Annotated in this window: 93 protein-coding genes and 4 pseudogenes (2 of these 97 cut by a window edge); 43 read left to right on the top strand and 54 right to left on the bottom strand. The window is 70.7% G+C overall.

Annotated elements, in window-relative coordinates; all coding sequences use genetic code 11:
- The 6 genes from hisD to ABZ906_RS08985 form a co-directional block, all read left to right on the top strand.
- Window positions 1-1,104: the 3' portion of a histidinol dehydrogenase gene (gene hisD / locus ABZ906_RS08960; RefSeq protein ID WP_361379396.1), read on the top strand. The gene continues 207 nt to the left of window position 1, outside the view; 1,104 of the gene's 1,311 nt are visible here — the last part of the coding sequence; its start codon lies beyond the left edge, outside the window; the stop codon is at window positions 1,102-1,104.
- Window positions 1,101-1,874: an SDR family oxidoreductase gene (locus ABZ906_RS08965; protein WP_361379399.1), complete on the top strand. Its 774-nt coding sequence runs from the start codon at window positions 1,101-1,103 to the stop codon at window positions 1,872-1,874. Before hisD ends, ABZ906_RS08965 begins: the two co-directional genes overlap by 4 nt.
- Window positions 1,871-2,683 (top strand): aldolase/citrate lyase family protein, encoded by an 813-nt coding sequence (locus tag ABZ906_RS08970; protein ID WP_361379402.1) that lies wholly within the window; start codon window positions 1,871-1,873, stop codon window positions 2,681-2,683. The genes ABZ906_RS08965 and ABZ906_RS08970 overlap by 4 nt, the downstream gene beginning before the upstream one ends.
- Window positions 2,684-2,894: 211 nt before the next feature.
- Complete coding sequence (locus tag ABZ906_RS08975) at window positions 2,895-4,241, top strand: MFS transporter (protein WP_361190364.1); 1,347 nt, start codon at window positions 2,895-2,897, stop codon at window positions 4,239-4,241.
- A 103-nt stretch (window positions 4,242-4,344) separates the two neighbouring features.
- Window positions 4,345-5,343, top strand: coding sequence for an ester cyclase (locus ABZ906_RS08980; protein WP_361190368.1), 999 nt, complete (start codon window positions 4,345-4,347; stop codon window positions 5,341-5,343).
- A gap of 153 nt (window positions 5,344-5,496) precedes the next feature.
- Window positions 5,497-5,802, top strand: coding sequence for a hypothetical protein (locus ABZ906_RS08985; RefSeq protein ID WP_361379405.1), 306 nt, complete (start codon window positions 5,497-5,499; stop codon window positions 5,800-5,802).
- Window positions 5,803-6,036: 234 nt separating this feature from the next.
- Here the strand turns inward: ABZ906_RS08985 and ABZ906_RS08990 are convergent, their stop codons facing one another.
- Window positions 6,037-7,155, bottom strand: a complete 1,119-nt coding sequence (locus tag ABZ906_RS08990) for an NAD(P)/FAD-dependent oxidoreductase (RefSeq protein WP_361379408.1) — start codon at window positions 7,153-7,155, stop codon at window positions 6,037-6,039.
- A 137-nt stretch (window positions 7,156-7,292) separates the two neighbouring features.
- Here ABZ906_RS08990 and ABZ906_RS08995 point away from each other — a divergent pair, with 137 nt between their 5' ends.
- Complete coding sequence (locus ABZ906_RS08995; protein WP_361190375.1) at window positions 7,293-7,979, top strand: TetR family transcriptional regulator; 687 nt, start codon at window positions 7,293-7,295, stop codon at window positions 7,977-7,979.
- Window positions 7,980-8,033: 54 nt separating this feature from the next.
- On the opposite strand, the gene ABZ906_RS09000 is transcribed toward ABZ906_RS08995, so the two are convergent.
- The 6 genes and pseudogenes from ABZ906_RS09000 to ABZ906_RS09025 form a co-directional block, all read right to left on the bottom strand.
- Window positions 8,034-9,959, bottom strand: coding sequence for a glycosyl hydrolase family 28-related protein (locus ABZ906_RS09000; RefSeq protein ID WP_361379411.1), 1,926 nt, complete (start codon window positions 9,957-9,959; stop codon window positions 8,034-8,036).
- A 14-nt stretch (window positions 9,960-9,973) separates the two neighbouring features.
- A pseudogene (locus tag ABZ906_RS09005) lies at window positions 9,974-11,635 on the bottom strand (glycosyl hydrolase); the annotation flags it as partial.
- 888 nt (window positions 11,636-12,523) lie between these two features.
- The gene (locus tag ABZ906_RS09010; protein WP_361379414.1) at window positions 12,524-14,086 is read right to left on the bottom strand and encodes a glycoside hydrolase family 13 protein; all 1,563 of its coding nucleotides are present in this window, start codon (window positions 14,084-14,086) and stop codon (window positions 12,524-12,526) included.
- 69 nt (window positions 14,087-14,155) lie between these two features.
- Window positions 14,156-15,037 (bottom strand): carbohydrate ABC transporter permease, encoded by an 882-nt coding sequence (locus tag ABZ906_RS09015; protein ID WP_361379417.1) that lies wholly within the window; start codon window positions 15,035-15,037, stop codon window positions 14,156-14,158.
- Window positions 15,038-15,042: 5 nt separating this feature from the next.
- Window positions 15,043-15,888: a sugar ABC transporter permease gene (locus ABZ906_RS09020; protein ID WP_361190553.1), complete on the bottom strand. Its 846-nt coding sequence runs from the start codon at window positions 15,886-15,888 to the stop codon at window positions 15,043-15,045.
- Window positions 15,889-15,992: 104 nt separating this feature from the next.
- Window positions 15,993-17,360: an extracellular solute-binding protein gene (locus ABZ906_RS09025; RefSeq protein WP_361190386.1), complete on the bottom strand. Its 1,368-nt coding sequence runs from the start codon at window positions 17,358-17,360 to the stop codon at window positions 15,993-15,995.
- A 404-nt stretch (window positions 17,361-17,764) separates the two neighbouring features.
- On the opposite strand from ABZ906_RS09025, the gene ABZ906_RS09030 reads away from it, so the two are divergent.
- A complete protein-coding gene (locus ABZ906_RS09030; protein WP_361379420.1) occupies window positions 17,765-22,048 on the top strand; it encodes a discoidin domain-containing protein in 4,284 nt (1,427 codons plus the stop codon).
- A gap of 111 nt (window positions 22,049-22,159) precedes the next feature.
- Window positions 22,160-23,200, top strand: coding sequence for a LacI family DNA-binding transcriptional regulator (locus ABZ906_RS09035; RefSeq protein ID WP_361379423.1), 1,041 nt, complete (start codon window positions 22,160-22,162; stop codon window positions 23,198-23,200).
- 3 nt (window positions 23,201-23,203) lie between these two features.
- Here ABZ906_RS09035 and ABZ906_RS09040 read toward each other — a convergent pair whose 3' ends face one another.
- Window positions 23,204-23,440: a hypothetical protein gene (locus ABZ906_RS09040; protein WP_361379426.1), complete on the bottom strand. Its 237-nt coding sequence runs from the start codon at window positions 23,438-23,440 to the stop codon at window positions 23,204-23,206.
- Between the two features lie 153 nt (window positions 23,441-23,593).
- Here ABZ906_RS09040 and ABZ906_RS09045 point away from each other — a divergent pair, with 153 nt between their 5' ends.
- Window positions 23,594-24,766, top strand: a complete 1,173-nt coding sequence (locus ABZ906_RS09045) for an acyltransferase (protein WP_361379429.1) — start codon at window positions 23,594-23,596, stop codon at window positions 24,764-24,766.
- Between the two features lie 59 nt (window positions 24,767-24,825).
- Here the strand turns inward: ABZ906_RS09045 and ABZ906_RS09050 are convergent, their stop codons facing one another.
- A complete protein-coding gene (locus ABZ906_RS09050) occupies window positions 24,826-25,536 on the bottom strand; it encodes a haloacid dehalogenase type II (RefSeq protein WP_361379432.1) in 711 nt (236 codons plus the stop codon).
- Window positions 25,537-25,626: 90 nt separating this feature from the next.
- On the opposite strand from ABZ906_RS09050, the gene ABZ906_RS09055 reads away from it, so the two are divergent.
- A complete protein-coding gene (locus ABZ906_RS09055; protein WP_361379435.1) occupies window positions 25,627-26,166 on the top strand; it encodes an ABATE domain-containing protein in 540 nt (179 codons plus the stop codon).
- A 73-nt stretch (window positions 26,167-26,239) separates the two neighbouring features.
- Here ABZ906_RS09055 and ABZ906_RS09060 read toward each other — a convergent pair whose 3' ends face one another.
- A complete protein-coding gene (locus ABZ906_RS09060) occupies window positions 26,240-27,820 on the bottom strand; it encodes a hypothetical protein (protein ID WP_361379438.1) in 1,581 nt (526 codons plus the stop codon).
- A gap of 248 nt (window positions 27,821-28,068) precedes the next feature.
- Between ABZ906_RS09060 and ABZ906_RS09065 the strand changes: the two genes are divergently transcribed.
- The 4 genes and pseudogenes from ABZ906_RS09065 to thpR form a co-directional block, all read left to right on the top strand.
- Window positions 28,069-29,004: an RNA polymerase sigma-70 factor gene (locus tag ABZ906_RS09065; protein WP_361379441.1), complete on the top strand. Its 936-nt coding sequence runs from the start codon at window positions 28,069-28,071 to the stop codon at window positions 29,002-29,004.
- Entirely contained in the window at window positions 28,992-29,456 is a 465-nt protein-coding gene (locus ABZ906_RS09070; protein WP_361379444.1) for an SRPBCC family protein, read from the top strand. The genes ABZ906_RS09065 and ABZ906_RS09070 overlap by 13 nt, the downstream gene beginning before the upstream one ends.
- Window positions 29,457-29,494: 38 nt before the next feature.
- Window positions 29,495-30,100 (top strand): hypothetical protein, encoded by a 606-nt coding sequence (locus ABZ906_RS09075; protein ID WP_361379447.1) that lies wholly within the window; start codon window positions 29,495-29,497, stop codon window positions 30,098-30,100.
- A 31-nt stretch (window positions 30,101-30,131) separates the two neighbouring features.
- Window positions 30,132-30,704: pseudogene (gene thpR, locus ABZ906_RS09080) on the top strand (RNA 2',3'-cyclic phosphodiesterase); the annotation flags it as partial.
- A 92-nt stretch (window positions 30,705-30,796) separates the two neighbouring features.
- On the opposite strand, the gene ABZ906_RS09085 reads toward thpR, so the two are convergent.
- Window positions 30,797-31,414 (bottom strand): ABATE domain-containing protein, encoded by a 618-nt coding sequence (locus tag ABZ906_RS09085; RefSeq protein WP_361379450.1) that lies wholly within the window; start codon window positions 31,412-31,414, stop codon window positions 30,797-30,799.
- Window positions 31,415-31,591: 177 nt separating this feature from the next.
- Here ABZ906_RS09085 and ABZ906_RS09090 point away from each other — a divergent pair, with 177 nt between their 5' ends.
- Entirely contained in the window at window positions 31,592-32,335 is a 744-nt protein-coding gene (locus ABZ906_RS09090; RefSeq protein WP_361379453.1) for a metallophosphoesterase, read from the top strand.
- 125 nt (window positions 32,336-32,460) lie between these two features.
- On the opposite strand, the pseudogene ABZ906_RS09095 reads toward ABZ906_RS09090, so the two are convergent.
- Window positions 32,461-33,756, bottom strand: a pseudogene (locus ABZ906_RS09095) (glycoside hydrolase family 30 beta sandwich domain-containing protein); the annotation flags it as partial.
- Window positions 33,757-34,230: 474 nt separating this feature from the next.
- Between ABZ906_RS09095 and ABZ906_RS09100 the strand changes: the two are divergent.
- The gene (locus ABZ906_RS09100; protein ID WP_361381350.1) at window positions 34,231-34,788 is read left to right on the top strand and encodes a TetR/AcrR family transcriptional regulator; all 558 of its coding nucleotides are present in this window, start codon (window positions 34,231-34,233) and stop codon (window positions 34,786-34,788) included.
- Window positions 34,789-34,937: 149 nt separating this feature from the next.
- On the opposite strand, the gene ABZ906_RS09105 is transcribed toward ABZ906_RS09100, so the two are convergent.
- The 8 genes from ABZ906_RS09105 to ABZ906_RS09140 form a co-directional block, all read right to left on the bottom strand.
- On the bottom strand, window positions 34,938-35,126 hold the full coding sequence (locus ABZ906_RS09105) for an antitoxin (protein ID WP_361190420.1): 189 nt from the start codon (window positions 35,124-35,126) through the stop codon (window positions 34,938-34,940).
- Between the two features lie 148 nt (window positions 35,127-35,274).
- The gene (locus tag ABZ906_RS09110; protein ID WP_361379456.1) at window positions 35,275-36,315 is read right to left on the bottom strand and encodes a LacI family DNA-binding transcriptional regulator; all 1,041 of its coding nucleotides are present in this window, start codon (window positions 36,313-36,315) and stop codon (window positions 35,275-35,277) included.
- A gap of 63 nt (window positions 36,316-36,378) precedes the next feature.
- Window positions 36,379-38,817, bottom strand: coding sequence for a glycoside hydrolase family 3 C-terminal domain-containing protein (locus ABZ906_RS09115; protein ID WP_361379459.1), 2,439 nt, complete (start codon window positions 38,815-38,817; stop codon window positions 36,379-36,381).
- A 72-nt stretch (window positions 38,818-38,889) separates the two neighbouring features.
- Entirely contained in the window at window positions 38,890-40,641 is a 1,752-nt protein-coding gene (locus ABZ906_RS09120; RefSeq protein WP_361379462.1) for a discoidin domain-containing protein, read from the bottom strand.
- A gap of 90 nt (window positions 40,642-40,731) precedes the next feature.
- The gene (locus ABZ906_RS09125; RefSeq protein WP_361379465.1) at window positions 40,732-41,820 is read right to left on the bottom strand and encodes a DUF1996 domain-containing protein; all 1,089 of its coding nucleotides are present in this window, start codon (window positions 41,818-41,820) and stop codon (window positions 40,732-40,734) included.
- A 600-nt stretch (window positions 41,821-42,420) separates the two neighbouring features.
- Window positions 42,421-42,774 (bottom strand): hypothetical protein, encoded by a 354-nt coding sequence (locus ABZ906_RS09130; protein WP_361190431.1) that lies wholly within the window; start codon window positions 42,772-42,774, stop codon window positions 42,421-42,423.
- Window positions 42,775-42,969: 195 nt separating this feature from the next.
- Entirely contained in the window at window positions 42,970-43,278 is a 309-nt protein-coding gene (locus ABZ906_RS09135; protein WP_361190434.1) for a hypothetical protein, read from the bottom strand.
- Between the two features lie 95 nt (window positions 43,279-43,373).
- Window positions 43,374-43,604, bottom strand: a complete 231-nt coding sequence (locus ABZ906_RS09140; protein WP_361190437.1) for a hypothetical protein — start codon at window positions 43,602-43,604, stop codon at window positions 43,374-43,376.
- A 125-nt stretch (window positions 43,605-43,729) separates the two neighbouring features.
- On the opposite strand from ABZ906_RS09140, the gene ABZ906_RS09145 reads away from it, so the two are divergent.
- On the top strand, window positions 43,730-44,749 hold the full coding sequence (locus ABZ906_RS09145) for a YdcF family protein (protein ID WP_361379468.1): 1,020 nt from the start codon (window positions 43,730-43,732) through the stop codon (window positions 44,747-44,749).
- Between the two features lie 869 nt (window positions 44,750-45,618).
- Here the strand turns inward: ABZ906_RS09145 and ABZ906_RS09150 are convergent.
- Window positions 45,619-46,410, bottom strand: coding sequence for a LysR family substrate-binding domain-containing protein (locus tag ABZ906_RS09150; protein WP_361379471.1), 792 nt, complete (start codon window positions 46,408-46,410; stop codon window positions 45,619-45,621).
- A gap of 58 nt (window positions 46,411-46,468) precedes the next feature.
- Between ABZ906_RS09150 and ABZ906_RS09155 the strand changes: the two genes are divergently transcribed.
- Complete coding sequence (locus tag ABZ906_RS09155; protein ID WP_361190445.1) at window positions 46,469-46,867, top strand: DUF5997 family protein; 399 nt, start codon at window positions 46,469-46,471, stop codon at window positions 46,865-46,867.
- 155 nt (window positions 46,868-47,022) lie between these two features.
- Window positions 47,023-47,793 (top strand): DUF2071 domain-containing protein, encoded by a 771-nt coding sequence (locus tag ABZ906_RS09160; protein ID WP_361379474.1) that lies wholly within the window; start codon window positions 47,023-47,025, stop codon window positions 47,791-47,793.
- Window positions 47,794-47,830: 37 nt separating this feature from the next.
- On the opposite strand, the gene ABZ906_RS09165 is transcribed toward ABZ906_RS09160, so the two are convergent.
- A complete protein-coding gene (locus ABZ906_RS09165) occupies window positions 47,831-49,201 on the bottom strand; it encodes an SLC13 family permease (RefSeq protein WP_361379477.1) in 1,371 nt (456 codons plus the stop codon).
- A gap of 256 nt (window positions 49,202-49,457) precedes the next feature.
- A complete protein-coding gene (locus ABZ906_RS09170; protein WP_361379480.1) occupies window positions 49,458-50,249 on the bottom strand; it encodes an IclR family transcriptional regulator in 792 nt (263 codons plus the stop codon).
- 96 nt (window positions 50,250-50,345) lie between these two features.
- Here ABZ906_RS09170 and ABZ906_RS09175 point away from each other — a divergent pair, with 96 nt between their 5' ends.
- Both ABZ906_RS09175 and ABZ906_RS09180 read left to right on the top strand, forming a co-directional pair.
- The gene (locus tag ABZ906_RS09175; protein WP_361379483.1) at window positions 50,346-51,512 is read left to right on the top strand and encodes an aminotransferase class V-fold PLP-dependent enzyme; all 1,167 of its coding nucleotides are present in this window, start codon (window positions 50,346-50,348) and stop codon (window positions 51,510-51,512) included.
- A gap of 52 nt (window positions 51,513-51,564) precedes the next feature.
- Window positions 51,565-54,516, top strand: coding sequence for an FAD-linked oxidase C-terminal domain-containing protein (locus tag ABZ906_RS09180; RefSeq protein ID WP_361379486.1), 2,952 nt, complete (start codon window positions 51,565-51,567; stop codon window positions 54,514-54,516).
- A gap of 89 nt (window positions 54,517-54,605) precedes the next feature.
- Here the strand turns inward: ABZ906_RS09180 and ABZ906_RS09185 are convergent, their stop codons facing one another.
- The 4 genes from ABZ906_RS09185 to ABZ906_RS09200 are packed head-to-tail and all read right to left on the bottom strand — an operon-like array spanning window position 54,606 to window position 59,416.
- Window positions 54,606-55,748, bottom strand: coding sequence for an XdhC family protein (locus ABZ906_RS09185; RefSeq protein ID WP_361379489.1), 1,143 nt, complete (start codon window positions 55,746-55,748; stop codon window positions 54,606-54,608).
- A complete protein-coding gene (locus ABZ906_RS09190) occupies window positions 55,741-57,876 on the bottom strand; it encodes a xanthine dehydrogenase family protein molybdopterin-binding subunit (protein WP_361379492.1) in 2,136 nt (711 codons plus the stop codon). Before ABZ906_RS09190 ends, ABZ906_RS09185 begins: the two co-directional genes overlap by 8 nt.
- A complete protein-coding gene (locus tag ABZ906_RS09195; RefSeq protein ID WP_361379495.1) occupies window positions 57,873-58,865 on the bottom strand; it encodes a xanthine dehydrogenase family protein subunit M in 993 nt (330 codons plus the stop codon). Before ABZ906_RS09195 ends, ABZ906_RS09190 begins: the two co-directional genes overlap by 4 nt.
- Window positions 58,862-59,416, bottom strand: a complete 555-nt coding sequence (locus ABZ906_RS09200; RefSeq protein WP_361190470.1) for a 2Fe-2S iron-sulfur cluster-binding protein — start codon at window positions 59,414-59,416, stop codon at window positions 58,862-58,864. Before ABZ906_RS09200 ends, ABZ906_RS09195 begins: the two co-directional genes overlap by 4 nt.
- 296 nt (window positions 59,417-59,712) lie before the next feature.
- Here ABZ906_RS09200 and ABZ906_RS09205 point away from each other — a divergent pair, with 296 nt between their 5' ends.
- Window positions 59,713-60,285 carry a TetR/AcrR family transcriptional regulator gene (locus tag ABZ906_RS09205; RefSeq protein WP_361190473.1) on the top strand — a complete coding sequence of 191 codons (573 nt, stop codon included), beginning with the start codon at window positions 59,713-59,715 and terminating at the stop codon, window positions 60,283-60,285.
- 200 nt (window positions 60,286-60,485) lie between these two features.
- Complete coding sequence (locus ABZ906_RS09210; RefSeq protein ID WP_361381353.1) at window positions 60,486-62,687, top strand: FUSC family protein; 2,202 nt, start codon at window positions 60,486-60,488, stop codon at window positions 62,685-62,687.
- Between the two features lie 34 nt (window positions 62,688-62,721).
- Here the strand turns inward: ABZ906_RS09210 and ABZ906_RS09215 are convergent, their stop codons facing one another.
- From ABZ906_RS09215 to ABZ906_RS09245, 7 genes are all read right to left on the bottom strand, one after another.
- On the bottom strand, window positions 62,722-63,198 hold the full coding sequence (locus ABZ906_RS09215) for a hypothetical protein (RefSeq protein ID WP_361190475.1): 477 nt from the start codon (window positions 63,196-63,198) through the stop codon (window positions 62,722-62,724).
- A 233-nt stretch (window positions 63,199-63,431) separates the two neighbouring features.
- Window positions 63,432-64,157: a tyrosine-protein phosphatase gene (locus ABZ906_RS09220; RefSeq protein ID WP_361379497.1), complete on the bottom strand. Its 726-nt coding sequence runs from the start codon at window positions 64,155-64,157 to the stop codon at window positions 63,432-63,434.
- A 25-nt stretch (window positions 64,158-64,182) separates the two neighbouring features.
- On the bottom strand, window positions 64,183-65,061 hold the full coding sequence (locus ABZ906_RS09225; RefSeq protein ID WP_361379500.1) for a DNA-binding protein: 879 nt from the start codon (window positions 65,059-65,061) through the stop codon (window positions 64,183-64,185).
- A 44-nt stretch (window positions 65,062-65,105) separates the two neighbouring features.
- Window positions 65,106-65,840, bottom strand: coding sequence for a hypothetical protein (locus ABZ906_RS09230; protein ID WP_361379503.1), 735 nt, complete (start codon window positions 65,838-65,840; stop codon window positions 65,106-65,108).
- 95 nt (window positions 65,841-65,935) lie between these two features.
- Entirely contained in the window at window positions 65,936-66,601 is a 666-nt protein-coding gene (locus ABZ906_RS09235) for a DUF3105 domain-containing protein (RefSeq protein ID WP_361379506.1), read from the bottom strand.
- Between the two features lie 88 nt (window positions 66,602-66,689).
- Window positions 66,690-67,142: a hypothetical protein gene (locus ABZ906_RS09240; protein WP_361379509.1), complete on the bottom strand. Its 453-nt coding sequence runs from the start codon at window positions 67,140-67,142 to the stop codon at window positions 66,690-66,692.
- An 80-nt stretch (window positions 67,143-67,222) separates the two neighbouring features.
- Window positions 67,223-68,332, bottom strand: coding sequence for a cation diffusion facilitator family transporter (locus ABZ906_RS09245; protein ID WP_361379512.1), 1,110 nt, complete (start codon window positions 68,330-68,332; stop codon window positions 67,223-67,225).
- Between the two features lie 79 nt (window positions 68,333-68,411).
- Between ABZ906_RS09245 and ABZ906_RS09250 the strand changes: the two genes are divergently transcribed.
- Complete coding sequence (locus tag ABZ906_RS09250; RefSeq protein ID WP_361379515.1) at window positions 68,412-68,759, top strand: metalloregulator ArsR/SmtB family transcription factor; 348 nt, start codon at window positions 68,412-68,414, stop codon at window positions 68,757-68,759.
- Between the two features lie 7 nt (window positions 68,760-68,766).
- Here the strand turns inward: ABZ906_RS09250 and ABZ906_RS09255 are convergent, their stop codons facing one another.
- On the bottom strand, window positions 68,767-70,179 hold the full coding sequence (locus ABZ906_RS09255; RefSeq protein WP_361379518.1) for a PepSY domain-containing protein: 1,413 nt from the start codon (window positions 70,177-70,179) through the stop codon (window positions 68,767-68,769).
- A gap of 310 nt (window positions 70,180-70,489) precedes the next feature.
- On the opposite strand from ABZ906_RS09255, the gene ABZ906_RS09260 reads away from it, so the two are divergent.
- Window positions 70,490-70,900 carry a hypothetical protein gene (locus ABZ906_RS09260; RefSeq protein WP_361190497.1) on the top strand — a complete coding sequence of 137 codons (411 nt, stop codon included), beginning with the start codon at window positions 70,490-70,492 and terminating at the stop codon, window positions 70,898-70,900.
- Window positions 70,901-70,977: 77 nt separating this feature from the next.
- Window positions 70,978-71,253 carry a hypothetical protein gene (locus ABZ906_RS09265; protein WP_361379521.1) on the top strand — a complete coding sequence of 92 codons (276 nt, stop codon included), beginning with the start codon at window positions 70,978-70,980 and terminating at the stop codon, window positions 71,251-71,253.
- Window positions 71,254-71,298: 45 nt separating this feature from the next.
- On the opposite strand, the gene mgtE is transcribed toward ABZ906_RS09265, so the two are convergent.
- The 9 genes from mgtE to ABZ906_RS09310 all read right to left on the bottom strand — a co-directional run bounded on the left by mgtE (window position 71,299) and on the right by ABZ906_RS09310 (window position 83,889).
- Window positions 71,299-72,666, bottom strand: a complete 1,368-nt coding sequence (mgtE, locus tag ABZ906_RS09270) for a magnesium transporter (RefSeq protein WP_361379524.1) — start codon at window positions 72,664-72,666, stop codon at window positions 71,299-71,301.
- A 115-nt stretch (window positions 72,667-72,781) separates the two neighbouring features.
- Window positions 72,782-73,858 (bottom strand): NAD(P)/FAD-dependent oxidoreductase, encoded by a 1,077-nt coding sequence (locus tag ABZ906_RS09275; protein WP_361379527.1) that lies wholly within the window; start codon window positions 73,856-73,858, stop codon window positions 72,782-72,784.
- A 50-nt stretch (window positions 73,859-73,908) separates the two neighbouring features.
- Window positions 73,909-75,033 (bottom strand): SGNH/GDSL hydrolase family protein, encoded by a 1,125-nt coding sequence (locus ABZ906_RS09280; RefSeq protein WP_361381356.1) that lies wholly within the window; start codon window positions 75,031-75,033, stop codon window positions 73,909-73,911.
- 122 nt (window positions 75,034-75,155) lie between these two features.
- Window positions 75,156-77,576: a glycoside hydrolase N-terminal domain-containing protein gene (locus tag ABZ906_RS09285; RefSeq protein WP_361379530.1), complete on the bottom strand. Its 2,421-nt coding sequence runs from the start codon at window positions 77,574-77,576 to the stop codon at window positions 75,156-75,158.
- Between the two features lie 56 nt (window positions 77,577-77,632).
- A complete protein-coding gene (locus ABZ906_RS09290; protein ID WP_361379533.1) occupies window positions 77,633-79,417 on the bottom strand; it encodes a carbohydrate-binding protein in 1,785 nt (594 codons plus the stop codon).
- A gap of 34 nt (window positions 79,418-79,451) precedes the next feature.
- Window positions 79,452-80,378, bottom strand: coding sequence for a carbohydrate ABC transporter permease (locus tag ABZ906_RS09295; protein WP_361182530.1), 927 nt, complete (start codon window positions 80,376-80,378; stop codon window positions 79,452-79,454).
- Window positions 80,375-81,301: a sugar ABC transporter permease gene (locus ABZ906_RS09300; protein WP_361379536.1), complete on the bottom strand. Its 927-nt coding sequence runs from the start codon at window positions 81,299-81,301 to the stop codon at window positions 80,375-80,377. Before ABZ906_RS09300 ends, ABZ906_RS09295 begins: the two co-directional genes overlap by 4 nt.
- A 30-nt stretch (window positions 81,302-81,331) precedes the next feature.
- The gene (locus ABZ906_RS09305) at window positions 81,332-82,699 is read right to left on the bottom strand and encodes an ABC transporter substrate-binding protein (RefSeq protein WP_361379539.1); all 1,368 of its coding nucleotides are present in this window, start codon (window positions 82,697-82,699) and stop codon (window positions 81,332-81,334) included.
- Window positions 82,700-82,710: 11 nt separating this feature from the next.
- A complete protein-coding gene (locus ABZ906_RS09310) occupies window positions 82,711-83,889 on the bottom strand; it encodes an ROK family transcriptional regulator (RefSeq protein WP_361379541.1) in 1,179 nt (392 codons plus the stop codon).
- A 195-nt stretch (window positions 83,890-84,084) separates the two neighbouring features.
- Between ABZ906_RS09310 and ABZ906_RS09315 the strand changes: the two genes are divergently transcribed.
- From ABZ906_RS09315 to fxsT, 5 genes are all read left to right on the top strand, one after another.
- Window positions 84,085-86,208 (top strand): alpha-galactosidase, encoded by a 2,124-nt coding sequence (locus tag ABZ906_RS09315; protein ID WP_361379544.1) that lies wholly within the window; start codon window positions 84,085-84,087, stop codon window positions 86,206-86,208.
- 95 nt (window positions 86,209-86,303) lie between these two features.
- Window positions 86,304-86,651 carry a trypco2 family protein gene (locus ABZ906_RS09320; RefSeq protein WP_361182539.1) on the top strand — a complete coding sequence of 116 codons (348 nt, stop codon included), beginning with the start codon at window positions 86,304-86,306 and terminating at the stop codon, window positions 86,649-86,651.
- 3 nt (window positions 86,652-86,654) lie between these two features.
- Window positions 86,655-88,946: a hypothetical protein gene (locus tag ABZ906_RS09325; protein WP_361379547.1), complete on the top strand. Its 2,292-nt coding sequence runs from the start codon at window positions 86,655-86,657 to the stop codon at window positions 88,944-88,946.
- On the top strand, window positions 88,943-89,953 hold the full coding sequence (locus ABZ906_RS09330; protein ID WP_361379550.1) for a MoxR family ATPase: 1,011 nt from the start codon (window positions 88,943-88,945) through the stop codon (window positions 89,951-89,953). The genes ABZ906_RS09325 and ABZ906_RS09330 overlap by 4 nt, the downstream gene beginning before the upstream one ends.
- Window positions 89,950-93,864: an FxSxx-COOH system tetratricopeptide repeat protein gene (fxsT, locus tag ABZ906_RS09335; protein ID WP_361379553.1), complete on the top strand. Its 3,915-nt coding sequence runs from the start codon at window positions 89,950-89,952 to the stop codon at window positions 93,862-93,864. Before ABZ906_RS09330 ends, fxsT begins: the two co-directional genes overlap by 4 nt.
- Here fxsT and ABZ906_RS09340 read toward each other — a convergent pair.
- The 3 genes from ABZ906_RS09340 to ABZ906_RS09350 form a co-directional block, all read right to left on the bottom strand.
- Window positions 93,853-95,610: an HEXXH motif domain-containing protein gene (locus ABZ906_RS09340; RefSeq protein WP_361379556.1), complete on the bottom strand. Its 1,758-nt coding sequence runs from the start codon at window positions 95,608-95,610 to the stop codon at window positions 93,853-93,855. The genes fxsT and ABZ906_RS09340 overlap by 12 nt on opposite strands.
- Before the next feature lie 29 nt (window positions 95,611-95,639).
- On the bottom strand, window positions 95,640-95,813 hold the full coding sequence (locus tag ABZ906_RS09345; protein WP_361379559.1) for a hypothetical protein: 174 nt from the start codon (window positions 95,811-95,813) through the stop codon (window positions 95,640-95,642).
- 259 nt (window positions 95,814-96,072) lie between these two features.
- Window positions 96,073-96,660 (bottom strand): TetR family transcriptional regulator, encoded by a 588-nt coding sequence (locus ABZ906_RS09350; RefSeq protein WP_361379562.1) that lies wholly within the window; start codon window positions 96,658-96,660, stop codon window positions 96,073-96,075.
- A 97-nt stretch (window positions 96,661-96,757) separates the two neighbouring features.
- Between ABZ906_RS09350 and ABZ906_RS09355 the strand changes: the two genes are divergently transcribed.
- Window positions 96,758-97,795 (top strand): NAD(P)-dependent alcohol dehydrogenase, encoded by a 1,038-nt coding sequence (locus ABZ906_RS09355; RefSeq protein ID WP_361379565.1) that lies wholly within the window; start codon window positions 96,758-96,760, stop codon window positions 97,793-97,795.
- 49 nt (window positions 97,796-97,844) lie between these two features.
- Here the strand turns inward: ABZ906_RS09355 and ABZ906_RS09360 are convergent, their stop codons facing one another.
- Entirely contained in the window at window positions 97,845-98,021 is a 177-nt protein-coding gene (locus ABZ906_RS09360) for a hypothetical protein (RefSeq protein ID WP_361182551.1), read from the bottom strand.
- Window positions 98,022-98,283: 262 nt separating this feature from the next.
- On the opposite strand from ABZ906_RS09360, the gene ABZ906_RS09365 reads away from it, so the two are divergent.
- The 3 genes from ABZ906_RS09365 (at window position 98,284) to ABZ906_RS09375 (ending at window position 101,429) form a co-directional block, all read left to right on the top strand.
- On the top strand, window positions 98,284-99,162 hold the full coding sequence (locus tag ABZ906_RS09365) for a hypothetical protein (protein WP_361182553.1): 879 nt from the start codon (window positions 98,284-98,286) through the stop codon (window positions 99,160-99,162).
- A 147-nt stretch (window positions 99,163-99,309) separates the two neighbouring features.
- Complete coding sequence (locus ABZ906_RS09370) at window positions 99,310-100,320, top strand: lytic polysaccharide monooxygenase (RefSeq protein WP_361379568.1); 1,011 nt, start codon at window positions 99,310-99,312, stop codon at window positions 100,318-100,320.
- Between the two features lie 197 nt (window positions 100,321-100,517).
- Window positions 100,518-101,429: a calcium-binding protein gene (locus ABZ906_RS09375; RefSeq protein ID WP_361379571.1), complete on the top strand. Its 912-nt coding sequence runs from the start codon at window positions 100,518-100,520 to the stop codon at window positions 101,427-101,429.
- Window positions 101,430-101,496: 67 nt separating this feature from the next.
- Here ABZ906_RS09375 and ABZ906_RS09380 read toward each other — a convergent pair whose 3' ends face one another.
- Both ABZ906_RS09380 and ABZ906_RS09385 read right to left on the bottom strand, forming a co-directional pair.
- Entirely contained in the window at window positions 101,497-102,072 is a 576-nt protein-coding gene (locus ABZ906_RS09380; RefSeq protein WP_361381359.1) for a dihydrofolate reductase family protein, read from the bottom strand.
- A gap of 80 nt (window positions 102,073-102,152) precedes the next feature.
- Window positions 102,153-103,010 carry a metalloregulator ArsR/SmtB family transcription factor gene (locus ABZ906_RS09385; RefSeq protein ID WP_361182556.1) on the bottom strand — a complete coding sequence of 286 codons (858 nt, stop codon included), beginning with the start codon at window positions 103,008-103,010 and terminating at the stop codon, window positions 102,153-102,155.
- Window positions 103,011-103,197: 187 nt separating this feature from the next.
- Here ABZ906_RS09385 and ABZ906_RS09390 point away from each other — a divergent pair, with 187 nt between their 5' ends.
- A complete protein-coding gene (locus ABZ906_RS09390) occupies window positions 103,198-103,719 on the top strand; it encodes a hypothetical protein (RefSeq protein WP_361182558.1) in 522 nt (173 codons plus the stop codon).
- A gap of 234 nt (window positions 103,720-103,953) precedes the next feature.
- Here the strand turns inward: ABZ906_RS09390 and ABZ906_RS09395 are convergent, their stop codons facing one another.
- On the bottom strand, window positions 103,954-105,882 hold the full coding sequence (locus ABZ906_RS09395; RefSeq protein ID WP_361379574.1) for a S9 family peptidase: 1,929 nt from the start codon (window positions 105,880-105,882) through the stop codon (window positions 103,954-103,956).
- Window positions 105,883-105,986: 104 nt separating this feature from the next.
- Complete coding sequence (locus ABZ906_RS09400; protein ID WP_361379577.1) at window positions 105,987-106,649, bottom strand: helix-turn-helix domain-containing protein; 663 nt, start codon at window positions 106,647-106,649, stop codon at window positions 105,987-105,989.
- A gap of 206 nt (window positions 106,650-106,855) precedes the next feature.
- Between ABZ906_RS09400 and ABZ906_RS09405 the strand changes: the two are divergent.
- Window positions 106,856-107,011 (top strand): annotated as a pseudogene (locus ABZ906_RS09405) (SAM-dependent methyltransferase); the annotation flags it as partial.
- Here the strand turns inward: ABZ906_RS09405 and ABZ906_RS09410 are convergent.
- On the bottom strand, window positions 106,979-107,839 hold the full coding sequence (locus tag ABZ906_RS09410) for a methyltransferase domain-containing protein (RefSeq protein WP_361379580.1): 861 nt from the start codon (window positions 107,837-107,839) through the stop codon (window positions 106,979-106,981). The pseudogene ABZ906_RS09405 and the gene ABZ906_RS09410 sit on opposite strands and share 33 nt — an antisense overlap.
- Before the next feature lie 380 nt (window positions 107,840-108,219).
- Between ABZ906_RS09410 and ABZ906_RS09415 the strand changes: the two genes are divergently transcribed.
- The 4 genes from ABZ906_RS09415 (at window position 108,220) to ABZ906_RS09430 (ending at window position 113,794) form a co-directional block, all read left to right on the top strand.
- Entirely contained in the window at window positions 108,220-109,392 is a 1,173-nt protein-coding gene (locus ABZ906_RS09415; RefSeq protein ID WP_361381362.1) for an alanine--tRNA ligase-related protein, read from the top strand.
- A gap of 260 nt (window positions 109,393-109,652) precedes the next feature.
- The gene (locus ABZ906_RS09420; RefSeq protein WP_361381364.1) at window positions 109,653-110,780 is read left to right on the top strand and encodes an FAD-binding oxidoreductase; all 1,128 of its coding nucleotides are present in this window, start codon (window positions 109,653-109,655) and stop codon (window positions 110,778-110,780) included.
- A gap of 38 nt (window positions 110,781-110,818) precedes the next feature.
- Window positions 110,819-112,222, top strand: coding sequence for a DUF1338 family protein (locus ABZ906_RS09425; RefSeq protein ID WP_361379582.1), 1,404 nt, complete (start codon window positions 110,819-110,821; stop codon window positions 112,220-112,222).
- Between the two features lie 39 nt (window positions 112,223-112,261).
- Window positions 112,262-113,794 (top strand): aldehyde dehydrogenase family protein, encoded by a 1,533-nt coding sequence (locus tag ABZ906_RS09430; protein WP_361379584.1) that lies wholly within the window; start codon window positions 112,262-112,264, stop codon window positions 113,792-113,794.
- A gap of 19 nt (window positions 113,795-113,813) precedes the next feature.
- On the opposite strand, the gene ABZ906_RS09435 is transcribed toward ABZ906_RS09430, so the two are convergent.
- Window positions 113,814-114,170 carry a hypothetical protein gene (locus tag ABZ906_RS09435; protein WP_361379587.1) on the bottom strand — a complete coding sequence of 119 codons (357 nt, stop codon included), beginning with the start codon at window positions 114,168-114,170 and terminating at the stop codon, window positions 113,814-113,816.
- A 365-nt stretch (window positions 114,171-114,535) separates the two neighbouring features.
- Between ABZ906_RS09435 and ABZ906_RS09440 the strand changes: the two genes are divergently transcribed.
- A protein-coding gene (locus tag ABZ906_RS09440) for a sugar ABC transporter substrate-binding protein (protein WP_361379590.1) crosses the window boundary here: on the top strand, window positions 114,536-115,343 show its 5' portion. It continues 545 nt past the right edge of the window; only the first 808 of its 1,353 coding nucleotides appear in the window; the start codon lies at window positions 114,536-114,538; the stop codon falls past the right edge of the window.

A 115,343-nucleotide genomic window follows, 5' to 3' on the forward strand; every position in this document is an offset into this window, starting at 1 on the left:
CCGGAAACGGTCCTGGAGGACATCCGCTTCGTCCAGCAGCAGGTGCGCACGTTCGCCCGGGCCCAGCGCGATTCGCTGCACGACGTGGAGATCGAGACCCTGCCCGGCGTCCGCCTAGGTCACCGGCACGTTCCCGTCGCCGGCGCCGGCGCCTACATACCCGGCGGGCGCTACCCGCTGACCGCGTCGGCGCACATGACGATCGTGACGGCGAAGGTGGCGGGCGTGGAGCGCGTCGCAGCCTGCACCCCGCCGATCCGGGGCGAGATCCCCGCGGCGACGGTCGCGGCCATGCATCTGGCCGGGGTCGACGAGCTCTACCTCCTGGGCGGCGTCCAGGCCGTGGCCGCCCTGGCCATCGGCACCGAGACGGTCGGTCGCGTGCCGCTGATCGCGGGGCCCGGCAACGCGTACGTCGCCGAGGCCAAGCGCCAGTTGTTCGGCGAGGTCGGCATCGACCTGTTCGCGGGCCCGACGGAGATCCTGGTGATCGCCGACGAGAACGCCGACCCGTTCGTGGTCGCCGTCGACCTCCTCTCGCAGGCCGAGCACGGCCCGGACTCCCCCGCGGTGCTCGTCACCACGTCCGAGGACCTGGGCCGGGAGGTCGAGCGCCACATCGAGCGGCTGCTGCCCGGCATGCCCACCAAGGACTTCGCCGGGCCCGCCTGGCGCGACCACGGCGAGATCGTCGTGGCGGACTCGCTGGACGAGGCCTTCGAGATCGCGGACTCCTACGCCAGCGAGCACGTCGAGGTCCTCACGGAGAACCCGCGTCAGGCGCTGGACAAGATGCGTGACTACGGCGCGCTCTTCCTCGGCGAAGGCACCTGCGTCTCCTACGGGGACAAGGTCATCGGCACCAACCACGTCCTGCCGACCCGCGGGGCCGCGCGCTACACCGGCGGCCTGTGGGTGGGCAAGTACCTCAAGACCGTCACCTACCAGGAGGTCACCGACACCTCCTCGTCGGCGCTGCTCGGCGAGGTGTGCGGGCGCGCGGCACGCGTCGAGTTGTTCGAGGGGCACGCCCGCTCCGGCGATGTCCGCGCGGCCAAGTACGGCGACGCCACGCTGCCCTGGAACGACGAGGCGACCGCATGAGCGGCCCCACGGCAGCACTGGCCGGACGCACCGCGCTGGTCAGCGGGGGCGGCAGCGGACTCGGCGCCGCCATCACCCGCTCCCTGCTCGCGGACGGGGCCCGGGTGGTGATCACCGGTCGCAACGAACAGGCCCTGAAGGAGACCGCGTCGCGTCTTGGCCCCGGCGTCGAACACCGGGTCTGCGACGTGTCGCGGCCCGCGGACGTCGAGGCCCTGGCGGAATCTCTCGCGGACGAGGAGATCTCGATCCTCGTCAACAACGCCGGAATCGCCGGGCCGGTGGCGCCCCTGACCGAGATCTCGGCCCGCGACTGGGACGAGGTGTTCGACGTGAACGTGCGCGGCGTGTTCCTGATGTGCCGCGCCTTCCTGCCCGCCATGACGGCACGGGGCGCGGGCGATGTCATCAACATCGCCTCCGTGTCGGGCAAGCGCCCTCTGCTGCGGCGCACCCCCTACTGCGCGTCCAAGATGGCGGTCATCGGACTGACCACCACCCTGGCGGGCGAGGTCGGCCCCTCGGGGGTCACGGTCAACTCCCTCTCGCCCGGGCCCGTCTCGGGCCCCCGGATGGAGCGGAACTTCCGCCTGGAAGCCGAGCGCACCGGCGGCAGTTACGCGCAGGCCGAGGAGGCGTTCGTGTCGCGCTCGGCGCTCGGCCGGATGGTCACCGAGGACGAGGTCGGCACGGCGGTCAGCGCGATGCTGCGGATGCCGGGGCTCTGCGGCGCCGACATCGACCTCTCGGCGGGGATGGTCGCGCGGTGACGGCGGGAGCAGCGGAACGCCGTCCCCCCGGCCCGCACACGGAACGCCGTTCGCTCAAGGAACGGCTCGCCGCCGGTGAGCGGTTGTACGGCGCGCTATTGCGGCTCCCCTCGGAAACCCTGGTGGAGATGGCGGGGGTCGCGGGCCTGGACTATGTGGTCATCGACTGCGAGCACGGTCCTGCCGACACGGCGCTCCTCCAGCACCATCTGACGGCCGCGGCGGCCCAGGGCATCGACGTCCTGGTGCGCGTGGGGACGTCCGAGCCCGCGCTCGCCCTGCGCTGCCTGGACCTGGGAGCCGCGGGGATCATCCATCCGCATGTCGACGACGCGCAGGACGCGCGGCGGGCGGTGGCCTCGGTCCACTACCCGCCCCTGGGGACGCGGGGCTTCGCGACGTACAGCAGAGCGGGCCGCTTCGGCACGGTCACGGCGGCCGACCATGTCGCCGCGTCCCGCGACGCCCTGGTGGTGGTGATGATCGAGACGGAGCGGGCCTGCGCCGCCGCGCCGGAGATCGCCGCGACGGAGGGGGTGGACGCGGTCCTGGTGGGCCCCGCCGATCTGGCGGCGGACTGCGCCTTTCCGGGCCAGAAGAAGGTCGACGCGCTGGTCGCTGCGGCTCACGGGGCGACCCGTGCGGCGGGCCGGTCGGTGATGGCCATCGCGCCGGGCACGGAGGCGGCAAGGGCCGCCGAGCGGGGCGGGGCACAGCTGGTGCTCTACAACATGGCCCATGTCCTGATGGACACCTTCCGGTCCCTCGCGGCGCCCGTGCCGGGCGGGGGACAAGGCCCTCGCGCGTGATGTCGTACGGCCGCGTCCGGCTCCTGCCATGCCCCGCCAGGAGCCGGGTGGGCCGTGCCCGGACACGCCGCCGGGATGCCTGCCGGAATGCCCTTCGCAATGCCCCACGGAATGCATCACTCCACCTCTTGACGGCCTCCGTCGCGCTCCTTAGTGTTCGGCGGAAGTTCATACGTATGCATAACCTTGAAACCGCGCGAACGGAGAAGCCATGTCCGCTGTAGCGCCGCCCACCACCGCAGCCGGCCCCACGGGGACCGAGGCGGAGAAGCGGAATGCGATACGCCGAGCCATCGGCGCGGGAAGCATCGGAAACTTCGTCGAACAGTTCGACTACGGCCTCTACGGCTACATGGCGCCGGTCCTGGCCCCCGCCTTCTTTCCGCAGAGCAACCAGGCCGTGGCCGTCCTCAGCACATACGCGATCATCGCCATCGCCTGCCTGTTCCGCCCGCTGGGCGGCACCCTCGTCGGCCGCTGGGGCGACCGGGTGGGCCGCAAGAAGACGCTGCTGTGGACCATCGTGCTCATGGGTGTGGCCACCGCCATGATCGGCGCCCTGCCCACGTACCAGCAGATCGGGATCCTGGCACCCCTGCTCCTGCTGTTCCTGCGCGTCATCCAGGGCATGGTCTCGGGCGGGGAGTACGTGGGAGCGGTGGCGTTCATCGTGGAGTGGGCGGAGCCCAACCGCCGCGGCTACTACGCCTCGTACGCCTCCAACAGCTGTTTCGCCGGCATCCTGGCCGGCGCCGGCACCGCCGCGCTCACCAGCTGGGTCTTCCAGGGCCCCGCCCTGGACTCGTGGGGATGGCGCATCCCGTTCCTGCTCGCGCTGCCGCTGAGCGCGGTCGGGATCTGGCTGCGGGGACGCATCGAGGAATCGCCCGAGTTCGTCCGCGCCACGGAGGACGGCGCCGACGTCGTCAAGGCCCCGATCCGGGACGCGCTGCGCACGCAGTGGCGGCCGATCCTCGCCTACTGCGGCGTCTCCATCATGCTCGCGATCCTGTCCTACAGCTGGGTCACGTTCTATCCCGAGTACCTGACCGGCACGCTGGGCCTGCCCCGCTGGATGGCCCTGGCCTCCAACGCGATCTCCGTGGCCGTGCTCATCCCGCTGCTGCCGCTGGCCGGTGCCATCTCGGACCGGATCGGCCGCAAACCGATGCTGATCACCGGCGCCGTCGCATGCATCGTCCTGGTGCCGCTGGCCTTCCGGGTCGGCGAGGGCGGCACCTTCGGGGCGGCCGTGGCCAGTCAACTGATCTACATCGTCCCGGAGTTCTTCCTGACCGGCATCGTCACCGTCTGCACGGCCGAACTCTTCGCGACGCGCAGCCGGTTCAGCGCGAGCGCCATCGCGTACAACAGCTCGTTCTCCATCTTCATGGGCATCACGCCGTTCGTCGCCGCCCTGCTCGTGAACAGCTTCGACACGATCTACGCCGTGTGGGTCTACCTCGCGGCCGCCGCGCTCCTGGCCCTCGTGGTCGTGAGCACGTTCATGACCGAGACGTACCGGACCCACCTGGGTGCGGACAAGTTCACCTCCTGACCGCCCCCCGTCACTCCCCCGCACTTCGCATGCATACGCATACACATGCACTTCGCGCGGACCGACAGATCGACAGATCAACAGATCGAGAAAGGCACCCCTCATGACGCTCGACCCCGCCGCCTACCTCCCCTACAAGGACCCCGACGACTTCATCCGCGAGGTCACCGACCGCATCTGGGTCAACCGGGACATCTCCTACATCGTCGACAACTACGAGCCGGACTCGATCGTCCACACCAGCCTGGGCACCGTGGTGGGCCGCGACGGCGTGATCGAGGGCACGACGATGCGGATGGGCAGCACGCCCGGCCACATCGGCCAGGCCGAGGACGTGGTGTGGGAGGCGCGCGGCAACGACGCGTTCCTCAGCTCGCACCTCGTCTTCTCCGCCGACGAGCACCTGGTCGACGGGCGCAACATCCGCATCCGCAAGCGCACCGTCGCCAACTGTCTCTACCGCCGCGGCCGGATGGTCGAGGAGTGGGTGGTGCGCGACGAGCTCGCCACCTGCCTGCAGAGCGGCATCGACCCCGACGAGGCGGCACGCGCCCTGCGGTTCCAGGGATACAGCGGGTCGATGACCGAGGAGGCGCCGAAGGACGTCCTGCTGGCCGGCGTCAGCGGGCCGCGGCCCGACGAGTACCGGCCCGAGTGCGAGATGGTCCTGGAGTTCATGGACGAGGTCTGGACTCAGCGCCGGTTGCAGAAGGTCAACGACTTCATGACGCGTGACCTCTTCCTGCACACGATCGGCGACCGGACCGTCATCCGTCCCGAGCGCTACCAGAGCGACCTGATGGCCATGGTCGCCGCCTTCCCAGACGCCCGGTTCGAGGTCCGGGACGTGCAGACCAACTTCTCGCCGCGCTACGCCGGCCTGCGGGTGGCCGTCACCTGGACCATGCACGGCACCTACCGGGGCACGCCGGACTTCGGACAGCTGACCAACCAGCCGGTGACGGTGCTCGGCGTCTCCCAGTTCCTGATCCAGGACGGCCGCATCGTGCGGGAGTTCCGCGTCTACGACGAGATCTCGCTGCGGGCCCAGATCAACGGCACGCGGGGCGACGGCCCGGCGGTGGAGGCCAACATCTACTGACCGTCGATCCCGCACGGACCGGACACCGAGACGCGGCGAGGGCCCCGGGACACCCAGGGCCCTCGCCGCGTCAGGCACCGCGTCCCGGGCGGCCCGCCACCCTGACACCGCACCGGCCGCGCCCCGACTTGTGGCTCGCGTCATGATGACGTCGTGGCGGCAGAAGACACGCAGTACACCGAGGACGGCCATTTCGTCATCATCAAGGGCAGACGCTGGCGGGCCACCGACCCCCGTCTGCCCGAGACGGTGGAGAAGCGCCTGACCCATCACCTGATGTCGGCCCGCCGGGCCGTGGCCGCCGCGGGCGACGACGAAACGGCACGCAAGGCGGCCCGGGCGCGCGTGCAACTCGCGAAGACCGGCCTCGGGGAACGCGGCACGGCCTGGTGGGAGCAGACACTGGCCGAGCGGCGCCGGCGCTGGAACGACTGTTTGCGGCAGCTGGACGAGCAGTAACCGGAGTGTGCCGCAGCTCACCCCGCCGTTGCTACCGGCCAGGAACATACGGGTCCGGGTCCTCGTTCTACTGGGTGTGGCTGCGGAGGGGACAGTGTCCCCGGGCCTCACCTATAGCCCATGGGGAAGATCGTTCGGCTGAAGCCCCATGGAGCCTTTCGCCGAGAGGCGACCGCCCTCCGCTTGCCACGCTCTACGGCCCCGGTTGGTCTCCCCCGTCCAGCCGGGGCCCCTTCATGCCCCTTGGGCGAACATGCGCAGCAGACCGTGGGGCGCCTCGTCGCCGTAGAGCAGTTCGAGGAGCTGGTTGCCGTCGGTGGCGGCCGCGGCGCTGCGGGGGAACATGGCCTGCTCGTACGCGGTCAGCGCGGCCTCGATGTCGTCGGGCCGCGCGGCGATGGCCTTGCCGAGTTCGGCGCCGTCGTACATGGCCAGGTTGGCGCCTTCGCCGTTCGGGGCCGCGAGGTGGGCGGCGTCGCCGAGCAGGGTCACGCCCGGCACCCGCTCCCAGCGGTGATCGGCGGGCAGGGCGTTGAGGGTGCGCAGGACCGGTGCGGTCTCGCCGTCGGTGATCAGCGCGGTGAGTTCCGGCGCCCAGCCCTGGAACTCCTGCGCGATCCGCGCGGCCGCCGCGGCGGGATCGGCGACGTCGATGCCGTCGAACCACGCCTGCGGCTCGGTGAGCACCACATAGGTGTGCAGGGTCCCGCCGCTCTCGCGGTGGGCCTGGATTCCCTTGCCCGGCGAGAGGGCGAACAGGGAGCCGCCGCCGACCGCTTTCGCGGCGGCCGGGTGCCGGCTGTCGGCGTCGTACAAGTAGGTCTCGACGAATGATCTCCCGATGTACGAGGGTGTCGCGTCGGAGAGCAGCGGGCGGACCCGCGACCAGGCACCGTCCGCACCGACCAGCAGGTCCGTGACGGTCGTGGTGCCGTCGGCGAAGGTCACCTCGTGGCGGGCGTCGCCGAGGGCGCGGACGCCGCTGACCTTGTGCCCCCAGCGGACGGTGCCGGGCGGCAGCGAGTCGAGCAGGATCCGTCGCAGTTCGCCGCGCAGCACCTCGGGGCGACCGCGCTCGCTGTCGTCGTCGAACAGGAGGGTGCCGTCCGTGTCGAGGACCCGGGTGGCTTCGCGGCCTTCCAGGACGAGGCCGCGGAATGCGTCCGTCAGCCCTGCCGCCTGGAGCGCGGGCTGGCCGTTGTCCTCGTGGATGTCGAGCATTCCGCCCTGTGCGCGGGCCGTCGCGGAGGCCTCCGCCTCGTAGACGGTGGCCGGTATGCCGTGGACGTGCAGGACGCGGGCGAGCGTGAGGCCGCCGAGTCCGGCGCCGATGATCGTGACGTGGGTGTTCATGGCAGTGCTCCTTACGTGCGCCCGCCGGTGGTGGCCCGGCAGGACCTCTCTGGAATGGCGTTCCATCAACAGACTGGAACCCCGTTCCAGAGTTGTCAAGCTGGAACGGGATTCCAGAGATGTGCCAGGATGTGCGCATGGCAACCAGGACGCGTCGTACAGAGCGCCGGGAGGAACCGCTCTCCCGGGAGCGCATCGTCGAGGCGGCGATCGAACTGCTCGACACGGTGGGCGAGCGCGGACTCACGTTCCGTGCGCTGGCCGAGCGCCTGACCACCGGGCCTGGCGCGATCTACTGGCACGTCACGGGCAAGGACGAACTGCTCGGCGCCGCCACCGAAGCCGTCGTCGCGGGCACCGTGCCCCCCGACCCGGCCGGCACGACGCCGCGGGAAGCCATCCGTGCCCTCGCGCTCGGCGTGTTCGACGCGATCGAGACCCATCCGTGGATCGGCACGCAACTCGCCCGCTCCCCCGGCAAATCGCCGATGCTGCGGGTCTTCGAACACCTCGGGCGCCAGGTCCAGGCACTCGGCGCTCCCCCGGCCTTCCAGTTCACCGCCGCGTCCGCGCTGCTGAACTACATCGTCGGGGTGGGCGGCCAGAACGCGGCCGACGCCCGCGCCCACCACGCACGCACTCCGGACACCGGCCGGGCCGAGTTCCTCGACGACGCCGCGGCCGCCTGGGCGGACCTCGACCCCGTCGAGTACGCGTTCACCCGCGGCGTCGCCGACCAGCTGCGCGAGCACGACGACCGGACCGAGTTCCTCGCCGGCATCGACCTGATCCTCACCGGCATCACCCACCGGCAGCCGGACTGACACACGAATCCGCCGGGGCCCGAAGGCCCCGGCGGACAAGGTCGCACCCAGCGGTTACCGCTGCGACCGGGACTTCTTCCGGGCGGCGGAGCAGCCCTCGTCGACCGTGAACTGGGATCCGGGCTCGACCAGGACGTCGCCGTCGGCCGAGTCGGTGATCGTCACGTCGCAGAGCGCCGCGCTGCCGCGGGCCCCGCCGTGGGCGCGGACGCCCGCGCCGTTGTTGGACTTGGAGATCTTCACGTTGCTGATCTTCACGTCCGGTGCGGCGCCGCCTCCCGACTTGAACTGGATGCCGTCGTAGGTGGAGTCATGGATGTCGGTGTCCCGGATGGTGACTCCGGGGATGTCCTGGCCCTGCGCGAAGAGGGTGATGGCACCGAACTCCTGCTGCTCTCCCCAGAACGCGCCGCCGGTGCGGTACAGGCCGTTGTCGGCGATCAGCGTCTGTCCCGAGAAGGGCAGTGGGTCGTGGTCGGTGGCAAGCATGATGCCGGGGTAGTTCATCGTGTCGGAGACCAGGTTGTTCTCGATCTTGTTGCCGTGACCTCCGTAGACCGCGATGCCGTTGGCGCGCCAGGGCAGTTGGACGGTGTTGCCGGTGAAGGTGTTGTCGTGGCCGACGTCCGTCGAGGGGTCCCTGACGTACTTGTTGGCCCATACGGCGAGCGCGTCGTCGCCGGTGTTGCGCAACGAGGAGTTCGACACCGTGGAGTTGCGGGTGCCGTTGGAGAAGTTCACGCCGTCCGCGTAGGTGTTGCGGATGCGCATGTCGCTGAACTCCAGGCCGTCGCCGGGATTCCACAGTTCGGGGATGTTGCTGTAGTCGCGCCCGACCCACGCACCGACGTTGGCGTGCTCGATCCACACATGGTCGATCTTGGTGTTCTTGCCGAAGCGGCCGTTGAGGCCCACCCCGCCCTCCTGGCCGCCGTCCCCGCCGCGGATCGTGCCCGAGCCGAAAATGGCGAGGTCGGAGATCTTGGTGTTGTCGTCGATGTCGAAGCCGAAGTTGCCCTCGTGCGGATGGTTGATGCCGCCCGCCTCGTGCGGCGGGGTCAGCGTGTAGAGCTGGGAGTGCCACATGCCCGCGCCCCGGATCGTGACATCGCGGATGCCCACCTGGTTGTGCGGGTTGCCGGGGTACTTGGGGTCGACGGCCAGGATCTTCTGCTCCTGGCGCCACTGCCCGGCCGGAATCCACACGCAGTCGATCTCGCCCTTCTGATCGGCGTCCACCGCCGCCTGGATCGCCTTGGTGTCGTCCTCGCCGTCGTCCGGCTTCGCGCCGTACTCCGTGATGGAGGTGCACTCGGCCGGCTTCTCGGCGGGCGGCGCGACCTGCTCCAGATCGACCAGGTCGACGACGTAGTACGCGGCGTCGTCATCGGCGTCGCGCTGCAGCCGGAACGTTGTGCCCGCCGGGTAGGAGTCCTTCAGGAGCGCGTGCGATTCGTCGAAGAGCCGCCGCGCGTCGCCGCCCGGCCGGTTGGTCAGGCCCTCGGGGTCATCGGTGCTGCCGTAGAGCCAGCTGTGCTTGGACGACAGCTTCACCTTCTGCACGAACTTGCCGTCCGCGTAGAGGCTGAGGGTCTTCTCCTGACCTCCGCTGTCCGGCGCGTCGGGGATGGAGTTGCGTACGACGATGGAGTTGGCCGCGCCGGTGGAGGTGAACTCCACGTGCTGGCCAGTGGAGTCGAGCCGGACCGACTTGCGGCCCGAGGACTCGGTGGCGAAGTTGGTGTGCCCGAAGGGGCGGGTGGGATCGGCTTCCAGGAGCGTTCCCTCGTACGTCCCGTCCTCCGCCTCGTACTCGACGTAGGGCACGTCCGCCCCGCGCTCGGCCGCCGCGGCCTTCTTCTGCCCGGCGGCCGGGGCATCGGGGACCGCGCCGGCCGTGGCGGGCAGGAGTCCCACGGTGGCCAGGCCCAGGCCGAGCGCCCCGGCGATCAGGCGACTGCTGCGTGGTGTGCGTGTCATGGCAGTCCTCCGCATCAGTCGGTGTTGATCTTGAAGGTGGATGTGGTGTTCCGGATGTCCTCGGCGTTGTCCTTGAGCGTGAGCCCCTTGAACGTGGCCTCGCCGACCGCCGGCCCCTGCCCCGCCTCGGGCATTTCGTTGGCCCAGATGCCGAAGCCGGACTTCGCGTCGTACTCGTCGCCGGACTTCTTCGCGCCGGAGATCGTGACGTTCGAGAGGACCGTGTCCTGCACCGCGTTCTGCGCCTGGCCGCCCACGTAGTTCGTCTGGAACATCACGCCGTGGTAAGTCGGATCGGTGATGCTGACGTCGTCGACCCGGATGGCACGGAACGGCTTGGAGGCGGAGAACATCCAGATGCCCGGGAAGGTCTGCCCGTTCCAGAAGTGGCCGCCGGCCCGGTCGACGCTGATGTCCGAGAAGTTCGTCGGGTCGGGCCCGAAGCCGTTCATCGGGTAGCCGAAGTCCAGCGAGGAGACGGTGATGCCGGAGTAGACCAGGGTGTCGGCGATGTGGATGTTGCGGAAGGTGTTGAGGTGACCGCCGTACACCGCGAGTCCGGCCGCCCGCCAGGTGAGCTTGCTGGTGAGGTTCTCGTAGACGTTGCCGGTCTGGTCGCCGCCGCCGGAGTCGGTCGCCGAGAACAGCGCGAACGAGTCGTCGCCGGTGGCGCGCGTCTCGGTGTTGGTCACCAGGTTGTCGGTGGAGCCGTTGGTCATGTTGAGGCCGTCGGCGAAGGTGTTGCGGATGCGGTTGTCGCGCAGCGTCATCTTGTCCGTGTTCGCACCCCAGTACAGGCACACCATGTGCTCGGTCCAGATGTTCTCGACGGTGATGCCCGAGACGTTCTGGAAGTCGAAGACCTTGCCCGGACCGTCGATGCGCGAGGTGTAGTTGCCGAAGTAGGCGAAGCCCGAGAAGACCGAGCCGTTCGCGCCCTGGTCGGCCCGGAAGCCGATGTCGGTGTTCTCCTGGCCCTCGGGCGCGTGGAAGCGCGTGAACCACGGACCGGCGCCGACCACCTTGACCGGCTTGCCGTAGACCTGGAACTTGCTGCTGGTCTCATAGTCACCGGGCGGCAGGTAGACGCCCTGGATCTTGCCGGTGGTGTCCATCCGCGCCTTGTCCAGGGCGTCCTGCACGGCCTGGTGGCCGGTACCGGAGGGCTCCACGTACGCCGCCGGGTCCGGGTTGGCCGCGGCCGTGGCCTTCTCGAAGTCGACGAAGTCGATCGCGTACTTCGAGGAGTTGTCGCCGTCCTTCTGCAGCCGTATCTTCGCGCCCGCCGGGACGGTGGTGCCCAGGTCGAGCTGCGCCTCGTCGTAGATGTGCCGGGGCGGGCCCGCGCCCGGGTCGTTGCCCGGCGACCCTTCCGGCCCGTACAGCCAGGCGTACTTGGAGGTCAGGTCGAACGCCTTGGTCTTCTCGCCGTTGACGTAGACGTTGAGCGTGGTGTTCGTGCCGTCCGGGACCGAGAAGCGGGTGACCAGGGTGTTGGTCTCCACCGGGGCGGTGAACTCCACGTACTGGCCGGTCTCGTTCAGCGTCACGGCCTTGCGCCCCGACGCTTCCCCTGACAGGTCGCCGATCTTCCGGTTGGCCCCGGTCACCTGCGCGCCGCCGCCCGCGGTGGCGGACTCGGCCTCGACGGTGGTGTAGGGCAGATCGGCGCCGCGCTCGGCGGCGGACACCCGCTTGGCGTGCTTGCGCGCGAGGGCCGCGCCGCTCTTCGGCGGGGTAAACGCCGCCTTGCCGCGCGCCTTCGGTCCGGCGGCGAGGGTACGAGTGGCGGCGCGGCTGTCCGGGGACTGGTTGCCGGCGGTGTCCCGGGCCCGCACCGAGTAGGTGATCTTCTCGGCGTCGGGGCCGGGGGTGGCGGTGTCCTTCCAGTGCAGTGTCTTGGCCGCTGTCTTGGTCTTCGCCCCTGTCTTGGTCTTCGCCGCCGCCTTCGTCTTCGCCGGGAGCGCGGCCCGCAGCACGCCGTTCGCGTAGACGTCGTACGCGGTGGCGTCCTCGCTCGCGTGCCAGCTGAGAGTGGTGCCGTCGAGGCGCGTGCCGGTGGGGGTCTTCGGCGGTGCGGTGTCGCCCGAGCGCGCCGGATACACCGCAAGGTCGCTCACCTTCTCGGCGCCGGTGACGCGCAGATGGCGCACGGCGGCGCCGTTCAGGGCGAAGGTGACCTTGCCCTTGCGGGCCTTGGCGTCGGACAGCTCGATGAAGTCCTTTCCGTTGGCGGAGCCCTCCAGGCGTACGGTGCGCGCCTTGCCCGGCAGGCTTACCTCGGCGCGGTCAAGGCGCCGGGTGGCGCCGAGATCTGCGGTGACCCAGCCGTCGCTGCTGCCCTCGCGGACCTCCAGGGGCCCGTCCTTCGGGGTCTCCTGCGCTTGCGCCACCTGCCAGCCGGAGATCAGCAGGCAGGTTCCGAGGGTGCCGGCCAGGGCCGAGCGCAAAGCCCGGCGCCGGCCGTCCCTTCGTCTTGTAGTGCCCATGACAGTGCCCATGGTGTTCCTTTCGGTGGGGGGACACATGTGGGGGAAGAGATGCGGCCTGGCCGCGGGTGCTCCTTAGACCCGCAGCCAGACCGCTGTGTCCTGAGGCAACTGCCCCCGCGGGGACAAGGGGCCGCTGGCCAGCAGGAGTTCGGTGTCGGCGGGCAGATCCACGTCGTCCGGGCCGAAGTTGGCCAGACAGAGCCACGTGGAGCCGTCCCGCTCGGAGGTGCGCGCGAAGGCGAGCACCTGCGGCTCGTCGGCGCGCAGCCGGCGCAGCGGTCCCGCGTCGCCCAGGGAGCGCCGCAGCCGCAGTGCCGTGCGGTACAGGGAGAGCATCGAGTCCGGGTCGTGCGCCTGGCGTTCGGCGGCGTACTCCGCCCAGTCCGGCGGCACCGGCAGCCAGCTGCGCTCGGGGGCGCCGTCCCAGGGCAGCGGCACACGGCAGCCGTCGCGGCCCGGGTCCACTTCGCCGGAGCGTGCGTACATCGGGTCCTGGATGCGCTCGCGGGGGATGTCGGCCTCGGGCAGCCCCAGTTCCTCGCCCTGGTAGAGATAGACGGAGCCGGGCAGCGCCAGGGTGAGCAGGGCGGCGGCCCGGGCCCTGCGGGTGCCGAGCTCCAGGTCGGTGGGGACGCCGAAGCGCTTGCGTTCGAAGGCGAAGCCGGTGTCCTCGCTCCGCCCGTAGCGGGTGACGGTGCGCGTCACGTCGTGGTTGGCGAGGACCCAGGTGGCGGGGGCGCCGACCGGGGCGTGGGTGGACAGGGTGAGGTCGATGGACTCCCACAGCTGGGCGGGGTCCCAGGGCCGGGAGAGGAAGTCGAAGTTGAAGGCGGTGTGCAGCTCGTCGGGGCGCAGGTAGCGGGCGAACCGCTCCGCGTCCGGCAGCCAGATCTCACCGATCAGCGCGGCCCCGTACTCGTCGGCGATCCGCCGCCAGGAGCGGTAGATGTCGTGCAGTTCGGGCTGGTCGTGGAAGGGGTGCGGCCGTGCGGGGTCCATCGAGGGCAGCCCCTCGGCCTTGGCAAGGAGCGCCGCGGAGTCGATGCGCACCCCGGAGGCCCCGCGCTCGAACCAGAAGCGCAGCACGTCCTCGTGCTCCTGACGGACCCTGGGGTGGCTCCAGTTGAGGTCGGGCTGCTCGGGCGCGAAGAGGTGGAGGTACCACTCGCCGTCCTCCGTGCGGGACCAGGGCACCCCGCCGAACTCGCCGACCCAGTCGTTGGGCGGTTCCGGCGAGCGGGGCCGGAAGTGGAAGAGTTCCCGCTCCGGAGAGCCTGGCCCGGCCGCCAGCGCCGACTTGAACCATTCGTGCTGGTCGGAAACGTGGTTGGGCACGATGTCGACGATGCAGCGCAGGCCGAGTTCCCGTGCCTCGGAGATCAGCTGCTCGGCCTCGCGGAGGCTGCCGAACGCCGGGTCGATGGTGCGGTAGTCGGCCACGTCGTAGCCGCCGTCGGCCAGCGGCGAGAGGTACCAGGGGGTGAACCACAGCGCGTCCACGCCCAGTTCGGCCAGATAGGGCAGCCGGGCCCGGACACCGGCCAGGTCGCCGGTGCCGTCGCCGTTCCCGTCCGCGAAGGAACGGACGTACACCTGATAGATGGCAGCGCTGCGCCACCACTCCGTGCTGGGCAAGAGGGAGTCCTTTCGTACGGATCGATCGCGTACGGACCTGAGGGCCGGGGAAGTCGGGGTGAGCGGGGCTCAGCCCTTGAGACTGCCGGCGCCGAGACCGGCGACGATGTGGCGCTGGAAGACCAGGAACAGGGCGATCAGCGGCAGGGATGCCATCACCAGTCCGGCCACCAGGCTGTTGAGCGGGGTGTCCTGGGCCACGCGCTGGAGGAACACGCTCAGCGGCTGCTGTGCCGGGTCTGGCAGGACGAGCAGCGGCCAGAGGAAGTCCTTCCAGGCCGTGACGATGGAGAGGATGGAGACCACGGCGAGGATCGGCCGGGCCAGCGGCAGCACGATGCGCCACATGGTCGTCACGGGTCCCGCGCCGTCCACCTTGGCCGCGTCGAGGAGTTCGTCGGGGATCCGGTCGAAGAAGTTCTTGAGGATGTAGATGTTGAAGGCGTTGGCAGCGGCGGGCAGCCAGACCGCGCTGGGGCTGTTGATCAGATTGCGGTTGAACAGGGGGACGTCCACCACGGTGAGGTAGACCGGCACGAGCAGTGCGGTGGCGGGCATCATCAGCGTCACGAGCATCAGACCGAGGACCACGTTGCCGAACCGCGGGCGCAGCTTGGACAGCGCGTAGGCGGCCGGCACCTGCACCGCCAACTGCACGAGCCAGGCGCCGCCGGCCAGGACGACGGTGTTGAGGAAGTAGTCGGCCAGGTCCATCTCCCGCCACGCCTTGGCGTAGTTCTCGGGGTGCCAGGACTCCGGGATGTAGGTGGGCGGGTTCTGCGCCAGCTCCGTGGAGGACTTCATGGCTCCGGTCGCGGCCCAGTACAGCGGCACGACGAAGGCCAGCGTGAACAGTACGAGCGCGACGGCGAGCGTCGACCAGTAGATGAGTCGTCCCTTGCGCGTCTTGAGGACGGCGGGGCGGACGAGGGTGCGCATCGAGGCGGACATCCCTCTCACTCCTTCGAGGCGCGGGTGATGCGCAGATAGAGGGCGGAGAAGGCGCCCAGGACGATCAGGAGCAGCAGGCTCAGCGCGCTTGCGGTGCCGAAGTCGTTGTAGACGAAGGCATAGCGGTAGACCAGGAACATGACGGTGACCGTGGAGTCCTCGGGCCCTCCGCCGGTCATCACGTACGGCTCGGTGAACACCTGCATGGTCGCCACGATCTGGAGCAGCAGCAGGACCAGGAGCACGAACCGGGTCTGCGGGATGGTGACGTGGCGCAGGCGCTGCCAGATGTTGGCGCCGTCCAGCTCCGCGGCCTCGTACAGCTCGCCGGGGATGGTCTGCAGGGCGGCGAGGTAGATCAGGGTCGTGGTGCCCATGTTCGCCCAGGTCGAGACGATGACCAGGGAGATCAGCGAGGTGGACGAGGAGTCGAGCCAGGCCGATGTCGGCAGATGCAGCGTGCGCAGGATCTCGTTGAGCAGCCCGGGACCCGGGTCGTAGAACCACTTCCACATCAGCGCCACCACCACGGGCGGCAGCATCACCGGCAGGTAGACCAGGACCCGGAAATAGGCCCGCGCGTGACGGAACTCGTTCAGGAGCACCGCGGTCAGGAAGGGCACCGCGAAGCCGAGCACCAGCGCGTACAGGGTGAACAGGCCGGTGTTCTTCCAGGCGGTGAGGAAGAGCGGGTCGTTGAACAGCTTCTCGAAGTTGTCGGCGCCGACCCAGGTGTTCCCGGTGGCGAAGTTGACTTCCTGGAAGCCGAGGAGCACGTTGCGGATGATCGGCCACCACGAGAAAAGGGCGAAGATCACCACGGCGGCGCAGAGGAACCCGTACGCCGTCATGTGCTCGCGCAGTGCGCGGCGCCGGGCCGCCCGCCGCCGCCCGGGAGCGGGCGGCAGCGGGGGCGCGGCCACGGGCCGGGGGGACGTCTTCAGGGACATGCTCATCAGGAGGCGCTGTAGATCGCGTTGACCTTCTTCTCGGCGTCGTCGAGAAGCGCGTCGATGTCGGCGTCCTTCTTGGTGAGGACGGACTGCATCGCCGAGTCGAGGATCGCGTAGACCTCCTGGGCCTTGGGCGGCTCGATCACGCCGGGCACGTTCGGGGCGGAGTCCATGAACGCCTGGTAGTTGCCGGTGGGCATGTTGGCGTTGTCCTTCTTGACCTTCTCGACCTGGTCGCGGACCGAGCCCTCGAAGACGTCGGGGACCATGGGCATCGGGATGCCGACCGGGAGCTTGGCCTTGGCGTAGTCGGCGACGTTCTTCTCGATGAGCTCGGGGTTGAGGTAGCGCCACTGGAGCCACTTGACGCCGGCCTTGATCTTCTCCGGGGACGCCTTGGGGTTGATCATGTAGCCCTCGCCGCCGAGCAGCGTGGACTTCGCGTCGGGCACCGGGGCCAGGGCGTAGTCCTCGTACTTGCCGCCGAACTGCTTGGCGATGACGGTGATGTTGTCGGCCGCCGAGACGTACATGCCGAGCTTGCCCGAGCCCATCATCCGCTGGACGTCCTCGACCTGGAGCAGCTGCTTGCTGCCCATCGAGTTGTCCTTCCAGCGCATGTCGTAGAGGTCCTGGAAGGTGGCCTTGCCCTCGGGGGTGTTGAACGCGGCCTTCCACTTGCCGCCGCTCTCCGTGGCGATCCTGCCGCCGCGGGAGTACAGCTCCGCCGTGTAGTGCCAGCCGCCCTGGTTGTTCTTGGAGAAGTCGGCGTAGCCCACCGTGTTGTCGCCGAGGTCGGCGATCTTCTTGGCGGCCTTGCGGACGTCGGCCCAGGTCTTGGGCGCCTTGTCGGGGTCGAGGCCGGCCTTCTCGAACAGGGCGCGGTTGTAGACCAGACCCATCGAGTAGTTCGACGTGGGCAGGCCGTACTGGCGGCCCTCGCCGTCCTGGAAGATCTTCATCAGCGGGTCCTGGATGTCGCCGCTGTGCGGCATGTCCTTGACGGCGTCCGTGATGTCCGCGGCCTGCTTCTTCTCGATCAGGGAGCGGGTGTCGGTGAAGTAGACGTAGAAGACGTCCTCCAGCTTGCCGCCGGCCAGCTTCGCGTTGAAGGTCTTCGGGTCCATGAAGCCCTCGTGCGGCACGATGTCGATGTCCGGGTTGGCCTTCTCGAACTGCTTCACGTGCTTGTCGAAGAGCGTGCGCTCGAAGGCCTGGGTCTTGGGCGGCTGCCCGTTGACGTCGAGCTTCACCTTGCCGCCGGAATCCGATTCGGTTCCGTCGCTGCTGGTGCCGCAAGCGGTCAGCGAAACCAGCGAAAGAACGGCCGCTGTGGCGAGCACGAGCGTGCGCCTGCGTGTGAATGACATCAGGGGACCCCCTCCGGGTCGTGCTTTACGGCGCGGCTCCGCCCTGCTCGGGCAAGGCGGCAGCGCACCCCTCACTGGCACGGCCGGCTCGCCGCGGTGCTGTGGGTGCCGGGTGCGGCGCATACTCAACCACCGCCGAAACCTCTGCGCAATATCTTGAGCACAGATTGCAAAAAATGAATCGATGCCGGATCGGGGCTCTACGGCAGGGCGCCGCCTATCGGACCGACCGGCAGCGATGCCTGCTACGGGGGCGACTGGCGCACAACGAGGGCCCGGAACGGCGGCAAAGGAGCGGGCACAAGTTCCGCTTTGGCTGTAGTCAACTCGACACTTGTCTGCAATTCTCCAACTTCTCAACGCGAAAACGTGCGCGTTGCGAGAGTGAGGGAGTCGCACGAGCCATGAGACGCATCGCAGACGCCCGGGCCTCGGCCCGAAGATCCCGCTGGTGGTGGCGGCCGTTCGCTGCCGCGCTCACCGCCACCCTGCTGCTGCTCGGTCTGCCCGCCCTGTCCGCATCCGCCGCGGGCGGCCCCGACCAGGCCGCGGGCAAGCCGGCCAAGGCAAGCAGCGCCAAGGAGGCGCACGGCGCCGGTCAGATCACCGACGGCAACGCGGGCTCGTACTGGGAGAGCGCGTCGTCCGACCTGCCGCAGTGGGTCCAGGTCGACCTCGGACGCGCCACCCGCGTCGACGAAGTCGTCCTCAAGCTGCCCCCGGCCTGGGAGACCCGCAAGCAGACCCTGTCCGTGCAGGGCAGCTCGGACGGCTCCGGCTTCAGCACCCTTGCCGCGTCGGCCGCGCACTCCTTCGAGCCCGGCTCGGGCAACACGGTGACCATCCGCTTCGCGTCCGCACAGACCCGCTACGTGCGGGTGCACGTCACCGCCAACACCGGCTGGCCCGCAGCGCAACTGGCCGAACTGCAGGTGCACGCGGCCGCCGACGCCTCGGTGAACCTGGCCCTGGGCAAGACGCTCAAGGCGAGCAGCCACACCCAGACCTACACCGCCGCGAACGCGGCCGACGGCAACCGGTCCAGCTACTGGGAGAGCGAGAACGGCAAGCTGCCGCAGTGGGTCCAGGCCGACCTCGGCACCACGACACGGATCGACGAAGTGGTCCTGCGGGTGCCCGAAAGCTGGGGCGACCGCACCCAGACCCTCAAGATCCAGGGCAGTACGAACGGCTCGGACTTCACCGACCTGACCGCGTCCAAGGAGCACGCCTTCACCGCGGCATCGGACCACTCCGCGACGCTCTCCTTCGACTCCGCCACCACGCGCTACGTCCGCGTCCTGATCACCGCCAACACCGGGCAGCCCGCCGGCCAACTGTCCGAGCTGGAGATCTACGGCCCTGCGGGCGGCGACTCGCAGGCACCCACCGCGCCCAAGAACCTCGCCCTGACCGAACCGGAGCCGGGGAAGATCAAGCTCACCTGGGACGCCTCCGACGACGACAAGGGCGTGACGGCCTACGACGTCTACGCGAACGGGGAACTGCTCACCAGCGTCGCCGGGGACGTACGCACGTATACTGACACCCGGTCGGCAAGCGCTGACGTCACCTACTACGTGCGGGCCCGCGACGCCGCGGGCAACGCCTCGGCCAACAGCAACTCCGTTACCCGCAAGGGAGATTCGGGCGACACCCAGGCCCCCACCGCACCCTCGAACCTCGCCTTCACGCAACCCTCCGGCGGTGAGATCAAGCTGACCTGGGGCGCCTCGGACGACAACGTGAAGGTCACGGCGTACGACGTGTACGCCGACGGCAAGCTGTTGAAGTCCGTGGCCGGTGACGTGACGACCTACACCGACTCCCGACCGGCGGGCGTCACCGTCTCCTACACGGTGCGGGCCCGCGACGCGGCGGGCAACGTCTCGGCGCACAGCAACACCGTCACCCGGCCCGGCGGCGGCAACACCGACCTGGCCGCGGGCAAGCCGATCACGGCCTCCTCGGTGATCCACACGTTCGTCGCCGAGAACGCCAACGACGGTCAGCTGTCCACCTACTGGGAAGGCGCTGCGGGCAGCTACCCGAACACCCTGACCGTCAAGCTCGGCGCCAACGCCGATGTCGACGCGGTCGTCCTCAAGCTGAACCCGGATGCCGGCTGGAGCCCGCGCACCCAGAAGGTGCAGGTCCTCGGCCGGGAGCAGAAGGCCACCGACTTCACCTCACTGGTGGCGGAGAAGGAGTACTCCTTCAGCCCCTCCGGCAACCAGAACACCGTCACCATCCCGGTCTCCGGCAAGGTCGCCGACGTGCGCCTGCGCTTCACCGCCAACAGCGGCGCCACGGCCGGACAGGTGGCCGAGTTCCAGGTCATGGGCGCCCCGGCGGCCAACCCCGACCTGGAGATCACCAAGCTGTCCCACGCGCCGGGGACGCCGACCGAGACCGACGAGCTGACCCTGACCGCGACCGTGCGCAACCGCGGTACGGAGGCATCTACGGCCACCGACGCCACCTTCCGCCTCGGCGGCAACAAGGCGGGCACGGCGCCCGTGGGCGCGCTCGGCGCGGGCGAGTCGACGACGGTCGACGTCAAGGCCGGTGCGCTCGCGGCGGGTTCGTACCCCTTCAGTGCGGAGGTCGACGAGAAGAACGAGGTGATCGAGCAGGACGAGGGCAACAACACCTACACGAGCCCGAGCCCGCTGGTGGTCAAGCAGGTCGACTCCTCCGACCTGGTGGCCTCGCCCGTGAGCTGGACGCCGTCCGCGCCCACCGCGGGCAAGGACGTCACCTTCAGCGTCGCGATCAAGAACCAGGGCAGCAAGGCGTCCGCGTCCGGCGCGCACGGCATCACGCTCGTCGTGCAGGACGACAAGGGCGCCACGGTCAAGACCCTGACCGGCGAGCACAACGGCACGATCGGCGCGGGTGACACCACGGCGCCGGTCAAACTCGGCACCTGGTCGGCCGCCAAGGGCCGCTTCACGGTCAAGACGGTCATCGCCGACGACGCCAACGAGTTGCCGGTCAAGCGCGAGAACAACACCAGTACCCGTTCGCTGTTCGTCGGCCGAGGCGCCGACATGCCCTACGACACCTACGAGGCCGAGGACGGTGTCCTCGGCGGCGGCGCCAAGACCGTCGGGCCCAACCGCACCGTCGGCGACCTGGCGGGCGAGGCCTCGGGCCGCAAGGCCGTCACCCTGAACTCGACCGGCGAATCAGTGGAGTTCACCGCCAAGCAGGACACCAACACCCTGGTCACCCGCTTCTCCATCCCGGACGCACCGGGCGGCGGCGGCACCGAGGCGACCCTGAACGTCTACGTCGACGGCACTTTCCGCAAGGCGATCGACCTCACCTCCAAGTACGCCTGGCTGTACGGGGACGAGGCCGCACCCGGCAACTCGCCCAGCGCCGGACCTGCCCGGCACATCTACGACGAGGCCAACATCATGCTCGGCGGGACGGTCAAGGCGGGCAGCAAGATCAAGCTCCAGAAGGACGGTGCCAACACCTCCCGCTACGCGATCGACTTCGTCGACATGGAGCAGGTGGCACCGAAGGCCAACCCCGACCCCGGCTCCTATGTGGTGCCCGCCGGATTCGGGCACCAGGACGTGCAGAACGCCTTGGACAAGGTCCGCATGGACACCACCGGAAAGCTGACGGGCGTCTACCTGCCGGCGGGTGACTACGAGACCAGCAACAAGTTCCAGGTCTACGGAAAGACCGTCAAGGTGGTCGGCGCCGGTCCCTGGTACACCCGGTTCCACGCGCCCAAGTCCCAGGACAACACAGACATCGGGTTCCGCGCCGAAGCGAGCGCGAAGGGCTCGTCCTTCACGGGCTTCGCCTACTTCGGCAACTACACCTCACGCATCGACGGCCCCGGCAAGGTCTTCGACTTCCAGAATGTCTCCGACATCACCATCGACGACATCTGGAACGAGCACATGGTGTGCCTCTACTGGGGCGCCAACACGGACCGCATGACCATCAAGAACTCGCGGATCCGCAACATGTTCGCCGACGGCATCAACATGACCAACGGCAGTACGGACAACCTGGTCGCCAACAACGAGGCACGGGCCACCGGGGACGACAGCTTCGCCCTCTTCTCGGCGATCGACGCCGGGGGCGCGGACATGAAGAACAACGTCTACGAGAACCTGACCACGATCCTGACCTGGCGCGCGGCGGGCGTGGCCGTCTACGGCGGCTACAACAACACCTTCCGCAACATCCGCATCGCCGACACCCTGGTCTACTCCGGGATCACGATCTCCTCGCTGGACTTCGGCTACCCGATGAACGGCTTCGGGACCGATCCGACCACGTTCGAGAACATCACGATCGAACGGGCCGGCGGCACCTTCTGGAAGGGACAGGACTTCCCCGCCATCTGGGCGTTCTCCGCGTCCAAGGTCTTCCAGGGGATCCGGGTGAACAACGTCGACATCATCGACCCGACGTACCACGGGGTCATGTTCCAGACGAAGTACACCGGCAGCACTCCCGAGTTCCCGGTGAAGGACACCGTCTTCACGGACGTGTCCATATCGGGCGCGCCGATCGGTGTCTACGTCAACGAGATGCCGGAGGCCGGCCAGGGCCCCGCCGTGGGTGAAGCGACCTTCGTGCGGCCCAAGTTCAGCAACAACGGACAGAACACCAAGAACGACACGTCCACGTTCAAGCTCACCATGCAGCCCTGACCCACCTGAGGAAGTGCGCGTGTTCACGGCCGTCCGGATGCCGGGCGGCCGTGAACATTGATCGCCGCATCAACGTAACTGGCTTGCATCTCTTGCGCTATTCTTGCGTTCATGACGCGACGACTTGCCCAAGTTGCGAAGAAGGTGGGGGTCAGCGAGGCGACGGTCAGCCGAGTCCTCAACGACAAGCCCGGTGTCTCCGACGCGACACGACAGTCCGTCCTCACGGCACTGGACGTCCTCGGATACGAGCGGCCCACGCAGCTGCGCGGAGAGCGCGCCCGGCTCGTCGGTCTCGTCCTGCCGGAGTTGCAGAACCCGATCTTCCCCGCCTTCGCCGAGGTCATCGGGGGCGCGCTCGCCCAGCAGGGCCTCACGCCGGTCCTGTGCACGCAGACCAGGGGCGGAGTCTCCGAGGCCGACTACGTGGATCTCCTGCTCCAGCAGCACGTCTCCGGCGTGGTCTTCGCCGGAGGTCTCTTCGCCGAGGCCGACGCGCCGCACGACCACTACCGCCTGCTTGCCGCCCGGAACATCCCGGTCGTCCTGATCAACGCGTCAATCGACGGCCTCGACTTTCCCTGCGTCGCCTGCGACGACGCCGTCGCCGTCGAACAGGCCTGGCGCCACCTCGCCTCGCTCGGGCACGAGCGGATCGGCCTGGTGCTCGGCCCCGCCGACCACATGCCCTCGCGCCGCAAGCTGGAAGCCGCCCGTGGGACGGCGCGGGCCGCGGGCGTGGAGCTGGCCGACGAGCACGTCGAGCGGTCGATCTTCTCGCTGGAGGGCGGCCAGGCCGCGGCCGGACGCCTCCTGGAGCGGGGAGTCACGGGCATCGTGTGCGGCAGCGATCCGCTGGCCCTCGGGGCGATCAGGGCGGCCCGCCGCCGGGGGCTCTGTGTTCCCTCCGACGTCTCCGTGGTCGGCTTCGACGACTCGGCCTTCATGACCTGCACGGAGCCGCCGCTGTCGACGGTGCGCCAGCCCATCGAGGCGATGGGCCGCGCGGCGGTCGATCTGCTGTGCGCCCAGATCCGCGGGACCCAGCCCCACCCCGGCGAACTGCTCTTCGAGCCCGAACTCGTCGTCCGCGGATCGACGGCGCAGCTCTCGGCCTCGCAAGCGCCGACCGCGCGGGTGTCGACCGGCTGACGGCTAATCGTCGATGCACTTGGGGTACTTCGAGCCCCGGTTGCAGTCGTGGTAGTCGTACTTGCTGACGCGGAACTTCTTCTCGTCGCCCGCCTTGGTCGGGTCGACGACCAGGTAGAACTTCTTCCCGTCCCTGATCTTGTCGGTGACCTTCCCGGCGGGGCCCTTGTCGAAGTCCTGCGCGCACCCGGTGAGGGCGAGTGCGCAGACTGCCACGAATACGGCAGCGAGGCGGTACATGTCGTGCTCCGATCAACTCGATGAGGGGCATCAGTGTAAGGGCGACCGAGCGGCCGCCCGTCGTCCCCCTCGGACGAGTGAAATCTTTCAGCAGAAGGGGGAGCTCGCGGGGATGTGCTGTGTTGACGGCCGTGTGGGTGTTGTCGTCCCCTCATGCGCAGCAGCAATCGGCAGTACCTCGTATCCGTAGATCATCTGCGTGCCTACGCTGCCGTGCTCGTGCTCCTCTGCCACGGAACGCAGATGATCTCCCCGTTCCTCAGGGAGACCACGAACAGCGACCCGCGCGGCTGGCTGTACACGGAAAATCCCCTGGGCACCCTGGTGCTTGAAGGCCACACCGGGGTGGCCCTCTTCATGGTCCTTTCCGGATTCATCTTCACCATCGGCACCCTGGGCAAGGACGTCCACTACGGCCGGTTCCTGGGGAACCGGGTTCTGCGGATCTTCCCGCTCTACATCGCCCTGATCATCCTGGGTGTCGGCGCGCACAAGCAGGGGGCGGACCTGCTGGCCGTGGTGCAGTCCCTGGCCGGTCTGGGGAACCTGCCCGGGTCCCTCGACCTGGGGGCGGTGTCGAAGATGTGGTGGGCGATCGCGGTCGAGTTGCAGTTCTATCTGCTGTTCCCGCTGTTCAGCCGGATGCTCACCAAGCACGGCCCCACGGCCCTGTTCAAGCTCCTGGCCGCCATTGCCGTGATCCGGACCCTGGTGTGGGCCTCGGCGACCGGCAGCATCAACGTGAACTCGATGCTCTACTACAGCCTGGCGGGCAGGATCGACCAGTTCCTGATGGGCATGGTGGCCGCCTGGTTCTTCGTGCACCACCGGGCACGCTTCCGGGGACTTCTGAAGGTCGCCCTCGCGACAACCCTGGTCACGGGCGCGGTCTGGGCCTTCAACCAGACCCACTCCTTCCAGGAGGGGCACGCCACGCGCCTGCTCTGGGTCGACGTCGAAGGAGCCCTCTGGTCCCTGGTCGTGCTGACATACGTGGCCACCGTCACCTCGACGGGAGTGGTGTCGCGGGGCATCGCCAAGGTCGGCGAAATGAGCTTCTCCGTCTACCTGCTCCACTACATGATCGTCACCGCGCTCATCTCCCGTCGCTGGTGGATCGAGTTGACGGGGCGTCCGGTGGTGGACGCCTGCATCACCGCGGCGGCGGCGGTCCTGCCCCTCACGCTGGCCGCGGCCGTGGTCACGTACAACGGCATCGAACGCCCCTTCCTCCGCTGGCGCCGCGCCTACCTCATCCCCGACCCCCAACCCACAACCCCGGCAGAACCCCCGGCCCCCAAACCGGCGCTGGTGTCCCCCAGGTAGCAGGTCGCTCGACGCGACCGGCATCGCACATCCCTACTGACCACAACGGCCCTCTGCCTCTACGCCACCGCCAAGCCGGCGGCCAGTTCGTCCAGGCTCTCCGCCCGCCAGTCGAAGCGGTCCGTGCTCCGCGGCGGGTCTGCGACCGGTCGTTGTACGTAGGCGGTTCGCATGCCCACCGCCCGGGCTCCGCGGAGGTCCCACGCGTGGGCGGCGACCATCAGTACGCGTTCGGGCGGGCATCCCGCCGCATCGATCGCCAGTCGGTAGACCTCCGGGGCGGGCTTGTGGGCGCGGGCGTCCTCGGCGGACAAGGCCTGGTGCCAGCGCAGACCGGCGTGTGCGTTCAGGCGCAGCAGCGCGCCGCGGCTCGCGTGGGAGAGCCCCAGTACGGGGAAGTCCTGTGCCAGGCGCGCCAGGCCGGCGGCCGAGTCCTCCCAGGGGGTGAGGCGCTCCGCCGCTCTGGCCAGGCGTTCGATGGCCGGCGGATCGGTGAGCCCGGCCAGCGCGGCCACACGCTCAGCCGCCTCGCGGTCGATGACCTCACTGTTGGCGTACGGCCGATCCCCCTCCCCCATGCGCCGCTGCTCGTCGCCGACGTGGGCGTACCACGCCGACAGCAGGTGATCGAGTGTCGGGTCGTCCGGGACCTCGCCGGGCGCGGACACCGCCTCGGCGATGGCCGCACGCAACCCTCCCGCTTCGTCCACCATCGTTCCGAGCACATCGAAGACGACGGCCTCGATCCCGACCTCGCAAGCCCCGGGCATCTGTTCTCCTCTCCGCCCTCACACTCGGCGTCACCGGTTTAACCGGTGACGAGTCTTGCCCGGCCATACGTCACCGGTCAAGATGGTGACGTGCACTTCGCCTTCGTGAGCGGCAACCCCGCCCTGGACCTGGTCGCCACCGTGGAATCCCGCAACGACCGGCCCGTCGACCTCTTGGCCACCCCCTCCGACCTCGAACAGTGGGTTCTCGCCTGCGAGGAACTTCCCGATCAAGTGACCGCCGACCCGGCGACGTTCACCTCCGCCCTGCGGCTGCGCGAGGCCATCCATCGGCTCGCCCTCGACCGCATGCAGGGCCGCCGCTACACCCCGGCCGACCTGGACACCGTCAACCAAGCTGCCGCCGTCCCGCCGCCCGTCACGCAACTCAGCGACGCAGGCCTTTACTTGACGGGAGACCTGGCCGCCGCGCTGGCTCACGTCGCCCGCCGAGCGATCGCCCTGCTCGCCGACCACGACAGCTGCCTCAAGGAATGCAGCCGTCCGAGCTGTTCCCGGCTCTACCTCGACCGCTCCCGTGGCGCGCGCCGCAACTGGTGCGGCATGCAGGCCTGCGGCAACCGCGTCAAAGCCGCCGCCTACCGCGCCCGCAAGCACGGCACGCCGTGACCCACCAGCCCCGCCTCGAACTTGAGCTTGAACTTGCGCTTGCGCTTGCGCTTGAGCGACACCGTGGCTGCGGTCACAGAGTGGCGAACACCCGCCGGAACAAGTCCAGGGCCTCGTCGGCCCAGCCCAGGACGTTCAGGGCTGACCCCAGATTCCCCGGTGGACGGTTGATCAGCGTGTCGTGGCGGATGAGCCGGTCGAAGTCCACGAGCACCGGGTTCTGGCGGGGCGTGGTCGTGTCGGGGCGGAAGAACGGGACACCCGCGAGACGCATCACGTTGATGACCTCCTGCGCGAGAATCCCGTACCCGACCGTCGTCGGGTGCACGCCGTCGATCGAGAACAGGCCGCCGTCGCTGCGCCGTCCGTTCTTGACCGCGAGGAAGTGGGAGTTGGGCGGCGGTGACAGCGCCTGCAGCGCCGACGGCAGCGGATAGGGCTGCCACCAGTCCGGACGCGCCAGCGGGTCCTCGGCGTAGCGGCGCGACGCCAGCCGGTCCATCAGGCCGCTGGTCTCCAGGAGATACCAGTCCTTGCCCTTGGTCCGGGCGGCCCGGACCATGTCCGTGATCGCGTAGTTGTACGCGTCGATCGCGTCGTCGACCTGCCGCGCCTGGTCCGCGGTGATGTGGGGGTCCCTGCCCTTGTCGAAGTCCTGGTCCTTGATCCACGGGCGGGTGTAGTAGGGGAAGTAGCGCGAGCCGGGCTCGACCTTTTCCGCGACGCCGCGCGCGATCGGCGCGATGGTCACGTGCGGAACCGTGCACCAGATGACGTGGCGCGCCTTGATGCCGGCGACCTGCGAGGCGACCTTGCGCAGCTCGGAGATGAAGTGCTTGGGACGCCAGACCGTGAAGCGCCCCTTGGCGTCCAAGTCGTCGAAGCCGGAGTCCTCACTCCACACCACACGAAGTTCGGTCACCGCCCGCAGCGCGTTGTTCGATCCCAGGAAGACGACGAGAGTCTCGATGCCGTGCGGCGAGCCGGAGCCGTCGGTGTCCTTGCCGAGCTCGGCCGCCGCGCCCAGCTGGGTGAGGGCGCCCGCGGTGTCGGGCTGGGTGGGAAGGACCCGCAAGGCGGCGCGCTCGCCGGCGTTCTGCACGATCTGGTTCACCAGATCATCCCTGGGCACGTCGATCCGCTTGCGGCACTCGTCCGCAGACTTCGACAGCGCGTCACGCAGGTCCCACCCGAACACGGCGAGGTTGTGCATGATGGCCGCGGTCGACGGCACCTTGCTGCCGGGTCCGCGCTCCCAGTAGTCCTCCACCCGGTCCATCACGTGGCGGGCCCGGAACAGGGCCGGCGGCACCTCCCACCAGTCGACGGTCCGCCCGTAGTGGTCCTCCAGGTCGCGCAGGAAGAACTCGAGGTTGAACGGCATCCCGCCGAAGCCCCCGTAGAGGGGATAGCGGAAGTCCGGAAGCCATCCCAGCTCATGCGCGATGATCGCCGGGTAGGACAGCCCTGTGTTGAAGACGGCCGCGCTCTGGAATCCCTGCGTCAGCGAGTCCCCCACCGCGACCAGCCGGTGCCGGGGATCGCCCGCCCGGTTCGGACTGACCTCGACGCCCAGCTTCGGGTCGGTCACCGGCACCCGCGGGCTCTCGCGTTCGGACGTCCGCGAGCCTTCACGACGTACGGAATCGCGCATGATTCCCCCCTTGGCACACCGCGGCGCACCGACTGTGTCCCCGCGCTGCGCCCCCGCGCGAGGCCAGTTCCTGCGTAGCAGAGCCCGGGCCCCCGCGGCAGATCCCCGACGGGAGATACGCAGAACTCGGTGCGTCCTATGAGGTGAATCACAGGGGCGGACTGTCACGGTTCGCGGGTTCGGGGTGTCTCGATGGGCGTCCGAAGAGAGGAGCGGATCCATGACGATGCGGAAAGCCGAGGCCGGACATGGCTGATGACGTTGCGGATGCTGCGGACGCCGCGGATTCCGCGGATGCCTTCACCGAGCACCGACCACTGCTGTTCACCATCGCCTACGAGATGCTGGGCAGCGCCGCCGACGCCGAGGACGTGCTGCAAGAGAGCTACCTGCGCTGGAGCACGGTCGACCCGGCGGCCGTCGAGCACCCGCGCGCCTACCTGGTCCGCGTGGTGACCCGGCAGTCCCTCAACCACCTGCGCGCGGTCAAGGCGCGCCGCGAGGACTACGTCGGCCCCTGGCTGCCCGAACCGATCCGCACCGCGCCCGAGGTCAACGAGGACGCCGTCCTGGCCGAGTCGGTGTCGATGGCCATGATGCTGGTTCTGGAGACCCTCAACCCGACCGAACGCGCGGTGTTCGTGCTGCACGACGTGTTCGGCTACACCCACGGTGAGATCGCCACCTCCGTCGGCAAGAGCGAAGTCACTGTCCGGCAGATCGCCCACCGCGCCCGCAAGCACGTCCACGCACGCCGTCGCCGCTTCGAACCCGACTCCGAGGCCACCCGCGCCATCGTCCGGCGCTTCCTCTTCGCGGCGACGACCGGTGAGATCCAGGGCCTGATGGACCTGATGGCACCCGACGTCGTGGAGATCTCCGACGGCGGCGGCAAGGCCACCGCGGCCCGCCGCCCGATCACCGGCCGCGACGAGGTCGCCCGTTTCACCCTCGGCGTGGCCCGCACCACCATCACACCCGCGACACGCATCGAGCACGCCCTCTACAACGGCATGCCCGCGGCCCTCTGCCTCACCGACGGCGAACTCGACTGGCTGCTCGCCTTCGAGATCCACGACGGGCAGATCACCGGCCTCTACGCCATGCGCAACCCGGACAAGCTGCACCGTGTGGAAACGGTGCGGCCACTCGACAGAGGAGAGCCCCAGCCATGGAAACCATGACCGTCGAGCGCACCATCGCCGCCCCGATCGACGAGGTGTTCGCCTGGCTCACCACGACCACCAACTACACACGCTCGCCCCTGGTCCTGCGCTGCCGTCTGGCCAGGGCAGGCGAATCCGCCCCCTACGGGGTGGGCGCGGTGCGCAGCCACCTGTGGGCCATCGGCTGGCTCAGCGAGCGCATCACCCGCTACGAACCGCCCTACGTCACCGAGTACGTCGTCGACCGCAGCGTGCCGCCGTCCCGGCACGAACTCGGCCGCATGACGTTCACCGAGACCGACGGCGGAACCGTGGTCACCTGGACCACCCGCGCCGAAATGCGCGCCCCGCTGGTCGGCGCCTTCCTGACCCGCCACCTCGTACGCCCGATGATCACCGGCAGCTTCCGGAGCATCCTGGACGCCGCCGACAGCGCCCTGGCCCGCCGCCCCAGCCCGAACCGGGCCTGACGAGCGCGCGACGGCGCGCGTCTGCAAGGGTGTCCGTCATGGATTCCGCTGCGGGCACCGGGCCCCTCCGCCACCACGAGACCGGCGTACAGCTGACCCGTTTCGCGGGACGGATTCTGGTGGTCTGCCCGGCATGCGGCGGCCGTGCGGTGGTGCTCCCCCGGCCCGGTCTGCCCGTGCCCCGGTATTTCACCGAGCTCCAGTTCCAGCCGCGGCGGCTGGCCTGTGGCGCGTGCGGGGCCGTTGCCGACTGGGAGCCCGAGGTGCGGGGCGCCGGCCTGGTCGGGGCCGCGCTGGGCGGCAGTGAGGACCCGTTCTTCCGCCGTCCCCTCTGGCTGCAGACCCGCTGCGCCGGCGAGATCCTGTGGGCCTACGACGAAGAGCACGCCGCCGAACTGACCGCCTATGTCGGCGCCCGGCTGCGCGAACGCGGCGGGACGCAGCCGACGATGTCCATGATCGCGCGGCTGCCGTCGTGGATGAAGCGCGCGGACAATCGCTCCGCTGTCCTGGCCGGTCTCGAGACGCTGCAAGCCCTGGCCACGCGGTCGGCGCCCGCCGACCGTTCCGATGCCGCACATGAGCGCGGCGACCGCTCCCGTGCGCGCAGCAGCATGTACGTCCGGGGCGGCCCCTACGAGTGAGGGGCCGCCCGGATGCGGTACGAAGTCTCCTGTGAACGATCAGATTCAGGCCACGACCGTCCGTGCGTTCATCGCGCTCGCCCCGCCCGACGACGCGAAGCTAGAACTGGCGCAGGTACTCGCCCCTGCCTATGAGGCGCATCCCCGGATGCGGTGGAACCGTATCGAGGACTGGCACATCACCCTGGCGTTCCTCGGCGAAGTGCCCGCCTCGGTGGTTCCGCTCCTGAGCACGCCGCTCGCGCGCCTCGCGGCGGCCCGCCGTCCCCTCACGCTGACGCTGCGCGGTGGCGGGCACTTCGACGAGCGGGTGCTGTGGAGCGGAATCAGCGGGGATCTCGATGCGCTGCATCTGCTCGCGGGCGAGGTGCGTGCCGTGGTCGAGGAGTGCGGAATGCCTCCGGCGGAGCGGCCGTTCCGCCCGCATCTGACGCTGGCCCGCGCCCGGCGGGACACCCCGTCCTGCGCGGTGGAAGCCGCCGCCGGGCTCGCCGGGTTCACCGGCCGCCCGTGGCGGGCCGGGCGTCTGCATCTGGTCGCGAGCAACATCGGGCGCGGTCCGGGGCCCATCCGCTACCGCGACGTCGGCGCCTGGGACTTCGGCGGCCACGACCAGGCCACCGGCCTCGGTCACCGCACCGGCCTCGGTCACGACACCGACCCCGGCACTGGCACCGGCACCGACACCGGCACCGGTCACGACAGCGCTGAATCGCCCTCGGACGCCACGCGATGACGCCGGTAGTGGCGAGCCGCGCGGGCGCGGTTCCCGCATGACGCCTTGCACCACTCCTGCCGTCCGTGGCTCTTGACGAAATAGCGCACGCACCGAGGCGCCGTACAAGCGCGTAGCTGCTCGCGTTGCGGACCGCTGAGGAAGTCGATCGCGGCGCGCGCCAGGGTCGCCACGAGGCCGATGTGCGGATCGTCCTGCACCGTCAGAAGCCGTACGGCGGGGGGTGCTTCGTGCGGCCACTCCAGCTGCGGGGCGATCAGTTCGCGGGCGGCGGCCGTGTTGAGGTGGGCCAGGGCCTCTTCGGCGGGCATCAGGCGGTGGGCGTCCGCCGGGCTGGGCGGTGCGGGGCTGACCGCCCGGGCGAACAACGCCCTTACCGCACGGCGCAGTTCGACGATCTGCCGCTTGAGGTCCTCGTCCGCCGTGAGTTCCCCGGCCCGGAAATGGGCGGGCAGCAGGCCGTCCTGCTCACGGATCCAGCGGGTGACGTCCCGGACCGTGGTCAGGTCGTCGGTGACGCCGCCGTCCCCGTCATGGCGGATCGTGCTCGCCAGTTCCAGTGCCAGCCAGCGCTCCACGGGTCGTCTCCTCTTTCCGCTGCCCATCTCCGGGCACTGCCGTACGCCATCAGCCGCCGGCCACTTGTTCCCATCCCCCGGCACACTCTAATGTCCTAACGGCAAACTGAAAACTTCCGTTAGACATGTGGGGCGGGCGACCCTGCGCCCCCGCCCCCACCAGGAGGAGACCGAGCGATGACAGCGTTGCTTGCCCAGATCAGTGACCTGCACCTCGACGGCAGCGAGCGCGCGACCCGTCGCGCCACGCACGTCATGGACTATCTGCGCGCCCTGCCCCGCCCGGTCGACGCCCTCCTGGTCACCGGGGACATCGCCGACCACGGCACCGAAGCCGAGTACGAGGAGGCAGCCCGGATCCTGGCCGCCCCCTTCCCTGTCCTCACCTGCCCGGGCAATCACGACGCGCGCCCCGCCTACCGCAAGGCCCTGCTCGGCCAGGAACCCGGCGAGGGCCCCGTCAACGAGGTCCACCACATCGCGGGCACCGCCATCCTGATGTGCGACTCCACCATCCCCGGCCGCGACGAAGGACTCCTCGACGCGGAGACGCTGGCCTGGATCGACACCACCCTGGCCGCACTGCCCCGCGACACCCCGGCCCTGATCGCCTTCCACCAGCCGCCCGTCGATCTCCACCACCCGCTGCCCGACGCCTACACCCTCCAGCAGCCCGAACGGCTCGCCGCGCTGCTCGAAGCGCACCCGCGCATAGCCGCGGTCCTCACCGGCCACGCCCACACCGCGGCCGCCAGCATCTTCGCCGCGCGCCCGCTGATCGTCGGGCCCGCCATCACCTGGACCCTGCGTCTGCCCTGGGAGGGCGACAAGCCCGCGGACCGCGAGCAGCCGCCCGGCCTCGCGTTCCACGTCCTGGACGACGATCACCGTCTGACCACGCATTACCGCGTGCTGCCGTAACTCTCGGCCCTCATGCCGAGCCCGGCTCCGAGCCCGCGTCGTCTGCCCCGCGCCCCAACCGAGCCCGCATCGCCTGCCCCGCGCCCCAACCGGGCGCGGGGCAGGCGAACGCTCGCTCAGGGGCGCCAGGTGAAGGTGGCCACCGCCCCCGCGGGCAGCGTGTAGGTGAAGGTGCGGCCCGCGTCGGTGACCGAGAAGGTCTTCGCCGCGGAGCCGGTGTTCACCGCGTACACGGCCCGCGAGCCGTCCGGGTTCTGGAACGCGACGTTCCTGAGGGTCGTGTCCCCGGTGGAGCCGATCCGGGTCGCTCCCTCGTCCACGAACTTGGTCAGGTGACCCAGCATGTAGTACTCGGCGTTCTTGGTGACCGTGCCGTCGTTCCTGGTCTCGACGACGCCGTTGCAGCGCGTGCCGCACAGACCTTGGTGCGGGCCGCCGTTCTGGTCGAGGGCGAGGTTCCAGCTGACGACGGTCTCGCCGCCACTGCGCATGTTGCGTACGACGAGGTTCTCGGCGTGCCACTTCAAGGTGTCGGCGAACGTCTTGGAGGTGTCCGAGGAGTCGGTGCCCGAGCACTCCGTGAAGAAGACCCGCTTGCCCGCGTCGCGCACCTGCTGCTCGCCCTCGGGGCTGCCGCCGTAGCAGTGGAACGCGGCGCCGATGAGGCGGTTCATGCCGGAGGTCTGGCCGAACACTTCCAGGGGGTAGTTCGGGTGGTCCCAGTTGTGGTCGTAGGCCAGGAGGTTGGTGCCGAGACCGGCGGCGGTCAGGGTCTTGTCGAGGACCTTGAGGAAGGCCGCCTGCTGACCCGAGGTCATCGACATCGACGGATAGGTGGAGTTGGCGAACTCCGGCTCGTTCTGGACGCTGAGGTCGGTGAGCTTGACTCCCTCGCCCTGGTACGCCTTGATCGCCTTGACCAGGTAGTCGGCGTAGTCCTGATAGTGCGCCGCGTTGAGACTGCCGCCCTTGAGCGAGCCGCCCGCCTTCATCCAGGCCGGCGCCGACCAGGGGGACCCCATGAAGCGGATCCGCGGGTTGACGGCGAGTGCTTCCTTGAGGACGGGCAGGGTGTCCTTCCTGTCGCGGTCGATGGTGAAGCGGCCCTTGGTGTCTTCGTACGTGGTGAAGTTCGCGTCCGCGTTGAAGTCACTGCTGCCCAGGGGCTGGCGCAGGTAGTTGAGGCCGATGCCCTCACCGTCGCGCGAGAAGAGCGAGGTGAGCAGGGATTTGCGCTTGTCGGCGGGCAGTTGCCGGATGAGGCGGGCGGAGGCCTCCGTCACCGAGGCGCCCGCGCCGGTGAAGCGCTGCCCCTTCGCGCCGGGGTCGATACGGATGTCCGTGCTCTGCGGCCGGCCGGTGAAGGGCGCCTCACCCGCGTGCGCGAGTTTGCGGCTCCCGTCCGGCGTGGTGATCCACACCTGTGCCGCCGGATCGGCTGCCGCCTGCCCGGACTTTCCGTGGGCCGCAGGCGAGGCGGGGCGCGCCTGGGCCTCGGTGAGCGGGCCGTAGGCGATGGCCGTGCCCGCGAGCGCCAGGGCGGCTGCCGCCCCGGCGGTCTTCAGGCCGGTGCTGCGGCGCGTTCTGTGGTGTGTCCTGCTGCTTGTCCTGCTGCTGGTTCTCATGTGCGGCTCCTTGGTCTGCGATGCACGCGTACGTGGTGGGGCCTGCGCAGTGGGGGGTGAGCGGGCAACATGGAAGCACACTTACTAAGTACTCAGTAAGTGGTTGGGACGCGCTTCTTTCCGGACGATCAACTCGCGCCTAGACTCCGCACCGTGACCACGCACAAGGCAGCGAAGACCGCAGGCGCGAAGACGTCAGCAGACCGCCGGCGCCAGGGGGAGGTCACCCGCCGCGGCCGCAGCCAGGCCGCTCAGGAGCGGCACGACGAGATCCTGCGGATCGCCATGGAGACCTTCGCGGCCCGCGGTTACGGCAAGGCATCGCTGGCGGAGATCGCCGAGCGCGCGGGCCTGACGCAGGCGGGCGTCCTGCATTACTTCCGCACCAAGGAGAACCTCCTGACCGAGGTCCTCGACTTGCGCGACAACGCCGAGATCGCACCGCTCGGCCCGCAGCGGCCCCGCGGAACGGCCTTCCTGCGCCACCTCGTGGACACCGTGCGCCACAACACCGAGCGCGAAGGCATCGTCCGGCTCTACACGGTCCTGTGCGCCGAGAGCGTCACCGACGACCACCCCGCCCAGCCGTACTTCCGGCGGCGCTACGCGGGCCTGCGCACCTTCATCGTCGAAGCCCTCACCGAGGCCTGCGAGCTCGACGAGGTGCGGCCCGGCCTGGACATCGAGAACACCGCCAACGTGATCATCGCCGTCATGGACGGCCTTCAGGTGCAGTGGCTCCTCGATCCGGCGGCGGTGGACATGGCGGCCGCCACGGAGCAGGCCCTCGAAGCCCTGCTCGCGCAGATCCGGGCGCACGACGCCTGACGCGGCCGGAATCCCGACCCAGCGGGAAAACCGAACGCCCCGCACCCGCTCCGGCATCACTCGGAGCGGGTGCGGGGCAGCAGCGCTGCAGCCACAGCGCGGATGGAAGAATCCAGGCTAGCGGCGGGCACTGACAGTCGCGGTCGGGCCTACTTCTGCGGGGGCTGGCCCTGGTCCCCGCCGAACTGGTCCCTCAGCTTGTCCTGGGCGGTGTCGACCTGGCTGGAGTACTTGCCCTGGGTCTTGTCGTCGACGAAGTCACCCGCCTTGTCGATGCCCTGCCCGGCCTTGTCCTCGTGGCCCTTGAGCATCTGCTTGAGCTTGTCCATGACTGACATGGGCCAACCACCTCTCTGAGTCGCCCCCACATCCAGGCTCACATCGCGAGCCGTGTTCCGCATCCGGTGGCGCCGCCCGCCCGCCCTGCCTGCGGTAACCCGCCCGCCCTGCCTGCGGTAACCCGTGCGGCCGCCCCCTGCTGCGACGCTAGGCCGACTCGCGCACCACCAGTTCCGGCTCGAAGATCACCGAGGTGGGGTCGGTCCGTACGCCCTCGATCTGTTCCTGCAGCAGCCGGGCCATCTCCGCGCCCATCTCCTCGACCGGCTGCCGCACCGTCGTCAGAGGGGGCACGCAGGTGACGGCCACGCTGGAGTCGTCGAATCCGACCACGGCCACATCCTGCGGGGTCTGCTTGCCCGCCTCCCTCAGGGCCTGGCACACCCCCTGTGCCATAAGATCGTTGGCCGCGAACACCCCGTCGATGTCCGGATGCTCGGCCAGCAGCCGGCGCATCGCCTTCGCCCCGCTCTCCAGCGTGAACCCGCCCTCGGCGACGGGGATGTAGGGCTGCCCGCCCCGCTCCATGCCGTCCTGGAAACCGGCGAGGCGTTCGCGGCCCGCGGGGATGTCCAGCGGGCCCGAGATGGTCGCCACCCGCCGGCAGCCGCGCGCGAGGAGATGGTCGGCGGCCAGCCGTGCCCCGTCCCGGTGCGCGAAGTCGACGAACGTCACGCGGGCCCGCAACGAGGGGCGGGCGAAGAACACCGCGGGCGCTCGGGCTTCGGCAAGCAACTCCGGCAGCGGGTCCTGGGCGTGCGTCGAGACGACCAGGGCGCCGTCCGCGTTGCCCTGGCGCAGATACGTCAGGACCTGCTGGCGGGAGTCCTCCGTCTCGGCGAACATCAGCACCGGATGCATGCCGCGCGGCCGCAGGAAGCCCACCACCCCGCTGACGGCCCGGCCGAAGAACGGGTCCGCGAACACCCGCGCGGCGAAGGCGTTCTGTGCCGTGTCGGAGTGATCTCCGGCGCCCGATACGACCAGGGCGATGGTGCCCGCGCGCTGGGTCACCAGGGAGCGCGCCGCCCGGTTGGGCGCGTAACCGGTGCGCTCGATGGCCGCGTTGACCACGTCCTGGATGGCGGGGGCGACATTGCGCACGCCGTTGACCACCCGGGAGACGGTGGCGCGCGAGACCCCCGCCTCGCGCGCCACGTCCTCGAGCGTCGGCATCTGTCTGTCCATTCGGGAACCCTAACGCCCAGCCCCCGGGCTCTCATAGAGCGCTCTCCCGCACCTCCGGGTCCGCTACCGGCGCTCGCCCGGCCCCCGGACCACCGCCGTCAGCGGCAGATCACCGGCGCTGCACCCGGCAAGAATCCGCCAGGACCCCTCTTCGGTCCGCCAGGCCCCCGTGTGTGTGTCCCAGTGGCGCAGCATCCGCGCCGGGATCCGCACCGTGGCCGTCACCGTCTCCCCCGGCTCGGCGCTCACCGCGGTGAAACCGGCGAGCCAGCGCACCGGGCGCTCCACGGCGGATTCGGGCCGCGCGAGGTAGACCTGCACCACCTCACGTCCCCTGCGCACGCCCGTATTGCGCAGCCTCACCTCCGCGACCAGGGCCTCTCCCCCGTCGTGCGGGCCCGCGACCCGCAGCCGCTCGTAGCTCCAGGTGGTGTAGCCGAGGCCGTGGCCGAACCAGTACGCGGGCGTGCGCCCGGCCCGCAGCCAGGCCCGGTAGCCGATGTGCAGGCCCTCCGTATAGGCGAGGCGGCCGTCCTGCGGGCGGGTCTGCGTGACCGGGGCGTCCGCGAGGGCGGCTCCCCAGGTGGTGGGCAGTCGGCCGCCCGGTTCGGCCTGCCCCAGAAGGACGTCGGCCAGTCCGGTGCCCGCTTCCTGCCCGGGGAACCACGAAAGCAGCACCGCCCCGGCCTCCTCCCGCCAGGGCAGCTCCACGGGGCCGCCGGAGTTGACGACGACCACGGTGCGCGGATTGGCGGCGGCGACCGCCGAGACGAGTTCGTCCTGGCGGCCGGGAAGGGTCAGCGACGTGCGGTCGTGCCCCTCGGACTCGCTGCCCTCGGTGGTGCCGACCACGACCACGGCCACGTCCGCCTGCCGCGCGGCCTCGATCGCTTCGGCCAGTGCCTGCTCCTGGTCCGGCTCGGGCGGCGCGGCCGTCACGACGACGGCGCGGCCGGTGTCGGGGGCCAGTTCCCGGCGGGCCACGACGTGGGCGGGCTGTCCGCCCGCGAGCCATACGGAGGCGTGTCGGCGCGGCGGGTCGAGGTGAATGACCGCGGGATCCTCGCTGTCGCGCGCGAACTCGCCTTCCACCAGGAGCTGTCCGTCCACCGCGAGGCTCATCCGGCCGTAACCGCCCACCCCGAACGTCCACTTGCCGTCACCGGCCGGGCGTACCAGCGCGCTGATCTCGACGGTGCGGGCCTCCGGCGTGACCGGCGGCTCCAATTGCCGCCCGGACAGGCGGTGTTCGGCGTACAACTCACGCCCGGTCGCACTCAGCACGCGCAGCAGCACGCCGGGCTCACCGGTGAGCGGGTTCTCGCACCGGGCGGGATCCAGTGGCAGGGGCAGCCCGCCCAGGTCCGGGCCCGGCGCGTGCAGCACCCTGATCCGGCCGGGCAGTTGGGCACGGATGCCGTCCAGCGGGGTGACGACGTCCGGCGGGAAGACGCCGGCGCTGCCTCCGCCCTGGAGCCGCGGCGTCGAGGCGTGCCGCCCGATGACGGCCACGCTGTGCAGCGCGGAGGCGTCCAGGGGCAGGACGTCCTCGTTGCGCAGCAGGACGGTGCTCGCCGCGACGGCCCGGCGCAGCAGCCGGCGGGCCGTGCCGCCCGGCCAGGCGCGCGGCGGGATGCCGCGTCCGCCGCCGAGCGCGCCGACCCGGTCGGCCAGGGTCAGCAGGCGCACCACTTTGTCGTCGATGGCCTCCTCCGGGACGCTTCCGCCGAGGACCGCTGCCACCAGCGCCGCGCCCCACGGCCCGTCCGGTCCCGGCATCGCGAGGTCCTGGGCCGCCGCAGCGCTCTCGGCCGTCAGCCGTACGGCGCCCCAGTCGGAGACGACGGCGCCGTCGAACCCCCACTCCCCCTTCAGGGGTTCGGCGAGGAGTTCGTTGGCGGTCATCGTCGTGCCGTTGACGCCGTTGTAGGCGCTCATGACGAGCCACACCCCCGCGCGTACGGCGGCCTCGAAGGGGGCCAGATACACCTCGCGCAGCGTCCGCTCGTCGACCCGTACGTCCAGGGTGAGCCGTTCGGTCTCCGAGTCGTTGGCCACGTAATGCTTGGCCGTCGCGGCGACCCCGTGGGCCTGGATGCCGCGTATCAGGGCGACTCCCGTGCGCGCGGCCAGTTCCGGGTCCTCCGCCAGGCATTCGAAGTGGCGCCCTCCCAGCGGGGATCGGTGGAGGTTCAAGGTGGGCGCGAGGACCGCGTGCACCTTCTTGCGCAGCGCCTCCAGGGCGAGCAGTTCGCCGAGTTCACCGGCCAACTGCTCGTCCCAGAGGGAGCCGAGTGCGGAGGCGGAGGGCAGGAGCAGCGAGGGACGGCGTTCGTCCCACTCCTCCCCCCGCACCCCGGCGGGACCGTCCGAGAAGACCATCTCCCTTAGCCCTAGCGCTGGTTCGGCGCGGGTGCGCCACACCGTGGCTCCGGTCAGCAGGCCCACCTTGCGCACCAAATCAAGGCTGCCCACCAGCTTCAGCAGTTCGTCCCGCGTCATTCTTTGCTCCTCCTGCCCCCGACCGGAAGCGGCGCCGGCGTCAGATCACTCGGATCACTCGGATCACTCGGATCACTTGTAGACGCCGAATTCGTAGAGCGAGTAGCCGTATCCGGTGCCTCGCTGTGTGCCGTTGACCCGCACGTACCGGCCGGAGCCGTTCACGTCGAAGTCGTCGATGCCGCCGTTGCCCGCGCTCACCTCGTGCACGGTCTTCCAGTCCCTGCCGTTGTCGGAGGTCTGGATCGTGTAGGCCTTCGCGTACGAGGTCTCCCAGTTGAGCTGGACGTGCTTGAAGGAGGTGGTGGAGCCCAGGTCGACCTGGAGCCACTGCGGGTCGCTCCAGTCGCTGGCCCAGCGTGTGCCGTTCTTGCCGTCGACGGCGTTCGCGGCGGTGCACGGGCAGTCGCCGCTGCCGGGCTGGAAGGAGGAGGCGGTGGCGGTCTTGCCCAGCGCGATGTTCGTGCCGTTGACCGGCGGCGGCACCACACGTACGGAGCGCGTCTCGATGCCGACGTTGCCCTTGCCGTCGCTGACCTTGACGTAGATCTTCCAGACGCCGGGCTTGTCCGGCGCGGTGACCTTCAGGCGGCCCGAGCCCTGGTTAGAGACGGTGAGCGGGGTGAGGTCCTTGTTCTTGTCGATGTACATGCTGTTGGCGAGGACTTCGTAGGACAGCGCGTCGCCGTCCGGGTCGCTGACCTTGGTGGTGAGCGTGAGCGGGGCGCCCGCGGGGACCTTGCCCGCGTCACCGTCGACGGTCAGATCGGAGATCACCGGCGGGGTGTTGTCACCGGCGGTGCTGCCCTTGTAGGCCTTCTTCACGGTGTAGTACGAGAGCCGCTTCTGGCCCGCGGGCAGCAGGTTGAACCAGACGCCGCCGAAGTCGTACTCCGTGCCGTAGTGGAACATGGTGGCGCCGAGCGCGACGCCCCGATGGCCGGTGACGCAGTCCCAGGCCTTGGTGTATCCGGCGGCCTTCGCCTGGTCGGTGGGCTCCTGCGGAACGCCGTTGGCGTCGTCGGGGACCTCCCACTCTCCCGCGGGCCCGGATTCCGTGACGATGTAGGGCTTGGTGTAGCCGCCCTTCTCCCAGTCGGCCTTGATGTCGCACGCGGCGTTGTAGGAGTTGACCGCGTAGAGGTCGAGGTCGGGGGCGTTCTTCTTGTAGTAGGTCCAGGCGCCGGTCCAGGCGTCGGTGGAGGTGACGGGGTGGTTGGGGTCCACCGCGTGGATCTTCTTGGCGACGTCGTTGACGAAGGTGGTGTACGCGTCGCGCTGCTTCTCCAGCTCGTCACCGGCATAACAGTTCTGCAGGCCGAGCACCGATTCGTTGCCCACGTTCCACATCAGGACACCGGGATTGTCCTTGTAGGTGTCCACCCACTTGGGAAACTCCTGGAGCATCTGGTTCTTGTACGCGGTGTCCGTCAGGTAGTTCACACAGCCGCCGCTGCCCGGTCCGCCGCCGGGCTGGAGCCAGAAGCCCGCGACGACCTTGATGCCGTGGGCGGCGGCGGAGTCGAAGAGCGGCTTGCTGGAGGCGTCGGTGCCCCAGGTCCGGATGGTGTTGACGCCCATAGACCGCAGATCGGGCATGTACTTGTCGGCGTCGGCGACGGACGGGCCCCAGGTCAGGCCCTTGACCTGGTACGGGGAGCCGTCGACGGTCAGCTGCCAGTTGCCTTGCGAGCCTGTCACCTTCACGACGCCGCCGGCCGCGTGGGCCTGCTGCGCGGGCAGCACGAGCGCGCCTGCCACGAGCAGGCCGGCGGCCGCGGGGGCCACGAGGCGCAGGGAGAGAGCGGAACCTGGTCTGGGCATGGGGGTCTCCTGTGCGGGGGGATGGGGAGGGTGCGGAACGGGAGGCGACTGCGAAGGGCGGAAGGGAGCCCCGCCCTTCGCAGGCCGGGATCACGGCAGTTCGTAGTTCTCGTCGAGCGCCGCGCCCGCCTCGGGGTGCGTCTGGTCATAGCCGCGCGGGTCGCACTGCAGGCCGCCGACGATGCAGTGATCCACCAGCGCCTTCAGCGTCGCGTCGTCCCACGCGTTGAAGAAGTCGTAGTGGAAGGAGTGGCCGGTCCCGCTCGCCAGGCGGACCTTCGACATGTCCCCGTTGACGGGGAACGCCATCTTGAACTCGACCATCGGCAGGGCGACGGGATGACTCGTCGGGCACACGTTGTCGTTGGTGCCGTTCTTGACCACCGGGTAGGACATGTGGCTCTGGTGGTCGGGTGAGTCCAGCGTCTTGCCGTCCCAGCAACTGGGCGCCTGGAAGCGGATGTTGAGCTGCGTGTCACGGCTCGTGGGGCAGTTCTTGGGGAAGTCGACGTTGAAGTAGCTCTCCCCGCACTCCCACCCTTCGACGAAGCCGGGGTGGTCACGGAACTCCTGCGCGCTCTGCATCGGGCTGCCGACGACGAACCTGAGCCCCTTGGGGAACGGCCGCACACTCGTGTAGTCCGTGACCCCGGCCTTGTAGTAGATCGTCTGATCCCCTACGGGCCGGATCTCCTTGTCGCCGTTGTAGAGCGTGGGCATCCAGTACGCCGACCTGTCGCCGGGCGCCAGGCACTTGGTGGACCCGGCGTCCAGCGAGGCCGTGGTGCTGTTGGCGTTCGTCGTGGTGTTGCCCATGAACGTGTGGTCGTGCGACTTGCCGGGCTGGCCGGGATAGACGATGGGGTCGTCGGGGGCGGTGTGCGTCACCGAACAGTGCGCCTGGAACTCGTGGAAGTAGCGGTGCGGCGGCGCGTCTGCGGACGGCTTCGCCGCGGTGACGGGCGACTTGGCGGGGATGTACCCGTCCGCGTCGGCGTCCTCCGCCGACATGCGGGTGGACGCGGCCATGGCGTGCCCCGCGTGTGCCGCCTGCGCCTCCCGCGTCTGGGGCTGTGATGCGTTGTCGGCGCTCATCGCGATGCCGCCGATGCCCAGTGAGCTCAGTATCAGGGCGCCCGCTATCAGCGCTCCCGAGATCGTTTTCGATCTCCGTGCCATGGAGACCTCCTGCCACGTGGAAAGGGATGGGGGGACCGGCATGCCGGGAGCCGTGGCCGTGCGCTTCCGGACACCGGGTGTGGAGGACTGCGGACGCCAACCAGCCACCCGTAGCCATGAGTTGCGGAGCGCCCGGACGGAAACGGAACTGGGAGAGCGCTCTCCCGGAGTGTTCCCACCGTGACACGAGCGTGTCAAGAGAAGGTGAACTACTTGGTGGCGGCGAGGGCGGGGCGACGGTGCGCGGATGTTGCACGCGAGGGGCCTGGCGCGTGGGGCGTACGAGCTGCGGGCCGCAACTTCCTTGAGGTCAGGGGGTGTTGCAGGGCCGACGTCATGGCTCCGACGGTCCCGACGGCGGCTTGGCGCCGATTGGCGGCGAACTGGAGCGCCGGATCACGGGCGTTGACGTGGCATTGACGTATCGGCCGGGTGCATGCAGGATGCCGTGCAGGAGAGCGCTCTCCGCCGTGCCTTGCTGAGCTCTCTCCGCACAGACGGCAGGCCCATCGGGGAGTCACATCGCTCCCCGATGGGCCTGCACCGCACTGCTCACCGACCTGCTCGCCGACCTACTCGATCGGCTGGTCGCTCAACTGCTCACTGAAACGTGTGGACCAGCTCGATCTTGCCGACGATGTGAGCGTTGAAGTCGTCGAGCTCCTCGGCCGGAACCCACAGTTCGAGGATCGTCCTGCCACCCGCCTGCTGGACGGGATACCTGCGCAGGAACTCGGAGTCGACCTCGAAGCGCGTGACGTGGCCGGAGCCGTCGTGCTTCACGTTCCAGTCCCTCGCGATCCTGATCGCGTAGTCCTCGTTGAGGACGGGGTAGAAGATCGGCTGCTCGGGCAGCCGGGGCGGCCAGGCGCGCCAGTCCGACTCCCGGACCAGATCCAGCTCCTTGGGGCCCGTCGGGCGCCAGAGAGTCGTCGTCGCGGGACGGCCGGTCATGAGAAATCCACCTCTGCGTCGGGGCCGCCGAAGCGGCTGGTCAGGAGGTGGACGATACCGGTGCGGTGCGGGTACGGGCCACGGAGTTTGAGCGGCGGGAGCGGGGGCGATTCGGTGCGGGCCCGGGCTTCGCTGCGAGCCCGGGATGGGCCGGGCCCGCAGCGAACCAGCGTCGTGAGCCGTCGTGAGCCGTCGTCAGCCGCCGTCGCACCGGAGGTCCGCGGGCCGCATGTAGCCGAGCTTCTGGCCGTTGTCGGTGCGCGAGACCTGCCAGAGGGCGTCGGCGCCCTGGCGGGTGCCGTTCACCGGAGTGCCCGGGTCGAGATACCCGACGACCTCGGTCCACGGGTTGTCGCCCGCGTAGATCGGGGCATCGGCGTGGGTGGCGAAGCAGGTGCCGCCGGCCGCGGCGGTGCCGCCGAGCACCGGGAGGGTCAGCAGACTCAGGGCCAGGACGGCCGCGATGCGCGTCACGCTCCTGCGGGCCTGTCGGATACGGGACATGTGGGTCCTCCTTGTGCGGGCGGGAGCGTGCGCGGCGCGGGGCCGGGACGTGTGCGCCCGGCCCCGCGGACGTTGCCGCACAGTTACTGGGTGCTTCAGAGCCCCTGGGTGCTGGAGATGTCGGGGGCGACCACACCGCTGCCCGCGCCGGGCGCGGCCGAGTCCGTGTCGACCCACTGCTGGGCCTCGCCGAGGTCGTCCAGGACCCCCGCGGCGTGGGCGGGCTCCCTGGTGTCCGCGGTGTCCGCTCCCGGCGGCGGGCTGATCGCGGCGATGACGGCTCCCGCGGCGAAAGTGGCAACGGCCAGTACGCTTCGCTTCTTCATACCGGGGTCAACTCCCGACGCCCGGAAAGGGCACGGCCTGCCCCCGGAGATCACTACAGCGGACGCCTGCGCTTCAGGTCCGGGCCGGGGGTGGCGCACCGGCGCACGACGCCTACGCTGTGCGGATGTTGGTCTACGCCCCCGCGGCGCTCCTCTTTCTCGTCTTCTGTGTGCGCGTGGTGCGCGAGCGCAGGAAGTTCAGCAATGCCGTGATCCTGGGACTCGCCGCGCTCTTCGGTCTCGCAGGGTGGCTGTTCCAACTGGTCAGGTCCGGCTCGGCGTCGGGCGAGGCGGTCGCCTGGACGCTGCTCGTCCTGGGGTCGCTGAGCATCCTCGTACTGACGTGCCTTCTGTTCCTCAACGGCCTGCAGATGGTGCGCAAGGAGGGCAGGAGCCCCGCCAATCTGCTCTCGCTGCTGGCCGCGTTGTGCATCGTGGCCGTCGTGGCGCTGGTGGTCGCGGCCGTGTTCCTGCGGACGCCGGTGTGGGTTGGGGTGGGGACGGCGGCCGGCGGTCTTGCCGTCTATCTCTCGTTCCTGTTCCTGTGCTTCGTCTGCTACGCGTTTCTCTACGGGCGGCTGCGGGTGCACCGCAAGGCCGACTACGTGGTGGTACTCGGCTCGGGTCTGATCGGCGGCTCCAAGGTGCCGCCGCTGCTGGCCAGCCGTCTCAAGCGGGCGCAGTCGGTGCATGCGCGGCTCGCCGAGCGGGGCGAAGCTCCGGTGCTGATCACTTCGGGGGGCCAGGGGCCGGACGAGGATTTGCCGGAGTCCCACGCCATGGCCGAGTACCTGATCGACCGCGGGTTTCCGGCCGCCCTGATCGAGCGGGAGGACCGCTCGACGACGACGGACGAGAACTTGCAGTACAGCAAAGCGATCATGGAGAAGGCGCGACCGGAGTACCGGTGCGTCATCGTCACGAACAACTACCACGCCTTCCGCGCCGCGGTCACCGCCCGGCGGACCGGCATCAACGGCCATGTGGTCGGCTCCCCCACCGCCGCGTACTTCTGGCCCACCGCGACGATCCGCGAGTTCACCGCACTCCTCGTCGCCTACCGCCGCACCAACCTGGCCATCTGCCTGCTGCTGGTCCTGGGCGGGGTGGCTGCCTGGTGGGCACAGCAGTACGGCTCGGGGTGACCGGGGACGGCGAGACTCAGAGGTAGCCGTCGCGCCTCGCGGCCGGGGGGTCGTCGTCATTTGCGGAACCCGAGGGGCCCGGTGGGCAGTCGCCGCCGCCGTCGCCATCGCCATCGCCGGGATCAGGCACAGGCGGGCCGGGAGGATCGAGGTCACCGCCGTTACTGGGCTGCACACGGCGGCTGTCCCGCCACGTGTTGTAAGCGGCCATTCCGGACAGCAGGGTGCCGACGCCGACTCCAAGCCCGGCCAGCGCCCCAATGATCAAGGTCGAATCCTCGACAACTCCCTGGCCTGTCTCGATCGGGCCAGGGTCCGGACGGCCGGCGTCCGAGGGGCGGGGCTCTGGCCTGCCAAGGCCTGGGGGACTTGCAGCCGGTCCGGGCGCGCTCTCGAACGGCGTTGGCAGAGCACCTGTGCCTGCCGCTATCGCTACCCCGCCGATGGCACAGGCCGCCATGGCCGCAGCGAGCCCATGCCGCAGCAGTCGGCGGGGGTGTCGCGTCTTCGCCTGCCTCGCTGCGACACGAGGGTGCCCCTGGCCGCCCACTGCCGGAGCCCGAGCCGCACGGTACGCCGCAAGCGCGGCGCTTTCGCCGGGAAGCTGCTCCGCCCCATGCGATTGCAGTGATTCCAGGGCCAGCAGGCACGCCCTGAGTCTTTCCGACTCCACCTGCAACTCGGGCTCAACCGACGTCACCGACACCTGGCCCTCACCTCCACGCCCTGTCAACGACGCTACCCGGGCGACGTTGCACGTTTCCCGGAAGTTCCGAACAGGCTTTACCACAGAGCGAGTTGCACATCGCCGCAGTTAACGGAGGCTGCACCATCCTCGCGTCCGTCATCGCGCACGAGGCGGCCGGACGCTACGGACGGCGGCGGGGTTTGCCGCGTTTGGGATTCTTTGAGGCTCCGCTCTTCGCGGCGCCGCCTGAGGAGTTCCGCGGGTTCTTGCCGGGCTTGCCCGTCTGCTTGCCCGGCGTGGGCTTGCGGCGGGCTGCTCCCTTGTCCGGGGTTTTGCGCTTCTGCTGGTCCTGGGGCTGGGTGCGGCCCCGGGAGCTGTTCACCGTGCGGCCGCGGACGATGCCGATGAAGTCTTCCACCTGGTCCGTGGTCGCGTCTTCCGGCCATGACAGCGCGACCCGGGATTCGGGGGCCTCGGTGAGCGGGCGGTAGGTGAGGTCCTTGCGGTGGTGCAGGCGGGCGAGGGATTGGGGGACGATCAGGACACCTACGCCTGCGGCCACCAGTTCGATGGCGTCCGCCGTCGTGTCGGGGCGCTCGTTCGCGGGGCGCCCCGGCAGGCCGCTCTGCCAGTCGAGGGTGTCGTCGAGGGGGTGCAGCACGATCTCGTCGGCCAGGTCCTGCGGGGACACCTCGTCGACCGCCGCGACGACGTGGTCCTTGGGGATCACGACGACCGCCGCCTCGGTGTAAAGGGGGATCGCGCTGAGGTCCGTACCGTCGACCGGCAGCCGTACGAAGCCGGCGTCGGCGCCGCGCTGCCGCAGCAGCTCGAACGCCTCGCCGGGGGCAACCGCCACGAGGGTCAGCGGGACGTCGGGAAGGCGCTCGTTCCAGATCCGCACCCACTTGGTGGGCGTCACCCCCGGGACATACGCGAGCCTGAACGAAGGGGTTTCTTGCGAGTCCGTCACTCCGCCAGGTTACCGGTCGTGGTCGGCGGTAGCTCACACGCTCGATACCCTGGTGACCATGACGTCGCACCAGACCACCCAGACCATGAAGCCCGCGACCGCGGCGAAGAAGCTGGGTGTGTACCTCGAGGCCACCCCCGCCGAATTCCAGGAGGGTGTCGTCTCGCGCGCCGAGCTGAACGCCCTGCAGACCGAGCCGCCCGAGTGGCTGCAGGAGCTGCGGCGCAACGGCCCGCACCCCCGGCCGGTCGTCGCGTCCAAGCTCGGTGTGTCCATCGCCGGTCTCGCGCGCGGCGGGGTCACCGAGGCCCTCACCACGGAGCAGATCGACGCGCTGAAGACGGACAACCCGGAGTGGCTGCAGAAGGAGCGCGCCACGCAGGCCGAGGTCCGCAAGGAAACGGTACGCATCAAGGAGAAGCACGCGGCCGAGCAGGAGCGCCGCTCGCGTTCCTGAACCACGCCCGGACCCGAGCCCCCGGCCCTGACACGATCAGCCGGGGGCTCGGTCGTGCGCCGACACTGCTGGTCAGCGGCGCGCGGGCCACGCGCCCACCCCGATGCCCGGCCCCCCCTGCCGGGCACGGCGAAGGCCCCTGAGATCCTGAACGCGTGGTCCTCACCCCCGCCGTCCCGGAACCGATAACCGCCGATCCGCCCGCCGCCGCCTCCACCGAGAACCCGCTGCTCACACAGTCGTGGCTGGACCTGGCCTTCGTACACTGGGCCGTGGACCCCGCGGACGTGGCGCCGCTGCTGCCGGCCGGGACAGTTCCCGACCTGCACGACGGGGCGACCTATGTGGGCCTCGTCGCGTTCCGCATGCACCGGGTCGGCTGGTTCAGGCTGCCCGGCATCCCCTATCTGGGTACGTTTCCCGAGACCAACGTCCGCCTCTATTCCGTGGACGCCCATGGCCGCCGCGGCGTCGTTTTCCGCTCCCTGGACGCCTCGCGCCTGATCCCGGTGGCCGTCGCGCGCGGTGCCTTCCGGCTGCCGTACCAGTGGTCGCGGATGAGCATCCGGCACAGCGGCGACACCGTCACGTACACGAGTGCCCGGCGCTGGCCGGGGCCGCGCGGCGCGCACAGCCGCATCGCCGTCCGGGTGGGCGAGCGGGTCGAGGAGCCCACCGATTTTGAGCACTTCCTGACGGCCCGGTGGGGCATGCACAACACGTTCTTCGGGCGGCAGATGTTCCTGCCGAACGCGCATCCTCGCTGGCCGCTGCACCGGGCCGACCTGATCGAGTGCGACGAGGATCTGGTGGCGGCCGCGGGGCTGCCGCGGCCCGCCGGGGATCCGGTGAGCGTGCTGTACTCGCCGGGGGTTCCGGTCCGGTTCGGGCGGCCGGCCAGGCCCGGCGGCATCCCGACTCCCTGACGGGCGTCACGGGGCACACGGCTGCGTCCGTACGGGCTCACAGCGAGGTCGGTACGACGAACAGGCCCCAGGTGACGAGTGGGCCCACCAGGCTGATGCCGAGGCCCCAGGCCATGAGGCGGCGGAAGACGAAGTCGCGTTGGTCCGCCGGGGTGTTGGCGGTCACCAGTGCTCCGCTGGTGGAGAAAGGCGATGCGTCCACCACGGACGCGGAGATGGCCAGGGCCGTGATGAGCCCGACGGCTCCGACCTCGCCTGCCAGCAGGAAGGGCACGGCCAGCGGGATCAGCGCACCGAGCATGCCGGTGGTCGAGGCGAAGGCGGAGACCAGGGCGCCGATGAGGCAGATCAGCAGGGCGCCGACGAGGGGGGCCTGGATGGAGGCGACCTGTTTGCCGAGGTAGTCGATGGTGCCCATGCGTTCCATCTGGCTGACGTAGGTGACGATGCCGCAGACCAGGAGCACGGTCGACCACGCGCACCGGTCCACGGCGCCGGTGACCGACTTCGGTGAGACGAGGGAGAGGACGACGGTGATGGTGAGCGCCATCAGGCCGACGTCGAGGTCGAAGAAGAGCGCTCCGGCGACGAGGCCGAGCAGCCCGAGGAGGGTGAGCGCGCGGGGGCCGTCGAGGGTGAGCGGTTGCTCCGGAGCGGCCGTGGAGGTGACGGTCGCGACGGCGCGGGTACGCCGGGGTGCGCCGCCCGCCTCGACCAGCTCTCCGCCGGACGGCGGCGGAACTTCGCGCCGCTGGCTGCCGCCGCTCCCGCCACCACCGTCACTCTTGGTCTCCGCGCGTTGCCCGAGCAACTGCCGACCGCCGAAGGCGAAGAAGACGATGACGCAGAGCATCACGTTGAACAGGAACGAGGCGGTGAACAGCAGGGCCGGGTTGCCCGGAAGGTGGTTCCGCTCGACCACGTTGTTGGTGATGCTGCCGAACACGCCGATCGGCGAGAAGCCTCCCGCGCTGGCGCCGTTGGCGATGAGCAGACCCATGAGCACGGGGTTGATGCCGTAGGCGGCGGCGAAACCGAGACCGATGGGGGCGACGATACCGACCGCCGCCGGGGTGACCGCGCCGACCGCGGTGAGTAGGGCGGTGACGAGGAACATGACCCAGGGGATCAGGGCGATCCGGCCGCGCACCGCTTTGACCGCGGCGTTGACGAGCCAGTCCACGGTGCCGTTGTTCTTCGCTATGGCGAACAGAAGTGTGACGCCGACGAGGACGACGAAGAGGTCGCCGGGGAAGCCGGAGAAGAGGTCGTCCGTGGACTCGTCCGCCACGGTGGAGCCGACGATGAATGCGGCCACGATGGCCAGCGCTCCGAGGTGGACGGCGGAGAAGGTGGCGATGGCGAAGACAAGGACCAGGGCGATGATGGAGATGACTTGATCTGACACGAGGGCTCCCTTGCCGTCGGCCGATGGTCATGTCGCGATGCGCCGGGGCGCGTGTCGAGAGGTGCGCGCGGCGCCGGGGAGTGCGCGGTGCTTGAGGGCGCGCACGGACGTCCCCTGTGGGCGGAGGGTGCTCAGGGGTCCAGGGGAGATGATTGATTCCGTCTGGCGGAATTCAGCTTTCGCAATGGGGAGTATTGGAGCGGGCTTCCCCGGACGTCAAGGGGCGTGCCCGGATGCGTTGCGCGGGCGGTTTCCGCTAGCCACCGATCGCGGGACCGGCCGCAGGACCGCCCGCGCCACCCTGCCGCTGGTGCCCCAGAGCCGCGCTGACCTGCCGCGCCGTCTCGCTGACCAGCGCTCCGTACTCGGCGCTGGCCTCGGGTGTCATCCGGCTCGTCGGCATGTTGACGCTGATGCTCGCGACCGGCGTCCCCGACTCGTCCCACACGGCGGCGGCGACCGCCGAGACGTCGTCGCGCCACTCACCGCCGTTGGTGGCGTACCCCCGCTCCCTGATCCGCGCGAGTTCGGCAAGGAGCCGTTCCTTGTCCGTGATGGTCGAGCCCGTGAACCCCTCGAGTCCTAGGTCCAGTTGACGCTCGACGGTCTGCGCGGGGCTCGCCGCGAGAACCGCCTTGCCGTTCGCGGAGGCATGGATGGGCAGTTGGGTGCCGAGGGCCAGGATGATCCGTACCGGCTTGGTGGTCTCCAGGCGCTCGATCAGGACCACCCGGTCGCCGTCCGGGACGGTCAGGTGAACCGTCTCGTCGATGCGCCGTCGCAGCTCTTCCATCAGCGGCACGGCGACGTCGCGCAGGCTCAACTCCCCCGTGGCACGGCGCCCGACCTGCAATGCCTTGGTGGTCACGACCCAGCGGGTGACCTCTCCCCCGGCCGGGCGGATCCAGCCCGCCTCATGCAGCGTGCGCAGGGCGCGCTGCGCCGAACTCTTGGGCAGCTCCAGGCCGCGGGCCAGGTCGGCGACCCCGATCGGCTGCCGCGCGGCGACCTCTTCGAGCACCCGAAGTGCGTTGAGAACGCTCTGCATCCGTTGACTCCCCACGCACTCGGCCCTATGCTCCCCGTGCCACCTTACGACACACCGTGCCACAATGCGGCACGCTTTTCAAGGGAGTTGGCCACAGTGACCTACCGATCCGGGCGGCACTTCCTGCAGATACCGGGCCCCACCAACGTCCCCGACCAGGTCCTCCGCGCCATCTCGGCACCGACCATCGACCACCGGGGCCCCGAATTCGCCGCTCTGACCACGGAGTTGCTCGAAGCGCTGAAGCCGGTATTCGGCACCACCGGCCCCGTCGTGGTCTTCCCCGGCTCCGGCACCGGCGCCTGGGAAGCGGCCCTGGTCAACACGCTCAGCACCGGCGACCGCGTACTGCACGTGGAGACCGGCCACTTCGCCACGCTCTGGCAGCAGATGGCCGCCGACCTCGGGCTCCTGGTCGATTTCGTGCCCGGCGACTGGCGCCACGGCGCATCGCCCGAGGCCGTCGCCGAGCAGCTCACGGCCGACAGCGCTCGTACGATCAAGGCCGTCTGTGTGGTGCACAACGAGACGTCGACCGGCGTGACCAGCCGGATCCCCGAGATCAGACGGGCGATGGACGCCACGGGACACCCGGCGCTGCTGCTCGTCGACACGATCTCCTCGCTGGGATCGATCGACTACCGGCACGACGAATGGGGCGTCGACGTCACGATCGCCGGGTCCCAGAAGGGGCTGATGCTCCCGCCGGGCCTCGGCTTCAACGCCGTGAGCGAGAAGGCCCTCGCCGCCTCCCGTACCGCGCGGCTGCGCACCTCCTACTGGAACTGGCAGCCCTACATCGAGGCCAACCGGCGCGGCTTCTTCCCCTACACCCCCGCCACCAACCTCCTCTACGGCCTCGCCGAAGCCCTGCGGATGCTGCGCACGGAGGGACTTCCCTCGGTCTTCGCCCGGCACGACCGGCATGCGGCCGCGACCCGGGCCGCCGTGCGCGGCTGGGGACTCGAGGTGCTGTGCGCCGACGAGCGCGAGTACTCGTCCTCGCTGACCGCGGTGCTCATGCCCGAGGACCAGGACGCCGACAAGGTACGCAAAATCATCCTGGAGCGGTTCGACATGTCCCTGGGCGCGGGCCTCGGCAGGCTCGCCGGACGGGTGTTCCGCATCGGCCACCTCGGAGATCTGAGCGACCTGACGCTCGCGGGCACGCTCGCCGGGGTGCAGATGGGCCTGCAGCTTGCCGGTGTGCGCATCGATCCCCGCGGCCTCACCGATGCCCTGGACATCCTGCGCGCCGAGTGACGGCGGCCGGGCGCCCGCCGAACTCCCCATCCTGCCGAGGAGGCTGCCGAGCATGACCGTAACCGAGGGCGAGAGCCCCGCGCACGAAGACGCCGAGAGCCGGGATCAGGCCCGCGGTCTCGAACAGGACCTCGTCAGGGATCTCGACGGAGAGGTCCAGTTCGACGACTACACCAGGCACTTGTTCGCCAGGGACGCGAGCATGTACGCCATCACGCCGATGGGCGTGGTCTTCCCCCGGCACGCCGACGACGTCGCCGCTGCGGTCGCGGCGGCGGCCGCCCACCGGGTGCCCGTCGTGCCGCGCGGGGCCGGGACCAGCCTGGCGGGCCAGACCGTGGGGCCCGGTCTGGTCCTGGATCTGTCCCGGCACATGAACCGCATCGTGGAGCTCGATCCGGACAGCGGTACGGCCCTGGTCGAGGCCGGTGTCGTACAGGACCAGCTCAATCGCGCCGCGAGCCCGTGGGGGCTGATGTTCGGCCCGGACACCTCGACCAGCAACCGCGCCACCATCGGCGGGATGATCGGCAACAACTCGGCCGGCAGCGGTTCGGTGCGCTACGGCATGACCATCGACCATGTCCGCGCACTCGATGTGGTACTCGCGGAAGGCAGCCGGACCAGCTTCGGCCGGGTCGACGAGGCCGAACGCGCCCGCCGCGCGAAGCAGTCGACGCTCGAAGGCGCCCTCTACCGGGAGCTGCCCGAGATCGTCCGGGCCAATGCCGCGGCCATCGCCGAGGGCTTCCCCGAGCACTGGCGCCGCGCCTGCGGCTACCGCCTGGACCGCCTCGCCCGCGAGGACGCCCCCTTCGACCTGGCCAAGTTCGTCGTCGGCTCGGAGGGCACCCTGGCCGTCGCCACGCGCGCCCTCGTCGACCTGGTGCCCAAGCCGAGCCGCACGGTGATCGCCGTCGGCCACTTCACCTCCGTGGCCGGGGCCATCGCGGGCACGCAGGACGCGCTGGCCTGCGATCCGGCCGCCGTGGAGCTGATGGACCGTACGATCCTCGATCTGTCCCGGCGCAAGATCGAGTACGCGGCGCTCGGCGACATCCTCGAAGGGGAGCCCGAAGCGCTGCTCTTCGTCTCCTTCACCGGCGACGACGAGGCCGAACTCCTGGAGCGGATGCGGCAGCTGACCCAGCTGTGGTCGCGCCACGGGCACGGCTACCACACCCTCCAGGCGATCACCCCGGCCCAGCAGTCGTCCCTCCTGAAGGTCCGCAAGGCCGGGCTCGGTCTGCTGATGGCGGCCAGCGAGGGCACCAAACGCCCGCTCGCCTTCGTCGAGGACACCGCCGTCGACCCGGTGCATCTGGCCGACTACACCCGCAGGTTCAAGGACGTCCTCGACCGGCACGGCATGACGGCCGGGTTCTACGGCCACTGCTCGGTCGGCTGTCTGCACATCCGGCCCTATCTCGACCTCACGGACCCCGCCGACATCGGCCGGATGCGCGCGGTCGCCGGGGAGGTCAAGGATCTGGTCGCCGAATACGGCGGGGTCAACTCCAGCGAGCACGGCGACGGTCTGGCACGCAGCGAGTTCAACCGGGAGATCTTCGGCGAGCAGCTGTACGAGGCGATGCGCCGGGTCAAGCGGCTCTTCGACCCCGACGGCATCCTCAACCCCGGCAAGATCGTGGATGCGGCGCCGATGACGGAGAACCTGCGCGACGCGGCGCTGCCGCCCGCCGAGCCGCTGCGCACCCGGCTGTCCTTCGAGGTCGTGGGCGGCGGCGGCATGCGCGCCGCGGCCGACCGGTGCATGAACATCGGCCTGTGCCGCAAATCCGGCAGCGGCGCCATGTGCCCCTCGTACATGGCCACCCGCAAGGAGGAGGACTCCACCCGCGGCCGGGCGGGAGCCCTGGTCAAGGCGCTGTCCGAGCCCGACCCGAAGGCCGCGCTCGGGGACGAGCGGCTGCACGAGATCCTCGACCTGTGCCTGATGTGCAAGGCGTGCAAGAGCGAATGTCCGCTCGGCGTCGACATGGCCACCCTCAAGAGCGAGACCCTCTCGCACTACCACGACACCCATGGCGTGCCGCTGCGCTCACGCCTGTTCGGTGCGATCCGGCTCCTGAACCGCCTGGGCTCGGCGACCGCCCCGCTGTCCAACCTGCCGGGACGCGTCGCTCCGGTGCGCCGCCTCATGGACCGCCTGGCCGGTATCGCCCCGCAGCGACCGCTGCCGGTGTTCGTGCGGCGCAATCTGCTGCGCTGGTTCCGGCGCCGCAAGCCCGGCGGGTTCCCCGTCACCCGGGGCACCGTCACCTATCTCGCCGACTCCTTCACCACGTACACCGAACCGGGCATCGGCCGGGCGGCCATCGAACTGCTGGAACGGGCGGGGTGGCGGGTGCGCCTGGAGAGCGGGGGCTGCTGCGGCCGCTCCAGCCTCTCCAAGGGCCTTGTCGACGACGCGAAGAACAAGGCGCGCCGGCTCGCCCGCACCCTGCGCGATTCGACCGAGCCGGGATCGCCGATCGTGGGCTGCGAACCCTCGTGTCTGATGACCCTGCGCGACGAACACCGGGCGCTGCTGCCCGACGACACCGCGGTCAAGGACGTCGCCGGAAGGGTGCGCCAGGTCGAGGAGCTGCTCATGGAGGCCGTCGACGACGGGCGGCTGAAGCTGCGCGAGGACTCCTGGCTGGCCGGGCGCAAGCTGCTCTACCACGGTCACTGCCACCAGAAGGCGGAGGTGGGCACGGCCGCGACCGTCGCGCTCCTGAAGCGGATTCCCGGCGTGTCGGTGTCCGAACTGGACGCCGGGTGCTGCGGGATGGCCGGGTCATTCGGCTTCGAGTCCGAGCACTACGAGGTGTCGATGACGGTCGGCGAGGACCGGCTGTTTCCCGCGATCAAGGCGGCGGACGGCGACACGGTCGTGGTCGCCACGGGCGTCTCCTGCCGCCAGCAGATCTTTCACGGGACCGAGCGCGACGCCTGGCATCCGGTGCAGTTGCTGCGGGAGGCGGTGGAACCGGCCTGAGCGCGGGAGCGGCCGTGGTCCCGGAACCGTCTGAGCCCGAAAGCGGCCGTGGTGCCGGAGCACCACGGCCGCCCTCGCGCTCGGCAGGCTCACGCAGCCGCTGTGGAGCCGCCCGCCCCCGTCTCGTGGTGGATGGGCATCGCGGCTCCGGTCAGCGGCACACCCGTACCGCCGCGCCGCGACGCGACGATCTCCGCGGCGATGGACAGAGCGGTCTCCTCCGGTGTGCGCGCCCCGAGGTCGAGCCCTATCGGGGAGTGCAGCAGCGCCAACTCCTCCTCGCTGACGCCCACTTCACGCAGCCGGCGGTTGCGGTCCTCGTGGGTGCGGCGCGAGCCCATCGCACCGACGAACGCGACCGGCAGACGCAGGGCCACCTCCAGCAACGGGATGTCGAACTTGGCGTCATGGGTGAGTACGCACAAGACCGTGCGCCCGTCGGTGGCGGTGTCCCTCAGATAGCGGTGCGGCCAGTCGACCACGATGTCGTCGGCGCCCGGGAAGCGGGCCCGGGTGGCGAAGACGGGCCGGGCGTCGCACACCGTCACGTGGTAGCCGAGGAACTTGCCCGTGCGCACCAGGGCCGCCGCGAAGTCGATCGCACCGAAGACGATCATGCGGGGCGGGGGCACGCTCGACTCCACGAACAGCGTCAGCGGCTCCCCGCAGCGTGATCCGCTCTCCGAGACGGTGAACTCGCCGGTGCGGCCCGCGTCCAGCATCGCGCGGGTCTCCCCCACCACCGTCCGGTCGAGGTCCGGGTGCCCGTCCAGACTGCCCTCGTACGAGCCGTCGGGGTGGACGAGCACGACCCTGCCCAGGAGATCGGCCGGGCCGGTGGCCACGCGGGCGAGCGCCGCCGCCTTCCCGCTCGCGGCGGCCTTGAGGGCCGCCGCGAAGACCTGCCGGTCCGGTGCGTCCGTGCCCAGCGGCGTGACCAGGACCTCCAGCTCGCCGCCGCAGGTCAGGCCGACCGCGAAGGCGTCCTCGTCGCTGTACCCGAAGCGCTCGCGCACGACTTGGCCGTCCTGGAGAGCCTGGACGCACAGGTCGTAGACCGCGCCTTCCACGCAGCCGCCGGAGACCGAGCCGATGGCCGTGCCCTGGCTGTCCACGGCCAGGGCCGCGCCGGGATCGCGCGGGGCGCTGCCGCCGACCGTCACGACGGTGGCGACGGCGAAGGCCCGGCCCTCCTCGACCCAGCGGTCGAGCGCCTCGGCGATGTCAAGCATCCAGGGCTCCTCCCGCGTTCAGGACACGGTCGGGCCGGATCGGCAGGTTCCGGTGGCGTACCCCGGTGGCGTGCCAGACCGCGTTGGCGATGGCCGCTGCGGCGCCCACGATGCCGATCTCGCCGATGCCCTTGATGTTGACGGGGTCGTCCGCGTCCGTGTCCTCCACCCAGTCCGCCTCGATGACCGGCACGTCGGCGTTGGCGGCGAAGTGGTAGCCCGCGAAGTCGGCGCCGACGTGGCCGCCGGTCGCCTGGTCCCGGTGGGCCTCCTCGTGCAGGGCCATGGACAGGCCCCAGGTCATCCCGCCGACGAACTGGCTGCGTGCGGTCAGCGGGTTGACGATCTTGCCGGCGGCGAAGACGCCGAGCATCCGCCGTACCCGCACCTCGCCGGTGGTGACATCGACGGCGACCTCCGCGAACTGCGCCCCGAAGGAGTGTCGTTCCTTCTGGGCCAGGGCGCCGACGGCCGCACTGGTGTCGGAGCGCACGGTGATTCCCTGCGGCGGGATGTCGCCGCCCAGGGCCAGTTGCTCGCGCAGTTCGGCCACCGCTGCCCGGACCGCCCAGCCCCAGGAGCGGGTTCCCATCGAGCCGCCGGAGATCGCCGCCGGGCCGAAGTCGCTGTCACCGATGCGCACGTGGACGCGTTCGCGGGGCACCTCGAGGGCTTCCGCGGCGATCAGGGTCAGTGCGGTCCGCGCGCCCGTGCCGACGTCCGCGGCGTTGATCCGCACGGTGAAGGTGCCGTCGGCCTCCGCGGTGGCGGCCGCCGTGGACGGCGCGACGATCACCGGGAAGGTGGCGGACGCCGTGCCCGTGCCAAGGAGCCAGCGCCCTTCGCGCCGCACGCCGGGTCGCGGGTCCCGGTCCGCCCAGCCGAAGCGGCGGGCGCCCTCCTCATAGGCGGCAAGGAGATTGCGGCTGGCGAACGGCAGCCCGGAGACGGGGCCCACGTCCGGTTCGTTGCGCACGCGCAGCGCGATCGGGTCGACGCCGCACTGCTCGGCGAGTTCGTCGAGGGCGGACTCCAGGGCGAAGGAGCCCGGAGCCTCACCGGGCGCGCGCATGAACGTCGGTGTCGGCACGTCGAGACGCACCACGCGGTTGACGCTGCGGTGGGCGTCGGAGGCGTACATCGGACGCCCGAACCCGGCGCTCGTCTCGACGAACTCATGGACCGTCGAGGTGAGGCTGTGCGCCTGGTGATCGACGGCACGCAGCCGCCCGTCGGCGTCGGCGCCCAGGCGCACACGCTGAGCGGTGGGGCTGCGGTAGCCGGTGAGCGAGAACAGCTGGCGCCGGGTGATGACGACCCTGACCGGACGGTCGAGCTGGGTCGCGGCCATCACGGCGAGGATCTGGTGCACGCGCACGCCCTTGGAGCCGAAGGCTCCGCCGATGTGCTCGGAGCGCACCCGGACCGAGGCCGGGTCCAGGGAGAACAGCTTCGCCAGCTCGTCGGCGACCCAGCCGCTGCCCTGGTTGGAATCGACGACTTCGAGGCGTCCGCTGTCCCAGCGCGCCATCGCGGCGTGCGGTTCCATCGAGCTGTGGTGCTCTTCGGGGGTGGTGTACTCCTGGTCCACGACGTGCGTGGACGCGGCCAGTTCGGCCTCCAGGTCGCCCTTCTCCATCAGCATGCCGTCGCCCTCGGGCATGTACGTGCCCGGGTGCGCGGAGCTGAACGCCACGTCGTGCGTCTCCTCCTCGTAGCGCACCACCATGGCCTCGGCGGCCTCGCGTGCCTGCTCGGAGGACTCGGCGACGACCAGGGCCACCGGCCAGCCGACGAAGGGGATTCGGTCGTGCTGGAAGACCTCGACGATCGGGTCGGGCTTGCCGAGCATGCTGACGTAGTCACTGTCGACACGCGGCGCGTTGCCGTGGTGCAGGACGGCCAGGACGCCGGGCATCTTGCGCACCGGGTCGGACTCGACCGAGACGATCCGGCCGCGGGCGATCGTGGAGAGGACCAGCCAGCCGTGTGCGAGCTCGGCGTAGGGGACCTCGCCCGCGTACCGGGCCGCGCCGGTGACCTTGTCCCGGCCTTCCACACGGGTGTACGAGACACCGGGGGCGCCCGTCGCCGCGGGGGACGTGGTCGTCGTGGTCCGCGCCGTCATCGGCCGGCCTCCTCGGTGAGCTCGGTCAGCAGGGCGACGACGAGGTTGCGCATCAGCGTGACCTTGTAGCCGTTGTCGGGCAGTGCCTCGGCGGCGGCCAGTTCGGCGTCCGCGGCGGCGGCGAAGGCTTCGGCGGTCGCGGGACCGCCGGTCAGGGCCTGCTCGGCCGCGCGGGCACGCCACGGCCGCGAGGCCACCGCGCCGAAGGCCAGGCGCACTTCGCGTACGACACCGTCCTGGACGTCGAGCGCGGCGGCGATCGAGCCGATCGCGAAGGCGTACGACGCGCGCTCGCGCACCTTGCGGTAGCGGGAGTGGGCGGCGACGGGGGCGGGCGGCAGGGTGATGCCGGTGATCAGCGCGCCGGAGGGCAGCGCGGTCTCCAGGTGCGGGGTGCTCCCCACGGCCAGGTAGAAGTCCGCGAGCGGCAGTTCACCGGTGCCCTCCGCCGTCTCGTAGGAGATGACGGCGTCGAAGGCGGCGAGCGCCACCCCCATGTCGGAGGGGTGCACGGCCACGCAGTGCTCGCTGGCACCGAGGATGGCGTGGTTGTGGTGCTCGCCTCCGACGGCGGGGCAACCGCTGCCGGGTTCGCGTTTGTTGCAGGGTTTGGACAGGTCGGCGAAGTAGCCGCAGCGGGTGCGCTGGAGCAGGTTGCCGCCGACGGTGGCCATGTTGCGCAGTTGGCCCGACGCTCCGGCCAGGACGGCTTCGGCAAGGGCGGGGTAGCGGCGGCGCACTTCGGGGTCGACCGCGAGGTCGCTGTTGGTGACGGTCGCGCCGATGCGCAGACCGCCGTCGTCGGTGACCTCGATGCGGTCGAGGGGCAACTCGCGTACGTCGACGAGCAGTCCGGGCCGCTCCACGCCGGTCTTCATCAGGTCGACGAGGTTCGTGCCGCCGCCCAGGACGCGTGCGTCGGGGTCGGCGCCCAGGAGCGCGACCGCACCGGAGACGTCGATGGCCCGCTCGTATCCGAATTCCCTCATGCCACGGCCTCCGTACCCTCGGTCTTGGCGGCGGCCGCCTGCGCGACCGCCTGGACGATCGACACATACGCGCCGCAGCGGCACAGGTTGCCGCTCATGCGTTCGCGGATCTCGTCCGCGCTCAACTCGGGCACGCCCGCTTCGGGCCGCACGTCGGTGGTGGCGGCGCTGGGCCAGCCCGCCGCGTGCTCCTCGATGACCGCGATGGCCGAACAGACCTGGCCCGGTGTGCAGTAGCCGCACTGGTAGCCGTCGAGGTCGAGGAACGCCTGCTGCACCGGGTGCAGTTGCTCTCCCTGTGCCACGCCCTCGATGGTGGTGATCTCGCGTCCCTCGGAGGCGACGGCCAGTTGCAGGCAGGAGACGGCGCGGCGGCCGTCGATCAGGACCGTGCAGGCGCCGCACTGTCCTTGGTCGCAGCCCTTCTTGGTGCCGGTCAGATCGAGGCGCTCGCGCAGGGCGTCGAGCAGGGTGGTGCGGTGGTCGACGGGCAGCGTGTGCTTTTCGCCGTTGATGTTCAGGGTGATGGCGCTGGACGTCGATAGGGCCACGATCAGCCTTCTTTCGCTTCTGTCAGCTCGTGTCACGTGCGAGGGGGGAGCTTCGTGGGGGTGGCCCCGGCGCGGAATCCGTGTCGGGGTGGCGCTGTGCGTGAGGGGGTCGGCTCGGGGCACCCGCGGCATGTGCGGAGGGGGCGCTCGGTGCACGGCGATCGCGACCGACCATCCCCACCGGCGGCGTCTGCCGGTATGGTGACCCTAAGCGGACAGCTGTCCGTTAGCTTCAAAACTTAACGGACAGTTGTCCGCTTAGCAAGGGCGCCCCACGATTCCCGGGAGGAGGACGAGTGCACCCCAAGAAGGACGCGCTGCGCTCGGACGCGCAACGGAATCGCGAACGCATCCTGGAAGTCGCCCTGGCCGAGCTGACCTGCTCGGCGGATGCCCCGCTCAGCGCCATCGCCAAGAAGGCCGGGGTCGGGCAGGGCACGTTCTACCGCAACTTCCCCAACCGCGAGGCCCTCGTCCTCGAGGTCTACCGCTACGAGGTGCAGCAGGTCGCCGACACCGCCTGCCAGCTGCTCCAGACCCGACCGCCCGACCAGGCCCTGCGGGAGTGGATGGACCGTCTGGCGCAGTACGCCATGGCCAAGGCGGGCCTGGCCGACGCGATGCGCAAGGCGACCAGCACCCGGGGCACGCTGGCCGGCGTGGGGCACGGCCCGGTGACCGCCGCCGTCACCCTCCTCCTGAAGGCGAACGAGGAAGCCGGCACCATCCGCCCCGGCCTCACCCCCGACGACTTCCTGCTCGCCATCGCGGGCCTGTGGCAGATCGACCCGCACGGCGACTGGCAGACACGCTCCGGACGCCTCCTCGACCTGGTCATGGACGGACTGCGCGCGGGAGCACCCCGCTGACCCGAGCCGCCGCCTGTTCCGCGCGCCCCGGCCGGCACCCGGCGCGTATCACGCTGTGAACCCTCGGCCCCCGCTTGCACCCGCCATGACAGAATCTCGCCTTGAACAGCGGCGATGAGGGTGTGAGCGCAGTGACACGGCGGACCAGGACCGGCACATGGGACCGTTTCTTGGCATCGGACCCGGGGCTCCTGCGACTGATGGCGGGGCTGCGGACGGTCGGCGCGATCGCACTGACGCTCGTCGTTCTCGCGCTGCTCGGCACCGACGTCACCCACATGGTCGCGGGCGCCATGACCGCGATGGTCTCCACCTTCGCCATCAAGGAGAAGGAGGTCCGCAGCCAGGCGATCACGGTCGCGCTCGGGCTGCCCGTCGCGATCGCGGCGATCTCCCTGGGGGCGCTCCTGAGCGATCAGGTCATCGCGGGCGACATCTTCTTCGTCGCGCTGATCTTCGGCGCCGTCTACAGCCGCCGGTTCGGCGACCGGGGCACGGCGCTCGGCCTGATCGGCTTTCAGGTCTACTTCGTCTCGCTGTTCGTGGGCGCCACCACCTCCGCCCTGCCCAGCCTGTATCTGGCCCTCGCCGTCGCCTTCGCGTGCAGCGCCGTCGTACGGTTCGCCGTCGTACCGGAGACGCCGGGGCGTGATCTGGGGCGGCTGCGCGTCGCCTTCCGGGCACGGCTCGCGCAACTGGTGGCCACGCAGACGGAGCTCCTCGACGCCACGCCCGAGCAGTTGGAGAAGGTGCTCGGCGAGCTGCGGCGGGGCACCTCACGGCTGCACGAGACCGCCCTGATGATCCAGGGCCGCCTGGAGGAAGGCACTCCGGACGCGGCGACGGCGACCCTGGTCCAACGGCGTGTGGCGGACGCGGAGATCGCGGCCGAACGTCTCGGCGTGCTCCTCCTGAACGCGCGCAGCGCCGAACGCGCGGACACCCTCACCCTGCATCTGCCGCACGCGCCCGTACCGGCGACGGGCACCCGCATCCGCGCCGAGGACGACGCGACGGTCACCCTGCGCCGCGATCTGAACGCGCTGCACCTGCTGGTCGGCCGCCCGGTCGCCGACGACCGGGGCACGGCCCTGGCCCATGTGCGCAACAGGCTGCTCGGCTACCGCGACGAGGACAATCTGCCGCGGGCCTCACTGGCCGTCCAGGACGTGTTCCGCGGCATCGGTGAGGCCGCACGCGCCGTGCTCGGCCTGCGGCTCGCCCTCGACGGACCGCAGGACGAGTCCGACGACTCACCGGCGACGACCCGCTCCCGCGAGGAGTTCGACGCCGAGGACATCGCGATCGCCGGCGCCGAGGAGGCCGCCGAATCCGAGGAGGACGACCGCACCGGCCTGCGCCGCCCCACCACCAGGGCCGCCTTCCAGGTCGCGGTGGGCTCGACCCTGGCCATCATCGGCGGCGAGTTCCTCTCCACCCAGCGCTGGTACTGGGCGGTGCTCACCTGCTGGGTCGTCTTCCTCAACACCGCCTCCACGGGCGAGATCCTGGTCAAGGGATACCGGCGGCTCCTGGGCACGGTGCTCGGGGTGGTCGCGGGGGTGGCGCTCGCGGGTCTGGTCGGCAATCACACCTGGGTGGCGTTCGCGCTCGTCCTGCTCTTCATCTTCGCGATGTTCTTCACCGCTCCCCTGTCGTACGCGCTGATGTCCTTCTTCGTCACGGCGATGCTGGGCCTGCTCTACACGCTTCTGAACACCTACAGCCTCGCCGTCCTGTGGCTGCGCATCGAGGAGACGGCGCTGGGCGCCGCCTGCGGCATCATCGCGGCGGTCCTCGTGCTGCCGGTGCACACCGACCGCCGTACCGACGAGCTCTTGAACACGGTCCTGACACGGCTCTCCGACGTCATCTCCGCGTCCGTCGAACAGCTCAGCGGCGGCCCGGCGGCCGACCTCCTGGACAAGGCGCGGGACCTGGACACCGCGCTCGACGATCTGCGCGCCTCCATCCAGCCGTTGACCCACCCCATCACCCCGCTGCGCGGGCGCCGCCGCACCGCCCGCTATCTGGTGGCCCTTCTGGAGACCTGCGCCTACCACGCCCGTTCCCTGGCGGCGACGGCCGAACTCGTGCCCTTCAGCAAGAACGTCGCGGCCGATCCGCGTCTGGAGCGGGCGGGTCGGCGCATCGCCCGCAACATCGAGGTCATCAGCGAGTACGTGGACGACGACAAGGCCACGGGTGAGGTCGAGTCGGGTGCCAGCATCGCCTCGATGCTGGAGGCCGAGGGCTCCGGCGCCCCGCGCACGGGCACGGTCACCTACCGCGTCCTGCGCCATCTGCAGCGCCTCGACGAGGGTGTGGTGGGTCTGGCCCGCCCCCTCGACGTGCCGGTCGCGGGCCGGGGCCGGGCGGCGAGCAGGGCCCCGCAGCTCTGATTCCGCCGCCGGTGGCGGGCCAGTCCGGCGCCGGTCACCTCGCCACGGCGTTCCTGGGGGCCTGCGCCGTCGCGAGCCGCAGGTGCCGTCCGCGCACCGCGGTGCGGTGGCCGGAGACCGCGGGGTGGGTCAGGGTCAGGAACCAGGAGTCCAGCGGGGCGTACAGTCCGCAGGCCGCGGCGGCGTGACGGCACGCGCGCAGCCCGTCGACGCTGACGATCCACCGGGGCCTGGCCACGACGGTGACGGAGCGCACCCAGCGGTGCGCCTCGGTCAGGTCGTCGGTCTGCATGGCGACCAGCCTGCGCGGGGAGATGACGGTCGAGAGGGAGCGGGCGATGTCGCTGTCGTCGGGCAGCAGTGCCACCGGCTCCCCGTCGAGATGGATCAGATCGACGAGCTCGATATAGGGACGGCCGCGGTGAACGGCGGACAGGCGTCCGGCCGGGGTACAGGCCAGCAGCTCCCGGCATTCTTGTTCCGTCAGCTCACTGCGTTCACGTCCGTCCATGTCCCGGCTCCCCCGGCGGGATGCCCGCTCGGCGGGCAGGCTTCACTTCACAGGTGTGAGCTACCGCCGGGGGCTCGGGCGGACCCCCGGACGGAGGGGTGTCAACTCCCCCCTGCCGAGGGTCCTTTGACTGTCGTACGACTGGGACGCGGACGCAATACGCCGCGTGGCGGCTCTGAACGGAGTCCGAATGTCGCCGCCCCGGGGCCTCCACCGGGGCAGCGCGTCATGTGTCAGACCAGCAGTTGTGTGCGCAGCCGTTCGATCAGGAGGTCGTCGACGCCGAGTTGTCTGACCGCGTAGTCGTGCACCGAGCCGTAGGAGGCGGCCAGGTCGGACAGGAACAGACGCATGATCTCCTCGGGGGCCCGACCGTAGCCGGGCCAGTGCAGGGTCCGGTCCGGATGGGTCGCCTTCCAGTCGGCGACAAGCCGGTCGGTGGCCAATTCCGTGAGCGCGAAGTCCGCGGCGATGTCGTCCTCGTCCACGCCTAGGAGCGAGAGGACGAGTGCCGCGAGCAGCCCGGTGCGGTCCTTGCCCGATGCGCAGTGAAAGACCTGCGGGGCGCTGCCGGACGCGATGGTCTCCAGAGCCTGGTGGAGCTCCTTGGTGCCGTCGACGGCGACCTCCGCGTACCGGTCGGCGAGATGGCGCCAGGGGTCGGTCCCGGGGTCGATCTCCGCCTGGTCGTAGGGGCGGTGCTCGACGCTGAGGTTGATGTAGGCGAGCCCTTCCGCTTCGGGCACCCGCCCCTTGGATTCGATCTCCCAGGGGTAGCGCAGGTCGATCACCGTGCGCACGCCCAGCGAGAGGAAGCGGTCCCAGTCGGCTCCTTGCAGCTTGGCCAGTGAGTCGGAGCGGTACAGGCGTCCCCAGCGCACCGTGCGGCCGTCGGCGGTCCGATAGCCGCCCAGGTCCCGGAAGTTGTGCAGGCGCTCGAAGTCTATGTGTCGTCTCACCTGCCGGATCTTATGTGGTCGGGCGTCAGCGCAACCGGCGCCGGCAGGGGCCGTCACTGCGCTCGCCGGAGGCGAGAATCTCCCGCAGGAACGCTGCCGCCTCCCGCAGCGGTCGCGGCGTGCCGGACCGTTCGAGCAGGCGGGCCGCCGTCCGTTCCAGCGTCTGCGTCGTGCGTACGGACCCGATGCGAGCGACGCCTGGCGCGAGCGCGGCGATCAGATCCTCCGCCTCTCGCCAGGCCCCGGCTCGGGCCAGGACCGAGAGGAGCTTCGCGGCGAACAGGTCGCGGTAGGAGGGGCCCGGCGCGGCGACCGCCTCGTACAGCAGGGGAACGGCCTTGTCCCACTGGTGCAGTCGGGCATGCACCCAGCCCTGGTGGCCGAGCAGTTCGGTCCGGTCGATCCACCAGGCCCAGGGCGGATCGCGGCGCGAGACACCGTCCAGGAACAGGCCCCGGGCGCGGGACATCAGATCCAGGGCGTCCCGGCTCCCGCCCAGCATGGCGGTCGCGTGTGCCTTTCGGATCGCGACGAGGCTGCCGACCCTGGCGGGGAGGGCCCGCGTCCCGCGCACGCGTGCCGCTGCCTCCAACGCGGTGCGCGGGGCCCCCGTATGGGCCTGGAGCATGCTGTCGTTCAGGAGCACGAAGCGTGCCGTCCAGCGATCGCCGCCGAGCTCGGCCAGGTCCAGGGCGCGGGTGTTCATCCGGTGGGCCGCGCGGTAGAAGCCCGCGTCGAAGAGGATCCACCCGATGACTTCGCCCAGTTCGGCGAGTGCGGCGAGGCGGTCGCTGTCCTGGCCCCGGAGGGACCCGGCCGCGGCGGACAGCTCCGGGACGCGCCGCACGGCCTCGCGTACGGCGGGCATCGCGGAGGTCGCGCCGGACGTGGCGTCGACGGCCACGAGGCGTGCGACGTCCGCGTGCAGTTCGGCTGCGCCACGACGGTCTATCGGTACACCTCGGCGGTGTGCGAGCGGCCGATGTCGCGGACGATCTCCAGGGCGAGGACGCGGTCGAAGTGGGCGAACGTCTCGAACTTGGCGCCGCCCGGCACGTCCGCGGCCGCGTCCAGCTCGTCGAGGAGCCGGAGCACGGCCGGGGTGTCGAGACCGTTCTCCAGCGCGGCCATCGCCCTTCGCACGAACTCGGCGGGCATCGGCTTGGACGGCTCGTCGGCCCAGGCAGCCACCTTCTTGCGCCAGTCGGCCAGCTTCTCGCCGCTCGCGTCGAGGGCTTTCTCGCCGATGTCGACGGGCTGGTGGTGCGGGTGGCCGAGCAGGAGCAGCCGCAGGGCGAGCGGGTCCCGGTCCGTGTCGTGGACCTCGCGTCCCCCGGTGACGACCTCGCCGATCTGCAGGGTCAGGCCGTCCTTGCCCTCGTACGTGCGGCTGGTGAGGTGCACGGCCGGCGGACCGCCGAGGGCTTCGGTGATCTCGTCCGGGGTGCCGTGGGCGTCGGCCGGGCGGATACCGGCTCCATCAGCCGATGCCGCCGGCGGGCAGGTCCACCCGACGAGCACGGTACGGCCGCGCAGTTCGGCGACGCGGGACAGGACGTCCGCGACGAGAAGCACGCGCAGGCCCGTCGGGCCGTCGGCGGCGTCGGGGTCGTGGGCCGACGGCGCGTGGGCGCACATCCGCAGCGGTCCGAACCCGGCCAGATCGTCAACGATGCTCAGCACACCACAGAGACTAGGCGCACCGCCCCGCGATGACACCCGGCGACAGCGGCCGGGCGGGCGACGACTCCCCCGCCCGGCCGCTCCCCCTCATGCGCTTACGCCGGTCCGACCCCGCCCGTGCAGGCCGCCCCAGGTTCCGGAGTCTGCTCGCCCTGGACGTACTTGCCGAGGAACTGCTCGACGCGGGGGTCCGACGCCTTCTCCACGGTGAGCTGGCGGCCCCACGCGGTGAGCGTGAGGGCGCCCTTCTGCTCCTTGACCGGGCTCATCAGCGTGTAGGGCGTCGTGCTGACCTTCTGGCTCAGCTTCTTTATGTCGCCGGCCGACGCCTTGTCGTTGTACGTGATCCAGACGGCGCCGTGCTCCAGCGAGTGGACGGCGTTCTCCTCGCCCAGCGGCTTGTCGTACACATCGCCCTGGCAGTTGGCCCACGCCTGGCTGTGATCGCCGCCCGCCGGCGGGGTCATCGGATAGTCGACGGTCTTCGTGACGTGGTTGCGCCCGAGCTTCTTCGCGTCCCACGACTTCTCGCCCTTGACCGGCGCCTGCGCGACGGCCTCTTCCTTGTCCTTCTTCTCCGACGCGTCGAGCAGGACGTACGAGCCGAATCCGGCGAGCCCGGCCAGTACGGCCACGCCCGCGGTGATGGCGATGACGCGGTTGCGGCGGTCTCGCGCCTGCTCGGCGCGGCGCTGCTCCTGGATGCGGGCCTTGCGTGCGGCGGACGTTGCGGCCGACTTGCCTGTCTTGGAGGTGCCCATGGTCCGGGGATGTCCTTGTCCCCGCCGTGCCCGGGGCACGGCGGTGGTGATGGTGTGTGAGGTGATCGGCGCGAGCGCGAAGGCCGGTCTAGGTCCTCTGCACCTGAAGGACGTGGAGATCCGGGGCGTACCGGTGAACAGGCGTCTGCCGTACGGGGTGTGCGGGGGCCGGAGCCGCGGGCAGTGCCGCCTCTCCCGGTGTCGTCGGCGCCGACGGCTCGGGCGCCGGGAGGGTGATCGCCGTGGCGTGCGCGGCGGAGGCGCACCGGTCGGCGGGGGGACAGCTGTGGCCGAGCGACGCTTCCCCGGCGGAGGCCGGGCCACCGGCCGCGGCTGCCGCTGAAGTCATGGACGCCACGGAGGCCGTGGACTCCGCGGAGGACGAGACGACATCACGGGCGCGGGGGTCGTCGTGATGGGCCGCGGTGCCGAAACACACGCACAGGAGCGCCAGCAGGGTGGCCAGGCCGATCCCGAACACGGTGCAGCGTGCGGCGGTACGCCGCTCTTCGCCCACCGTGTCCCGCAGACCTGACGCCATGGCCGCAGATAGTAGCCGCCGCCGGGTCCGTGCCGGGGCCCGGGGCGGTATGGGGCAGGGGCGCCGAAGGGCCGCCCCGCTCACGCCCCGTGGTGGGCGAGGGCCAGGTGCGGGTCCGGGACGCCGGGCGCGGCCGCCGGGTCGGCGTGCACCAGGGCGGCGGTCAGCTTCGGCACCGCGTGCAGCAGGGCGTGCTCGGCGTCGACCGCGACCTCGTGCGCATCGCGTACCGACAACTCCCCGTCCACGACCACCGCCACCTCCGCGCGCAGCCGGTGCCCGATCCAGCGAAGGCGCAGTTCGCCGACCCCGCGTACACCGGGAACCGTCAGGAGCGCCTGCTCCGCCGCGTCGACCAGGGCGGGATCGACCGCGTCCATCACCCGGCGGAAGACCTCGCGCGCCGCGTCGCGCAGGACCAGCAGGATCGCGGCGGTGATCAGCAGGCCCACGATCGGGTCGGCGAGCCGCCAGCCGAGTGCGGCACCGCCCGCGCTCAACAGGACGGCCAGGGAGGTGAATCCGTCCGTGCGGGCGTGCAGACCGTCGGCGACCAGGGCGGCCGAGCCGATCTCACGGCCGACGCGGATGCGGTAGCGGGCGACCCATTCGTTGCCGATGAAGCCGATGACCGCGGCGGCCGCCACCACCCAGAGGTGCTCCAGGGTGCGGGGATCGAGGAGCCGGTCGATCGCCGCCCAGGCCGCGAAGGCCGCCGATGCGGCGATCGTGAGGAGAATGACGATGCCCGCGAGGTCCTCGGCGCGGCCGTAGCCGTAGGTGAAGCGGCGGGTGGCGGCCCGGCGGCCCAGGACGAAGGCGATGCCGAGGGGGATCGCGGTCAGGGCGTCCGCCGTGTTGTGCACGGTGTCGCCGAGGAGGGCGACCGAGCCGGTGAGCAGCACGATGACCGCCTGGGCGCCGGCCGTCACGCCCAGGACGGCCAGTGAGATCCACAGTGCGCGCATGCCGCGCGCGGAGGATTCAAGGGCCGGATCGACCTTGTCGGCGGTCTCGTGCGAGTGCGGCTTCAGGACATGCCCGGCCTTGTGCCGCCAACGGGCCAGGCGCCCCGCTCCGTCCGGCGCATGACCGTGGCCGTGGCCGCTGTCGTGGTCGTGGTCGTGGTGGTCTTCGTGGCCATGGTGCGGAGGGTGGGGGTGTCCGTGCTGTCCGTGCTGCTCGCTCACGAGTACGGCCTTCCGACGCGGGACGGGAGAGTGGACACCGCGAGGCGCCCTCGCTCATTATGTGCGTATGAGCGCACGCATGCACCTATCACCTGCGCACGGTGCGCACCCGCAAGATCCGGGCGCCGAGCACTTCGCGCACGCGGCCGAGGTTCTCGGCCTCCTCGCCGACCGCACCCGCCTCGCCCTGCTGCACACCCTCGCCAAGGGCGAGGCGGACGTCACGACACTGACGGCCGCGTGCGGAGCCGCGCGCCCGGCAGTCAGCCAGCACCTGGCCAAACTGCGCATCGCCGGGCTCGTGTCCGTACGCAAGGAGGGGCGGCGGATGGTCTACGGCCCGCCCGACGGGCACCTGCGACGCGTAGTCGACGAGGTCCTGAACCTCGCCGACCATCACCTCGGCGGCGCGACCGCCCACGACTGAGCGTCCCTCAGGTGTAGCTGCGCCTGCCGCGCCGGTAGGCGATCTCGCCCAGGGCGATGTCCACGGCGAGGAAGGCGGCCAGCGGGATGCCGAGCAGCGGCACGTAGTAGCCGAGCACGGCGATCGCCGCCATCAGCGGGACCAGGACGTACGCCGGTACGTTCTGCCACGCCCCGCGCGGCATCGGACGCCCGAAGGAACCGCCGCGTCCGCGCTGCCACCACATGCGGTACCCCCACACGATCATCAGGATCAGGCCGAGGGCGAGGGCGGCGAGGACGATCTGGTTGCCGAGCCCGAACAGCGTGCCGGTGTGCGCGTCGATGCCCCAGCGGGTCAGCTTGGCGAGCAGGGGGTAGTCGGCGAACCGCAGCACTTCGCCGACCTCGCCGGTGGCCGGGTCGACGGCCACGGAGTCCTGCTTCTCGGGCCAGCTGCGCTGGATCTGCCGGACGACGTACGCCGATGACGCGTCGGCGGGCGGCACGATCTCCACCGGGTTGGAGAGCCCCTCGGCCCTGGCCGCCTTCAGGACGGCGTCGAGTCCGACGCTCTCGCCTCCGGCGGCGCCGCCCGAGCCCGATCCGCCGTGCCCCGCGTGCTCTCCGCCGCCCCCGGCGCTCGCCGTCAGCTCGGGTGTCGTCTGCCCGATGGCCTGCCGCAGGTCACCGACGCTCGCACCGGCGTACGTCGACCAGGTCAGCCCCGTCGCCGAGAGGAGGATCAGCCCGACGGCGGCCCATACGCCCACCGAGCCGTGCAGCGAGAGCGTGCGCCGGCGGCCGGTGGCCCCGCGCACCTTGCGCCGGGAGCGGCGGCGTCCGAACCACAGCGCCAGACCGCCGCCCGAGATCACCCACAGCCAGCTGGCGGCGAGTTCGCTGTAGAGCCGTCCGGTCTCCCCCAGGTGCAGATCGCGGTGGAGCTCGTCGATCCAGGTGCGCAGCGGCAGGGCGCCGGTGGAGCCGTACTGCTCCAGGGCGCCGCGTACTTCGCCGTTGTACGGGTTCACGAACACGGCGAGGGTGTGGTCGGCGTCCACGCCCGGTGTTCCGGACAGGAGCACGCGGGTGGTCGCGCCGTCCTCCGGCGAGGGCCGCACCGCGCTGACCGTGCCTTCGGGGTGTGCTGCGCGGGCCGCGGCCACCTGTTTCGAGATCGGCAGCTCTGTCTTGTTCTCGCCGACGGGGACGCGCAGTTCGTGGGAGTACACGATCTTCTCGGCCTGGTACGAGCAGGCGTACAGGAGTCCCGTGGTGGCGGCGACGAGTATGAAGGGGGCGATGAGCACCCCTGCGTAGAAGTGCAGGCGCAGTACGAGCGGACGCAGCGACGCCCATCCGGACCGTCCTGCGGAGGGCGGAGCCCCCTGGGTCTCCTGCCCCTCGTCCGGGGCCAGGAGTGTGGGTTCGGCGGACATGAGCTGCTCTCCCGGGTGAAAGGTGGCGCGAATGGGCCGTTGGGGCCGGTGCAGGAGTCGGCCGGAGGGGCGGAAGAGTTCCCGCCGCATCGCGGGATTTATGTGACGCGCGCCACACGACACCACGTTGGCTTCGCGCTGGATTTCGCGCTGTCACAGGGTCGGTCCGCCGCGGAGACGTGCGCGCGGCGATTGGCGTACCCGCGCCCTTCACCGGTGCCGAGGGCGGCACTAGCGTCGAGTGACCGGGAAACCTCGGGGCCGGCGAACGCCGGGCTCCCAGGCCCCTCAAGACTCCGTTGGAGGCGCGATGCTCCAGACACGCGAGTTGTTCGACAGCCTTGCCTCTCGTGCCGACCACCTCGACAACCGGACCCTGGCCACCGCCGCCGACGCCCTCGCCGCGTGCGAACAGGCCGTCACCGCCTGCGCGGTCGGCATGCTCGCCGAGAAGGAGGCCGATGAGTTGCGGGCCGCCGTCAACCGCGATCTGAACTGTGCCGACGTGGCCTCGGCCACCCGGCGGGTCCTGACGCGCGGCACGGACGCCGATCACGGGCTGCTGGCGGCGCAGTTGCAGGCGTGCGTGATGGCCTGCGACGACAGTCACCAGTTGTGCGCGCGGCACGCGGCGCAGCACGAGCACTGCCGCCTCTGCTCGGAGGCCACCGAACGCGCGGCGTCCGCCTGCCGCGAGGTCATGCGGAGTTTGCGGGCCTAGCCGGGCCGGGCGAGCCGGTCTTCCGGGCGCCCCCGGCCCGGTTCGCTCCGCGGGCGCCGATCCGGCAAACTGCCCGGATGGACTATGAGTTCTGGAACGACATTCACCAACGCGGCGGCATCTCCGCGGTCAAGAGCGCCCTGGAGGAGCTGGCGGAACGCGCATCGGCACAGGACGTGGACGCCGCGATGGATCTGGCCTGCCAGGTCATCGCCGACGACACCGCCCGCCTCCAGGCGCGCGCGGATCAGGCCGAGGCCAGACTGCGGATGCTGACCGACGAGGCGCGCGAGGTGGAACGGCAGGTCGACGCGCACGCCGCCGAGGGGTCCGCCCAGCCACCGCGTGAGTGAGTGCACCGACGGCTACGGGGTGGTCCGCCGCTGGGCCCGTTGTGGTCAGATCCCGAGAACGGCCTTCGCCGTCATGAAGTAGATGACCAGGCCGGTCGCGTCGACCAGCGTGGTGACCATCGGCGCCGACACCACGGCCGGGTCGATCCGCAGCCGCCTGGCCAGCAACGGCATCGTGCCGCCGATGGTCGCCGCCCACCCGCAGATGACCACCAGGGTGATCCCGACGACCAGGGCGATCTTGGCGCTGACGAACACCGCGCCCACCACCACGCCGAGGACCGCGAGCAGCGAGCCAAGGACCAGACCGACCCGGCACTCCCGCCATATGACCTTCAGGAGGTCCGATCCGCGCACTTCGCCGACGGCCAGGGCACGCACGCAGGCGGTCGCGGCCTGGGCACCGGCGTTGCCGCCCGCGCCGATGAGCATCGGGATGAACATGGCCAGCTGCGCCGCCTTCTCCAAGGTGCCCTCGAAGGACTGCGTCACGCTGACGGTCAGCGTCGCCGCGACGAGCAGCAGGCTCAGCCACAGGGCCCGGTAGCGCGCGAGCTGCCAGACCGTCGCGGCCATGTAGTGCCCGGCCCAGGGTGCGGCTCCCGCCTGCCGGGCCACGTCCTCGGTGTCGGCGGCCTCGATGACTTCGAGGGCGTCATCGATGGTGAGCAGACCGACGAGGCGGTTCTCGCCGTCGACGACCGGCAGGTTCAGGTCGTTGGTCTCGCGCATCAGCCGGGCCGCACGCTCGGCCGAGTCGGTGGCGGACACGGACGCCGGCTCGGAGACGACCAGCGCCGAGACCATGGACTCCGGCGGGCTGAGCACCAGTTCGCGCAGCTCCGCGATGCCGGTCAGGCGCCGTCCTTCGTCCACCACGGGCAGCGTGTAGACCGTCTCGGCCCGACCGCCCTCCTCCCGTACGACCTCCAGCGCCTGCCGCACGGTGAGGTTCTGACCGAGCGCCACGACCTCGGGGGTCATGTAGCGGCCGACGGAGCCCTCCGGGTAGCCGAGCAGGGCGGAGGTCATCCGCCGCTCGTTCGGGCTCAGCCCGGCGAGCACCCGCTCGGCGATCTTGGCGGGTGCTTCGCGCAGCATCCGCGCCCGGTCGTCGGGGTCCATGCCCTCGACGAGCTCCCGGAAGGTGTGATCGCGCAGTCCCTCCAGGATCTGCTGCTGGTCGACCGGCTCCAGCTCCTCGAAGACGGCCAGGGCCCGGTCCTTGTCCAGGAGCCGGAACGCCATGCCCGCGTCGGCCGTGTCCATCCGGCCGAGCTCGTCGGCGATCACATGCGGCGGATTGGTCTCCAACCACTCCAGGGCGGCGTGCAGTTGATGGCCCTTGACTATGTCCTGCAACGACTCGGGGAGATCCGGATGGAGCTCTTCGGACAGGTTCGTCTGAGGCATGGGTCAGGTCCTCGGCACGGCGGTGAGACACGACACGGGCACCCAGGGACAGAGCGCGCCGCTGAAGGCTACACGGCCCGGCGAAGGCATCGGGGGCATACCCCCTCGCCGCTCACTACCGCTGGTCCCGGGCCAGAACGGACTCGATGCCGTGCCGCCGCTCCCCCATGACCTGCCTGCAGTTGGCCGCCTCTGCAGCCGGGCCGAAGACGTCCCGGGAACGCCGCGCCGCCACCGCCGCCGAGGTGTCGGCGGCCACGAGGTCGGCGTTGATCGCTGTCGCCGCCGTCATCCCCGAGGCCGCGGCCACCATGACACCGGCCATGAGATCGGTGACGTTGCCCGCGGCCCACACACCCTCGACACCGGTGAACCCGGTCGGGTCCGACGCCACGTAACTGCCCACGCCCATCGGGTGGTCGACGCGCTCGAGACCGAGTCCGGCCGGCACGGTGCCGCGTGCCTCGAAGCGCGGCGCCACGGCCAGAGCCCGTACCGGGATGCGCTTGCCCGAAGCCAGCCGCACGCCGGAGAGCCGGTCCTCCTCGACTTCGAGGCCGGTCACCTCGCCGTCGACCACCGCGATGCCACGCGCGGCCAGTTGCTCCCACTGCTCGTCGGCCAGCTCACCCGGGGTGTGCAGGAACACCGTCACCCGCGCCGACCACTGCCGGAACAGCAGCGCCTGATGTACGGCCGCGGGGCCGGTGGCGAGGACGCCGATCGGCTCGTCGCGCACCTCCCAGCCGTGGCAGTACGGGCAGTGCAGGACGTCACGGCCCCACCGCTCGCGCACGCCGGGGACATCGGGCAGTTCATCGACGAGCCCCGTCGTCACCAGGAGGCGCCGCGCGCCAAGGCTGCGGCCGCCCTCGGTGTCCACGACGAAGCCCCCGGGAGCCCGGCGGACTCCCGTGACCCGGTCCGACACGATCCGTCCGCCATAACCGGCGATCTCGTCACGGCCGATCCGCAGCAGTTCGCCCGGCGCGAGGCCCTCACGGGACAGGAACCCGTGCACCCCGTCGGCGGGCGCGTTGCGCGGCTCCCCGGAGTCGACCACCAGAACGGAACGCCTGGCCCTGGCCAGGGTCAGCGCCGCCGAAAGCCCGGCGGCGCCGCCCCCGATGACCAGCACGTCCACGTTCGGGTTCACGGCGTCGGCGATGTCTCGCTCGTTGATTTCAGTCATGCGGACACCGTGCGCCCGTCACTTCCCAAGCGGCAATCTTTCTTGCCGCTTCAGCAAGAATCCAATTTCGCCGGGTCAACCGCGTCGGCCATCACCCGCATACCCTTGTCGTTGGGGTGGAGATGGTCGCCGCCGTCGAACACCGGCAGCAGCCGTTCCGGGTCGTACGGGCTGCGCAGCGCCTTGTCGAAGTCGGTCACGGCATCCAGCTCGCCGCTGCTCCTGATGAAGTCGTTGACCTCCTGGCGCACCGCCTCACCGGCGGCGTCGAACTCCGACCAGCCCTTGAAGGGCAGGATCGTGCCGCCCGCCACGCACGTGCCCGCCGCGTGCGCCCGGTCGATGATCTGGCGGTATCCGGCGATGAGTTGGTCCGCGGTGACTCCGGTGTGGGCCTTGATGTCGTTGATGCCCTCGAACAGGAACACCGTGCGCACGCCCGGTTGGGACAGGACGTCGCGTTGCAGCCGGACCAGGGCGCTCTGCCCTGCGCCGTCCGCGAGGACCTTGTTGCCGGAGATGCCCTCGTTGGCGACGCCCTTGACGCCGGACCCTGACCCGCTCTGCAGCCGCCGGGACAGATAGTCGGGCCAGCGGCGGTTCGTGTCGCTCGTGGACTGCCAGCCGTCGGTGATGGAGTCACCGAGCGCGACCACGGCGCCCGTGTCCGCCCCGCTCTCCACGCTCACCGCGTCGAGATAGAACCACGAGCCGATCCGCTCGCTCCAGCTGCCGTCACCCTCCTCGCCGGCATGGTCTCCGGCGGCCGTGTACGACGTCTGCATGGCCATGCCGTGCCCCGTCGCCTGGCCTGCGGCATCGGACACGTACAGGCTGACGACCAGATCGCTCTGTGCCGCGAGCCGCCCGGGCAGCGGGTCGCTGGTGACGCTGTCGCCCGGCGCGACCGTGACCGACCGCGCGCCCCCGAAGGCGATCCGCCGGTTGCTGCCGGGCACCAGCCGGGCGCCCTCCGCGCGCACTCCGGCGTAGACGCTCCCGAAGGTCACCGGCCGGTCCCCGAACGCGTTGGACAGCCTGATGCGCGGATGGGTGCCGCCGACGCTGGTGCGCACGACGAGGCGGTAGCTGCGGTCGGCCGCAGCCGGACCTAGCCGGTCGGCGCTGGCTCCCCAGGTGACGACCTGGTGCCGGGACGCCTTCCCCGACCCCACCGCCGATGCCGCCGATGCCGCCGATGCCGCCGCCGTCGCTGCAGCCGGTAAGCCGAGCGCGAGGACGAGCCCGCAGACGATGCCGAGCACGACGCCACCCCGCGCGGACCACGGCCGGGCCCTCACTTCCCCGCTCCCCGCAGCACGATGGATCCGCCCGGCTTGAGGGCGACCTTCCGCGTGACTCCCCCGTACGAGACGGTGGTGCCGCGTCCGCCGACACTGCGCAGCCGCGCCTCGGTGACCTTCCCGGCCCGCCAGCGCAGGTCGACGACGAAGCCGCCGCGTGCGCCGACTCCGGTGATCGAACCGGAGCGGGCCCAGGCCTCGGGGAGGGCGGGGAGCAGCTCGATGTGGCCCGGGCGCGAATAGACCAGCATTTCGAGCATCGCCGTCGCGGTGCCGAAGTTGGAGTCGATCTGGAAGATGCCGCGGCCCTTCTCCACCTCGTAGATGTCGAAGAGGTTCATCGCGGTGCCGTTGCTGCCGCCGGTGGACGGCCGCAGGTTGTTCACCACCAACTGGTAGGCCTTGTCCGCGTCCTTCAGGCGTGCCCAGCACAGGCTGCGCCAGGCGTTCGCCCAGCCGAAGCTCTCCGTGCCGCGCGCGGTGAGCAGCGCCGTCGCCCCGTCGACCAGGGCCTTGGGGGTCGAGTCGTCCGGGCGGATCCGGTCGCCGGGGAAGAGCTGGACCAGCGGGGAGAGGTGCCGGTGGGTGGTCTCGCCCAGGTTGTCGGGGGACATCCATTCCTGGAGCCAGCCGGTCTTCGGGCTCACTCGCGGGAGGTGGAGGCGGTCCTGGAGGGCGCCGATGGTCTTGCCATGGGCGGTGTCCTTGCCGAGGACGGAGCAGGAGGTGCGGTAGTTCTCGAAGAGCGCCCAGACCAGTTCCTGTGCGTAGGTGATGCCCTTGGCGTCCAGCGGGCCGTGCTCGGGGGACCAGTCGCTGTCGGCGATCAGGACCTCGCGGCTCTCGCCGGTCGCTTCGTCGGTGACGGTCGTGGTGAGCAGCCGGGCCTCCCAGAACTCGCAGGCGCCCTTGAGCAGCGGGTGGATTCTGGCGAGGTAGGCCCGGTCCCTGGTGAATTCGTAGTGCTCGAAGAGGGAGTTGGACAGCCAGGCGTTGCCCGCGGGGTGCCACCACCAGCCGTTGCCGCCGTGGATGTTGGTGGAGATGGCCACGGTCCAGCCCGCGATCTTCCCGGTGGAGTTGCGGTAGCGGTTGCGCGGGTCGTTGAACAGGGTGCGGGTGAGTTCGGTCCAGGAGGGCAGCTGGGCGAGGCAGTAGTCGGCGTAGGCGTCGAAGCAGGTGGAGAGTGCCGCCCGGTCGGCCATCCAGTAGTTCATCTGGATGTTGATGTCCGTGTGGTAATCCCCCATCCAGTCCGGGTCGTTGCCGTCCAGCCACAGCCCCTGGAGATTGAGCGGCAGGCTGTCCCGGGACCCGGCGATCATGAGGTAGCGGCCGAACTGGAGGTAGGAGGCTTCGAGTTCGGGGTCCGCCTCGCCGTCGCGGGCCCGTGCCTGTACGCGTTCCCAGGTGTCGAGGCCGCGTTGCGTCCGGGACGACGTGCCGAGCGAGACGTCCATCCGCTCGAACAGGCGCCGGTGGTCGGCGACGTGGGAGTGCAGGAGCGTGGCGGCCGGGTGGCGGGCCGCCGCGAGGACCTTGGTCCTGGCCAGGCGTTGCGGATCGAGGGAGGGGTCGCGGTAGTCGGCGGCCGCGTCGGGCGCGTAATTGGTGCCGCCGCTGACCACGACCGTGAGCTCCTTGCATCCGGTGAAGGAGATCCGCGGGCCTTCGACGGCGATGGTGCCGGTGGTGCTGTACGCCGTCACCGCGGCGCCGTAGCGCAGCCCGCCGTCGGGGAAGGCTGCACCGAAGGAGGCGGTACGGGGGCCGTGCGCGACGGTGGTCTCGTCGTGGGTACCCGCCAGGGTCACCGTTCCGGTGTAGTGCCCGCCGCCCGTCTGGGAGAAGTGCAGGACGATGGCGTCGTCGGGATGGCTGGCGAAGATCCGGCGCCGGTAGGTCACCCCCGAGCGGACGTACGAGGAGGTGACGAACCCCTGGCTGATGTCGAGTTCGCGGCGGTAGTCGGAGACCGCCGAGAGGTCGTGGTCGGGCAGGTCGACGGTCAGCCGTCCCAGAAGGGTGAAGGAGCCGAAGTCGGCCCGCCCGTAGGGGTATTGGCCGTCGGCGTCGAGGGTGGCGTTGCGGCCGCCGGTCCACAGGGTGGCGTCGGTGATCAGGAGGAGTTCGCGGGCGGGGTCGTTGCCGGTGAGGGCGCCCAGGCGTCCGTTGCCCACGGGCAGGCCCTGCTCGATCATCGCCCGGTCGGATGCGGGCGCCTGGTACCAGAAGCGGGTCGTCGCCCCTTCGGCGAGGAGAGGTGATTCCGGCTGCCGGGGGACGGGGGCGGAGTCCGCGAAGGCGGGCAGAGCGCCCAGTGCGGTGAAGGCGCCCGCGGCGGCGGCCACCGAGAGGATGTCGCGGCGTCTCGGTCTGGAGCGGGGTGAGTCGGTGTGCTGGTCGTCGTCCACTGGGCACTCCGTTCAGGGGAAAGTGCGTGCGGGAGGAGCCGTACGGATTCGGGGCCTCAGGAACGCTTCGGTACGGCGATGCGGTCGACGTCCGGGGCGTATCCGTCGCCGCTGTCGAAGGTGACCGTGTTGCTGCCGGCCTTGAGGGTCACCGGCACGCCGATCGTCTCCGCGCTCCCCCAGTCCCCGGTGGAGGGGAACCTCAGGGCGGTGGAGCCGTTGCCGTTGGCGGAGACCTGGACGGTGCGGGGGTCACCGCTGACGTACGCGACGTCGATCACGTAGCGGCCGGGCTTGCGCACCACGACGTCGTTGAACCGGAGCTTTCCGCCCTGGTAGAGATTGCCGACCTTGCTGCCGCCCGAGCACGCGGCGCAGTCGCCGACCGTCGCGTTGCCGCTGAGGGTGTTGGCGCCGGACTCGGCCTCGTACGCCGTCTTCTGCAGCTGGGGGCCACGGGGTGCGACGGTGAACAGGCGTGAGCCGTGCGCCGGGAGTGTCTGGGTCACCTTGTCCTTGTAGGTGCCGAGGTCCTCGTGGTTCCACAGGTCGCGGACCTTGCCGCGGCCCGAGAACCCGAGGGTCGAGAAGTCGGCGGTGACGGCGGCGGGCGAGTCACCGAGGTTGAAGAGGGCCACGGTGTGGCTGCCGTCGGCGTTCTTCGCGCTCCAGACCTGCCGGTCGCCGGAGGCGGTGACGGGCCTCGCCGGTGGTGTGCTGCCCTGGTTGAGGGCGATGACCTCGCGGTTGGTCAGGAGGGACACGCCGTAGTCGTCCAGGCGGGTGAGGTCGTCGCCGGTGTAGAGGGGCGACTTGGCGATGGCCCACAGGGTCGCGTAGCTCTGCCGTTCGGCCTTGGTCAGGCCGTCCATCTCGCCGTTGCCCACGTTCAGGGAGTCGAGGTCGTTCCAGCCGCCGGGACCGGCGTGCCGGGTCCAGCCGGGGGCGTCGTCCCAGCGGTCGTCGACGGAGTTCTCCCACGACACCAGGGTGTTGCAGTAGCACTCGACGTCCGTGTCGATGCGCCAGCCGTTGGAGTACTTCTTCCAGTCGGCCACGCGGTCGATGTCGAGCGACCAGGAGATTTCCAGGTGGATGGGGCGCCCGGCCCTGGCGATCGCCTTCTTCCAGGCGGCCACGTCGGCGACGTTGTCGTAGTTGTCGCCGCTCTTGGACGAGCCGGGGCCGACGCCGTCCAGCTTGAGGAAGTCATAGCCCCAGTCGGCGAAGAGCCGGGCCTGGGAGTCGATGTACTTCTGCGCGCAGGGATCGGAGAAGTCCAGCTTGTACGCGCTGTCCCAGCCGTTGGTGGTGCGCAGGTCGTCGTGGACGATGTCGGCGGTGGTGCAGCCCTCGGCGTTCCAGATGGGCACCTTGCCCTCGCCGTACGCCTCCTTCTCCAGGCCCACCGGCAGGTAGATGCCCGCCTTGAGGCCCTTGGCGTGGATGTCGTCGGCGACCGGTTTCATGCCGCGCGGGAAGCGGCCCGCGTCCGGTGCCTGGCGGGCGTGGGCGTCGAACTGTGGCTTCCACGCCATGTCGCGCCACCAGCCGGCGTCGATGTTGACGTACTCGTAGCCGTACTTCTTGAGCTTGGCCGCCATGGCGTCGGTCTGCTTGAGGACGTTCTTCTCGGTGAGGTAGCTGTAGTCGCCGTCGGGGTTGAGTCCGGGGTACTTCGAGGACTGCATGGACCAACTGGTCCAGCCCATGTACGGCTTCTGGGCCAGGTCCGCGGCGGGCGTCGCGCGGGCCGCGGGGGCGGCAGTGGCGGGCACGGCCGTCGTCGGTCCGGCGGCCAGGGCCAGAACGAGCACGGAGGAGTACAGGGACGACCGCATGGGCCGCACCTCCAGGGGTGTCGGGGGCAGGGGGTCAGCCCTTGCCGGAACCGATGGTCAGCCCGCTGATGAACTGGCGCTGGAGCGCGAAGTACACCAGCAGGGTGGGGATCGCGGTCATGAGCGCACCGGCCGCGATGAGGTTGGGATTGGTGAAGTACTGGCCCTGGAGGTTGGCGAGCGCCGAGGTGATGGGCCGCTTGTCGCCGGTGTCGATCAGGGCGAGGGACCAGAAGAAGTCGTTGTAGATCCAGATGGATTCGAGGGTGGCGAGCGCGGCGAACGCGGGCCGGCACAGCGGAAGGACGATCTGGAAGAACTGCCGCCACACGGGAGCGCCGTCCACCAGGGATGCCTCGGTGATCTCCTTGGGGATCGTCCGCATGTAGTTGCTCAGGACGAAGGTGCAAAAGCCGCACTGGTAGGCGATGTGGATCGCGATGATGCCCCAGACGGAGTCGTAGAGCAGGAACGAGTCGCTCATCCAGCCGGGCAGGCCGATCTGGAGGTAGAGCCGGTAGAGCGGGGTGACGAGCACCTGTGCGGGCAGCAGGTTGCCCGCGGTGAAGAACATCAGCAGCGCGATGTTCCAGCGGAAGTCGAAGCGCGAGACGAAGAAGGCGACGGCGGCCGAGAAGAGCAGGGTGCCCAGGACCGCGGGGATGGTGATGAGGACGGAGTTCCAGAAGAAGTGCGGCATCCCTGACTGGCTCCAGGCGTCGGAGAAGTTCTCCGCACTGATGCCGTGCGGCCAGGACAGATATCCGTGCTCGCTGGTGTCCTCGTAGGGCCGCAGCGAGGTGTAGACCGCCCACAGCAGCGGGACGAGCCACAGGAGGGCGATCCCGCCGAGGAGGAGGTGGCGGCCGGTCTGCCGCTTGGGGCGGGGAGGCCCGTCGCCCGACGGCGTGACGCGGCGGGTGCGTGAGCCGGCGGCCGGCGGGGTGGCGGTCGCGGTCACTGGTCCTCCTTGCGGAAGGTCTGGACGAGGAAGGCGCAGATGGCGAGCAGGGAGACGACGAGCAGGACGACCGCGAGCGCGGAGCCGTAGCCGATATGGCTGGACTCGCCGATGATGTTGTCGGTGATCAGGAGCGAGAGGAGCTCCATGCCGGGTTTGCTGCCGGTGCCGCCGCCCAGGACGTAGACGATGTCGAAGGCCCGCAGGGACTCCATGACGGTCACGACGAGGATGATGATGTTGACCGGCTTGAGCGCGGGGAAGACCACGCGCAGGAAGGTCTGGCGGCCGTTGGCGCCGTCGAGTGCGGCGGCTTCCTTCAGCGCGGGGTCGAAGCCCTTCAGGCCGGCCAGGTAGAGGATCATGATGTAGCCGGTGTGCCGCCACGCCGACGCGACGAGCACCGCCCAGAGATTGAGGTCCGGGTCGCCGAGCCAGTCGATGGGCTGCTCCGAACCCGCCCCGCCGAGGATGCCGTTGAGCAGTCCGTTGTCGGGGTTGTAGATGATCTCCCAGATGAAGCCGACGACGGCCAGCGAGAGCACCATCGGCAAGAAGATCGCGGTCTGGTAGACGCGCGTGAACCGGATCTTCCGGTCGAGCTGGTAGGCGAGGAAGATGCCGAACGGAGTGGGAAGCAGCGCCGTGAAAAGCAGCCAGATGACATTGTGCTGGACAGCCGGCCAGAACGGCGGGTAGTTGGTGAAGATCTCCCGGTAGTTGTCGAGTCCGGTCCAGCGGATGTCGGACAGCGCGATGCCGTCCCAGCTGGTGAAGGACAGGCCCACGGAGGCGAGTGCCGGCAGCCAGACGAAGACCAGCAGGGCGAGCAGCGGGATACCGACGATGACGGTGAGGAAGACGCGGTCGCCGGGGCCGAGCCGCCGGGGGCGGGCGCGCTTGGAGGGGGACGCTGGGCGCACGGAGGACATGGTGAACCTTCCCGGACCGGGTCAGGCCGTGAAGAAGCGCGAACGCTGGGACTCGATCTTCTTCAGGAGGGCCGTCCCGTCGTCCGGGTGGCCGAGCCATTGGGTGAAGCCCGGCAGGACGACGGTGGAGATGAAGCCCGGGTCGCTGTCGCGGTCGCCGAACTGGGTGATGTGCTTGGCCGACGCGATCAGATCGGCGGACTTCTTCTGCAGGGCGTTGTATTTGCCGGTGTCCGCATCGGAGTTGACGGCTACGTTGCTGGGGTCGACGCCCATGTAGAGGCTCTCGGCTTCGGCGCTGCCGAGGAATTCGAGCAGCTTCGCGGCGCCCTTCGGGTTCTTCGGCTTGCGGCTGAGCATGAAGCCGTCGGTGGGTGCTTCGACGGTCTCCTGGCCGTGGGCGGGTTCGACCTCCGGGAACGGGAAGAAGTCGATGTCCGCGCGCAGTTTCTCGTCGGTGATCTGCTGGCCGAGGAAGAGTCCGATGACCGCCATGCCCGACTTCTTGGCGAGCAGCGACTGGGCGGCGTCCTGCCAGGAACGGCCGCCCGCGCCCTGCTGGTAGAAGCCGCTCAGCTCGCGCCACAGGTCGAGGGTCCTGGTGGTGCGGCGGTCGGTCCAGGCGACCTCGCCCCGCATCAGGTCCATGTGGAAGTCGTAGCCGTTGGCGCGCAGGTTGAGATAGTCGAAGGCCCCCAGGACGGACCAGCTGTCGCCGCCGCCGTAGCCGGACGCGATCGGCGAGAGCCCGTCCTTCTTCATCTGCTTGGCGAGCGCGGTGAACTGGCTCCAGGTGCGCGGGGCTTCGTAGCCCTTCTCCTTGAACACGCTCTTTCGGTAGAAGACGGCCCAGGGGTAGTTGTACAGCGGCACGAAGTAGTACGTGCCGTCCTCGCCCTTCGACAGCTGCTTGGCCGCGTCGCTGAATCCGGAGCCTATTTTCTCCCATACGTCGTCGATGGGACGGGCCAGCTTCTTCTTGGCGAAGTACTGCATGCGGTAGCCCGCGAACCAGGTGAAGACGTCGTCCGGAGTGCCCTGGAGATAGGTGGAGATGCTCTTCTGGAAGGTGTCGTGGTCGACGGTGTTCGTCTTGACCTTGAGTCCGCTGTCCTCGGTGAAGGCGCCGGTGACGGCGGAGTAGGCCTTCTTGGGGGTGGCGTCGGCTCCGTTGGACCCGAAGGTCACCGTCTTCGGGTCGGCGGCCGGTCCGCCGCCGCAGGCGCTCAGGAGCGGGGCGCCGAGGGCGGCGGCACCGATCCCGAGGGAGCCGCGGACGACGGTGCGGCGGCCGGGCTCACGGGCGGGCCGGCCGGCGGGCTGATGGGCGGGAGAGGGACTGCGGCTGGGTTCACCGGCGGGGAAGGGTCTGCGGCTCTGCTGCGTCATCGCACCTGCTCCTAGTACGTGTCTATGCCGATGAAGGACTGGATGGCGGTGGCCGCGGCCCCGCGCGCCCACTCCTCGAAGGGCAGGGGACGTGTCATCACGTCGCACCGGGCGGCCGTGCCGAAGGCGGCGGCGGTGAACGCGTCGCGGATCTGCTCGGCGAACAGGTCGTACGCCGCGAGGCCTTCGCCGGAGATGATCACTCGTTGCGGTCCGAGGACGTTGACGACGGCCCCGATGGCCCGGCCGATCGCCTCCCCGGCACGTGCGTAGGCCTCACGGGCGCCGGGATCACCCCGGTGCGCGAGGTCCAGGGCTGCGGCGGAGTCGGTGACCGGGGCGCCGGTCACCTCGCGGACGCGGCGGATGATGGCCGCGTCGCCTGCGATCGCCTCCACGCAGCCGGTGTTGCCGCAGTGGCACGCGGGACCCAGCGGGTCGATCGGCAGATGGCCGATCTCACCGGCGACGCCGTGCGCGCCGGAGACCACCTTGCCGTGCACCACGAGCCCGCAGCCGATGCCCGCGCCGACGGTCACCAGGGCGAAGTCGGAGATGCCCGCCCCGGCACCGAACCACTGCTCGGCCACGGTCAGCGCGCGGACGTCGTTGTCGACGGTGACGGGCAACCCGGTGACGGCGCTGGCCAGTTCGGCCAGCGGAACGTCGCGCCAGTCCAGGAAGGGCGAGTAGCGCACCACCCCGGCGGCGCGGTCCACGTCGCCGGATACGGCGATGCCGAGCCCGCGCACCTCGACGCCGAATCCCTCGGCCTCCGTGAGGAGTTCCTGGACGAGTCCGGAGATCGAGGCGAGCACGGCTCCGGGCTCGCGGTCGGTGACCGGGAGATGGCGGGCGACGCGGATGCGGCAGCACAGGTCGGCGAGGACCGCGATGATCTCGTCGCCGGTCACCTTGACCCCGATGAACAGGGCCCGCCCGCCGTCGACCCGCACCAGGGTGGCGGGCCGGCCGAGGGAGGGCCGCGCCTCCTCGTCCGCTCCCTCGACGAGGTAACCGGCCGCCATGAGCGGCCGTACCGCCTTGGTGACCGCGGCCGAGGAGAGCGCGGTACGCCGGGAGATCTCGATCCGGGTGAGCGGGCCGTGGGAGAGAACCGTGGTGAAGACCTGGGAGGCGGCAGGTGTGGGTGCCGGGACCACGTCGATCGGAGGGGTCGTCGAGCGCATGGCCGAAACGTAGGGGGTGTTCTTTTCCTCTGTCAATGAAAGAAACAAGGACCTTTCAAGAAGCCTCTCCAGCAGACCAGTAGCTTTCAAATAGCTGTCAGTGCGGGGGTGTTGACAGCTGATCGAAGGGAGTGTTGGCTGCCGCATGTTCTCGAGGCGCCATGTTCTCGAGGCGCTGTCCGAACGTGAGGATCCATGCCTGTGATCTCCTTCGCCCCTGAGACCGGGGTCTGGCTGCTCTGCACTCCGCACACCTCGTACGCGCTCCGGATCGACGAGACCGGAGCGCCCTGCCACCTCGCGTGGGGGCCGCGGCTGACCCTGGCCCAGGCAGAGGAGCTCGCCACTCCCCCTGCATCGCCCCCCAGCAGCTTCGAGGGGCGGCCGCCGGTCGGCGAGGAACTGCCCGTGGACGGCGGGGCACGCTACGGAACCCCCTCGCTCCAGGTGCGCTTCGCCGACGGCACCCGCGCCTTCGAATGGCAGGCGGAGGGCCACCGCGTCCATGAGCCCGCCCCCGGCTCGACCGAACTCGCCCTGGAGTTCCGCGACCGCCACTACCCCCTGGAGATCACCCTCCACTACCGCGTCCACGACGACAGCGACGTCATCGAGCGCTGGAGCGTGCTGCGCAACACCGGCGCGGACCCCGTGACGCTGCTGCGCGCCGACTCAGCCGCATGGACGCTCCCGGCCAGGGACGACTACCGGCTCAGCCATGTCACGGGCCAGTGGTCCGCCGAGACCCGGCTGCACCGCGACCGGGTGCCGTTCGGCGAGACGGTGCTCACCAGCCGCAGGGGCATCACCAGCCATCACGCGAACCCCTGGGTGATGCTCGACGCGGGTGACGCCACCGAGGAGCACGGGCAGGTGTGGAGCGCGGCCCTGGCCTGGAGCGGCAGCTGGCGCGTCACCGTGCAGCGCACCCACGACGGCCGGGCGGGCTTCACCGGCGGCGCGGGCCGCGACGGCATGACCCAACCTCTGTACGGGGGAGCGGAGTTCACCACTCCGCGTCACGCGGGCCTCTACGCGGACGGCGGCTTCGGCGCGACCAGCCGTGCCTGGCACGCCTACGTCCTGGCCCACGTGCTGCCCCACCCCGACGAGACACGCCCCGTGCTCTACAACTCCTGGGAGGCCACCGGCTTCGACGTCGACGAGGCGGGCCAGAAGGCCCTCGCGGCCCGGGCGGCGGCGCTCGGCGCGGAGCTCTACGTCATGGACGACGGCTGGTTCGGCGCGCACCGCCGCGAAGGCTCCGGGCTCGGCGACTGGACGCCCTCCCCCACCCGCTTCCCCGAAGGGCTCACGCCACTGGTGCGCGAGGTGCACCGGCTCGGGATGCGCTTCGGCCTGTGGGTGGAGCCCGAGAGCGTCAGCCCGGACAGCGAGCTCTACCGCAGCCACCCGGACTGGGTCCTGCACTTCCCGCACCGCACCCGCACCGAACTGCGCGGCCAGCTGGTGCTCAACTTCGCCCGCCCCGACGTCGCGGACTGGGCCTACGGGTGGCTGACCCGCCTGGTGGCCGACCACGACATCGACTTCCTCAAGTGGGACATGAACCGTCCTTTCAGCGAGGCGGGCTGGCCGGAGCACCCGGACGGCGCCGACCGTCTGGAAGCGGCATACGTGCACAACCTGTACGGCGTCATCGACCGGCTGCGCGCCGACCACCCCGGCCTGCGGATCGAGGCGTGCAGCGGCGGGGGCGGCCGGATCGACCAGGGCATCCTTTCCCGTACCGACCAGGCGTGGGCCTCGGACAACACCGACGCGGCCGACCGGATCTCCATCCAGCACGGCTACGGCCAGATCTATCCGTCCCGCACGATGGCCGCATGGGTCACCGACGTGCCCAACCAGCTCACCGCCCGGTCGGTGCCGCTGCGCTTCCGCTTCCATGTCGCGATGGCCGGGGTCCTGGGGATCGGCGGCGACCTGACCCGGTGGACCGACGCCGAACTGGCCGAAGGGGCGGACCTGGTGGCCCAGTACAAGCGGGTACGCCATCTCGTGCAGCACGGGACCATGCACCGGCCCCGCGGCCCGGTCGACGACGGCCCCGCCGCGGTGCAGTACACGGCCAAAGACGACAGCGAGGCCCTGCTCCTGGTCTGGCAGCGCTCCCCGCGCCACGGCTCCCCGCGGCCCGTGCTGCTCCTGGGCGGTCTCGACCCCGCCGCCCGCTACCGCGACGCCCGCACGGGCGCGGTGCACTCGGCTGCCGTGCTCGGCCGGTACGGTCTGCACCCCGAACTGCCGCCGGGCGACTGGGCGAGCGCGGCGGTGCATCTGGTGCGCGTCCCCTGACCTGATGCCCCCTTGCGGGTCAACTCGTCTGCCGTGTCGGGAAGTTGCCAACCGGGTAGTACAGAGACACGGCGCGCACGCATCGGGGGGACCGAGTGGCACGTGAACCACGGCGACTGACGCTGACCGAAGCCATCGAGTCGCTGCGTCAGGACTTGGCTGCCGCACAGCAGCAGGGCATCGGCAAGGCCGTCGGATTCTCCGTCGACGGCATCAGTGTGGAACTGGACGTACAGGCCGAACAGAGCGACACCGTCGAGGGCGGTGTCGCGTGGTACGTGAACGCGAAGCGCGGGCGCACCCGCGTCAGGCGCACCGGGACCCGCCTGGTCGTGACGCTGAAGCCCCGCGGCGCCCTGAACGTCGGCGAGCGCGGCGAGCGGCCCCGCGACGCTCCGCCGCCCCGCTCGCCGGGGCCCACGGCTCCCGGCGCGGGAGAGTGATGCATGGTCGGCTCCGCACGCCCTGTGCCGGACCGCCTTGTGGAGATCAGCGTGCGGGACGAGTCGGGGCGTCATGTCGGGTACGGCTCGGGCTGGGTCCTGGACACCGATCTGATCCTGACCGCCGCGCACCTGCTGGTGCCCGGTGAAACCGCCGGGCGGCCCGCTCCGGCGGGCGCGCCCCTCGTCGAGGTGCGGCAGGGCATGCACGCCGCCCATCTGCCCTGGCACCCCTGCGAGATCGTCTGGAGCGGCCTCGCGCCCCGGCCCGTACCGCGTGACACCCGTTCGGCGGAGCGCCCGCGCTGGGGCGCGGACGGCGACGACGGTCCCGCTCCGCCGCTGGATGCCGCCCTGCTCGTCGTGACCGGCTCGGGCTGGGAGCCGCCGGAGCGGGACGGCAATCCACGCCTCGGCCTCGCGGAGGCCGACATCACCGAGTTCCAGGTCTTCGGCTTTCCCGGCTTCAACTACGAGGAGCGGTACGCCCACAATCCTTTTCAGGGCGGCGGCCGGCTCAGGCCCGCCAACCTCGCGCGGTCGGAACTGATGACGTTGAACGTGACGGAGGAGGACTGCCCGGCCCAGGGCGCCGACTGGGGCGGCATCTCGGGCGCCGCGGTCCTCGTCGACCAGCGGCGGATCCTGGTGGGGGTCGTCCTGCAGAGCGACGTGGGCAGCCGCACGAGGCTGACGGCCCTGTCGGTCGAGGCGCTCCAGCGGGACGACGGCTACCGCCGCTGCCTGTCCGAGCACAACGGCGGCTTCAGCGAGGCACAGAACAGGCGCAGGGTCCTTGCCGAACTCCGCGCCCAGCTGGAGAGGGCACAAACCCTGCGCGGCGCCGCGTCCCGCCTCGCGCTGCTGCGCCGCCTGTTCCCGTACGCGGCCGGGGAGGCCGAGCCGGCCCGCCTCCCCGCCGAGTGCCTGCTGCCGCTGCTGGTCGACCTGTGCGCCGCGAGACCCACCGGGATGAGCGATCTGGCGGCGGCCTACGAACAAGCGCATCCCCTGGACCGGGCCGTCGCGGCGGCCCTGCACTTCCGGGTGGACGAGCTGGAGGCCCTGCGCCAGATCGGACCGGAGGGCTGGGTCCAACTGCGCGCCGTCCTGGCCCGGTTGTACGAGTCCGACCTGAACGATAATCCCGTGTCCGCGCTCTACGCGCGCGCCACCAGGTCACTGAACGAGGGGATGCCCGCGCACTGCGACGGGCTGTGGAAGGCGTTCGTCAATCTGGCGGGCAGCAACATGCCCTCCGAGGGCCTGCCCCCGGCCGTGCACTTCCTCGAACTGGTCGCCAGCGCGGTCGGCGGAGCGACCGCCAAGGAGATCCAGGCCTACAGCCGCGCCTGGGCCCTGCGCCTGGAGAGCGCCCGCCAGGGCTCCGCCTCGCGCACGGACACGGGCTGGCCGCCCGGCGCCGCGGGTGCCACCGCGCCGCGACGCACCGGCTACCCCGAGCAGGTCGACACCCTGCGCAGCAGCCTCGCCAGAATCCCCGTACAGCCCGCCACGTCCGCGAAACTCCTGGTGGAGCTCGAGCCCGATCCCGGCAACGACCCGGACGACTGGGCGGTGTCCTTCTACTTCCGCTGCCGACCGCTCCCCGGCAGCTGGCTGCGCCTGCCGCTGCCGCACACCGAACGCAGCATCCGCCTGGCCGATCTGCTGACCCGGGTCGACCTGGCGAGGGAGCGGCTGAAGCGGGACTACGGCGTGCCCGGCGAGCGGATCGACGTCGAGTACGTGCTGCCGCTCGACCTCATCGACCACCCGGACACCTTGATACGCCGTGGCGCGCTGCCGGAGTTCGGGATGTCCTTCCCGCTGATCGTGCACAGCCGCGACCGTATGCGGCACCCCCCGTGGTGCCGCACCTGGCGCGAGCGCTGGCGGCCTCTCAGCGGCCAGCCGGAGGCGGGGCGGCTGCTGCAACTGGTGCGGGCGCTCAGCGAGGACGGGCGGGAGTTCGACGGCGAGGAGCCGGTGGCGGGCCTGGTTCTCGCCCACAAACCCAGCTCGACCGAAGGGCGCAGGGATGTGACCAAGGCGCTGCGGCACGGGGTGCCGCTGGTGATGTGGCGGCACGACGAGCGGGCGCAGCCCGACTTCTCCGTGCTGTTCACGCGCATCATGTCCGAAGGAGGCCTCGACGTACCCGAATACGGTCGGGATGATGGCGGGGGTGGTGGCGCCGCTTCGCCCTGGACCGTCGGCTGGCACCACCGGATCGTCATCATCTATGACACTCCGGACGGGTTGCCCGAGCTCATTTACGGAGCTGCTTCGTGAACTCGCCACTCGGTGCCGGGCCCCCGGCCCACACCTCCGCCGCTCCGGGCCCGTATCTGGGCACGGGCGTGCCGCACGAGCCGACCGCCGTGCTGCCCGCTCCCCCGCCGTGGCGCACGTACACGGGAGGCCCGGACCTGGCGCCGCCGCCCGACGACGCGGACGAGGCCGAGCGCAGGCTCGGAGCGGTGACGCGGGCGGCACTCGGCCTGCGGACTCCGGCCGGTGAGACGGCCGCGGTCAACGCGGCGCTCACGCTGCGCAAGCCGCTGCTGATCACCGGGCCGCCCGGCGTCGGCCGCTCCGCGGCGGCCTTCCGCGTCGCCAGGGAGCTGGGGCTCGGCCGTGTCCTGCACTGGACGGTGACCGGCGCGTCGGTGCTGCGGGACGCGTTGTACGCGGCGCGCCCCGCGGAGAGCGGCGCGAAGGTACGCCTGGGACCGCTGGGCACGGCGCTACTCCCTTACGGGCGGCCCCGCGTCCTGCTCGTCGAGGGCCTGGACCGCGGCGACTTCGATCTGCCCGTCGAGCTGCGGACGGTGCTGCGGCGCGGCGGCTTCGACATCCCGGAGCTGGCCGAGGAGGCATCGGCCCGGGTCCTGACCGACGACCCCGGCGTACCGGCACCGGTGGCGTACGGCGCGATCGCCTGCCACGAACTGCCGATCACCGTGATCACCGCGGGTCTTGCCAGGGTCTTCCCGGCCGAGTTCATGGCGGACTGTCTGCACTGGGAGCATCCGGTGCCGACGGCGGCGGAGCTGACCGCGGCGGTCAGAAGCCGCGCCGGGCTCACCGACGGCGCCGATCCGCGCCTGCTCGCCCTGGTCACCGAGCTGGCCGAGGCATGGTCCGACGATCCCCTCGCGCTGGGGCCGCTGACCGTGGACCGGGCCCTGGACGCGGTCACGCTCGCCGCGGCAGGACCCTGGCCCCCCGACGAGGGCCCCGACGCCGTCGCGGCACGCCTGCTCGGCCTGCTGCGGGGACCGGCCCCGGGTCCATGAGCGAGCGCCGCCTCCTGGACCGGCTCGACGGCGCGGCGCTCGGCCGCCCCCTGGGCGCCGGGCAACGGCCTGCCACGGGTCCGGCCCCCTCGGACGCCCCCGACTGGCCGGTGGTCGCGCGGAGTCTGCACCGCCTCGGACACACGGGCGGCGGACGGCAGGTCGACCTGGTGCTCGACACGGCCGCGGGGATGGCGCTGTGGGAGCCGGTGACCTCGCGACTGGTCGCCTTGCTGCGGGGGCAACGGGGCTTGCACGTGCGCGAGTTGCCCTGGAACGGCCAGGGCGACCGTGGCCCCGACCGCTTCCCGGCCGGAAGCCGCAGCCGCCTGATCCTGGTCGTCACCGACGGCCTCGGCCCGGCGTGGCAGGACGGGAGCGCCGCGGCCACCCTGGCCCGCTGGGCGTCCCGGCATCCGGTGGCCATCGTCCATCTGCTGCCGCAGCGGCTGTGGCAGCGATCCGGACTGCCCATGCGGCGCGTCCGCCTCCCGGCTCTCGTCCCCGGTGCCCCCGACGCTCCCGGCCGCGAAGTGCGCGGCGTCCTCGTCGGCGGCAACGCCCTGGCCCCGCAGGACACCGCGCTGCCCGTCGGGACCGTCCCGCTGCCGCTGCTGCCCCTGCGCGGCCGGTGGTTGGCGCGCTGGGCCCGGTGGCTGACGGGAGCCGCCCACGGGTGGACGGAGCTGCCCGCGTATCCGATGGTGCCGCCGGGGGCGCCGGGGCCGTCGTACGAAGAACAGGTGGCAGCGCTCCCCACCGACGCGGCGGGCAGGGTCGCCGCCTACCGGGCGGGCTGCTCGGCCCCGGGAGCGGCGCTGGCCTCGCTGCTCGCCGCCGCCCCGCTGACGCTTCCGGTGATCCGGGCGCTGCGCGACCGGTTCGCCCCCGGTGCCGGACCCGCCGATCTCGCCGAGTTGAGGGCGTGCGGCCTGCTCGTGCCGGCGCCGGGCGGACACGGCTTCGACATGGACGACAGCACCCGCGAACTGCTGCTCGACGGCGCCCGGCGCACGGATACCCAGCGTGTCCTGATGGCACTCGACGAACTCGTACCGCGGAGCGCCGACCGGGCACCGGCAGGCTGCCCGGAGGGCGGCTACTTCACCGCGGTGGTCGCCTCACCGGACACCGCACCGCTTCCCGTGGTGAGCGCGGACAACGCCCGCCTGCTGCGGATCGAACAGCTCGCTCTGCGCGCCCTCGCCGGACCCTTCCAGGAGCGCGCCCGCCTCCTGGGGCAGGTGCTGGCGGCGGAAGGGCACGGCGACCGGGCAGCCACCATCGCGTCGGCCGGCGTCGGCACCCGAGCCGGAGAGGGAGGATCCATGACCAGCGCGCCCGTTCCGGAGGGAATCCCGCCACGGGAGGATCCGTCCACGCCGCCGTCGCACACCACGTCCTCACCGGTCGTGTGGGAGAACGTGCCCCCGCGCAATCCCAACTTCACCGGCCGCGAGCGGCTGCTCGATCAGCTGGCCGAACGGCTGAGCAGCGGCGGGACCGCGGCCGTGCTGCCGGAGGCCATGTACGGCCTGGGCGGCATCGGCAAGTCCCAGCTGGCCGTCGAGTACGTCTACGTGCACCAGAGCAGGTACGACCTGATCTGCTGGATATCGAGCGAGCGCGCGTCCGGCATCATCAACGGCCTGTCCCAGCTCGCCCCGCGCCTGGGCATCGGCCACGGGCCCGAGGCGCGCACCACGGTGCCCGCCGTCCTCGACGCACTGCGCCGCGGCACCCCGTACAGCCGCTGGCTGCTCGTCTTCGACAACGCCGAGAACGCCGAGACCCTGGCGCCCTTCCTGCCCAACTCGCGCCTGGGCACCGTCCTGATCACCTCGCGCAACCCGCACTGGGAGAACGTGGCGCGCTGCCTCGAGGTGGACATCTTCGAACGCGGCGAAAGCATCAAGCTGCTCAACAAGCGCGGCCCGGAGCTCACCGAGCAGGACGCCGACGAGCTCGCGGAGGCGCTGGGCGACCTACCCCTCGCGATAGAGCAGGCCGCGGCGTGGCGGGCGGAGACGGGGATGCCGGTCCAGGAGTACCTGCGGCTGTTCAAGGAGAAGCGCAGCGAGCTGCTCTTCGAGTCCGCGCCCTACGCCTACCAGCAGTCGATCGCCACCGCCTGGAACGTCTCGCTCGACCACGTCGAGCAGACCAACCCCGAGGCCATCCAGCTCCTCCAGGTCTGCGCCTACTTGGCCCCCGAACCGATCCCCAGGGACCTGTTCTCCAATCCGCACCGCGGCTCCATCGCCCCGCAGCTGGACGCGGCCCTCGCGGATCCGATGCGCCTGAGCCGGGCCGTCCGGGAGATCAAGCGGTACTCGCTGGCGCGCCTGGACCTGCGCACGGACTCGCTGCAGATCCACCGGCTCGTACAGGCCGTGCTGATCAACCGCATGACGCCGCTGCAGCAGGAGCAGATGAAGCACGGCGCGCAGATGCTCCTCGCCTCGGCCGACCCCCGCAATCCGGAGTCCCACACGACCTGGAACCGCTACGCCATGCTGTATCCGCACGCCGTGGCCGCCGACGCCGTCCACTCCACCGATCCGTGGGTGCACGGCCTGGTGGTCGGCATCGCCAAGTACCTCCAGCGCTGGGGGGATCACGAGAGCGCGCAGCGGTTCACCGAGGAGGCCTACGCGGCGGCCCGCGAGCTCCTCGGACCCGAGGACGACAAGACGCTGACCCTGGCGTTCTGGCTCGGCTGGACGCATTTCAGCATGGGGCACTACGAGCAGGCCGCCGAGATCAACCGGGTGACGCTGGCGGCGTACGAGTCCGCGCAGCTCCCGTCCCGCGTTCCGGTGCCCGAGATCCGCGAGAGCCATCTGGACGCCATGGGCGCCGTCGCCGCGGACCTGCGCGTCACCGGTGACTTCGACGAAGCCCTCGCGCTGACCCAGCGCGTGTTCGACCTGGCGACGGCGGCCTTCGGCGCGGACGAACCGACGACGATGAACGCCGCGCACAACCTCGCGGTCTGCCTGCGCCTGGTCGGCCGCTTCCAGGACGCGTACGAACTGGACTGCACCACCTGGGAGTTGAAGCAGGCACTCCTCGGCACCGATCACGAGCTGACCCTGCTCACCCGGAACGGGCTGACCATCGACGAGCGCGAGCTGGGTCGTTACGCCCACGCCCGCGAGCGGCAGGAGGCGGTGGTCGCCAAGTACCAGCAGGTCCAGGAGGACAGTCCGGCCGCCCTGCACGCCAAACGCGTCCTCGCGGTGGCCCGGCGCAAGGACGGCGACCACCGCGGCGCCCTGGAGATCTCGGAGGAGGTACTGGGGCTGATCGTCGGCCGGTTCGGGTTCGGCCAGGAGCACCCGGACACGATCGCCGCGTCCCTCAGCCTCTCCGTGGACCTGCGGCACGACGGACAGCTGGAACGGGCCAGGGAGCTGGCCGACGCCTGCTGCCGCCGCTACCGGCGCATCTTCGGGGCGCAGCACCCGCACACCGTCTCGGCGGAGGCCAACCTCGCCATCACCCTGCGCCTGGACGGGCGTGTGCGGGAGGCGTACGAGGTGGACCGGCGCGCGCACGAGGCGCTGGCCCAGAAGCTGGGCGAGCGGCACCCGCTGACCCTGGTCGTGGCGACCAATCTGGCCAGCGATCTGGCGGCACTCGACCAGCACGAGGAGGCGCTGGCCCTTGGCACGGCGACGCTGGCCCTGTGCATCGACGTCCTGGGGCCCGTGCACCCCACCACGCTCAGCACCGCCGCGAACCGGGCGCTGGACCTCGACGCGGTGGGGCAGCGCGAGGAGGGCGAGGAACTGCTCGACACGGTGCTCGCCGAGTTGCGCGGGCAACTGGGCGCCGCGCATCCCGCGACCACGAATCTGGCCGCGCGGACCCGCGCCAACTGCTACATCGACCCGCTACCGCTCTGAGACGAAGGCCGACGCGAGGCGCACCGGATCGACGTCGACGCCACCCTGTGCGGCGTGGACGCCCATCACGAACTCGGGACGGGCAAGCAGCACATCGGCCGCCGGATGGCGTTCGGCCCGCAGTGCGAGGCCGAGGCCGACCCACGCATCGGGTCCTCCCTCCTCGCGGACGCGGGCCTCGAACAGCCGGCGGGCCGAGGCCGCGTCGCCGGTGACGAGCGCGACGTCCTCGGGGCGTGCGCCTTCGACCACTGCACCCGGATCGGGGCGCAGCGCGTCCAGGGCCCGGGGGTCGGCGAGCAGGCGGCGCAGCAGGACGGCACGGGTGTCGAGTCCGCGGCGCGGGCTGCCGGGCACGATGACGTCGGCGCCCTGTGGCAGTGCGACCGGACGGTTCTCCGCATACGCACGGGCGGCGCGGGCGACCTCGTGCGGGTCGGCCGTGACGTGGTGGGCCCGCCAGGACGCGGCGTGGTCGGCGGCGGCCTGCCGGGCCGCGTCCAGGGCCCGCGGGTCGACCGGCTCGTCCTGCCAGGCGGTGAGGCGTGCGGTCAGCTCGTCGGTCAACTCCCGTCCCAGGTCGGTGAGTCGCTCCGCGTCGCGGATGCCGTGGAGGGCCCGCAGGGTCTGTGCGCGCCACAATGCGAACTCGAAGGCGCCCAGCGGTGTCTGCCGGCGCCGGTAGAAGCGGGTGACACCGAAGAAGGCGTACACCCCTTGCAGGAGACCGCCGAGCGGGCGGGGATCATCACGCCAGGGTGCGTAGAAGCGCTCGGTGCCGCCGTCGCGGTAGAGGGTGAACAGGTGCATGAAGGCGCCGAGTTTGTTGTGCTGGAACTCGTGCACCAGCGTGGCCGCGAACTGTTCCGCGTCGTCGGGTTCCGAGGCGACCACGGCGCCGAACGCGTCGCCCGACGAGGCGCTGTGCGGGCGGTAAAGCTCCGCGCGCGGCCGGGGCACCACCGAACTCAGGCCCGTGGCAGCGGCCCGTGCCGTCTCCGGGTCGTCGTGGGCGAGCAGGCTCCAGGCCTCCTCGAAGAGCGCGGCGTAGCGGTCGGCCGTGTCCAGGGGCTGCGGCGGCCAGGGGTCTCGGAGCCCGCGGAAGGGGTCGAGGTCGTCCAGGAGGACGGTGCAGCCTTCTCCGTTCAACTCCCGCAAGGGGAACCAGCCGGGCCCGTCCCGCCGCACCTCGCCGACCCGCAGTGTGCCGCCCCGCGCGGACACCTCGGCGCTGCCCCACCGGCCCTCGGCCCCCGGCACCCTGGCCCCGCCCAGCATCGGCAGGACCACCCACCCGTCCCGTACCGGAGTCGTGGTGCGGAAGTCCACCCCGGCAAGCACCGCCGCGGACGCCGCCACCGCGTGCAGCTGGCCGAGCTCGACCCACAGGGGGGATTCGCCGGGCACGCTGCCGCGCACCCGTCGCAGGGCGTACGCGGCCCAGGTGCCGACGGTGGGGTAGAGCAGCAGACGCTCCACCGGGCCGGGAGCGGCCTCCCAGGCACGGTTGAGCAGCCGCCACCCGTCGTCGAGGGCGGGAAGCGGCGCGGTAGGGGTGCCGTCGGCGGCATCGACGAGCGCGCGCAGGAGGAGCAGGCGCCAGCTGCGCTCGGCGGCACGCAGCGAGTTCACCGCGTCCGGACCGCAGGCGCCGGACAGCAGATCGCGGTAGGGCTCGAGCGCCACGCGATGGGGTGGCATCGGCGGTACGTCATGCGGTTGCGGCCGTCGTGCGTCGACATCCATGCCAGCTCCTGGGTCCAGCCGCGGGTGCGCTACTCGTCGCGCTGCGGGTTGTAGCCCCCCATGCTGCTGGCCGGGTCGTCGATACGGCTCAACAACCGCTGCATCGACGCCTCGACGAGTGCGGCATCCAGGGTGCGCGCATCGGCCGGGCTGACCGCACCGAGGTCGACCAGCTCTGATTCGACGGCATTCTGCTCAGTCACACCGCACTCACATCTACGAATAGGCGGCGATGCTGCCGCAAGCGGACTCGATGGGGCCCTACGGGAACTCGACAGTCACGCGCGGACTGACGGGTCACCATAGCGCGGCACAATGGCAGATTTCGACTGGGTTTGGCGATGCCTCGACCGCTTTCGCGCGCCTGCCCCAGAAGGTCTTCCCGAGCCCCCGCCCGACGAGTGATTCGAACGTGAGGTCGGCGGGTGAACGGCGCTCGGCCGGGGCCGCGCGGCGCACGGACTAGTCGGGCGCCATGGCACGCCGGACGCTCTCGTGGAGCAGGGCGCGGCGCTGCTCGTGCCGTTCCGCGGGCTCTTCCGCGGTCGCGGCGTAGACATTGCTGACCGGCGACCAGGCCATGGACATGGCGATGACCATGGCCATCACGTCGAACGGGTCGCCTCCGCGCACCCGGCCCCCGGCCTGCGCCTCGGCGATCGCGCGCAGCTTGCGGTCGTCGAGGCGGTCGGGGTCGTCGACCAGGTGACCGGCCGGGCGCCGTTCCAGGCGCGCCCAGGTGGCCAGGCGGATGAGGTCGGGGCGGCGGAGGTACTCGTCGTAGAGCCGCACCGCCCAGTCCGCCAGGTCCGCGGCGTCGATCGGGACGACGTTCACGATCCGCTCCAGCGAACCGAAGAAGATGGCGTCGAAGAGCCCTTCCTTGTTCCCGAAGTAGCCGTAGAGCTGGGCCTTGTTGGTGCGGGCGGCGGCCACGATCCGCTCGATGCGCGCCCCCGCGATCCCGTACTCGGCGAACTCCTTGGTCGCCACATCGAGAATGCGCTGGTAGGTCGCGGCTCCGCGTGCGGTCAGGGGCTGGTCGGGCATGTCCGCGAGACTACCAAACAGAACAGTTGGTTTGCCTGACGACCGTCGGTCGTCCTACTCTGCAAATAGACCGAACAGTCTGTCTAAGGAGAAACCCATGAGGACCACCGTGAGCTGGCAGGCCGATGGCCCGGCGGCGCCCCTGCGGCGGGCGCCGCTCGAACGCCGCGACCTGCGCCCCGACGACATCGCGGTCCGCGTGGACTACTGCGGGGTCTGCCACACGGACCTGCACGCCGTCGAGGCCCACGAGGACGGCACGCCCCTCGTGCCGGGGCATGAATTCACGGGCGTGGTGACCGAGACGGGCCCGGAGGTCACGGACTTCGCCGTCGGCGACGCGGTGGCCGTGGGCAACATCGTCGACTCGTGCGGGACGTGCGCCATGTGCCGGGCCGGCCAGGAGAACTTCTGCCGCGAGTTCCCGACGCTGACGTACGGCGGCACCGACCGCCACGACGGATCGACCACCCGGGGCGGCTTCGCCCGCGCCTACGTCGTGCGCTCACGGTTCGCCCATCGCCTTCCCCCCGGCCTGGATCCGGCCGCCGCCGCTCCCCTGCTCTGCGCCGGGGTCACCGTCTGGGAGCCGCTGCGGGCCCTCGGCGTGGGGCCGGGGTCCCGTGTCGCCGTGGCGGGACTGGGCGGCCTGGGGCACCTGGCCGTCAAGATCGCCGTGGCGCTCGGGGCAGAGACCGCGGTCATCAGCCGGACCCCGGACAAGGCCGAGGACGCTCTTCGCCTGGGCGCCCACGAGGTGATCATCTCCGGCGATCCGGAGCAGATGGCCGCCGCCCGCGACCGCTTCGACGTGGTCATCGACACCATCTCCGCCCCGCACGACCTCGGCCCCTACCTGCGCCTGGTCGCGATGGACGGAACGCTCAGCCATCTCGGGCACCTCGGGCCCGTCACCCTGGAGACCACCGACCTGCTCGTCGGACGCAAGAAGCTGAGCTCGGCGGGCAGCGGCGGCACCCCCGCGACCGCCGCCATGCTGGCGTTCTGCGCCGAGCACGACATCACCGCGGACATCGAACTGCTCCCCTCGTCCCGCGTGAACGAGGCCCTGGACCGGCTCCGCCGCAACGACGTCCGCTACCGGTTCGTGCTCGACATGTCCGACCTGGACTGAGGCGGTACCGACACGGGTGCGGAACTTCCCGAGGCGGACCGCGCCGGACTCACCGCCCTTCCGGACCGGCCGGTCGGCCGACGGCGCGCAGCAAGGCGTCGAGCACGCGCCAGGCCCGGTTCCTGCGGCCCGTGTTGCCGGACCAGATGTAGACCGCGCTGAGCACGCAGACGAGCAGACAGACGATCGCCGAGATCGCCAGGGAGAGCTGGACGAGATGTGTCATGTGGATGGCTTCTCCTGAGGACGAGGACGCGGGACCCGGAGGGGTCCGACGCCTCCACGGTCCGACGGCGAGAAGCCGCCGATACGGATGCGGCCATGCGCTGCCGAACTCTTACGCCGCACACACGTGTTGTGACGCTTGCGCCCCGGCGTTTTACACGACTTGACAGTGCTGTCCACCCCTCGCCGCATCCGTGAACCACCCACATCCGCTGTCCGAGGCCTGCGATGATCGGCCCTGTACGGACATCGAAAGGGGAACGATGACGTCGGCGACACCCCGTCCCCCGGCGGGGGCGGCACTGGAGCAACTCCGCTACCGGCTCGCGCTGCTGCACCGACAGAGCGGGGAGCCCAGCTACAGGGTCGTCGCGCAGCGCACCGGCGCCATCAGCCACATGACGGCGGGGAACGTACTGCGCTGCGAAAGCGCCCCTGCCTGGGGGCCGCTGGAGCTCGTCGTGGAGGTTCTCGGAGGTGATCCGGAGGAGTTCCGGGCACTGTGGATCGCCGTTCGGGACGAGGTGTCGCCCCTGGAGCTGCCCACCCCCACCGCCGGGGAAGAGGAGCCGGAAGAGCCGCCCCGGACCGCCGTCGAGCTGAGCCTTCCCGACCTCGACGCCGCGGAGGAAGATCTCCAGGACCGTGCCGCCAAGCGCAGTCGCCGCGAGGGAGAGACACGCAAGGAGCTGCTGCTCGCCCTGGAGGCCCGCGCCGATCTCGGCGAGCACCTGGCCTCCCTGCACGAGCAATTGGGACGGGAACGCGGCCGTAACGAGGAACTGAACCGTCGGGTCGCCGACCTGGAGGCGGAGCGGCGCGAGCACAGCCTGCGCATCGAGCGCCTGCAGGACGAACTGCGGGAGGTCCGGGACGAGCGGCTGACGCTCCTGGAGAGCCTGGTCGGACTCCACGCCCGCCGGGCCGAGTTGAATTTCACCTGGGCCCGGGACGAGGAGGGGCGGCGCCAGGACGCAGAGGCCTCCCGCCGGGAGAGGGACCTCCAGGTCAGTGAACTCCGTGAACGGCTCAGTGCCGCGGAGGGCCTGATGAGGTCGGTGCTTGCCGCCGGCCCCGAGATCTCCCACGCTCGGGAAGACCCCCCGCCGTCGTCGTCCAGAGATGATCGGGCCACCTCCTGAGATCTGGGAGTTCCGGGCCCGGAAGGCATCCCTCCCCTAGCGCGGGGTGACTTTCACGCCATTCGGTCATGCGCGGCAACCTTTCGGGGATCGGCGACCACCACGAGGTGAGCCGCTCATCGGAAACTCCCCGAAGGAGACGTTCCCATGACCATCCCCCGCTCCCCCGCGCTCGCCCGCGTGCGCTCTCGCTTACGCCACTCCACGCGCACCAGACGCCTGGCCTGCCTCGCCGGCGCCACGGGCATCGCAGCCGCTGCCGTCCTCGCCGTCCCCGGCACGGCCGCCGCACACGGCGTCGCCATGGTGCCCGGGTCGCGCACGTACCTGTGCTACAAGGACCTGCTCGCCAACTCCTCGACCCAGATGCCGACCAACCCCGCCTGCAAGGCCGCGGTTCAGGAGGCGGGCACGACGCCGCTGTACAACTGGTTCGCGGTGCTCGACTCCAACGCGGGCGGCCGCGGCGAGGGTTACGTCGAGGACGGCACCCTGTGCAGCGCGGGCGACCGCAGCCCCTACGACTTCGCCCCGTACAACGCGGCCCGCACCGACTGGCCGGTCACGCATCTCACCGCCGGTGCCGACATCGAGGTGAACTACAGCAACTGGGCGCACCATCCGGGCACGTTCAAGGTCTACATGACCAAGGCGGGCTACGACCCGAAGCAGCCCCTTGGCTGGTCGGACCTGGAGAACATACAGACCGTCCAGAACCCGCCGCAGAACGGCGGTCCCGGCAGCGAGGCGGGTCACTACTACTGGGACCTGCAACTGCCTGAACGTACGGGTCAGCACATTCTGTTCGTCCAGTGGATCCGCTCCGACAGCCAGGAGAATTTCTTCTCCTGCTCGGACGTGGTCTTCGACGGAGGCAATGGCGAGGTCACCGGCCTGACCGGCGGCGAACAGTCCGGCGCTGCGGTGAACGCCCTCGGCGCGGACAAGGAGAACACCAAGGCGGACGCGGTGCACAAGGACCACGGGTCACACGCGACCGACGCCACCCCAGCCATGCGGAACACCGCGTCAAACTCCCCCGCGAACTCCTCCGGCCCCGCCCTGATCGGCGCCCTCGCAGGCGCCGGCGCCGTCATCCTGGCCGGCGGCACGGTCCTGCACCTGCGCCACCGCAGGGCAACCACTGATCAATCGTGAATTTCAGCCGAACCGCATCTTAAGAGAAATTGGCACGCTATCGGCGAGCTGCCAAACAGCCCTGGCCATAAGCGATGTGAGACAGGTGGCGAATGGATCCGTAAAAGCACCCCGCACAAAACGCATTGCAACCAATCGATAACCCCGGAGGTCACTGTGGTTGCAAGTACCACGTACGCCTCATGGAGGTTTTTGCAATGCCCTCTCCACTCGTCAACCGCCGGATATTCCGTACCGCGTCGGCGGTGACACTGGCTCTCGGTACGGCGCTGGCCGCTCCGCTCTTCCTGGCGGGCAGCGCCGCTGCCGCGGCACCGGAGGCGACCGCCGCGTTCAGTTCGAGTGATCACGCGATCCTCTACACGGCCGCCGCGGGACAGGCCAACAAGGTGACCGTCGCCGCGTCGATATCCGACGGCTCCGAAGAGATCACCTACGTGATCGACGACGCCGTTCCGGTCAGTGCGGGCGACGGCTGCTCGTACCCCGACAGCGCGGACCGCACCAAGGTCTCCTGCACGGTCGCCACCCTGGAGACCCAGGACCCGTACGCCACCCTGAAGTTGGTCCTCGGGGACGGCGACGACAGCTTCGCCTACGACAACGCCACCGACCAGACCTACTACTTCGCCTCGGCGGACCTGGGCGACGGCAAGGACACCGCGACGCACTCCGGCGGCGTCGACGGCAACTCCGTCAACGGAGGCGCGGGCGACGACGACCTCAGCGTGGGCGAGCACGGGGTGGTGCGCGGCGGTGACGGCAAGGACACCCTCCACGCCGCGGGCGGCAGCATCGCGCTGGGCGGCAACGACAACGACACGATCTACTCGGAAGGCGAGGACAGCGCCGTCGACGGCGGCGCGGGCAACGACGTGATCCAGGGCGGCGCCGAGAGGCAGAACCTCTCGGGCGGCGACGGCGACGACACGATCCGGGGTGCGGCCGGCGACGACTTCCTCTACGGCGGCAAGGGCAACGACACCCTGTACGGCAACAGCGGCAACGACACGATCTACGGGAACAGCGGAGACGACTTCCTCTACGGCGGTTCCGGCACGGACACCCTCTCCGGCGGGCCCGGCACGAACGTCGTCCACCAGGACTGACCCCACATGACGTCCTCGGGGGTACCGAGCGATCAGCCGCGCGGTGCCCCCGAGGGTGTCGGCCTGCTCAGTGGAGCCGGTCGTAGACGAGGGCCAGCGTGCCGTGCTCGCCCGCGGTCTGGCTGACGAGCGCCCACTTCCCCGCGGGCAGGCCGTCCTCGAAGAGGCGGGGCCCGTCGCCGAGGAACAGCGGGAAGACCGTCAGCGCCAGTCGGTCGACCTGGTCGGCTGCCAGCAGCGCCTTGATCACGCTCGCGCTGGAGAGCACGAGAATGTCGCCGCCGTCGGTCGCCTTCAAGTCCTCGACCGCCTCGGCCGTCGGCTTGTCGACGATGGCCGTCCGCTCCCACGGTGACTCCCCCAGGGTGGAGGAGAGAACCACCTTGTCGGCGTCCACGAGCCACTTCGCGAAGGCCTCGTCACGCGGGTCGGCGCCCTCCATTCCTATGACGGTGGGCCAGAAGCCGAGGAAACCCTCGGCGTTGACCCGGCCGAGCAAAGCCGTCGTCGCGGGCTCCCAGAGGCTGGTCAGGTGGTCGCGGGCGACGTCGCTGTGGGCGTACGGCATCACCCAGCTCATGTCCTGCGGGTTGTCGGGCGCGGCATAGCGGCCGTCGAGGGAGAGGCTCATGTTGGCGACCACCCGGCGTCCTTGGCGGCCCGCGGCCTGCTGCTCCTGCTTCGGCTTCTGCTGCTTCTGCTTCTGCTTCTGCTTCTGCTCGGTCACTTCGCGCTCCTTGTGTGGTCCGTGGCGTGCGAGTCCGTGGCGACGACGGCCGCGAGCTTGTCGAGGCTCTGGCCGAAGCCGATCTCGATGCCCGCGATGAAGTCCGCGGAGTCGACGGTGCTGTCGGTGATCCTCCAGTGGGCGTCGAGTTCCGTGCCGCGCCCACGACCGTCGGCGGGCTTCAGGCCCAGGTCGACGTGGGCGGTGAACGCGACGCCACCATCGGGAAGTTGCGGGGAGAGCCGGTAGGCCAGGCGCTCGCCGGGGCGTACGACGTCGACGACTCCCGCCGCGCGCCCGGCGACCGCGTCGGAGCCGTCGGCGTCCTCGGCATCGCGGTACTCATGGACGATGCGTCCGCCCGCTCGCGCCTCGAAGACGAGCTCGGAGACACGGAGGTCGTCGGGCGTCCACCAGCGGGCGAGCAGGTCGGCGTCGGTCAGGTGGCGCCAGACCAGCTCGGGGTCTCCCGCCAACAACCGCCGGAACGTGAACGAGCGGCCGTCGGCCCACCCCGGCTCGTGCGCCGCGAGCCGCTCCGCGTGAAGGCTGACCCCGTAACTGTCGTAGGTCGCGCGCGGGCCGCCGTCCTGGTCGGCGGTGTCGGCGAGTTCCTTGAGCGCGGCGGCCAGGTCCCGCAGGGCGGCGGACCTGAGGGCGTAGACGCGGCGTTGGCCCGTGCGCCGGGAGGTGACGACACCCGCGCGCTCCAGCATCTGCAGATGCTTGGTCGTCTGCGGCTGTCGCGCCTCGGCGAGTTGCGCGAGGACCCCGACCGACCGGGGCCGCTCGGCGAGCAGGCTCACGAGCCGCCAGCGTGCCGGGTCGGCCAGTGCGGAGAGGAGTGCGTCCATGAGTTGAGTATTCGGCACAGAGAATATTCGTGTCAAGGAATATGTCAGGGCGGACTCAGCGGAACGCACCCGCGCCGGGACGGATTCGTACCGGCGGACGCTCGGGCAACACCCCGCTCATAGAGCAGAGTTGGCGGGGTATTCGGTTGCGACAGCGGTATCCGTCGAATCCGAGGAGGTAGGTGCCGTGCGCGCCTTCAAGCGCTGGCTCGATCGCAGTCTGGCCGCTCAGGCGGTCCTCATCTGCCTGCTGGGCATCGGCATCACCGCGTTGTTCCGCAGGGACGAGCATCCGGTGATCTGGGTGATCCAGGGCGTGCTCTACGCCGCCATCGCCATCGCCTTCGTGGCCGTGCAGCGTCGCAAGGCCGGCCGTGCCGCCGGCACCGACGCGCGCGGAGTCGCCGACCTCAACCGCAAGATCCGGCACCGCGAGGTCCCGAAGGACCCCGACGAGCGGGCGAGCATGCGACGCCTCGTCACCGCGCACCTGGGGCAGATGGAGCGGGGACGCCGGTTGCTTCCCTTCTGGCTGGGCGCCATGGGCCTGGTCGCCGTGGGCATGCTCGTCCTCGGAGCGGCCACCGGCTCGCTGATCCTTCCGCTGGTCGCCGCGGGCGGTCTGATCGCGTTCTGCTGCTGGGCCCTGTGGATGCGCCGCCGCTCCCTCGACCGCTGCCGCTACATGCAGTCCTCACTGCAGAGCTGAGGCCGGCGCGGGTCACGGGGCGGCCGTGCCCGGCGGTCGGCGATATGCCCTCGGCTCGTCGCCATGCCGTCGGTGCTCAAGCACCCCAGCCTCCCCCCACGGCCCTGCTCGAAAGGTAGGAGTCGCGCAGTGCCCGGTGTGGGGGGGGGCTGCTGGTGCGGAGAGGGTGCTGGTGCGGGGAGCGTGCCGGTGCGGGGAGCGTGCTGGTGTGGGGAGGGTGCCGGTGTGCGGGTGTCACGCACCGGAGTCCGCTCGTCCGCCGAGGTGGCGGGCGAGGAAACGGTCGGCCGCGCGGTACATGTCGATGTTGTTCTCCGGGTTCACGAAGCCGTGGCCCTCGTTGTCCTTGACCATGTACTCGACGTCGACGCCGCGGGCGCGCAGCGCGTCGACGATCTGGTCGGACTCGGCCTTGACGACGCGGACGTCGTTGGCACCCTGCACCACCATCAGCGGTGTGCGGATCTGGTCCACCCGGCCGAGGGGCGAGCGCGCGAGGAGGTCCGCCTTCTGCTCCGGGACGCTCGGATCACCGGCGTAGAGGAACCAGTTGTTGGCGAGCTGCGGTTTCGCGAACTCCGGCAGCGAGCCCAGATAGGTCACGAGGTTCGAGATGCCGAAGGCGTCGATGGCGGCGGCGAAGACGTCCGGAGTGAAGGTGACCCCGACCAGCGCGGCGTAACCGCCGTACGAGCCGCCGAAGATCGCGACACGCTCCCGGTCCGCGTACCCCTGATCGACGGCCCAGTCGACGGCGTCGATGAGGTCGTCGTGCATCTTGCCCGCCAGCTCCCCGATGCCCGCCTTGAGGAACGCCTTGCCGTAGCCGGTCGAGCCGCGGAAGTTGACCTGCAGCACCGCATGGCCGCGGTTGGCCAGGAGTTGCGCGACGGGGTTGAAGCCCCAGCTGTCGCGCGACCACGGACCGCCGTGGACGAGGAGGACCAGCGGAAGGCCTGCGGGCTCGACTCCCACGGGCAGGGTCAGGTACGAGGGGAGGTCGAGGCCGTCGCGTGCACGGATCGTGACCGGCGTCATCGGCGCCAGGACCTCGGGGTCCAGATGCGGGAAGGGCCGGAACAGGAGTCGGCTCTCGCCGGTGGCGTGGTCGTAGAAGAAGGTGGCCCCGGGGTCACGGTCGTGGGTAAACCGGGCGACCCAGCGCTGCCCGCTCGCGTCGGACGACACCGCGGAGAGATCCCCGTCGGACAGCTTCTCCAACTTCTCAAGCACCTCGGCGAAGTGCGGGTCCAGCGCGTGGATCACCTGCCGCTCACCGAGGTAGCGCGCGCCGATCAGCTCCCCGGTGGCGCGGTCACGGATGAGCGGCGACGGCATGGTGGGGAAGACGACGGCACGTGTGTCCAGGTCGAACTCCGGGTGACCGTCGACCTCGGTCTGCTCCCCGGTGGCCAGGTCGAGGCGGGCAAGGCAGGTCCGGTCGGTGTCCCGGTGGGAGCCGATCCACACGCCGGTCCCGTCGGGGGTGAGCTGGAACGGCTCGACGCCCAGCGGGTGGTCGGAGCCGTCGAAGGTGGTGACCAGGCGCAGCGCGCCCGTCCCGATCTCCCACTGGGCCAGCTCGATGTCGCCGTCGGCCGTCAGGGTCTGGGCGTACAGGTCACCGCCGGGCGTGTGCAGCCAGCCGGCGACGTGGCCCGGGTTCTCGGCGAGGACCGTCAGCTCGCCGGTGGCGATGTCGGCTTCGTAGAGGTCGAATTCGGCGGGGTTCCTGCGGTTCAGGTGCAGGAGTGCCTTGCCCGGCCGGGAGACGGACATCTCGAAACCCGCGACCGTGGCTCCGGGGAAGGGGGTGAGGTCGACGGTCCCGGCCGCCGGGTCATCCGATCCGGCGTCGGCGTCGTCCAGGTCGACCCGGTAGACGTGCCAGTTCTCGTCGCCGTCGCCGTCCTGCTCGTAGAGCAGCCAGCGCGGATCGTCGGTCCAGTGGTACGTGTGCACGCTGCGGTTGCCGTCGGCGGTGACGCAGCGCGCCTCCTCGCCGCCGTCGACGCTCTCCACCCATACGTTCAACCGCCCCTGCCAGGGCGCCAGATAGGCGATCCTCGTGCCGTCGGGTGATATCGACGCGTTGGAGCGGACCGGCGCGCCGAAGAAGTCCTCGACGGCGAGATGCGGGACCTCGCGCGGAATGTCAGACATACGGAATCTCCTCCTGGGTTCGCCGTGATGCGGGTCGCCTTGCTGCGGTTCCCGTGATCTTGCTGCGGTTTCCCGTGCCGCGGTGCGGCTCGGTCCGGATGCCCTCAGGCGACGGGGTCACCGACGAGTCCGCCGGTGGCCGTGCGGATACCGTGGGCGTATCTTCGCGAGACGGCCGCGATGCCGGTGAACTCCGTGAGATCAGCGCCGGTGAGGATGGCGGTGCCGATGTGCTCGTCGAGGACCCGTACGACCGCGGCGGCGGACGCGGCGTACATCCGCACGTCCAGGTCACCGGCGGGTCTCCCGAGACGGCCGCCGATGATGACGCGCATCTCGCGTTCGGTCTGGTCGCAGGCCATCAGCCACGCCGTGCGGAGCGCCGGTTCGGTGTCGGCGAGGCGGATCATCTTCATCGCGAGCGCCTCGTCGGCGAGGTCGACGGGCGGCCCCTCGTGCCGGAGCCTGGTCAGCTCGGTGGTCAGATGATCCTCCAGGGAGCTCTGCCGGGGCCAGCTGCGCAGCACGCTCAGCAGGGTGACGACCCCCTGCATGACGACGGGCTCGGCGCAGCTCTCCTTGCTGCGGAAGTGCCGCCAGATGGTGCGCGTGGACAGGCCCACGGCCTCGGCGATCTGGTCACCGCTCGTGCCGGCCACTCCCTGGTCCCAGAACAGACGCGCCGCCTCCCGGGAGATCTCCAGGCGGATCCGCGCGCGCCGCTGCTCGCTCATCCCTCCGCCGCTGCCGCGCTTCTCCGTCGCCATGGCTTCGTGCCGCCCTTCACTCCCACTGTCTCCAAACGACACTATGTCACTAAGTGACGAGTCGCAAGAAGGCGGAGGTGCAAAGCGGGAACGAGGGTCGGGGCGGGCGGCCTCCGAGGCGGCGGGCGGGGTCGTCGAGCTGCTGCCCCACGACGTCGGCCGGGACGCACCGCCGGGCGCTGCGCGCGGTGGTCGGCGCCGGCCCCGTCCTGGAGGCGGCGACGGTCCGGCAGGTGCGCGACCGGCTGGTCGATGCGGGCCTTGCGACCGACGAGGAGATCGACCGGCATCTCGCGAGCGTCACTTCGGGCCGCCTCGACCTCACCACATCACCGATGATCTCCGCGTGGGACCGCCGCCCCCGAGGATCCCGGCCCATCGGCCCCAGCGGTCGGCAGCGTTCCCGAGGCCAGGAAGAAGGTCACGGCATAGGTGAAGCGTCCGGTGCGGACCGCCCGGTCGAACTGGGCCGCGAACCTGTCCGCGTCCCTCGAGTCGAGGTGCCCGCGCGTGGCCGCGGTATGCGCCCAACTCCGCAGCCCCAGCACGTTGTCGACGGACTCGGCATCCCGCACGACGAGAGTCCTGGCCTCCGCCGTGACGTCTGCCAGACCGCGGGCGGCGAGCATTCCGGGATGGCGATGGGCCAGGGTGCCGTTGCGCAGGCCGGACTCGGCACGGAAGCGCAGCACCCGGGCGGCGAGTTGCTGGTCCTCGATGTCCAGGACCTGGGTCGCGTAGTCGGGGTCGGCGAGCACGATCCGGCCGCCGGGGCGGACCACGCGGACCATCTCGTCGAGTACCCGCGCCGGGTCCGCCACGTGCTGCAGCACCCGGTCCGCCCATGCCCCGTCGAAGGAAGAGGCGCGGAACGGCAGATGGTGACCGTCCGCGACCGTGATGTGCGTGAGCCCGCCCTTCCTCATCGTGCCCGCCATGGTCAGGGAGCTGTCCGCCACCACGACCCTCGCTCCGGACTCGGCGGTCAGGGCCAGGGCGCTGTCACCTGCCCCGGCACCCACGTCGAGAAAGCAGTCGCCGCGACGGGCGTAAAGGAGCTCCCGTAATCGCTGTTTGTACGCGCCGTAGAACGGCTCGGCGGCCAGTCGCCGCAGAGTGTCGACGAGATCCCCCGGCCGCGGCTGACTGTCGACAGCCGCGAAGGGGTGGGCGACGTGAGCGTGTCTCATGGAGGGAACGTAGGCGCGGGATCGTCCTCGGGGCGAGGCTCTTGACGGCCACCTCCCCCGGTGAAAAATCGGATGCCCCGGGGAGACGCGCGCGTTATCGTCGGCCGCATGAACGTCACCGGCTCGATGACCACCGCGACCGCGCGAGCGCCCAGCTCGCCGGTTGCCGCCGCCTGACGTACTTCCCTTTCCACCGGCGACCGGACACGGTCCGCCGGTGTTCTGCGTTTTCCGGGGCGTTCGAGCCCCGGCTCCGGTGTGCGGACCCGTTGTCCGGTGCCTCCCCGCTGCATATGCGACCGCATAGGCGAAGGAGCCACCTCATGAACCTCCGGAACAACACCCCGGTGAACACCCGACCCACCACCCCTGCCCCTCGGTTGAGCACCGAGGACATCGTCCGCAGATTCGTCGAGTACTTCGAGGAGCGGGGCCACCGCCGGATCACCGGCTCGACGCTGCTGCCGCCCTCCGGTGACCCGGTCCTCTTCACCACATCGGGCATGCACCCGCTCACCCCGTACCTGGAGGGCAAGCCTCATCCGCTCGGCAGGCGGCTGGTCAACGTACAGCGCTGTCTGCGCACCACGGACCTGGAGGAGGTCGGCGACCCCACCCACCTGACCGTCTTCCAGATGCTCGGCACCTGGTCGCTCGGCGACTACGAAGGGCCGCAGAGTCTGGACTGGGGCTACCGGCTGCTCACCGACGGCTTCGGCATCGACCCTCGCCTGCTGCACGCCACCGTCTTCGGCGGCGACGAACAGGTCGGGCCCGACACCTCCTCCCTGGAACTGTGGCAGGAGCACGGGCTGCCGGCGGAACTCACCGTCGAGGACAACTGGTGGGACAACGGGCCCACCGGCCCCTGCGGCCCCGACTCGGAGATCTTCCTGTGGACCGGCGACACCCCGCCCGAATCGACGCCGACCGGCGACGACCGCTGGGTGGAGGTGTGGAACCACGTGATGATGCGCCACCGCCGCCTCGACGACGGCTCCCTCGTGCCGCTCCCCCAGCGCAACATCGACACCGGGCTCGGTCTGGAACGGCTCGCCTCGCTGCTGCAAGGAGGGACATCGGTCTACGACTGCGACCTCTTCGACCCCTGGCGCCGGCTCGTGCCGACCCTGTGGCCGCTGGACGAGCCGTCGCTGCGGCTGGTCTGCGACCACCTCCGCTCGGCCATGGTGGTCATCGGCGACGGGGTGCGCCCGGCCAACACCGGGCGCGGCTACGTACTGCGCCGACTCGTACGGCGGCTGCTGACCGTGCTATGGCGGGACGACCCCTCGCGCGAACTGGGAGACCTGCCGGTCGAGTTGGTGCAGCACACTCTGAGCCATTTCCGCCAGGACACGGACATGGATCCGGACGATGTACGCCGGGTCCTGCTCGACGAGGAGCGGCGGTTCGGGCTGCTCCTGGAGCGGGGCCGGAAGGTACTGGCCAGGCCCCGGTTCCGGGGCCCGCTGGACGAGGAGGACTTCCACTATCTCCACGACACCCACGGCCTGCCGCGCGACCTGGTCCTGACCTTGCGCCAGGGGTGACGGGCGGCGCGAGGGGCCCCCTGGATCCTGCGGTCGTGGTGCGTCACGATGACGGGCAGCCAGCTGATCGGCGTTCCGTTGCCGACGGCCCGTGCCGCGCCCGTGAACCGACGCGTCACAGGCTCGTCCGGTCACGGGCGCCGCCTCCGGAAGGGAGCGGCACCTTGACCTCCGCACCGCGTCCGTCCAGCGCCCCCGCCCCCGCACCGCGTCCGTCCGGCTTCCCCGCCTTCGCCGCGCTCCCGCCGACCGCCGACGTCGTGATCGTCGGCGGGGGCGTGATGGGCGCCTCCATCGCCTTCCACCTCGCCGAGGCGGGAGTACGGGACATCCTCGTCGTCGAGCGCGGCGAGCTCGCCTGCGGCAGCTCCGGCAAACCGATCGGCGGGGTGCGCGCCCACTTCTCCGACCCGCTCAACATCGAGCTCGGCAACCGCAGTCTGCGCGCCTTCCGGGACTTCCCGCACCGGCCCGGCGCCGACATCCGGCTGGAGACCGTGGGCTATCTCTTCCTGCTCACCGAGGAGCGGCAGGAAGCGGAATTCGCGGGGAGCGTCCGATTGCAGAACAGCCTGGGCGTGCCGAGCCGCATGATCGACGCCGCCGAGGCCCGGCGTCTGTGCCCGTATCTGAGCACCGAAGGCCTGGTGGCCGCCGTCCACTCACCCTCCGACGGGCACGCCCGCCCCGGCCTGGTCGTGCACGGGTACGCGGCTGCGGCCGAACGCGCGGGGGCCCGCTTCGCCACCCGCACCCGCGTCACCGGCATGGACACCGCGGGCGACCGGGTCAGGGCCGTGCACACCGACCGCGGCACCGTCGCCTGCTCCACCGTGATCTGCACGGCGGGCGCCTGGTCCGCCGGAATCGGCGCCATGGCCGGCGTCAGTCTTCCCGTACGGCCGGTGCGCCGCCAACTGGCCTTCACCGAAAGGCTTTCGCCGCCCGCGCCGCGGATTCCCTTCACCATCGACTTCACCTCGTCGGCGTACTTCCACAACAGCGACGACGGGCTGCTCTTCGGCCTCGCCGACCCAGGCCAGCCCGACGGTTTCGACACCACATGGACCCCGGAGTGGCTCGACCTGTTCCGCGACGTCGTACGCCGTCGCGCCCCCGCCCTGGCCCGGATGCCGACCGCCGGCGGCTGGGCGGGCCTGTACGAGGTCACCCCCGACCACAACGCGCTGATCGGCCGCTCCGGCGAACTGCCCAATTTCCTGTACGCCACCGGGTTCTCGGGCCACGGCTTCCTCCAGGCGCCCGCCGTCGGCGAGATCATGCGCGACCTGCATCTGGAGCGCGAACCGTGCGTCGACATCGCGCCGATGAGCGCCGACCGTTTCCTGACCGGGGCCGCGACCCGCCCCGAGGCCCACGTCGTATGACCGCTCCCGTATCCGACCGTTCGAAAGGCAGACTTTCCATGATCAGCCAGTGGCAGCTGCGGGCCGCCTTCGCCGCACGGCTCTCGGAGATGTACGGGCGGGAGGTCCCCGCCTACACCACGCTCGTGGACGTCTCGCACGAGGTCAACGCGGACACCCTGCGCGCGCGGGGCGCCGACGCCGAACGGCTCGGCTCCATCGGCCGCGTCACCGCGGAGCGGCACGGCGCGATCCGCGTGGGCACCCCCGCCGAACTGCGCGACGTCGCCCGTATCTTCGGTGCGCTCGGCATGCACCCGGTCGGCTTCTACGATCTGCGGGAGGCCGCCGCGAGCGCGGTCCCCGTCGTGTCGACGGCGTTCCGGCCGGTGGCACCCGAGGAACTGGCGCGCAATCCCTTCCGTGTCTTCACCTCGCTGCTCACACCCGCGGACCCGCGCTTCTTCGACCCCGGACTGCGCTCGCGCCTGGAGACGTTCCTCGCCGGGCGTGAACTGTTCCCGCCGGAACTGCTCCACCTGGCCGACCGGGCCGAGGCCGAGCGCGAACTCCCCGAGGCCCAGGCCATGCGCTTCCTCCATCTCGCGGTCCAGGCATTCGAGTTGTCCGCCGAGCCGATCGACCAGGCCTGGTACGAGGAGCTGGAGCGGGTCTCCGCGGTCGCCGCGGACATCGGCGGTGTCGGCTCCACCCACATCAACCACCTCACCCCGCGTGTCCTGGACATCGACGAGCTCTACCGGCGGATGACCGACCGCGGCATCGAGATGATCGACACCATCCAGGGCCCGCCCGGCTGGAAGGGCCCCGACCTGCTGCTGCGCCAGACGTCCTTCCGCGCCCTGGCCGAACCGCGCGCCCAGCGCCGCCCGGACGGCAGCATCACCCGCGGCGCCCTGCGGGTGCGGTTCGGCGAGGTCGAAGCACGCGGCATCGCCCTCACGCCCGCGGGCCGCGCGCTCTATGACCGCCTGCTCTCCCTCCTCGACGACGAGGCCGCCCGGCATCCCGCGGCCGACCGCACCGAACTGGCCCGCACCCTGTGGACCGCGCACGTCCCCGCCACGGAGCGCGAACTCGCCGCGCAGGGCCTGGCCTACTTCACCTACCGCGCCGCGCCCGAGCGCCCGCGCGACGGCACCCGGCCCCCGTCCGGCATCGCCGAATTGGAGAGCCAAGGGTGGGTGCGGGCCGAGCCCGTCGTCTACGAGGACTTCCTGCCGCGCTCCGCCGCCGGCATCTTCCAGTCCAACCTCAGCGGCGAGGGCTCCCGGCACGCCGGGCGGGAAGGCACCGCGTACGACAGCGACTGGCTCTCCGGCGCCATCGACCGCGAGGTCCTCGACCCGTACGCCCTGTACGAGCACCAGCAGGGCCTCTCGATCGCGGCGGTCGGCCGCGAACTGGGACTCGACCTCGGCCTCGACGGCACGCGCCGCTGATCCCACCGCACCTCGCCCGCACCTCACCCAGGGAGCACCATGACCGGCACCAACGCCCTGCCCACCACCGACGACCTGCGCACCCGTGCCCGCGCGAACCTGCGGCGCGTCGGCGTGAGCGTCCCGGAGGGCGACGGCCTGCGGGCGCGCACGGCCATCACCGGCGAGGACCTGTTCGGCCTGAGCGCCGCGACCGCCGCCGACACCGAGGACGCCGTCGCCGCCGCCCGCGAGGCCTTCCTCGTCTGGCGCACCACCCCCGCCCCGCGCCGGGGCGAACTCATACGCCGCCTGGGCGAGTTGCTGCGCGACCACAAGAGCGACCTGGCCGACCTGATCACCATCGAGGCGGGCAAGATCCGCTCGGAGGCGCTGGGCGAGGTCCAGGAGATGATCGACATCTGTGACTTCGCGGTCGGTCTCTCGCGCCAGCTCTACGGCCGCACCATCGCCTCCGAGCGGCCCGGCCACCGGCTCGCCGAGACCTGGCATCCGCTGGGCGTGGTCGGGGTGATCTCCGCGTTCAACTTCCCGGCCGCGGTGTGGTCATGGAACACCGCGGTGGCGCTGGCCTGCGGCGACACCGTGGTGTGGAAGCCGTCCGAACTGACCCCGCTGATCTCGCTGGCCTGCGACGGGCTCCTTGCGCGGGCCGCGGGGGACGTCGGTGCCCCGCGCGACGTGCACCGGCTTCTGCTCGGCGACCGCGTGGTGGGCGAGATGCTGGTCGACGACCCGCGTGTCGCGCTCGTCAGCGCCACCGGCTCCACCCGCATGGGCCGTGAGGTCGGACCGCGCGTGGCGGCCCGCTTCGGGCGCAGCCTGCTCGAACTCGGCGGCAACAACGCCGCGGTCGTCGCGCCGTCGGCCGACCTCGACCTCGCGGTGCAGGGGATCGTCTTCGCCGCCGCGGGCACGGCGGGGCAGCGCTGCACCACGTTGCGCCGCCTGATCGTCCACCGCGACATCGCCGACACTCTCGTCGCGCGTCTGAGCGCCGCCTACACCAAGCTCCCCGTCGGCGACCCGTTCGACGAGAACACCCTGGTCGGACCGCTCATCTCGCCCGCCGCCCTCGACGGCATGCAGGACGCGCTGGCCCGCGTCCAGGCACAGGGCGGCAAGATCCTCGCCGGGGGCAACCGGCGCCTTGCGGACGCGGCACCACAGGCCGCGTACGCCGAGCCGGTCCTCGTCCGCGTCGGCGAACAGACCGACGTCGTACGCCGGGAGACCTTCGCCCCCATCCTCTACGTCCTGACCTACGACTCCCTGGAGGAGGCCATCGCGCTGCACAATGACGTCCCGCAGGGCCTGTCCTCCAGCATCTTCACCCGCGACCAGCAGGAGGCCGAGCTCTTCCTGTCCTGCGAGGGCTCCGACTGCGGCATCGCCAACGTCAACATCGGCACGTCCGGCGCCGAGATCGGAGGGGCGTTCGGCGGCGAGAAGGAGACCGGCGGCGGCCGTGAGTCCGGCTCGGACGCCTGGCGCGCGTACATGCGCTCCGCGACCAACACCATCAACTACTCGAGCCGCCTCGCCCTGTCCCAGAACGTCAGCTTCCTCTAGGCAGCCGACGGCCGCCGCCTCACCGGTCCTTGTACTGGTCGAGTGTGGCCTGCGCCTTCGCGCGGGACTCGGCGGTGAAGCAGCCGGGATTCTGCGTGATGAGGTAGGCGCGCGCACGCACGGCGAGGACCCAGTCGCCGTTCTGGTCCTCGGCTACCTCGAGACGCAGGATCTCTCCCCGCATCTTCTCGGCGGCTCGCAGCAGCTTGGGGCAGTCTTCTCCGCCCTTGTCGTCGCTGCCCGTTGCTGCGGCCCGCCCGGTGAGGAACCCTCCGAGACCGAGAACCACTGCGGCCAGCACGAGACAGAGGACCATCCAGAGGTTGGGTCGTCGTCTCGCGGCCGGTTCAGGCGTCTGAGCTGTGCTGTCGTCCATGATCCCCCCACGGTGATGTGGCGTGGATCTTACAGCGACCGGCGCCGGACTCCTCGGCAGCGAGCGTCCGTGTGAACTCCTCCGGCAGCCGTCAGAACCCGCGGAACATCACCGCTTGCAGATCGCAAACCATCCCAACGCCCTTTTCGATGGCGGTTCCTGGCCACATCCTGCCGTACCGGCCGTCCGCGGCCCGACGCGTGGGAGCGAGTTTTGTCAGATGCGTTGACGAACCAACTACCGCCTCCTAGCTTCGAGTCCGCCGCGGTTCGTATGTCATATACGAGACGCGGTATGCCATACGCGGTGTACGCATGCCGTGTGTCGGCGTACCGAGCCACAGTTCAGAGGAGAGCGAACCCGTCATGAGTTCCCGCATCCGCAGGGGTCCCCGTCGATCGGCCCCCGCAGCCCTAGCCCTGTCTCTCCTCCTCGGCATCACCGCCACAGCCTGCGGCGACGACGGCTCCGGTATCGCGGGCGACGCGGGCAGCGAGGGTTCCGGCAAGGGAACCATCACCTTCTGGGACAACAACACGGCCGTCCGGCGCGACATCTGGATGGAGATCATCAAGGACTTCGAGAAGAAGTACCCCGACATCAAGGTCGATTACGTCGGCATCCCCGCCGAGAACGCCCAGTCGAAGTACGACAACTCCATCCAGGGCGGCGGCCTGCCGGACGTCGGCGGCGTCGGTGCCGCCATGCTCGCCGCGATCGCCGCCCAGGGCGCGCTGGAGCCGCTGCAGGACCGCCTCGCCGAGAGCCCGCTGGACGGCGAGCTCAGCAAGAGCATGCTCGCCTCGACGACCTCGGCGGGCGGCACGTCGGAGTTGCTCATGGTCCCGACCTCCGCCAACAACGGCGTCCTGTACTACCGCACCGACCTCTTCAAGTCCGCCGGTGTGGAAGCGCCGACCACGTGGAGCAAGTTCTACGAGGCCGCGGACCACCTCACCGCCAAAGACAAGAACCAGTTCGGCTACACCATCCGCGGCGGTGTCGGGTCCATCGCCCAGGCCCTGGACGCGATGTACGGGCAGAGCGGCATCAAGTCCTTCTGGAACGCCGACGAGACCGAGACCACGGTCAACGACCCGAAGAACGTCGCAGCCCTGGAGAAGTACACGGCCCTCTACAAGAAGACGACCCCGGCCGCCGACCTCAACAACA

The sequence above is a fragment of the Streptomyces sp. NPDC046925 genome (assembly GCF_040644915.1).
Taxonomy (GTDB): domain Bacteria; phylum Actinomycetota; class Actinomycetes; order Streptomycetales; family Streptomycetaceae; genus Streptomyces.

Bases quoted from the DNA above. Each gene is read 5' to 3' on its own strand.
- ABZ906_RS09410 (WP_361379580.1), bottom strand. From the start codon at position 107,839: ATGAGACACGCTCACGTCGCCCACCCCTTCGCGGCTGTCGACAGTCAG.
- ABZ906_RS08980 (WP_361190368.1), top strand. From the start codon at position 4,345: ATGACGCTCGACCCCGCCGCCTACCTCCCCTACAAGGACCCCGACGAC.
- ABZ906_RS09215 (WP_361190475.1), bottom strand. From the start codon at position 63,198: ATGGACGGACGTGAACGCAGTGAGCTGACGGAACAAGAATGCCGGGAG.
- ABZ906_RS09140 (WP_361190437.1), bottom strand. From the start codon at position 43,604: ATGAAGAAGCGAAGCGTACTGGCCGTTGCCACTTTCGCCGCGGGAGCC.
- ABZ906_RS09315 (WP_361379544.1), top strand. From the start codon at position 84,085: ATGCCTGTGATCTCCTTCGCCCCTGAGACCGGGGTCTGGCTGCTCTGC.
- ABZ906_RS09130 (WP_361190431.1), bottom strand. From the start codon at position 42,774: ATGACCGGCCGTCCCGCGACGACGACTCTCTGGCGCCCGACGGGCCCC.
- ABZ906_RS09020 (WP_361190553.1), bottom strand. From the start codon at position 15,888: ATGACGGCGTACGGGTTCCTCTGCGCCGCCGTGGTGATCTTCGCCCTT.
- ABZ906_RS09065 (WP_361379441.1), top strand. From the start codon at position 28,069: ATGGCTGATGACGTTGCGGATGCTGCGGACGCCGCGGATTCCGCGGAT.
- ABZ906_RS09030 (WP_361379420.1), top strand. From the start codon at position 17,765: ATGAGACGCATCGCAGACGCCCGGGCCTCGGCCCGAAGATCCCGCTGG.
- ABZ906_RS09325 (WP_361379547.1), top strand. From the start codon at position 86,655: ATGGTCGGCTCCGCACGCCCTGTGCCGGACCGCCTTGTGGAGATCAGC.
- ABZ906_RS09240 (WP_361379509.1), bottom strand. From the start codon at position 67,142: ATGGCGTCAGGTCTGCGGGACACGGTGGGCGAAGAGCGGCGTACCGCC.
- ABZ906_RS09430 (WP_361379584.1), top strand. From the start codon at position 112,262: ATGACCGGCACCAACGCCCTGCCCACCACCGACGACCTGCGCACCCGT.
- ABZ906_RS09045 (WP_361379429.1), top strand. From the start codon at position 23,594: ATGCGCAGCAGCAATCGGCAGTACCTCGTATCCGTAGATCATCTGCGT.
- ABZ906_RS09265 (WP_361379521.1), top strand. From the start codon at position 70,978: ATGGACTATGAGTTCTGGAACGACATTCACCAACGCGGCGGCATCTCC.
- ABZ906_RS09070 (WP_361379444.1), top strand. From the start codon at position 28,992: ATGGAAACCATGACCGTCGAGCGCACCATCGCCGCCCCGATCGACGAG.
- ABZ906_RS09125 (WP_361379465.1), bottom strand. From the start codon at position 41,820: ATGGCACGGAGATCGAAAACGATCTCGGGAGCGCTGATAGCGGGCGCC.
- ABZ906_RS09255 (WP_361379518.1), bottom strand. From the start codon at position 70,179: ATGTCCGCCGAACCCACACTCCTGGCCCCGGACGAGGGGCAGGAGACC.
- ABZ906_RS08990 (WP_361379408.1), bottom strand. From the start codon at position 7,155: ATGAACACCCACGTCACGATCATCGGCGCCGGACTCGGCGGCCTCACG.
- ABZ906_RS09145 (WP_361379468.1), top strand. From the start codon at position 43,730: ATGTTGGTCTACGCCCCCGCGGCGCTCCTCTTTCTCGTCTTCTGTGTG.
- ABZ906_RS09050 (WP_361379432.1), bottom strand. From the start codon at position 25,536: ATGCCCGGGGCTTGCGAGGTCGGGATCGAGGCCGTCGTCTTCGATGTG.
- ABZ906_RS08995 (WP_361190375.1), top strand. From the start codon at position 7,293: ATGGCAACCAGGACGCGTCGTACAGAGCGCCGGGAGGAACCGCTCTCC.
- mgtE (WP_361379524.1), bottom strand. From the start codon at position 72,666: ATGCCTCAGACGAACCTGTCCGAAGAGCTCCATCCGGATCTCCCCGAG.
- ABZ906_RS08975 (WP_361190364.1), top strand. From the start codon at position 2,895: ATGTCCGCTGTAGCGCCGCCCACCACCGCAGCCGGCCCCACGGGGACC.
- ABZ906_RS09235 (WP_361379506.1), bottom strand. From the start codon at position 66,601: ATGGGCACCTCCAAGACAGGCAAGTCGGCCGCAACGTCCGCCGCACGC.
- ABZ906_RS09275 (WP_361379527.1), bottom strand. From the start codon at position 73,858: ATGACTGAAATCAACGAGCGAGACATCGCCGACGCCGTGAACCCGAAC.
- fxsT (WP_361379553.1), top strand. From the start codon at position 89,950: ATGAGCGAGCGCCGCCTCCTGGACCGGCTCGACGGCGCGGCGCTCGGC.
- ABZ906_RS09210 (WP_361381353.1), top strand. From the start codon at position 60,486: ATGGCGGGGCTGCGGACGGTCGGCGCGATCGCACTGACGCTCGTCGTT.
- ABZ906_RS09355 (WP_361379565.1), top strand. From the start codon at position 96,758: ATGAGGACCACCGTGAGCTGGCAGGCCGATGGCCCGGCGGCGCCCCTG.
- ABZ906_RS09170 (WP_361379480.1), bottom strand. From the start codon at position 50,249: ATGCAGAGCGTTCTCAACGCACTTCGGGTGCTCGAAGAGGTCGCCGCG.
- ABZ906_RS09040 (WP_361379426.1), bottom strand. From the start codon at position 23,440: ATGTACCGCCTCGCTGCCGTATTCGTGGCAGTCTGCGCACTCGCCCTC.
- ABZ906_RS09035 (WP_361379423.1), top strand. From the start codon at position 22,160: ATGACGCGACGACTTGCCCAAGTTGCGAAGAAGGTGGGGGTCAGCGAG.
- ABZ906_RS08965 (WP_361379399.1), top strand. From the start codon at position 1,101: ATGAGCGGCCCCACGGCAGCACTGGCCGGACGCACCGCGCTGGTCAGC.
- ABZ906_RS09000 (WP_361379411.1), bottom strand. From the start codon at position 9,959: ATGACACGCACACCACGCAGCAGTCGCCTGATCGCCGGGGCGCTCGGC.
- ABZ906_RS09090 (WP_361379453.1), top strand. From the start codon at position 31,592: ATGACAGCGTTGCTTGCCCAGATCAGTGACCTGCACCTCGACGGCAGC.
- ABZ906_RS09350 (WP_361379562.1), bottom strand. From the start codon at position 96,660: ATGCCCGACCAGCCCCTGACCGCACGCGGAGCCGCGACCTACCAGCGC.
- ABZ906_RS09180 (WP_361379486.1), top strand. From the start codon at position 51,565: ATGACCGTAACCGAGGGCGAGAGCCCCGCGCACGAAGACGCCGAGAGC.
- ABZ906_RS09425 (WP_361379582.1), top strand. From the start codon at position 110,819: ATGATCAGCCAGTGGCAGCTGCGGGCCGCCTTCGCCGCACGGCTCTCG.
- ABZ906_RS09375 (WP_361379571.1), top strand. From the start codon at position 100,518: ATGCCCTCTCCACTCGTCAACCGCCGGATATTCCGTACCGCGTCGGCG.
- ABZ906_RS09395 (WP_361379574.1), bottom strand. From the start codon at position 105,882: ATGTCTGACATTCCGCGCGAGGTCCCGCATCTCGCCGTCGAGGACTTC.
- ABZ906_RS09305 (WP_361379539.1), bottom strand. From the start codon at position 82,699: ATGACGCAGCAGAGCCGCAGACCCTTCCCCGCCGGTGAACCCAGCCGC.
- ABZ906_RS09365 (WP_361182553.1), top strand. From the start codon at position 98,284: ATGACGTCGGCGACACCCCGTCCCCCGGCGGGGGCGGCACTGGAGCAA.
- ABZ906_RS09075 (WP_361379447.1), top strand. From the start codon at position 29,495: ATGGATTCCGCTGCGGGCACCGGGCCCCTCCGCCACCACGAGACCGGC.
- ABZ906_RS09060 (WP_361379438.1), bottom strand. From the start codon at position 27,820: ATGCGCGATTCCGTACGTCGTGAAGGCTCGCGGACGTCCGAACGCGAG.
- ABZ906_RS09400 (WP_361379577.1), bottom strand. From the start codon at position 106,649: ATGGCGACGGAGAAGCGCGGCAGCGGCGGAGGGATGAGCGAGCAGCGG.
- ABZ906_RS09105 (WP_361190420.1), bottom strand. From the start codon at position 35,126: ATGTCAGTCATGGACAAGCTCAAGCAGATGCTCAAGGGCCACGAGGAC.
- ABZ906_RS09110 (WP_361379456.1), bottom strand. From the start codon at position 36,315: ATGGACAGACAGATGCCGACGCTCGAGGACGTGGCGCGCGAGGCGGGG.
- ABZ906_RS09135 (WP_361190434.1), bottom strand. From the start codon at position 43,278: ATGTCCCGTATCCGACAGGCCCGCAGGAGCGTGACGCGCATCGCGGCC.
- ABZ906_RS09120 (WP_361379462.1), bottom strand. From the start codon at position 40,641: ATGCCCAGACCAGGTTCCGCTCTCTCCCTGCGCCTCGTGGCCCCCGCG.
- ABZ906_RS09340 (WP_361379556.1), bottom strand. From the start codon at position 95,610: ATGGATGTCGACGCACGACGGCCGCAACCGCATGACGTACCGCCGATG.
- ABZ906_RS09015 (WP_361379417.1), bottom strand. From the start codon at position 15,037: ATGTCCGCCTCGATGCGCACCCTCGTCCGCCCCGCCGTCCTCAAGACG.
- ABZ906_RS09310 (WP_361379541.1), bottom strand. From the start codon at position 83,889: ATGCGCTCGACGACCCCTCCGATCGACGTGGTCCCGGCACCCACACCT.
- ABZ906_RS09370 (WP_361379568.1), top strand. From the start codon at position 99,310: ATGACCATCCCCCGCTCCCCCGCGCTCGCCCGCGTGCGCTCTCGCTTA.
- ABZ906_RS09385 (WP_361182556.1), bottom strand. From the start codon at position 103,010: ATGGACGCACTCCTCTCCGCACTGGCCGACCCGGCACGCTGGCGGCTC.
- ABZ906_RS09360 (WP_361182551.1), bottom strand. From the start codon at position 98,021: ATGACACATCTCGTCCAGCTCTCCCTGGCGATCTCGGCGATCGTCTGT.
- ABZ906_RS09290 (WP_361379533.1), bottom strand. From the start codon at position 79,417: ATGCGGTCGTCCCTGTACTCCTCCGTGCTCGTTCTGGCCCTGGCCGCC.
- ABZ906_RS09260 (WP_361190497.1), top strand. From the start codon at position 70,490: ATGCTCCAGACACGCGAGTTGTTCGACAGCCTTGCCTCTCGTGCCGAC.
- ABZ906_RS09195 (WP_361379495.1), bottom strand. From the start codon at position 58,865: ATGAGGGAATTCGGATACGAGCGGGCCATCGACGTCTCCGGTGCGGTC.
- ABZ906_RS09185 (WP_361379489.1), bottom strand. From the start codon at position 55,748: ATGCTTGACATCGCCGAGGCGCTCGACCGCTGGGTCGAGGAGGGCCGG.
- ABZ906_RS09435 (WP_361379587.1), bottom strand. From the start codon at position 114,170: ATGGACGACAGCACAGCTCAGACGCCTGAACCGGCCGCGAGACGACGA.
- ABZ906_RS09025 (WP_361190386.1), bottom strand. From the start codon at position 17,360: ATGTCATTCACACGCAGGCGCACGCTCGTGCTCGCCACAGCGGCCGTT.
- ABZ906_RS09250 (WP_361379515.1), top strand. From the start codon at position 68,412: ATGCACCTATCACCTGCGCACGGTGCGCACCCGCAAGATCCGGGCGCC.
- ABZ906_RS09115 (WP_361379459.1), bottom strand. From the start codon at position 38,817: ATGACGCGGGACGAACTGCTGAAGCTGGTGGGCAGCCTTGATTTGGTG.
- ABZ906_RS09155 (WP_361190445.1), top strand. From the start codon at position 46,469: ATGACGTCGCACCAGACCACCCAGACCATGAAGCCCGCGACCGCGGCG.
- ABZ906_RS09190 (WP_361379492.1), bottom strand. From the start codon at position 57,876: ATGACGGCGCGGACCACGACGACCACGTCCCCCGCGGCGACGGGCGCC.